Annotated in this window: 94 protein-coding genes and 15 tRNA genes (1 of these 109 running past the window's edge); 45 read left to right on the top strand and 64 right to left on the bottom strand. The window is 61.1% G+C overall.

From position 1 onward, the window contains the following. Positions 1-201 precede the first annotated feature (201 nt). The 12 genes from ACQ4V8_RS14965 to cysS (ACQ4V8_RS15020) all read right to left on the bottom strand — a co-directional run bounded on the left by ACQ4V8_RS14965 (position 202) and on the right by cysS (ACQ4V8_RS15020) (position 12,378). Positions 202-1,230 carry an RNA methyltransferase gene (locus ACQ4V8_RS14965; RefSeq protein WP_010397008.1) on the bottom strand — a complete coding sequence of 343 codons (1,029 nt, stop codon included), beginning with the start codon at positions 1,228-1,230 and terminating at the stop codon, positions 202-204. Positions 1,231-1,294: 64 nt separating this feature from the next. Then, the gene (locus ACQ4V8_RS14970; protein WP_010397006.1) at positions 1,295-1,636 is read right to left on the bottom strand and encodes a zinc ribbon domain-containing protein YjdM; all 342 of its coding nucleotides are present in this window, start codon (positions 1,634-1,636) and stop codon (positions 1,295-1,297) included. Between the two features lie 91 nt (positions 1,637-1,727). Continuing rightward, positions 1,728-2,705, bottom strand: a complete 978-nt coding sequence (gene dmeF / locus ACQ4V8_RS14975) for a CDF family Co(II)/Ni(II) efflux transporter DmeF (RefSeq protein ID WP_010397005.1) — start codon at positions 2,703-2,705, stop codon at positions 1,728-1,730. Positions 2,706-2,723: 18 nt separating this feature from the next. Further along, on the bottom strand, positions 2,724-2,999 hold the full coding sequence (locus tag ACQ4V8_RS14980; RefSeq protein ID WP_010397003.1) for a metal/formaldehyde-sensitive transcriptional repressor: 276 nt from the start codon (positions 2,997-2,999) through the stop codon (positions 2,724-2,726). Between the two features lie 193 nt (positions 3,000-3,192). Then, positions 3,193-3,945 (bottom strand): DUF2325 domain-containing protein, encoded by a 753-nt coding sequence (locus ACQ4V8_RS14985; protein ID WP_436571746.1) that lies wholly within the window; start codon positions 3,943-3,945, stop codon positions 3,193-3,195. 154 nt (positions 3,946-4,099) lie between these two features. Then, entirely contained in the window at positions 4,100-5,692 is a 1,593-nt protein-coding gene (locus ACQ4V8_RS14990; protein WP_010396999.1) for a methyl-accepting chemotaxis protein, read from the bottom strand. Positions 5,693-6,022: 330 nt separating this feature from the next. Continuing rightward, positions 6,023-6,115: transfer RNA gene (locus ACQ4V8_RS14995), tRNA-Ser, on the bottom strand. A gap of 110 nt (positions 6,116-6,225) precedes the next feature. After that, the gene (locus ACQ4V8_RS15000) at positions 6,226-7,473 is read right to left on the bottom strand and encodes an aspartate kinase (RefSeq protein WP_010396891.1); all 1,248 of its coding nucleotides are present in this window, start codon (positions 7,471-7,473) and stop codon (positions 6,226-6,228) included. A 197-nt stretch (positions 7,474-7,670) separates the two neighbouring features. Then, on the bottom strand, positions 7,671-9,089 hold the full coding sequence (tilS, locus tag ACQ4V8_RS15005; RefSeq protein ID WP_436571747.1) for a tRNA lysidine(34) synthetase TilS: 1,419 nt from the start codon (positions 9,087-9,089) through the stop codon (positions 7,671-7,673). Positions 9,090-9,241: 152 nt separating this feature from the next. Next, positions 9,242-10,216: an acetyl-CoA carboxylase carboxyltransferase subunit alpha gene (locus ACQ4V8_RS15010; protein WP_010396889.1), complete on the bottom strand. Its 975-nt coding sequence runs from the start codon at positions 10,214-10,216 to the stop codon at positions 9,242-9,244. Between the two features lie 54 nt (positions 10,217-10,270). After that, positions 10,271-10,981 carry a DNA-3-methyladenine glycosylase family protein gene (locus tag ACQ4V8_RS15015; RefSeq protein ID WP_050855903.1) on the bottom strand — a complete coding sequence of 237 codons (711 nt, stop codon included), beginning with the start codon at positions 10,979-10,981 and terminating at the stop codon, positions 10,271-10,273. Then, the gene (cysS, locus tag ACQ4V8_RS15020) at positions 10,981-12,378 is read right to left on the bottom strand and encodes a cysteine--tRNA ligase (protein WP_010396887.1); all 1,398 of its coding nucleotides are present in this window, start codon (positions 12,376-12,378) and stop codon (positions 10,981-10,983) included. The genes ACQ4V8_RS15015 and cysS (ACQ4V8_RS15020) overlap by 1 nt, the downstream gene beginning before the upstream one ends. 277 nt (positions 12,379-12,655) lie before the next feature. On the opposite strand from cysS (ACQ4V8_RS15020), the gene ACQ4V8_RS15025 reads away from it, so the two are divergent. The 6 genes from ACQ4V8_RS15025 to ACQ4V8_RS15050 all read left to right on the top strand — a co-directional run bounded on the left by ACQ4V8_RS15025 (position 12,656) and on the right by ACQ4V8_RS15050 (position 17,383). Further along, complete coding sequence (locus ACQ4V8_RS15025; protein WP_010396885.1) at positions 12,656-13,294, top strand: peptidylprolyl isomerase; 639 nt, start codon at positions 12,656-12,658, stop codon at positions 13,292-13,294. Positions 13,295-13,365: 71 nt separating this feature from the next. Beyond that, on the top strand, positions 13,366-13,857 hold the full coding sequence (locus tag ACQ4V8_RS15030; protein WP_070346992.1) for a peptidylprolyl isomerase: 492 nt from the start codon (positions 13,366-13,368) through the stop codon (positions 13,855-13,857). 216 nt (positions 13,858-14,073) lie between these two features. Further along, a complete protein-coding gene (locus ACQ4V8_RS15035) occupies positions 14,074-14,829 on the top strand; it encodes a UDP-2,3-diacylglucosamine diphosphatase (RefSeq protein ID WP_010396881.1) in 756 nt (251 codons plus the stop codon). A 306-nt stretch (positions 14,830-15,135) separates the two neighbouring features. Next, positions 15,136-15,516 carry a GntR family transcriptional regulator gene (locus tag ACQ4V8_RS15040; RefSeq protein ID WP_010396878.1) on the top strand — a complete coding sequence of 127 codons (381 nt, stop codon included), beginning with the start codon at positions 15,136-15,138 and terminating at the stop codon, positions 15,514-15,516. Next, positions 15,513-16,385: an ABC transporter ATP-binding protein gene (locus ACQ4V8_RS15045; RefSeq protein WP_010396876.1), complete on the top strand. Its 873-nt coding sequence runs from the start codon at positions 15,513-15,515 to the stop codon at positions 16,383-16,385. The genes ACQ4V8_RS15040 and ACQ4V8_RS15045 overlap by 4 nt, the downstream gene beginning before the upstream one ends. Continuing rightward, a complete protein-coding gene (locus ACQ4V8_RS15050) occupies positions 16,382-17,383 on the top strand; it encodes a hypothetical protein (protein WP_010396874.1) in 1,002 nt (333 codons plus the stop codon). Before ACQ4V8_RS15045 ends, ACQ4V8_RS15050 begins: the two co-directional genes overlap by 4 nt. Positions 17,384-17,738: 355 nt before the next feature. Here ACQ4V8_RS15050 and udk read toward each other — a convergent pair whose 3' ends face one another. The 5 genes from udk to rnr form a co-directional block, all read right to left on the bottom strand. Beyond that, complete coding sequence (gene udk / locus ACQ4V8_RS15055) at positions 17,739-18,383, bottom strand: uridine kinase (protein WP_010396872.1); 645 nt, start codon at positions 18,381-18,383, stop codon at positions 17,739-17,741. A gap of 66 nt (positions 18,384-18,449) precedes the next feature. Next, positions 18,450-19,148: a YceH family protein gene (locus ACQ4V8_RS15060; RefSeq protein WP_010396869.1), complete on the bottom strand. Its 699-nt coding sequence runs from the start codon at positions 19,146-19,148 to the stop codon at positions 18,450-18,452. Positions 19,149-19,158: 10 nt separating this feature from the next. Continuing rightward, a complete protein-coding gene (gene cysE, locus ACQ4V8_RS15065) occupies positions 19,159-19,908 on the bottom strand; it encodes a serine O-acetyltransferase (protein WP_010396867.1) in 750 nt (249 codons plus the stop codon). Between the two features lie 229 nt (positions 19,909-20,137). Then, positions 20,138-20,881, bottom strand: coding sequence for a 23S rRNA (guanosine(2251)-2'-O)-methyltransferase RlmB (rlmB, locus tag ACQ4V8_RS15070; RefSeq protein WP_010396865.1), 744 nt, complete (start codon positions 20,879-20,881; stop codon positions 20,138-20,140). A gap of 15 nt (positions 20,882-20,896) precedes the next feature. After that, complete coding sequence (rnr, locus tag ACQ4V8_RS15075; protein ID WP_436571748.1) at positions 20,897-23,473, bottom strand: ribonuclease R; 2,577 nt, start codon at positions 23,471-23,473, stop codon at positions 20,897-20,899. Positions 23,474-23,898: 425 nt separating this feature from the next. On the opposite strand from rnr, the gene ACQ4V8_RS15080 reads away from it, so the two are divergent. Further along, positions 23,899-23,983 (top strand) — tRNA-Leu (locus ACQ4V8_RS15080). A gap of 30 nt (positions 23,984-24,013) precedes the next feature. Here ACQ4V8_RS15080 and ACQ4V8_RS15085 read toward each other — a convergent pair. Then, the gene (locus tag ACQ4V8_RS15085) at positions 24,014-24,160 is read right to left on the bottom strand and encodes a hypothetical protein (protein ID WP_157998713.1); all 147 of its coding nucleotides are present in this window, start codon (positions 24,158-24,160) and stop codon (positions 24,014-24,016) included. A gap of 141 nt (positions 24,161-24,301) precedes the next feature. Here ACQ4V8_RS15085 and ACQ4V8_RS15090 point away from each other — a divergent pair. The 3 genes from ACQ4V8_RS15090 (at position 24,302) to ACQ4V8_RS15100 (ending at position 24,712) form a co-directional block, all read left to right on the top strand. Continuing rightward, positions 24,302-24,386 (top strand) — tRNA-Leu (locus ACQ4V8_RS15090). 73 nt (positions 24,387-24,459) lie between these two features. Beyond that, positions 24,460-24,544, top strand: a tRNA-Leu gene (locus tag ACQ4V8_RS15095). An 83-nt stretch (positions 24,545-24,627) separates the two neighbouring features. After that, a tRNA-Leu gene (locus ACQ4V8_RS15100) sits at positions 24,628-24,712 on the top strand. 106 nt (positions 24,713-24,818) lie between these two features. On the opposite strand, the gene ACQ4V8_RS15105 is transcribed toward ACQ4V8_RS15100, so the two are convergent. Then, positions 24,819-25,670, bottom strand: coding sequence for an SDR family oxidoreductase (locus tag ACQ4V8_RS15105; RefSeq protein ID WP_010396862.1), 852 nt, complete (start codon positions 25,668-25,670; stop codon positions 24,819-24,821). A gap of 128 nt (positions 25,671-25,798) precedes the next feature. On the opposite strand from ACQ4V8_RS15105, the gene ACQ4V8_RS15110 reads away from it, so the two are divergent. The 4 genes from ACQ4V8_RS15110 (at position 25,799) to phaP (ending at position 29,538) form a co-directional block, all read left to right on the top strand. After that, the gene (locus ACQ4V8_RS15110) at positions 25,799-26,212 is read left to right on the top strand and encodes a winged helix-turn-helix transcriptional regulator (RefSeq protein ID WP_010396855.1); all 414 of its coding nucleotides are present in this window, start codon (positions 25,799-25,801) and stop codon (positions 26,210-26,212) included. A 115-nt stretch (positions 26,213-26,327) separates the two neighbouring features. Continuing rightward, positions 26,328-28,589: an ATP-binding protein gene (locus ACQ4V8_RS15115; protein ID WP_070346996.1), complete on the top strand. Its 2,262-nt coding sequence runs from the start codon at positions 26,328-26,330 to the stop codon at positions 28,587-28,589. 47 nt (positions 28,590-28,636) lie between these two features. Then, positions 28,637-28,831, top strand: coding sequence for a hypothetical protein (locus ACQ4V8_RS15120; RefSeq protein WP_196857031.1), 195 nt, complete (start codon positions 28,637-28,639; stop codon positions 28,829-28,831). 107 nt (positions 28,832-28,938) lie between these two features. After that, a complete protein-coding gene (gene phaP, locus ACQ4V8_RS15125) occupies positions 28,939-29,538 on the top strand; it encodes a TIGR01841 family phasin (RefSeq protein ID WP_010396847.1) in 600 nt (199 codons plus the stop codon). Positions 29,539-29,593: 55 nt separating this feature from the next. Here the strand turns inward: phaP and ACQ4V8_RS15130 are convergent, their stop codons facing one another. Both ACQ4V8_RS15130 and ACQ4V8_RS15135 read right to left on the bottom strand, forming a co-directional pair. Further along, entirely contained in the window at positions 29,594-30,223 is a 630-nt protein-coding gene (locus ACQ4V8_RS15130) for a helix-turn-helix transcriptional regulator (protein ID WP_436571749.1), read from the bottom strand. Then, a complete protein-coding gene (locus ACQ4V8_RS15135) occupies positions 30,220-31,437 on the bottom strand; it encodes an MFS transporter (RefSeq protein WP_436571750.1) in 1,218 nt (405 codons plus the stop codon). Before ACQ4V8_RS15135 ends, ACQ4V8_RS15130 begins: the two co-directional genes overlap by 4 nt. A 300-nt stretch (positions 31,438-31,737) precedes the next feature. Here ACQ4V8_RS15135 and ACQ4V8_RS15140 point away from each other — a divergent pair, with 300 nt between their 5' ends. Both ACQ4V8_RS15140 and ACQ4V8_RS15145 read left to right on the top strand, forming a co-directional pair. Next, the gene (locus tag ACQ4V8_RS15140) at positions 31,738-33,390 is read left to right on the top strand and encodes a VRR-NUC domain-containing protein (RefSeq protein ID WP_436571751.1); all 1,653 of its coding nucleotides are present in this window, start codon (positions 31,738-31,740) and stop codon (positions 33,388-33,390) included. Continuing rightward, on the top strand, positions 33,387-35,651 hold the full coding sequence (locus ACQ4V8_RS15145; RefSeq protein WP_070347000.1) for an ATP-dependent DNA helicase: 2,265 nt from the start codon (positions 33,387-33,389) through the stop codon (positions 35,649-35,651). Before ACQ4V8_RS15140 ends, ACQ4V8_RS15145 begins: the two co-directional genes overlap by 4 nt. Here ACQ4V8_RS15145 and ACQ4V8_RS15150 read toward each other — a convergent pair. The 13 genes from ACQ4V8_RS15150 to pstS form a co-directional block, all read right to left on the bottom strand. Beyond that, on the bottom strand, positions 35,640-36,368 hold the full coding sequence (locus ACQ4V8_RS15150; protein ID WP_436571782.1) for a LytR/AlgR family response regulator transcription factor: 729 nt from the start codon (positions 36,366-36,368) through the stop codon (positions 35,640-35,642). The genes ACQ4V8_RS15145 and ACQ4V8_RS15150 overlap by 12 nt on opposite strands. A gap of 11 nt (positions 36,369-36,379) precedes the next feature. Further along, positions 36,380-37,456, bottom strand: a complete 1,077-nt coding sequence (locus tag ACQ4V8_RS15155) for a sensor histidine kinase (RefSeq protein WP_010396841.1) — start codon at positions 37,454-37,456, stop codon at positions 36,380-36,382. Positions 37,457-37,462: 6 nt separating this feature from the next. Continuing rightward, positions 37,463-38,278 carry a LiaI-LiaF-like domain-containing protein gene (locus ACQ4V8_RS15160; protein WP_070347001.1) on the bottom strand — a complete coding sequence of 272 codons (816 nt, stop codon included), beginning with the start codon at positions 38,276-38,278 and terminating at the stop codon, positions 37,463-37,465. Further along, positions 38,268-38,651, bottom strand: coding sequence for a LiaF transmembrane domain-containing protein (locus ACQ4V8_RS15165; protein ID WP_029496305.1), 384 nt, complete (start codon positions 38,649-38,651; stop codon positions 38,268-38,270). The genes ACQ4V8_RS15160 and ACQ4V8_RS15165 overlap by 11 nt, the downstream gene beginning before the upstream one ends. A 439-nt stretch (positions 38,652-39,090) precedes the next feature. Continuing rightward, complete coding sequence (locus ACQ4V8_RS15170) at positions 39,091-41,037, bottom strand: UvrD-helicase domain-containing protein (protein ID WP_196857027.1); 1,947 nt, start codon at positions 41,035-41,037, stop codon at positions 39,091-39,093. A gap of 45 nt (positions 41,038-41,082) precedes the next feature. Then, complete coding sequence (gene senA, locus ACQ4V8_RS15175; RefSeq protein ID WP_261981078.1) at positions 41,083-42,279, bottom strand: selenoneine synthase SenA; 1,197 nt, start codon at positions 42,277-42,279, stop codon at positions 41,083-41,085. 66 nt (positions 42,280-42,345) lie between these two features. After that, positions 42,346-43,662 (bottom strand): phosphate regulon sensor histidine kinase PhoR, encoded by a 1,317-nt coding sequence (gene phoR, locus ACQ4V8_RS15180; protein ID WP_010396823.1) that lies wholly within the window; start codon positions 43,660-43,662, stop codon positions 42,346-42,348. A 12-nt stretch (positions 43,663-43,674) separates the two neighbouring features. After that, the gene (locus tag ACQ4V8_RS15185) at positions 43,675-44,364 is read right to left on the bottom strand and encodes a response regulator (RefSeq protein WP_010396821.1); all 690 of its coding nucleotides are present in this window, start codon (positions 44,362-44,364) and stop codon (positions 43,675-43,677) included. A gap of 5 nt (positions 44,365-44,369) precedes the next feature. After that, on the bottom strand, positions 44,370-45,080 hold the full coding sequence (gene phoU, locus ACQ4V8_RS15190; RefSeq protein ID WP_010396819.1) for a phosphate signaling complex protein PhoU: 711 nt from the start codon (positions 45,078-45,080) through the stop codon (positions 44,370-44,372). A 48-nt stretch (positions 45,081-45,128) separates the two neighbouring features. Further along, positions 45,129-45,911, bottom strand: coding sequence for a phosphate ABC transporter ATP-binding protein PstB (pstB, locus tag ACQ4V8_RS15195; RefSeq protein WP_010396817.1), 783 nt, complete (start codon positions 45,909-45,911; stop codon positions 45,129-45,131). A 38-nt stretch (positions 45,912-45,949) separates the two neighbouring features. Further along, on the bottom strand, positions 45,950-46,846 hold the full coding sequence (pstA, locus tag ACQ4V8_RS15200; protein WP_010396815.1) for a phosphate ABC transporter permease PstA: 897 nt from the start codon (positions 46,844-46,846) through the stop codon (positions 45,950-45,952). Beyond that, a complete protein-coding gene (pstC, locus tag ACQ4V8_RS15205; RefSeq protein ID WP_029496303.1) occupies positions 46,843-47,829 on the bottom strand; it encodes a phosphate ABC transporter permease subunit PstC in 987 nt (328 codons plus the stop codon). The genes pstA and pstC overlap by 4 nt, the downstream gene beginning before the upstream one ends. Positions 47,830-48,175: 346 nt before the next feature. Then, positions 48,176-49,225, bottom strand: a complete 1,050-nt coding sequence (gene pstS, locus ACQ4V8_RS15210) for a phosphate ABC transporter substrate-binding protein PstS (protein WP_029496301.1) — start codon at positions 49,223-49,225, stop codon at positions 48,176-48,178. Between the two features lie 271 nt (positions 49,226-49,496). Here pstS and ppk1 point away from each other — a divergent pair, with 271 nt between their 5' ends. The 14 genes from ppk1 to ACQ4V8_RS15280 all read left to right on the top strand — a co-directional run bounded on the left by ppk1 (position 49,497) and on the right by ACQ4V8_RS15280 (position 64,955). Beyond that, entirely contained in the window at positions 49,497-51,590 is a 2,094-nt protein-coding gene (gene ppk1, locus ACQ4V8_RS15215; protein WP_070347004.1) for a polyphosphate kinase 1, read from the top strand. Between the two features lie 26 nt (positions 51,591-51,616). Next, on the top strand, positions 51,617-52,075 hold the full coding sequence (gene sixA / locus ACQ4V8_RS15220; protein WP_010396806.1) for a phosphohistidine phosphatase SixA: 459 nt from the start codon (positions 51,617-51,619) through the stop codon (positions 52,073-52,075). Positions 52,076-53,766: 1,691 nt separating this feature from the next. Next, the gene (locus tag ACQ4V8_RS15225; RefSeq protein ID WP_261981081.1) at positions 53,767-53,892 is read left to right on the top strand and encodes a hypothetical protein; all 126 of its coding nucleotides are present in this window, start codon (positions 53,767-53,769) and stop codon (positions 53,890-53,892) included. 194 nt (positions 53,893-54,086) lie between these two features. Continuing rightward, on the top strand, positions 54,087-54,221 hold the full coding sequence (locus ACQ4V8_RS15230; protein ID WP_280720827.1) for a hypothetical protein: 135 nt from the start codon (positions 54,087-54,089) through the stop codon (positions 54,219-54,221). A gap of 511 nt (positions 54,222-54,732) precedes the next feature. Beyond that, positions 54,733-55,149: a response regulator gene (locus ACQ4V8_RS15235; protein WP_010396804.1), complete on the top strand. Its 417-nt coding sequence runs from the start codon at positions 54,733-54,735 to the stop codon at positions 55,147-55,149. 192 nt (positions 55,150-55,341) lie between these two features. Beyond that, a complete protein-coding gene (locus tag ACQ4V8_RS15240) occupies positions 55,342-56,388 on the top strand; it encodes a methyl-accepting chemotaxis protein (protein WP_436571752.1) in 1,047 nt (348 codons plus the stop codon). A gap of 38 nt (positions 56,389-56,426) precedes the next feature. After that, on the top strand, positions 56,427-56,804 hold the full coding sequence (locus ACQ4V8_RS15245; RefSeq protein WP_010396800.1) for a response regulator: 378 nt from the start codon (positions 56,427-56,429) through the stop codon (positions 56,802-56,804). A 10-nt stretch (positions 56,805-56,814) separates the two neighbouring features. Then, positions 56,815-57,099: an STAS domain-containing protein gene (locus ACQ4V8_RS15250; protein ID WP_010396797.1), complete on the top strand. Its 285-nt coding sequence runs from the start codon at positions 56,815-56,817 to the stop codon at positions 57,097-57,099. Further along, positions 57,096-59,264: a chemotaxis protein CheA gene (locus ACQ4V8_RS15255; RefSeq protein ID WP_010396794.1), complete on the top strand. Its 2,169-nt coding sequence runs from the start codon at positions 57,096-57,098 to the stop codon at positions 59,262-59,264. The genes ACQ4V8_RS15250 and ACQ4V8_RS15255 overlap by 4 nt, the downstream gene beginning before the upstream one ends. Positions 59,265-59,357: 93 nt before the next feature. After that, on the top strand, positions 59,358-62,003 hold the full coding sequence (locus ACQ4V8_RS15260; protein WP_080570609.1) for a methyl-accepting chemotaxis protein: 2,646 nt from the start codon (positions 59,358-59,360) through the stop codon (positions 62,001-62,003). A 15-nt stretch (positions 62,004-62,018) separates the two neighbouring features. Further along, complete coding sequence (locus ACQ4V8_RS15265; protein WP_010396790.1) at positions 62,019-62,540, top strand: chemotaxis protein CheW; 522 nt, start codon at positions 62,019-62,021, stop codon at positions 62,538-62,540. Next, positions 62,537-63,409 carry a CheR family methyltransferase gene (locus ACQ4V8_RS15270; RefSeq protein WP_436571753.1) on the top strand — a complete coding sequence of 291 codons (873 nt, stop codon included), beginning with the start codon at positions 62,537-62,539 and terminating at the stop codon, positions 63,407-63,409. Before ACQ4V8_RS15265 ends, ACQ4V8_RS15270 begins: the two co-directional genes overlap by 4 nt. Then, positions 63,406-63,915, top strand: a complete 510-nt coding sequence (locus tag ACQ4V8_RS15275; protein WP_436571754.1) for a chemotaxis protein CheD — start codon at positions 63,406-63,408, stop codon at positions 63,913-63,915. The genes ACQ4V8_RS15270 and ACQ4V8_RS15275 overlap by 4 nt, the downstream gene beginning before the upstream one ends. Beyond that, the gene (locus tag ACQ4V8_RS15280; protein WP_010396784.1) at positions 63,912-64,955 is read left to right on the top strand and encodes a protein-glutamate methylesterase/protein-glutamine glutaminase; all 1,044 of its coding nucleotides are present in this window, start codon (positions 63,912-63,914) and stop codon (positions 64,953-64,955) included. Before ACQ4V8_RS15275 ends, ACQ4V8_RS15280 begins: the two co-directional genes overlap by 4 nt. An 18-nt stretch (positions 64,956-64,973) precedes the next feature. Here the strand turns inward: ACQ4V8_RS15280 and ACQ4V8_RS15285 are convergent, their stop codons facing one another. Next, the gene (locus ACQ4V8_RS15285; RefSeq protein WP_436571755.1) at positions 64,974-65,408 is read right to left on the bottom strand and encodes a response regulator; all 435 of its coding nucleotides are present in this window, start codon (positions 65,406-65,408) and stop codon (positions 64,974-64,976) included. 155 nt (positions 65,409-65,563) lie between these two features. Here ACQ4V8_RS15285 and ACQ4V8_RS15290 point away from each other — a divergent pair, with 155 nt between their 5' ends. Continuing rightward, complete coding sequence (locus tag ACQ4V8_RS15290; protein ID WP_436571756.1) at positions 65,564-68,428, top strand: hybrid sensor histidine kinase/response regulator; 2,865 nt, start codon at positions 65,564-65,566, stop codon at positions 68,426-68,428. A 47-nt stretch (positions 68,429-68,475) separates the two neighbouring features. Here ACQ4V8_RS15290 and ACQ4V8_RS15295 read toward each other — a convergent pair whose 3' ends face one another. The 9 genes from ACQ4V8_RS15295 to ACQ4V8_RS15335 form a co-directional block, all read right to left on the bottom strand. Continuing rightward, a complete protein-coding gene (locus ACQ4V8_RS15295; RefSeq protein WP_010396777.1) occupies positions 68,476-69,597 on the bottom strand; it encodes a polyamine ABC transporter substrate-binding protein in 1,122 nt (373 codons plus the stop codon). A 166-nt stretch (positions 69,598-69,763) separates the two neighbouring features. Continuing rightward, the gene (gene clpB, locus ACQ4V8_RS15300; RefSeq protein ID WP_010396775.1) at positions 69,764-72,370 is read right to left on the bottom strand and encodes an ATP-dependent chaperone ClpB; all 2,607 of its coding nucleotides are present in this window, start codon (positions 72,368-72,370) and stop codon (positions 69,764-69,766) included. 121 nt (positions 72,371-72,491) lie between these two features. Further along, a complete protein-coding gene (gene moaE, locus ACQ4V8_RS15305) occupies positions 72,492-72,959 on the bottom strand; it encodes a molybdopterin synthase catalytic subunit MoaE (RefSeq protein ID WP_029496299.1) in 468 nt (155 codons plus the stop codon). A 2-nt stretch (positions 72,960-72,961) separates the two neighbouring features. Continuing rightward, the gene (locus ACQ4V8_RS15310; protein WP_436571757.1) at positions 72,962-75,541 is read right to left on the bottom strand and encodes a DUF349 domain-containing protein; all 2,580 of its coding nucleotides are present in this window, start codon (positions 75,539-75,541) and stop codon (positions 72,962-72,964) included. Between the two features lie 178 nt (positions 75,542-75,719). After that, positions 75,720-76,337 (bottom strand): hemerythrin domain-containing protein, encoded by a 618-nt coding sequence (locus ACQ4V8_RS15315; protein ID WP_070347009.1) that lies wholly within the window; start codon positions 76,335-76,337, stop codon positions 75,720-75,722. Between the two features lie 171 nt (positions 76,338-76,508). Continuing rightward, positions 76,509-79,205: a bifunctional acetate--CoA ligase family protein/GNAT family N-acetyltransferase gene (locus tag ACQ4V8_RS15320; protein ID WP_436571758.1), complete on the bottom strand. Its 2,697-nt coding sequence runs from the start codon at positions 79,203-79,205 to the stop codon at positions 76,509-76,511. A gap of 99 nt (positions 79,206-79,304) precedes the next feature. Next, positions 79,305-80,297, bottom strand: coding sequence for a DUF2804 domain-containing protein (locus ACQ4V8_RS15325; RefSeq protein ID WP_436571759.1), 993 nt, complete (start codon positions 80,295-80,297; stop codon positions 79,305-79,307). Continuing rightward, on the bottom strand, positions 80,294-80,602 hold the full coding sequence (locus ACQ4V8_RS15330; RefSeq protein WP_196856817.1) for a hypothetical protein: 309 nt from the start codon (positions 80,600-80,602) through the stop codon (positions 80,294-80,296). Before ACQ4V8_RS15330 ends, ACQ4V8_RS15325 begins: the two co-directional genes overlap by 4 nt. A 180-nt stretch (positions 80,603-80,782) precedes the next feature. Beyond that, positions 80,783-81,154 (bottom strand): YajD family HNH nuclease, encoded by a 372-nt coding sequence (locus ACQ4V8_RS15335; RefSeq protein ID WP_010396763.1) that lies wholly within the window; start codon positions 81,152-81,154, stop codon positions 80,783-80,785. 295 nt (positions 81,155-81,449) lie between these two features. On the opposite strand from ACQ4V8_RS15335, the gene ACQ4V8_RS15340 reads away from it, so the two are divergent. The 3 genes from ACQ4V8_RS15340 (at position 81,450) to ACQ4V8_RS15350 (ending at position 89,568) form a co-directional block, all read left to right on the top strand. After that, a complete protein-coding gene (locus ACQ4V8_RS15340) occupies positions 81,450-84,470 on the top strand; it encodes a sensor domain-containing diguanylate cyclase (protein ID WP_436571760.1) in 3,021 nt (1,006 codons plus the stop codon). An 82-nt stretch (positions 84,471-84,552) separates the two neighbouring features. Beyond that, complete coding sequence (locus ACQ4V8_RS15345) at positions 84,553-85,779, top strand: exonuclease SbcCD subunit D C-terminal domain-containing protein (RefSeq protein ID WP_436571761.1); 1,227 nt, start codon at positions 84,553-84,555, stop codon at positions 85,777-85,779. A gap of 21 nt (positions 85,780-85,800) precedes the next feature. Then, positions 85,801-89,568, top strand: coding sequence for an AAA family ATPase (locus tag ACQ4V8_RS15350; protein ID WP_436571762.1), 3,768 nt, complete (start codon positions 85,801-85,803; stop codon positions 89,566-89,568). Between the two features lie 24 nt (positions 89,569-89,592). Here ACQ4V8_RS15350 and ACQ4V8_RS15355 read toward each other — a convergent pair whose 3' ends face one another. Continuing rightward, positions 89,593-89,760: a hypothetical protein gene (locus ACQ4V8_RS15355; RefSeq protein ID WP_193365523.1), complete on the bottom strand. Its 168-nt coding sequence runs from the start codon at positions 89,758-89,760 to the stop codon at positions 89,593-89,595. Positions 89,761-89,939: 179 nt separating this feature from the next. Between ACQ4V8_RS15355 and ACQ4V8_RS15360 the strand changes: the two genes are divergently transcribed. From ACQ4V8_RS15360 to ACQ4V8_RS15380, 5 genes are all read left to right on the top strand, one after another. Then, entirely contained in the window at positions 89,940-90,149 is a 210-nt protein-coding gene (locus tag ACQ4V8_RS15360) for a hypothetical protein (RefSeq protein WP_070347014.1), read from the top strand. Between the two features lie 75 nt (positions 90,150-90,224). Further along, positions 90,225-91,103 carry a hypothetical protein gene (locus ACQ4V8_RS15365; protein ID WP_010396750.1) on the top strand — a complete coding sequence of 293 codons (879 nt, stop codon included), beginning with the start codon at positions 90,225-90,227 and terminating at the stop codon, positions 91,101-91,103. A gap of 58 nt (positions 91,104-91,161) precedes the next feature. Further along, positions 91,162-92,340, top strand: a complete 1,179-nt coding sequence (locus ACQ4V8_RS15370; RefSeq protein ID WP_043461460.1) for a methyltransferase — start codon at positions 91,162-91,164, stop codon at positions 92,338-92,340. 56 nt (positions 92,341-92,396) lie between these two features. Beyond that, positions 92,397-92,473: transfer RNA gene (locus ACQ4V8_RS15375), tRNA-Met, on the top strand. 143 nt (positions 92,474-92,616) lie between these two features. Next, positions 92,617-92,693 (top strand) — tRNA-Met (locus tag ACQ4V8_RS15380). A 66-nt stretch (positions 92,694-92,759) separates the two neighbouring features. Here ACQ4V8_RS15380 and ACQ4V8_RS15385 read toward each other — a convergent pair. Further along, a complete protein-coding gene (locus tag ACQ4V8_RS15385) occupies positions 92,760-93,374 on the bottom strand; it encodes a hypothetical protein (protein ID WP_142303330.1) in 615 nt (204 codons plus the stop codon). 102 nt (positions 93,375-93,476) lie between these two features. On the opposite strand from ACQ4V8_RS15385, the gene ACQ4V8_RS15390 reads away from it, so the two are divergent. The 4 genes from ACQ4V8_RS15390 to dbpA all read left to right on the top strand — a co-directional run bounded on the left by ACQ4V8_RS15390 (position 93,477) and on the right by dbpA (position 97,493). Next, entirely contained in the window at positions 93,477-93,608 is a 132-nt protein-coding gene (locus ACQ4V8_RS15390) for a hypothetical protein (protein ID WP_261981083.1), read from the top strand. A gap of 211 nt (positions 93,609-93,819) precedes the next feature. Next, positions 93,820-95,463, top strand: coding sequence for an acid phosphatase (locus ACQ4V8_RS15395; RefSeq protein ID WP_436571783.1), 1,644 nt, complete (start codon positions 93,820-93,822; stop codon positions 95,461-95,463). Positions 95,464-95,720: 257 nt separating this feature from the next. Next, positions 95,721-95,957: a hypothetical protein gene (locus ACQ4V8_RS15400; RefSeq protein WP_010396727.1), complete on the top strand. Its 237-nt coding sequence runs from the start codon at positions 95,721-95,723 to the stop codon at positions 95,955-95,957. 108 nt (positions 95,958-96,065) lie between these two features. After that, complete coding sequence (gene dbpA, locus ACQ4V8_RS15405) at positions 96,066-97,493, top strand: ATP-dependent RNA helicase DbpA (protein WP_196856812.1); 1,428 nt, start codon at positions 96,066-96,068, stop codon at positions 97,491-97,493. A gap of 62 nt (positions 97,494-97,555) precedes the next feature. Here dbpA and cysS (ACQ4V8_RS15410) read toward each other — a convergent pair whose 3' ends face one another. Together cysS (ACQ4V8_RS15410) and ACQ4V8_RS15415 are read right to left on the bottom strand one after the other, a co-directional pair. After that, on the bottom strand, positions 97,556-98,944 hold the full coding sequence (gene cysS, locus ACQ4V8_RS15410; protein WP_010396721.1) for a cysteine--tRNA ligase: 1,389 nt from the start codon (positions 98,942-98,944) through the stop codon (positions 97,556-97,558). Positions 98,945-99,180: 236 nt separating this feature from the next. Then, the gene (locus ACQ4V8_RS15415) at positions 99,181-100,422 is read right to left on the bottom strand and encodes an MFS transporter (RefSeq protein WP_029496293.1); all 1,242 of its coding nucleotides are present in this window, start codon (positions 100,420-100,422) and stop codon (positions 99,181-99,183) included. Positions 100,423-100,571: 149 nt separating this feature from the next. On the opposite strand from ACQ4V8_RS15415, the gene ACQ4V8_RS15420 reads away from it, so the two are divergent. After that, the gene (locus tag ACQ4V8_RS15420) at positions 100,572-101,402 is read left to right on the top strand and encodes an AraC family transcriptional regulator (protein ID WP_196856809.1); all 831 of its coding nucleotides are present in this window, start codon (positions 100,572-100,574) and stop codon (positions 101,400-101,402) included. Positions 101,403-101,562: 160 nt separating this feature from the next. Here the strand turns inward: ACQ4V8_RS15420 and ACQ4V8_RS15425 are convergent, their stop codons facing one another. The 14 genes from ACQ4V8_RS15425 to ACQ4V8_RS15490 all read right to left on the bottom strand — a co-directional run bounded on the left by ACQ4V8_RS15425 (position 101,563) and on the right by ACQ4V8_RS15490 (position 109,758). Then, positions 101,563-101,928 (bottom strand): Ivy family c-type lysozyme inhibitor, encoded by a 366-nt coding sequence (locus tag ACQ4V8_RS15425; protein WP_436571763.1) that lies wholly within the window; start codon positions 101,926-101,928, stop codon positions 101,563-101,565. A gap of 65 nt (positions 101,929-101,993) precedes the next feature. Next, a complete protein-coding gene (locus ACQ4V8_RS15430) occupies positions 101,994-103,169 on the bottom strand; it encodes an amidase family protein (RefSeq protein ID WP_436571764.1) in 1,176 nt (391 codons plus the stop codon). 206 nt (positions 103,170-103,375) lie between these two features. Continuing rightward, the gene (locus tag ACQ4V8_RS15435) at positions 103,376-103,951 is read right to left on the bottom strand and encodes an elongation factor P (protein ID WP_010396714.1); all 576 of its coding nucleotides are present in this window, start codon (positions 103,949-103,951) and stop codon (positions 103,376-103,378) included. 136 nt (positions 103,952-104,087) lie between these two features. Next, on the bottom strand, positions 104,088-105,257 hold the full coding sequence (earP, locus tag ACQ4V8_RS15440; protein WP_029496292.1) for an elongation factor P maturation arginine rhamnosyltransferase EarP: 1,170 nt from the start codon (positions 105,255-105,257) through the stop codon (positions 104,088-104,090). A 100-nt stretch (positions 105,258-105,357) separates the two neighbouring features. Beyond that, positions 105,358-105,433: transfer RNA gene (locus tag ACQ4V8_RS15445), tRNA-Glu, on the bottom strand. A gap of 56 nt (positions 105,434-105,489) precedes the next feature. Beyond that, positions 105,490-105,565, bottom strand: a tRNA-Glu gene (locus tag ACQ4V8_RS15450). A 117-nt stretch (positions 105,566-105,682) separates the two neighbouring features. After that, positions 105,683-105,758: transfer RNA gene (locus ACQ4V8_RS15455), tRNA-Glu, on the bottom strand. Positions 105,759-106,574: 816 nt separating this feature from the next. Next, positions 106,575-106,650, bottom strand: a tRNA-Ala gene (locus ACQ4V8_RS15460). A gap of 50 nt (positions 106,651-106,700) precedes the next feature. Next, positions 106,701-106,776, bottom strand: a tRNA-Glu gene (locus ACQ4V8_RS15465). 30 nt (positions 106,777-106,806) lie between these two features. Further along, positions 106,807-106,882, bottom strand: a tRNA-Ala gene (locus ACQ4V8_RS15470). 133 nt (positions 106,883-107,015) lie between these two features. Further along, positions 107,016-107,091, bottom strand: a tRNA-Glu gene (locus ACQ4V8_RS15475). A gap of 67 nt (positions 107,092-107,158) precedes the next feature. Then, positions 107,159-107,234: transfer RNA gene (locus ACQ4V8_RS15480), tRNA-Ala, on the bottom strand. 135 nt (positions 107,235-107,369) lie between these two features. Beyond that, entirely contained in the window at positions 107,370-108,776 is a 1,407-nt protein-coding gene (gltX, locus tag ACQ4V8_RS15485) for a glutamate--tRNA ligase (protein ID WP_010396708.1), read from the bottom strand. A gap of 70 nt (positions 108,777-108,846) precedes the next feature. Continuing rightward, a complete protein-coding gene (locus ACQ4V8_RS15490; RefSeq protein WP_070347052.1) occupies positions 108,847-109,758 on the bottom strand; it encodes a LysR family transcriptional regulator in 912 nt (303 codons plus the stop codon). Positions 109,759-109,859: 101 nt separating this feature from the next. On the opposite strand from ACQ4V8_RS15490, the gene lysA reads away from it, so the two are divergent. Next, positions 109,860-111,116 (top strand): diaminopimelate decarboxylase, encoded by a 1,257-nt coding sequence (gene lysA, locus ACQ4V8_RS15495; RefSeq protein WP_436571765.1) that lies wholly within the window; start codon positions 109,860-109,862, stop codon positions 111,114-111,116. 407 nt (positions 111,117-111,523) lie between these two features. Here the strand turns inward: lysA and ACQ4V8_RS15500 are convergent, their stop codons facing one another. Continuing rightward, entirely contained in the window at positions 111,524-113,158 is a 1,635-nt protein-coding gene (locus ACQ4V8_RS15500) for an alkaline phosphatase family protein (RefSeq protein ID WP_261981085.1), read from the bottom strand. A gap of 162 nt (positions 113,159-113,320) precedes the next feature. Further along, on the bottom strand, positions 113,321-115,343 hold the 3' portion of the coding sequence (locus tag ACQ4V8_RS15505) for a TonB-dependent siderophore receptor (RefSeq protein WP_010396693.1). Its footprint extends 143 nt past the window's final position; only the last 2,023 of its 2,166 coding nucleotides appear in the window; its start codon lies beyond the right edge, outside the window; it ends in the stop codon at positions 113,321-113,323.

Raw genomic sequence — 115,343 nt, forward strand, 5'->3', positions numbered from 1 at the left:
GCGGATACAGCATCCAGTTACCCGGTCTTGATATGCCTACCAAGATTTTGACAGCGGTCGATACCGTTCGCAATATCACGAACGGCATGAAGGGAATAATACAAGGTCGGATTAGCGGAGCGTCATCCGACACCATTGTTGGCCTCGCAATGCCGGATTACGCGGTTCCCGCTAATCCGACCTACGCCGCTGACCCCGGTTTTACGCTGCGTGTATCTCGATCACTTTCTTCCCCTTCGCGGCGCGGGCGCGCAACTGTCCGCAGCCGCCCTCGACGTCCTGGCCGGCCGAATCGCGCAATTTGGTCAGCACGCCGCGCGCGTGCAGGGCAGCGGCAATGGCGTGCGCCTTTTCCCAGCTCGGACGCTTGAACGGCAAGTCGTCGATGGTGTTATACGGGATCATATTGAGCACGGCATACTTGCCCTGCAACAGCGCCACGATGCCGTCCATCTCGTCCTCGCCATCGTTCACGCCTTCCATCAAGGTCCATTGATACTGCACCGGGTAGCCCGTCAGACGCGCATACGCGTCACCAAACGCCACCAATTCGCGCGGAGATAATTTGGGCGCGCGCGGCAGCAGCTGCTCGCGCAGTTCCGGCTTGGTGGTGTGCAGCGACAGCGCCAGCGCCGGCTTGACGCGCCCTTGCGGCAGGCGCTCGAACGCGCGCGGGTCGCCCACCGTGGAAAACACCAGATTCTTGTGGCCGATATTGCCTTCGGTGCCCAGCAATTCAATCGCTTCCATCACATTGTTCAAATTATGCGCCGGTTCGCCCATGCCCATGAAGACGACTTTTTTCACGCGGCGCAGGGTACGCGCCAATACCACCTGCGCGACGATCTCGCCGCTGGTGACTTGCCGGATCAAGCCGTCGCGACCCGTCATGCAGAACTGGCAGCCGACGGCGCAGCCCACCTGGCTCGACACGCACAGGCCGTCGCGTGGCAGCAGCACGCTTTCCACCGTCTGGCCATCGTGCAGCCCCACCAGCAGGCGCGCCGAACCGTCCGCGCCCGGATGAGTGCTGAGCAGTTTCAGCATGCCCTGCAATTCGAGGTCCAGCGCAGGCAAGGCCTCGCGCACGGGCAGCGGCAGGAAATCCTCGGCGCGGCGCCGGCCCTGGTCGTGCGGCTGCGCCTGTATCCAGTCGCGCAGCACGCGCTGTTCGTGCAAGGGCTTGGCGCCCAAGGCGCGCAGGCGCTGACGGAGATGGTCGATTTGCATGGATTCTCAATGAAAAAACGGCGCGCAGCAATGAAGCCAGCGCGCCGTGTTAAGGGTAAAAGCGTTACACCTTCTTGACGAACTCCGTCTTCAGGCTCATGGAACCGAAGCCATCGATCTTGCAGTCGATATCGTGGTCGCTATCGACCAGGCGGATATTCTTGACCTTGGTGCCCATCTTGACGACACCGCCGCCGCCCTTCAATTTCAAGTCCTTGATGACGCTGACCGTGTCGCCATCTTGCAAGATGTTGCCGGCCGAATCGCGGTACACCTTGGCGCCCTCCTCCACGGCATCGCCTGCCGTGGCCGACCATTCATGCGCGCATTCAGGGCAGATCAACTGGCTGCCGTCTTCGTACGTGAATTCGGATTTGCATTGCGGGCATGGTGGTAATGTGCTCATTTTTTTCTCTGTCTGGTGAACAGCGCGTGCTGTAAAAGCCGACAGTATACTGCCTACACCCTGCATCAGCGCGCTTTTTTCGCCATCATTATCAAGGACGGCGAATAATCTCGATGGTGCTGTGGACAATTTCCTCGTGGATGCCGATGCGCGCGCGCAGCGCGGCAGCTGTCAGCGCAGGGTCGCCGCTGAGCACGGACAAGGCGCACGAGTACAACTGCTTGCCCACCCGCCACACGTGCAAGTCGACGATGCGCGGCGTATCGCCGGCGCTTTCCACTTCCACCGCTGCACGGATTTCATCCACCACGGGATGGTCCATCTCGCGGTCCAGCAAGACCTTGCCCGTCTCGTGCATCAGCTTTTTCGCCCACAGCGCCACCAGCACGGCACCGACAATGCCCATCACGGGATCGAGCCAGCGCCAGCCGTAAGCCCACGCACCGCCCAGCGCGACGAGGGCCAGCACGGACGTGGCGGCATCGGCCAGCACGTGGATGTAAGCGGCTTTCATGTTCAGGTCTTCGCCGTGACCATGCCGATCATGATGATCGTGACCGTGGTGATCGTGGTGATCGTGACCGTGTTGATGCTCATGCTCGTGATGGCCGCCGAGGATCAGCGCACACACCAGGTTGACCACCAGGCCGAAGGCCGCCACCGCCATCGCTTGCGGATAATGGATGGGCTGCGGCGACAACAGGCGCTCGACGGAGGCCGCCACCATCAGCACGGCGACGCCCAGCAGCACGATGGCGCTGGTGTAGCCGGCCAGCACCTCGATCTTCCACGTGCCGAAGGCGAAGCGGGGATCGCGCGCATAGCGGCGCGCCGCCGCATACGCAAACGCGGCCAGGCCGATGGCCAGCGCGTGCGAACTCATATGCCAGCCATCGGCCAGCAGGGCCATGGAGTTGTACCACCAGCCGGCGACGATTTCCAGCACCATGGTGGCCAAGGTGATCCACATGACGATGCGCGCGCGGCGTTCTGCCTTGTCGCTGGTCCCGCCAAAAACGTGTTCGTGCTGCCAGGCTGACAGGTCTTCCTCGATATGTTGCAGTTTCATGCTGGTCTCTTTGATCGATTATTTGAGGTAGGTGCGCAGGATGGCGGCGATGTCGTCGGCGCCCCTGGTGCGCTCGTCGCCGGCAAGGTCGGGACTGGCCACGTGCTCGCGCAAGTGCTCTTCGATGACTTCGGCCATCAGGCCATTGACGGCGCCGCGCACGGCGGCGATCAACTGCAGTACTTCGCCGCAGTCGCGGCCCTCTTCCAGGCCCCGCTCCAAGCCTTCCACCTGGCCGCGGATGCGCTTCACGCGATTGAGCAGCTTGGTCTTGTTGTGCGCCGTATGGCCCATGATTTCACCCGAATAAATACTATAGGGGGGTATACTATCAGAGAGCACGGAACAAGGACAAGGCGTAAAAAAAGCCGCACATCGGGAGCGATGTGCGACTTGTCATGCAACAGCCCCATTCCTGCAATCAAAGCACCCCAAGCCGACACAACATCGAGTTCAACGACCAAGCCAGTGGCAGCTTCGTCAAGCCTCACGCCAGCAGTGACTGCTTGCGCACAAAATGTATGGCATGCACGGTGTGCGGCTGGTCCAGCAGCACGCACTGCTTGCCCGTGCGCTTGCAATGGTCATGCACGCGCCAATAGGCATCATGGCTGACGCAGCCGGTCTGGCAAATCACCAGGTCGGCCGCCACCAGGCCAGCTTCCAGGGCCGCGGCATCGTCGGCACCAGCGTCGCCGCCCGCATGATGGAGAAAGCGCCCGCCGGCCTGCTCGACGGCATGCTGCGCCATATGGGCAGCGCCCGTAGCCTGGCCCATATCCTGGCGCATAGCCTGGCCCATAGCCTGACCCGTATCCTGGCTAAAATAGCTGCCCACGTACAGCACGGCTTTTTCGCGCAGATCGGCTTGCAAGCCTGGCACGGGCAGCCACTGCAGGCGCAGCAACTCGCGCATCAAGTCTTGCACCCTGTCGCCGAGCCACTCGACCCGGCGGGCCAGCCTGGCGCGCGTCGGCAAGCCCGGCATGCTGGCCGCCAGCTCGGCCAGTTCATCACGTGCCAGCGCCAGCTGCGTATCGCGGATCACCACCTGTACCCGCGCACGCATCAATGCCGACTCCAGCTGCGCGATGCGGGCCGCCTGCGCGGCCAGCTGTGCACTGCAACGGGCCTGGGCCCGCCCATACTCGCCCATCAACACGCGATGTTCATGCGCGATCAGATCCTCATTGCCATACACACTGCCCATCATGCCCTCCTTCACCAGCAGTGGCGCCATGGCGCCAGCGCGTCGCTATCCATAAGACATGAATTATAAATGAGAATCATTACCATTTGTCTGCACATGTGCAAACATGATGCGCGCGCTGGCCGCTTGCAACAAGCAAGCCGCTTCAGCGGTCCGCGCGCCAAAGCGCCGCCAGCCCGAGCATCTACGCAGGCGTGGCAGGCACGCCTGCAGTGACGCCCGCGAGGAGCTTGAACACCCCCACTTCGCGCACCAGGCTGGCAGCTTGCTCTTCCAGGCTGCCGGCAGCGGCCGCCGCCTCCTCGACCAAGGCGGCGTTCTGCTGCGTGACCTCATCCATCTGCGTGATGGCCTGGTTGACCTGTTCGATACCCAGGCTCTGCTCCTGGCTGGCGGCGGCGATTTCACTCATCAGGTCGACCACCCGCTTGACGGATGTCACTATCTTGTCCATCGTCGCACCCGCCTCGTCTACCAGCTTGCTGCCCGCATCAACGCGGTCGACCGAATCGCTGATCATGGCCTTGATTTCGCGCGCGGCGCTAGCCGAACGTTGTGCCAGGTTGCGCACTTCGCTGGCGACGACGGCGAAACCGCGTCCTTGTTCGCCCGCCCTGGCCGCCTCCACAGCCGCATTCAAGGCCAGGATATTCGTCTGGAAAGCGATGCTGTCGATCACATCGACAATATCGACGATCTTGCGCGAGCTGGCATTGATGGCACCCATCGTATCGACCACGCGCTCGACCACCTGCCCGCCCTGCACGGCAAATTGCGACGCCGACAGCACCAGCTCATTGGCCTGCCTGGCATTGTCGGCATTCTGTTTGACCGTGCTGGTCAACTCCTTCATCGCAGAAGCCGTTTCTTCCAGCGAGCTCGCTTGCGCCTCCGTGCGCGAGGACAGATCGAAATTACCGGCCGCAATTTCGCGCGAAGCAACAGTGATGCTTTGCGTGCTGCTGCGCACCTGCCCCACGGTGCGCGACAGGCTGCCATTCATCGCTTCGAGCGCCTGCAGCAATTGACCAGGCTCATCACCATAGAGCTTGTCGACGCGATTGGTCAGGTCGCCGGCCGCCACCATCTGGGCAGCCCGCAGCGCCTGCTGCAAAGGACCGGTAATGCTACGGCTGATCAAGACGGCGCCGGCGATACTGACGCCCAGCAATGCCAGCAGCAAGCCCGCCAGCAGCACCGTCGCCGAGCGCGCCCTATCGGCCGACTGGGTCTCAAACGCGCCCGAACGCTTGCTGGTAAGGTCGACGACCCGGTTGATGGCCACCAGATGGGCGTCGTAGTTGGCGCTCATGGCGCTCATGGCACTGGCCACAGCGGCCTTGTCCGCAGCCCGCAGCGCCGGGATGAAGCGCGTGAATGCCGTTTCATAGAATGCCACTGCAGGGGCATGCGACTGCGCCAGCAAGGCATCGGCGATGTCGGTATCGAGATCTTGGCCACGCCAGAACTGATGGCGCGTGTCGTATTCGCCCTTCAAGACCTGCAGGCGCTCGACCAATTTGTCTTGCGCCGCCCGGTCTTCGGACGCCATCAGCTGAAAGGCCACCAAATAGGATTCGAGGATGTATTCGGGCGGCGGCAGCACATCGGCCACCAGGTCCTTGCCCTGCACAATACGCTGGTACACGGGCCCATTGACTTTCAATTCGCCGAGTACGCGCAGCGACAAGCCGCCATACACGATCAGGCCCAGCGAAAAAATGGCGACCAACAAGGCCAGCCTGTGCGACAGTTTTAATTGGCGAAGTAGCTGCATTTGCGTATTCCCTTCGTAATCCGGACCATGCCCACAATGCCGTTGGCATATGCCGCACTGGTCAGAATGAAGTTTCTGCGCAGCATTTGTTGATTATGCAATTTTTAAAGAAGCTTGGGGAGAGTCAGGCAAAAAAAGAATGACTGCAGGGGACAGGTGCTGCCGAGCCCGGTGTATTTGCTACGCCGCTACCAAGCAGTCGATATTACTGCCAAGCACCGGGAAAAATTTTCGCGCATGCGCGCGCGCCGTCGGCAAAAAACTAATGGGGGTAGAGATGTGGGTAGAGGAAAAAGAAAAAGCCCCTCTAGAGGGGCTTTTTCAAAATACTGGCGGAGACGGTGGGATTCGAACCCACGATACAGGTATAAGCCGTATGCATCCTTAGCAGGGATGTGCCTTCGGCCACTCGGCCACGTCTCCTAGTTGATTACTCAACTATGTCTCTGTAGCTAACTGCGCTGCAGCGACGAACGTCATAATATCGACTGCCCCCCCTTTGGTCAAGGGCGTGGAGCAATATTTTTGGAAATTTAAGCTTTTTCCAGCTCGAACGCTTTATGCAGCGCGCGCACGGCCAGCTCCATGTACTTTTCATCGATCAGTACGGAGATCTTGATTTCGGAAGTGGAGATCATCATGATGTTGATGCCCTCTTCCGACAGGGTACGGAACATTTGCGAGGCAACGCCAACATGGCTGCGCATGCCCACGCCGACTACGGACAATTTCGACACTTTCGCGTCGCCCGTGATGCTCGTCGCGCCCAGCGATACGCTGTTCGCTTCCAGCACGGCCAGCGCGCGCGGGTACTCGCCGCGCGAGACGGTGAAGGTGAAGTCCGTTTTACCGTCGACCGACTGATTCTGTATGATCATGTCGACTTCGATATTTGCGTCCGCCACCGGCCCCAGGATGTGATACGCCACGCCTGGGCGGTCGGGCACGCCAAGCACGGTGATTTTGGCTTCATCGCGGTTGAAGGCGATGCCGGAGATGACTGCTTGTTCCATGTTTGTATCTTCCTCAAACGAAATCAGGGTGCCTGAATTGGCTTCTATTTCCAGCGGCAACATCGGGTCGGTCAGCGACGACAGCACGCGCGTGGGAACGCGGTAATTGCCGGCAAATTCCACCGAACGCGTTTGCAGCACTTTGGAACCGAGCGAAGCCAGTTCCAGCATTTCTTCAAAGGTGATGGTCTTCAAGCGGCGCGCCTCGGAGACCACGCGCGGATCGGTCGTATAGACGCCGTCGACGTCCGTGAAGATCAGGCATTCGGCCGCCTTCATGGCAGCGGCGATGGCCACTGCCGACGTGTCCGAACCGCCGCGGCCCAGGGTCGCGATGTTGTCGTGTTCGTCGACGCCCTGGAAACCGGTAATAATGACAATCTTGCCCGCATCGAGGTCGCGCTTGACTTTTTCGTCATCGATCGACTGGATGCGTGCTTTGGTAAAGGCGGAATCGGTCTTGATCGCGACTTGCCAGCCAGCATAGGATACGGCTTGTTTGCCGATCGCCAGCAGTGCCATCGACAATAGGCCGACAGACACTTGTTCGCCTGTCGAGGCGATCATGTCAAGTTCACGCGGATCGGGTTGATCCATGATTTCCTTGGCCAGTCCAATCAGGCGGTTGGTTTCGCCCGACATGGCAGATGGCACCACCACGATTTGATGCCCCGCGTCGTGCCACTTGGCAACGCGCTTGGCGACATTCTTGATACGGTCAGTCGAGCCCATCGACGTACCGCCATATTTGTGGACGATTAAAGCCATAAGAGTGAAGTTTCCGCTCAAGAAGAATAAAAAAGGAGGGCTTTACTCTACATGCCGCAATGCAAAATAACAAGCTAAAAAGCGCATGAGCTCATACCGTTTACGCATAAGGAAATAAGCAATCCATGCAGTCGGGAGCGCATGGACAGCCACTTGCCTGCCCCCCCCGAGAGTGGCCGTAGCGGCTGCCCTTACGCTCAGCAGGGGAGCCAGCGCAGGGCTACGCGCGGCCGCTCCAGCAAGCTCAAACAATGGCAATCGAGACCGATACCGGCCGCATACAACAATTGTTGCGCCGCACATACAAGGGGCAGACGTTCACGCTCCCAGGCGGGCACGCCAAACGCCTGATAGTGGTATTTCAAGCTCTTGGTGGGGCGGTTCAGGGCCAGTTTCAGGCGCTCGCCACCTTGGCGGAAGTCGATCGTCAAGGTTTGAGCTTGCAACCAGGCAATATCAATGCCCTGCTCACCGGCTGCCAGCACATCGAAATGCAGCACGCCGCCATACGCGGGAAAGGCCAGGCTGGCCTCGCCGCGCCAGGTAAATTGCTGACTGGCTTTTTCCAGGCCGGGGATGTTCGCGTCGCTCTTGTCACGCATGCCAGCGAGATCATCGAGCTTGGGCGTCAGGTACAAACGATCGCGGTGACGCCGCACATGGCATTGAGGATGCGTCACCAGCAATTGCGCATCGGGCCGCGCTTCGAGCAATTGCGCCAGCATTTGCGCCAGCCAGGCCGTCGATGGCATGCGCAAGCCACGCGTGCCGAACCAGTGACGCAGCAAGTTGTAGCATCGGTCTGCGCTCAATTCACGCAATGTCGCCAGTGTGATGCAATCGTCGTCCAGGCAAGCGGCCAGATCCTGCGTCGCCAGTTCCGCCAGCAGGCGCTGCGCCGATTGCGCGTGCTGGGCGCTGCGGGCGAAACGCTCCTGGAAACCGGGAAAGGCTTGCGCCAGCACGGGCATCACCTGGTGCCGCAAAGCATTGCGGGCAAAGCGGGGGTCATCGTTCGATTCGTCGTAAATGTGGGCGACGCCATGTTGCCCCACATACGCTTCGAGCTCCTTGCGCGCCACGGAAAGTAAAGGGCGCGCCATCACCAGATCCGGATTACCCAGCAGCTCGGGCGCGCTGTTGGCGCCATCCATGCCCGACAGACCCGCCGTACCGGAGCCGCGCAGCAATTGCAGCAGCACCGTTTCAGCCTGGTCATCCTGATGATGGGCCGTCAGCAGCAGACGCACGCCGTGCACGGCGCACAGTTCGCCCAAGGCTGCGTAACGGCGCTTGCGGGCGGCCTCTTCCGTGCCTGTCTTGGCATTTTTTTCCAGGGTCACACGGCGCGCCTCAAAGGGTACGCCGAGGTCGGCGCATGTTTGCTCGCAGTGGGCCAGCCACGCATCCGCATTCGGGCTCAGGCCGTGGTGTACGTGAAACGCGTGCAGGGTCACGGACCGTCCCTGCGCCCAGGCATGTGCCAAGTGCAACAGGGCTGCGGAATCGAGGCCGCCGCTAAGGGCGATGCCGACAGCACTGCCAACTGGCGGTGCGCAGGCGTCCAGCGCGCAGGCAAAGATATCGGCGACGGTGGCGGTTTGTTGCTTTTTCAATCAGGACTCCAGGAATGCAAAGAGGGACAGGCTGCTAAACGGATGGTGTCGTTTAGCGGACTGTCCCTGGTGTTGTCTCAACCCAAGACCTTGAAAAGCCGGGGTCAGACCTTAAGGTCTGACCCCAGACTCTGCCGTTGGGCTTACATAATTTACTCGCTCGGCGTGGTTTCCTTGAACTTGCCGTAGCTCAGCAGTTTTTCATGACGCGCGGCCAGCAAGTCCTTGGTTTTCATGCCATGGAACTGGCGCAGGGTGTCGGCCAGTGCGCGTTTCAGCAAGGTCGCCATTTGCTTCGGATCGCGGTGGGCGCCGCCCAGCGGTTCATTGATGATCTTGTCGATCAGGCCCATGGCTTTCAGGCGGTGCGCCGTCAAGCCCAGCGCTTCGGCCGCGTCGGAGGCGCGCTCGGCGCTCTTCCACAGGATGGAGGCGCAGCCTTCCGGCGAAATCACGGCATAGGTCGAGTATTGCAGCATCAGCACGGCATCGCCCACGGCGATGGCCAGCGCGCCGCCGGAACCGCCTTCACCGATGATGGTGGCGATCAGCGGCACTTTCAGCTCGGCCATCACGTACAGGTTATGGCCGATGGCTTCCGACTGGCCGCGCTCTTCCGCGTCGATGCCGGGGAAGGCGCCTGGCGTGTCGACGAAGGTGAAGATGGGCAGATTGAATTTTTCAGCCACTTTCATCAGGCGCATGGCCTTGCGGTAGCCTTCCGGCTTGGGCATGCCGAAATTGCGCAGAGCGCGCTCTTTCGTGTCGCGCCCCTTCTGGTGGCCGATGACCATGCACGGCTGACCGTTGAAGCGTGCCAGGCCGCCTACCACCGACAAATCGTCGGCGTAGCTGCGGTCGCCATGCAATTCGTGGAAATCGGTGAAGATTTCATTCACGTAATCCATGGTGTAGGGGCGCTGCGGGTGGCGCGCGATCTGCGCCACTTGCCAGGGCGTCAGCTTGGCGTAGATATCTTTGGTTAGCTGCTGGCTCTTCTTGGCCAGACGGTCGATCTCTTCCGAGATATCGACGGCCGAATCGTCTTGCACGAAGCGCAACTCTTCGATCTTGGAATCGAGTTCCGCGATCGGCTGTTCAAAATTGAGGAAAGTCGTTTTAGTCATTGTACCTCCAGGTTTTACCGGCCACGGCGCCAGCGCGCGCGGCCTCATCTATGATTATTTTACCGTACCGGCTGCTGCGCCGGGGGCTGCATCGGGTGCGGCAGCAGGGTCGAGACTGCGCCACAAATACCACGTCGCCACGGTGCGCCACGGTTCCCAATTGGCGGAAACTTCGCGCGCATCGCTGCGGGAAACAGGTTCGCCGGAGAAATAATTGACGCTGATACCCTGGATCAAACCGGGATCGTCGAGCGGCAAGACATTCGGCCGGAGCAGATTAAATATCAAAAACATCTCGGCTGTCCAGCGGCCGATGCCGCGGATCTGCACCAGTTCGGCGATGACGGCTTCGTCATCCATCTGGTCCCACTGGCTGGCGTGCACGCGCTTGGCCTTGAAATGGTCGGCCAGGTCGAGGATGTATTCGGTCTTGCGTTTGGACAAGCCGCAGGCGGACAGTTGCTCGGCGCCCGCCTTCAACACTTGTGAGGGCGTGCATTTGGGGCAAGCGGCCAGCAGCTTTTTCCAGGCGGCATCGGCCGCCTTGGGCGTGATCTGCTGGCCCACCAGCGAACGGGCCAGGGTGGTAAACGGGTCGCTATGGCCGACCAGGTGCAGGTCGCCAAATTGCGGGATGAGCTTTTTCATGATGCGGTCGCGCTTCATCAGCTCGATCTTCGCCTCTTCCCAATAGTGCGGCACCTGGATCACCTGCGCCGAATTCGTCACCTTGGGTGCTTCCCCGTTTTCCCTGGACGTTGGCATCATGCGCGGCGCCAGTTGGTCGAGCCGTCAGGCTTGTCTTCGAGAATGATGCCAGCGGCCAACAGTTCGGCACGGATCTTGTCGGACTGGGCGAAGTCGCGCGCTTTTTTCGCCGCACTGCGCGCCGCGATGGCCGCTTCGATGCCGGCTGACGCATCTTCGCCGCCAGCGGCAGCGCCGACAGTCGCTTGCAGGAATTGCTGCGGCGTGCGCTCGAGCAAGCCAAACACGCTCGCCAGACCCTTCAATTGACGCGCCAGGGCCGGCGATTTGCTCTTATTGACTTCCGTTGCCAGATCAAACAGGGCAGCGACGGCCAGTGGCGTATTGAAATCGTCATTCATCGCCTCGGCGACGCGGGCTGCATGCGCTTCGTTCCAGTCGATGGCGCCCTCTTCCACCACCACATCGGACAGCGCCGTGTACAAACGCGTCAGCGACAGGCGCGCGTCGTCCAGATGCACGTCCGAGTAATTGAGGGGGCTGCGGTAGTGCGCGCGCAGGATGAAGAAGCGGATCACTTCGGCATCGAACTTTTGCAGCACTTCGCGGATGGTAAAGAAATTGCCGAGCGACTTGGACATTTTTTCATTGTCCAGGCGCACGAAACCGTTGTGTATCCAGTAATTCACGCTGGCATGGCCGAACGCGCCTTCGGATTGGGCGATTTCATTTTCATGGTGCGGGAATTGCAAGTCCGCGCCACCGCCGTGGATGTCGAACTGCTCACCGAGCAGGGCGCAGGACATGGCCGAACACTCGATATGCCAGCCCGGGCGGCCGCGGCCCCACTTCGTGTCCCATTTGACTTCTTCCGGCTCCGACTCCTTAGCCGACTTCCACAGCACGAAGTCGAGCGGATCGCGCTTGCCCGTATTGACGTCGACGCGCTCGCCGGCGCGCAAGTCATCGGGCGACTTGCCCGACAGCTTGCCGTAGCCGGGAAAGTTGCGCACGGCGTAATTGACGTCGCCATCGCCCCCCTGGTAAGCCAGGCCCTTCGCTTCGAGCTGCTCGATCAGGCGCACCATCTGCGGCACGTACTCGGTAGCGCGCGGCGTATGATCGGGCGTCAGAATGCCCAGCGCGGCCGTGTCTTCATCCATGTAGCGGGTGAAACGCGTCGTCAGCTGGGAAATCGTCTCGCCGTTTTCCACGGCGCGACGGATGATCTTGTCGTCGATGTCCGTAATGTTGCGCACATAGGTGACGTCGAAACCGGAAGCTTTCAGCCAGCGATAGATGACGTCGAACGCCATCATCATGCGCGCATGGCCGATATGGCAATAATCGTAGATGGTCATGCCGCAGACGTACATGCGTACCTTGCCGACTTCCATCGGGACGAATACCTGCTTCTCGCGAGCCAGGGTGTTGTAAATCTTTAGATTGCTCATCGTACTTTGCAAGTGGAACGACCGCCAGCCTGGGGAAACGACAGACAGGCGCGGACACCGGGGGTGCCGCGCCACTGAACTGCCGTGTGCGCCAAGGCTGGTCGAGCCGCTGTAGTGTTGTTCTTGTTTGTTAGAATTAGGGCGTTAGCGTTCAAGTATAACATTGATAAAAACCATACTGGCCCGATATGAATCAGGTTTTTACGATGTTGAACCGAAACTCATTTCTTTAGCACGACAGCAAGTTTAGAGAAAAATAACGATCAAGGACACCTTCATGCAAGAAATTAAATCGAAACGCCTGTCTTTCCTGGCCCGCTTTTGCACCGTGTTTGCCGGCCTCACCCTGGGCAGCGCCGTCGTGGCAGCCGCGCCTGCAAGCCCTGCGGCTGCCCCCGCCTCGGCGCCGCACGTCAGCCTGAAAACCAGCCTGGGCGAGATCGTGCTGGAACTGAACCAGGAAAAAGCGCCACACAGCGTGGCAAATTTCTTACAGTACGTGAAAAGCGGATATTACAAGGGCACCGTGTTTCACCGCGTCATCGACGGCTTCATGATACAGGGTGGCGGCTTCGAGAAGAACATGAAGCAGAAAGCGGCGAAAGCGCCGATCAAAAATGAAGCGCAAAACGGCTTGCAAAACGTCACCTACAGCATCGCCATGGCGCGCACGGGCGACCCGCATTCGGCCACCTCGCAATTCTTCATCAACGTCAATGACAACGGCGCGCTCGACTATCCGGGCCGCGACGGTTTCGGCTATACGGTATTCGGCAAAGTCGTCAGTGGCATGGACGTAGTCGACAAGATCAAGGCCGTGCCCGTTGCCGACAAGGGACCGCATCAGAACGTGCCTGTCACCCCCGTGGTGATCGAATCGGCGACTTTACTCAAATCTGCGCCCGCAAAACTGTAAAATAGCGTTTTTACGGCCCTGAACCATGGGGGCCGTCGAATCATTCTTCATCCAATTCATTAAGGATCATCATGACATCCGTTATCATCACCACCAATCTGGGCAAGATCACCGCTGAACTGGACGCCGAGAAAGCACCGAAAACGGTTGCCAACTTCCTCGCTTACATGCAAGCCGGTCACTACGACAACACGATTTTCCACCGTGTCATCGACGGCTTCATGATCCAGGGCGGCGGTTTCGAGCCAGGCATGAAACAAAAGCCAGCCGACACCACCGTGGAAAACGAAGCCAAGAACGGTCTGAAAAACGATACCTACACGCTGGCCATGGCCCGCACGTCGGACCCGCACTCGGCATCGGCACAGTTCTTCATCAACATCAAGAACAACAGCTTCCTCGACTATCCAGGCCAGGACGGCTGGGGCTACGCCGTGTTCGGCAAAGTCACCGACGGCAAGGAAGTCGTCGACGCCATCCGCGCCGTAAAAACCTCGCGCACCGGCATGTTCGCCGACGTGCCAGTAACGGACGTCATCATCGAGAAAGTCGAAGCAGCATAAGGTAGGCCTGCAAACCTATTGCTCAGCCCACTGCCGGGTTTCCGTTGCCCGCTGTACTCAAGTACAGCTCCGCTACTCGACCCGGCATTGGGCCTGCTCGCTACGGTTTTCAGAGCCACCTTCGGCAATTCATTCAATACACCAACCAAACCGGGCAGTAATCATGCGTCTCGCAACCAAGCAATCCCTTCATTACGGGAGCGTTGAACGATGACAATGCCTGCCGCACTCTTTATTTCCGACCTGCATCTGCAGAGCTCGCACCCGCGCACCAGCGCGGCCTTTCTTTCTTTCCTGGAACGCCATGCGCAATATGCGCAAGCGCTGTATCTATTGGGCGACCTGTTCGAATACTGGGCCGGCGACGATGACCTGGAAGACCCGTTCAATGCGCGCATGACGGCAGCCATCCGCGCCGTCAGCGATGCTGGCGTGCGCGTCTACTGGATCGCTGGCAACCGCGACTTTCTCGTCGGCTCCGGCTTTGCCGCCGCCGCTGGCGCCACCCTGCTCGAGGAACCGCACGTGGCCACGATTGCCGGCCAGCGCATCGTCTTGCTGCATGGCGACGCCGAATGCACGCAAGACCTGCAATACATGGAGTTTCGCGCCATGGTGCGCCAGAGCGCCTGGCAAAAACAGTTCCTGTCCATGCCGCTGGCACAGCGCAAGGCCATCATCGCCGGTTTGCGCAAAAGCAGCCGCGAGCACAATGGCGAAAAATCCATGCTCATCATGGATGTCACGCCCGACGCCATCGCACAAGTATTTGCCGAACACGACAGCAGCGTGATGATACACGGCCATACGCACCGCCCGGCCCTGCATCAAGTTGGCAATACCGTGCGCTATGTCTTGCCCGACTGGGAGTGCGACGTCGCGGCGCAGGAACAGCCGCGCGGCGGCTGGATTGCCATCGATACCCGCGGCAACATCATGCGCCATGGCTTGAACGGCGATATCATCGGCTAGACCAGCGCTGACTGGCGCACGGGCATTTGTTCGGTAGCCGCGTTTGCCTGGGCTAACCGTCATGGCGACGTCCATACTGATCACCTCGGCACGGCCGGCTGGCACATCTCCACGCCGCCAGTCACTTGCTCCCCGATGGCAGCCATCTGCAGCGTATGGCCAGGCAACTGGCGCAAAAATATGTGTTGATTTTTTAATTCTTAGTGTTATAGTTAACTACAACACCAACTCAATACATCACGGAGCTTGCATGCCGACAGTACTTTTTACTCCCCGCCCCGCGCCACCCATATCGGAGCGCATTCCATGAGCGCGCAATGGAACGACAATAGCCCCATCTACCGCCAACTCAAGGCCAGGGTGGTGGGCATGATGCTCGATGGCATGCTGCAATCGGGCGACGCCCTGCCTTCGGTGCGCCAGGTGGCGGCCGATTATCAATTGAATCCCATCACGGTCTCGCGCGCCTACCAGGAGCTGGTCGACGATGGCCTGGTGGAAAAACGCAGAGGACTCGGTATGTATGTCTTGGAAGGCGCCCGCGACAAATTGCTGGCCAGTGAACGCGAGCGCTTCCTGCGCGAAGAATGGCCGGCGATGCTCGAACGCATCACGCAACTGGGGCTGGACCTCGATCGACTGCTGCAAGCGAGCCGCGACAGCGGCGCACCTGGAGAGAACGCATGAATGCATTGAACAACGATAGTGTCATCAGCGCGCGCGGCCTGCGCAAGCAGTACGGCAAACAGGTAGCCCTCGATAGCATCAGCTTCGATATCGCGCCAGGGCGGATCGTCGGCTTGATCGGGCCTAACGGTTCCGGCAAGACCACCACGCTCAAGGCCATCCTCGGCTTGACGGGCTTCGATGGCGACTTGTCGGTGCTGGGGCGCGATCCGCGCGTGCAGCGCGACGCGCTGATGGACGACGTGTGCTTCATCGCCGACGTGGCCATCCTGCCGGGCTGGCTGCGGGTGGCCGACGCCATCGATTTCGTTGCCGGCGTGCATCCACGTTTCGACCGCAGCAAGGCCGAACGCTACCTGGCCCACACCAAGCTGACGCCAAAGATGAAGGTCAAGGCCATGTCCAAGGGCATGGTGGTGCAGCTGCACCTGGCGCTGGTCATGGCCATCGACGCCAAACTGCTGGTGCTCGACGAGCCCACGCTGGGCCTGGACATTTTGTACCGCAAGCAGTTTTACCAGAACCTGCTGGAAGACTATTTCGATGAGAACAAGACCATCGTCATCACCACGCACCAGATCGAGGAAGTGGAACACATCCTCAGCGACCTGATGTTCATTCGCGACGGCAAGATCGTGCTCGCTTCGACCATGGAAGAGGTCGGCGAGCGCTACATCGAGGTGATGGTGGGCCCGCAGCACGTCAATCCGGCGCGCGCGCTGCAGCCGATCAGCGAACGCAGCGTGTTCGGCAAATCGGTGATGCTGTTCGACGGCGTTGACCGCACCCAACTGGCGGCCCTGGGCGAAGTACGCACGCCTAGCTTGGCTGATCTGTTTGTCGCGACCATGAAAGGATCGTACCAATGAATATTTCCCCTGCAAACAAGCTGCAATGGCTGCTCCGGCGTGAATTATGGGAACACAAGGGCATGCTGGTGTGGACCCCGGCCCTGATCGGCGTCGTCATGACGGTGCTCGGTGCCGTGATGGCGGCTGCGACGGTCGCAAAGACCAAAATGCGCACGGCGCTGGTGGTCAATGGCGAGGAAATTTCCTGGAGCACCATCTTCAATACCCGCAGCTTCGCTCCGCGCCGTACGGAAATCATCGACGCCGTCGCCAACAACTATACCTACGCGGCCGCGCCGCTGTTCCTGGCGCTGGGTTTGCTGGTGTTCTTCTATTGCCTGAGCGCCTTGCATGACGACCGCCGCGACCGCAGCGTGCTGTTCTGGAAATCGCTGCCCATCTCGGATGCGCAGACGGTGCTGTCAAAAGTGGCCATCGCCCTGCTGGTCGCACCACTGATCGTGGCTGCCGCCGCCAGCCTGACCTCGCTGGCCCTGATTTTGCTGCTGAGCGGCGTGCTGGCGGCCAACGGCATCGACGTGTTTGCCGAACTGCTAGGTTCTCCCGGTCTGTACCTGGGACCGCTGCGCGTGTTCGGCTTGCTGCCCGTGTATTGCCTGTGGGCCTTGCCGACGGTCGGCTGGCTGCTGATGATATCGAGCTGGGCCAAATCAAAAGTCTTCCTGTGGGCCGTCGGCGTGCCGCTGCTATTGCTCATTTTGACAGCCTGGGTAGGCAAGCTGACGCAGACGGAAAACGAACTTAGCTGGGTACAGCTGCCTGTCTTCGGACGCGCCCTGCTGGGCACCCTGCCCGGCAGCTGGTATATGTTCGAGCCGCAACTGCTACCGCAGATGTACGCCATGGCAGCAGGGGGATCGCACATGACACGCATCGATGTCTTTAGCAATTCCTGGTCCAGCCTGGCCTTGCCAGCCGTCTGGCTGGGTGCGGTGGCCGGCGCGGCGATGATATACGCGGCCATCGGCCTGCGCCGCTGGCGCGAGGAAGGCTGACAGCGCACGATACCCGCACGCTCAAAAACGCCCCGTCCGTCGATAATACCGTTCAGTTAAGGGTTTTGGCGTGATTTATGAGCGCCAGTAAATTCGCCAACCCCAGAGGCCAAGAGCTGGGGTCGGACCCTCAGGGTCCGACCCCTGTCCTAGTTCTTGGGCTAAAAATAGCATCACTACACACTAACTGAACGGCATTACCGTCCGTCGGGGCGTTTTTGCATATTGGACCGGTTCAGTCGCCTGAAAAAGTAGTTATTTACCAACACCGGCGGGCGCAAGCTGATCGGCAGAAGCGATCACCGCAACCTTGTCGGAGTCGATGAGGGAGCGGTTAAGCAAGGAGAGCGCTGCTTCAAGTGGCCCGCTGCAACTGGCCGATAACACTGGCCACCTTGGCGGTAATCATATCGACCGCAGGACCATTGGCGCCATGCGGCAAAATGACATCGGCATTGCGCTTGGTGGGCTCGATGAATTGCTTGTGCATCGGGCGTACGGTTTCCAGATACTGCTCGGTGACGCTCTCTACCGAACGGCCGCGCTCGGTAATATCGCGTTGCATGCGGCGGATGAAGCGCACGTCAGAAGCGGTATCGACGAAAATCTTCAGCGACATCATGTCGCGCAAGTTGGCGTCGTACAAGGCAAACAAGCCCTCGACCACGATCACCGGGGCCGGCTTGACTAGAATAGTCCTGCTGGAGCGGTTATGCAGTGTGAAGTCGTACTCGGGCATCTCGATGGCGACGCCGTTACGCAAAGACTGGATGTGCTGCACCAGCAATGACCACTCGAACGCCTGCGGATGGTCGTAATTCTGCTGGCGGCGAACTTCTGGGGTGAGGTGTGTCTGGTCGCGGTAGTAATCGTCCTGCATCACGACCGAGACCATGTCGGCACCAAAGGACGCCAGTACTTGCTGGGATACGGTGGACTTGCCACTGCCGCTACCGCCAGCGACACCAATAACAAACGGTTGGAAAGAAATCTTATTCATGCCCAATGATACCGGAAACGCGCTCGAACTGACAGGGAGCGGCTAAAAGCCAGGCGTGAAGGACTGCTATTCGAATTGCTTGCGAAAGGCCTCGAACTGCGCTGCCAGGCCATCGAAGTCGCTGCGCAATTGCAGCACTTCCTGTTCCAGCTGGGCGACCCGGCTGCCCTGCTGCGGCGCGCTGACTGCGCCGGCAAAACCGGCCGCCGTCTCGATCTGCGCCAGCGCCTCTTCGCCGCCCAGCAAGTGGCCATAGCGCGGCTCCTTGGCGCCGGGAGCGACCGCCAGCCTGGCCACCAGCGGCGGATATTTGTCGATCAAAAATTGCAGGCCGGACTCCACTTCCGCCACCGACTTGAACTCATGCACGCGGCCACTGCGGCTGCGAATCTCGCCCGCCGTTTGCAAACCACGCAGCATCAATATCGTCAGGATGGCCAGCTTGTCCTGTTCCAGCGACCACTTGATGCGCATGCGGTGTTCATACTTGGCGACCCGTGCACCTGCCTGCGTGATGCCGTTGACGAATTTACGCTGCATCAAGCGCTGCAGCACGTCGTACACGGTTTCCTCGGACAAGACCATGACGGGGTCGCGGCTGGACAGCTGGTTGCAGCCGTTCGTCAGGGCATTCAGGGACAGCGGGTAGCTGTCCGGCGTCAGCGCTTCCTTTTCAGCCAGCACGGCCAGCACGCGGATCTCGAAGGGGTCGAGCAAATTCGGATTGTCACTACTCTTTTCTGCTGCATTTGCGTCTGTAGTCATGCCTGTTTCCTTAATCAACCAGCTTGTTCATTTGCTCGGAATCGAATTTATCACAATCGGGCACGCCCTGGCAGCAGATGCCCGCCGCCTTCAGCGTGGCGACGATGGTTTCGATGCGCTGCTCCTGTGCCACGGCATGCGTGATCAATCCTTGCAGCGCCTTCGACAGGGGATCGTCGCCGTTGGGCGTCACGCCATACGCGGCAAACAGGTGCGCCGTGCTGCCCTCGCGCAAGGCACTGACATCCTTTTGCACGATGTGTGCCGGGTTGCCAACAGCCGTGGCGCCGGACGGCACGGCTTTCAGCAGCACGGCGTTCGAGCCCACCTTGGCATACTCGCCTACGGTGAAGCTGCCCAGCACCTGGGCGCCGGCGCCCACGATGACGCCACGCTGCAGGGTCGGATGGCGCTTGGCGCCGCTGTGCAGCGAGGTGCCGCCCAGGGTCACGCCCTGGTAAATGGTGCAGTCGTCGCCGACGACGGCTGTCTCGCCGATCACCACGCCGAAGCCATGGTCGATGAAGACGCGCCGGCCGATGACAGCGCCCGGGTGGATTTCAATACCCGTGATGATGCGCGCGATGTAGGAAATGAAGCGCCCCACCCACTTCATGTGGCGCGTCCAGCACCAGTTTGCCCAGCCATGCATGACGATGGCGTGCAAGCCCGGATAACAGGTCATCACCTCCCAGCCATTGCGGGCGGCGGGGTCACGTTCTATGATGCTGTTGATATCTTCGCGCAGGTGGTGGAACATAAGACGGATTTCTGAATAGATAAGAGACAAGACGCAAATGGTAGCGTATTCGGCGGTGCGCTGCCGGGGAGGCAGATAAACAAGCGCCGCCTCAAGGGCGGCGGCTGATCAAATGCACTCAACCCAACGGCGAAAGTGCCGGGGTCGTACCCTGAGGGTACGACCCCAGGATTTGCTTTTGGGGTAAAAATAGCTCAAGCAAATGGCACGCTGAAGACTTGGCCGCTTGTTATGGCTCCAGCGCAATACGCTGGCGGCGCGCTTCATACAAGCACACACCGGAGGCCACCGACACGTTCAGGCTCTCGACGGAGCCGAACATCGGGATGCTGACGAGGATGTCGCAGGTGTCGCGCGTCAAACGGCGCATGCCTTCGCCTTCGGAACCCATGACCAGCGCGGTCGGGCCCGTGAAATCGGCTTCGTACAGGCCTTTTTCGCCATCGTCCGAGGTACCGATCAGCCAGATGCCGCGGTCCTTGAGTTCACGCATGGTACGCGCCAGGTTCGTCACGGTGATGTACGGGACGGTTTCGGCGGCGCCACTGGCGACCTTGGCGGCCGTGGTATTCAAGCCCACGGCGCGGTCCTTCGGCACGATGACGGCATGTGCGCCGACGCCGTCGGCCACGCGCAGGCAGGCGCCCAGGTTGTGCGGGTCGGTAATGCCGTCGAGTATCAACAGCAGTGGCGGGCCGTCGATGGCGTCGAGCAGCTCATCGAGATTGCGCGCCAGCGACAGCTGCGACGCAAAGGCGATTACGCCCTGGTGACGGCGCGTGCCGACGATCTTGTCCAGACGCGAGGAGTCAACCGGCATGACGCGCACGTTGGCAGCCTTGGCGGCAGCAATCATGTCTTTCATGCGGCCGTCGACGCGGCTGGCATCGACAAAAATTTCTTCCACGGACGACGCTTCGTGACGCAGGCGCGAGGTGACGGCATGGAAGCCGAAAATCATTTTATTCTTCATGTGTTATCGCTTCTTTTATCGCTTGCTTTTGCTTGTTTTTGATACAGTTTTTGCTGCACGTGGTGCCGCTGCGGCGGGGGCCGCAACAGGTTTTTTGCTACGCTTGGGCGCCGCTGCCTTGGGGGCTGCCACCTTAGGGGCTTCCTTCGGCGCCGCCTTGGCTTGCGCCTTGGCAGCAGGCTGGACTGGCGCCTGGGCGCCATTGGCACGGCCGCCGGAGCCATTGCCAGCCTTGCCGCCGTTGTTGACGACGGCCTTGACCTCGTGGCGCTGTTCGGTCACTGGACCTGGCTTGTGCATCGATTTCTTCTCGCCCTTGCGCTTGCCGCCACCGCTCGCTTTGGCTGGCGCTTCTTCGCCCGCCAGTTCCGCATCGGTCACCAGACGCAGGTCGATCTTGCGTGTCTCCAGATCGACACGCGCCACTTGTACCGTCAAGCGGTCCGTCAGCTGGAAGCGCTTGCCCGTGCGTTCGCCGCGCAATTCATGGCGCGCATCGTCGTACTGGAAGTAGTCGGTGCCCAGCTCGGTGACGTGCACCAAGCCTTCGACAAACAGGGTGTCGAGCTGCACGAACACGCCGAAGGTGGTCACGCCCGTGATGGTGCCCGTGAATTCCTCGCCCAGCTTGTCTTGCATGAAGTAGCATTTCAGCCACGCTTCCACGTCGCGCGACGCTTCATCGGCACGGCGCTCGTTGGCGGAGCAATGCACACCGAGCGCGTCCCAGATGGTCAGATCGGTCTTCTTCGGCTTGCCGTCGGCCTTGTCCTTGGCCTGCTGCTTGCGCGTGGCGTTCGAGACGTTGGTGTTCAACACGACCTTATCGGACAGCTTGGGCTCGTATTTCTTGCCTTGCAAAATAGCCTTGATGGCGCGGTGCGTGAGCAAGTCGGGATAGCGACGGATCGGGCTGGTGAAGTGGGCGTACGCCTCATAGGCCAGGCCAAAGTGGCCGATATTGTCCGGGCTATAGACGGCTTGCTGCATCGAACGCAGCAGCATCGTTTGCAACAGGGCCGCGTCGGGACGCAGCTTGATCTGCTGCATCAGCGTCTGGTAATCCGATGCCGATGGCGTGTCGCCACCCGTCAAGTTCAAGCCTACCTGTTTCAGGAAGGTGCGCACTTGCGTGAGCTTTTCCTTGGTCGGGCTGGCGTGGATGCGGTAAGTGCCAGGATGCTTGTTGCGCAGCAACAAATCAGCGGCACAGACGTTCGCTGCCAGCATGCACTCTTCGATAATCTTGTGCGCTTCATTGCGCGTGCGGGGGATGATCTTTTCGATCTTGCCGGCACTATTGCAGACGATGTACGTTTCCGTCGTCTCGAAATCGATGGCGCCGCGCTGCGTGCGTGCTTTCAGCAAGGCGCGATACACAGTTTCCAGGTTTTGCAGGTGCGGCAGGATGTCGGCGCGGCGTGCCGCTTCGGGTCCCTTGGTATTGCCCAGCACGGCAGCGACTTCATCATACGTGAGGCGCGCGGCAGAATGGATCACGGCCGGGTAGAACTGGTAGGCCTTCAATTCGCCCTTGTCGCTGACGACGGCGTCGCAGACGAGGGTCAGACGGTCGACGGCCGGGTTCAGCGAGCACAAGCCATTCGACAGCTTTTCCGGCAGCATCGGGATCACGCGGCGCGGGAAGTAGACGGACGTGCTGCGTTCGAGCGCGTCGACGTCGAGCGCGTCGTTCGGCTTCACGTAATGGCTGACATCGGCAATGGCCACGATCAGGCGGAAGCAGTTGGCGCGGCCGATCTTGACGGGTTCGCAATACACGGCATCGTCGAAATCGCGCGCATCTTCGCCATCGATGGTCACCAATGGCACGTCGCGCAGGTCGACACGCTCTTTCAAGTCGGCGGCACGCACTTCGAACGGCAGTTTTTCCGCCTGTTTCAAGGCAGTGGCGGAAAAGATGTGTGGCACGTTGAATTTGCGCACGGCAATTTCAATTTCCATGCCGGGATCGTCGAGTGCACCGAGCACTTCAACGATCTTGCCGACCGGCTGCTTGAAGCGCATCGGCTGTTCGGTCAACTCGACGCTGACAATCTGGCCGGCCTTCGCCTTGCCCACCGAACCGGTCACCAGGATGTCCTGGCCGATGCGCTGGTCTTCCGGCGCCACGACCCAGGTGCCGTTTTCCTGGATCAAACGACCGATCACGTGGGTATTGGCGCGGTAAGTGACTTCCACGATCGTGCCTTCCGGGCGACCGCGACGGTCCGTGCCGACGATGCGGGCCATGACCTTATCGCCGTGCAAGACTTTCTGCATTTCTTTTTCAGGCAAGAACAGGTCGGCGCTGGCGTCGTCGGGAATGACGAAACCGAAGCCATCGCGGTGGCTGGTGACGCGACCGGCGACAAGCGCACTCTGGTCGGCCAGGCAGAATACGCCGCTGGCATCAGACTTCAGCTGGCCGTCACGCTCCATCGCCTTCAGGCGACGGACCAGGACATCCATGGAATCGGCATGCACTTGCAGCGTTTTCCCCAGAGACTGCGGGTCGAGAGGCGCGTTGACGCTGCGGAATATGCCGAGAATGTCCTCCCGGCTGGGGATGGTGTGGGTATTTTGGCTCAAAAGTATTTCTATAGTTGTTATTGACAGTGATCAAACGGAATGCAAAGACCGATGACATCACCGTCAATATTGACACGGTGATGTCCGGTAGTGTACCGGACGACGCCTTAGTTTGCCTAACGGACAGCGTAGCGGAAACCGAACAAGTGCCCCGCCAATGAAAAAAGGGGGAAAAACTGCGCAATGCATTTGACTTCGGCAAATATTGCTCTATAATCTAGCCCTCTTGCAGCAAAACGCCTTTATCGGCGTGGCGTCACAAGAGAAGCGGTACAGGGTTGATGTGCAGTATGGAGCGAAAGCTCATCTGGCGCAAAACTCTTCAAGTCGCTATGATAGCAGAATTGTTGCTAATTTATTTGGCAACAATGACGCAAGCAGTAAAGTAGTAAAGTAGTAAAGTAGTGAGTTACAGCAGCATCAGTGCCCACGTGGCGGAATTGGTAGACGCGCATGGTTCAGGTCCATGTGCCTTCGGGTGTAGGGGTTCGAGTCCCTTCGTGGGCACCATTACCTAATTCGCAAAAAAGCCGCAAACTTTCACGAGTTTGCGGCTTTTTTCATTCCTGCGCCGCAAATCACCGCCTGCCGCTCGTACTGCGGCAGGTCGGCAGCCGCTCCCGCTCCCCACGGAAGGAACCTGACGAAAAAGCGCTGAAAAAAGAGGCACATCTTGCCTTTTTTCATAGGGAACAGCCATTTTCAGGCGAAAAGATATGTTTCTTGAAGAAAAGTGCAAAATGTTGATTGACCGAATGCGCGCCAGCCCTTATGATTTTGTCCTCGCTGCAGAACACGCAGCGATAAAGAGTAGCAAGCAGTAACATTGCCCACGTGGCGGAATTGGTAGACGCGCATGGTTCAGGTCCATGTGCCTTCGGGTGTAGGGGTTCGAGTCCCTTCGTGGGCACCACCAGCAACGCGTTGTTGAGCGTTGTGATCCGCAGTAAAAAGTGATAAAGTAGTAAAGCAGTCAGCAGCATAATGCCCACGTGGCGGAATTGGTAGACGCGCATGGTTCAGGTCCATGTGCCTTCGGGTGTAGGGGTTCGAGTCCCTTCGTGGGCACCACCAGCAACGAGATGTTGTCGTTGTAGTCCGCAGTACAGTAGTGAGACAGCAGTAGATAGTAATAAGCAATAAGCAGCATCAGTGCCCACGTGGCGGAATTGGTAGACGCGCATGGTTCAGGTCCATGTGCCTTCGGGTGTAGGGGTTCGAGTCCCTTCGTGGGCACCATTACCTAATTCGCAAAAAAGCCGCAAACTTTCACGAGTTTGCGGCTTTTTTCATTCCAGAATGCCACGCGGCCACCCTCTCCTGCGGCCGCGCCCCTGCATTTCCCTTACTTCGCCAGCGCCGCCTTGACGGCGTCAAGCAGGCTAGTCGTCGGACGACCAATCAGCGCGCTCAATTGCTGCCCATTGTCTTCCAGAGCCCCCTTGGCTGCGCCCGCGTCGGAATCGGCCAGCAACTGCGCAAAACCTTCCGGCACGCCCACGCCAAGCAAGGCTAGCTTGAAGTCGGCCTGCGCCATATCCTTGTAGACAATCGCCTTGCCCGACTGACGCGCCACTTCAGCGGCGTACTCGGCCAGGGTAAAGCCCTGGTCGCCGGCCAGTTCATAAATGGCTTGCGGCTCTGGCGCCGTCAACACGGCAGCGGCGGCGGCGGCGTAGTCGGCGCGCGCGGCCGACGAGAAACGCCCGCCTTGCGCTGCACCCAATACCACGCCATGTTCAAGCACGGGCGCCAGGTGCTCCGTGTGATTTTCCAGATACCAGCCGTTGCGCAGGAAAGCGTAAGGCAGGCCGGAGGCGCGGATAGCCGCTTCCGTGATGACGTGTTCGGCGGCCAGGCCCAGCGGTGACGTGTCGGCGCGCAAGACGCTGGTGTAGGCGAGCAGAGACACGCCTGCCCGCTTGGCCGCGTCGACGACATTCTGGTGCTGCGGCGCGCGCTGGCCCACTTCGCTCGACGAAATGAGCAGGATTTTTGTCGCGCCCTTGAAAGCCGCGTCGAGGCTGGCAGCATCGTTGTAATCGGCCTGGCGCACTTGCACGCCCAGTGCGGCCAGGTTGGCGGCCTTGGCCGGGTTGCGCACGGCGGCGATGATGTGCCCTGCAGGTACGCGCGTGAGCAGGCTGGCGATGACGTGCTGGCCCAGATTACCTGTGGCACCGGTGATGACGATCATGATTTTTCCTTGGAGAGTGGATGACAAGACCCTATAATAGGACTATTACTTACTTATTGTAAGTACGTACCTTTTGGTAAGTATTAATTTACACGCCCACCACACTCCCATCTTGAAGGCCAACTAGCATGTCCACAGACACTCCAGGGGCCAGCCTGCGCGCCGCCCTCACCGAGCAAAACCAGGGCGCGCAACTGCTCGCAGCGGCCTGTCCGTCGCGCGTCGTGCTCAGCCACCTGACCAGCCGCTGGGCCGTGCTAGTGCTGGTATTGCTACTAAGCGGCACGCGGCGCTTCAGCGAACTGCGCCGCGAAGTGGGCGGGGTCAGCGAAAAAATGCTGGCGCAAACTCTGGAAGCGCTGGCAGGCGACGGCTTCGTGCTGCGCCAGGCGTATCTGGTGATACCGCCCAAGGTAGAATACAGCCTCACGCCGCTGGGACGCGAGGCGGCCGAACGGCTGGCCGTGCTGGTCGACTGGATCGAGGATAATTACGCGCGTATCGAACAGGCGCGCACTGAACTGGCATCACAGAAGGCGTAACATCGTCTGACATTGCCTTGCCTTGCCTTGGCTTACCAGGAATTGTCGTTTACTCCGACTTGCCTTGATGTAATACTAACCTCACACCTCACGATACGCGTAAGGGCGCGCCACCATGACTCAGTTGATTTCTTCCATCGCCGATCGGGCCAAGGTGCTACTGGTCAGCAATTCACCTGACGATGTGCGCGAACTGCTGTATGTGCTGGACCGGCATAACCTGGGCACGGGACTGGCGGGTGATGTCGACGAAGGCGTGCAACTGGCGGCCGGCGGTACCGACTTGATCTTGCTCGACGCGGCGCTGGCCGGCACGAATATCGGCGCCACCTGCCTGCGCCTGCGCAATGCGGGCGGAAGCCACGGCGTGCCCCTGCTGCTGATGTCGGCCACGCCCAGCGCCGAGGAACAGGGCCGCAGCGTGGGCGCCGGCGCCAGCGATTACATCAAAATGCCCTTCAATGCGCGCGACGTGGCGGAAAAAATCCTCATGGAACTGGCATTGCACAAGGCCGAGGTGCAGGCCGCGCGCCTTTCCGTTACCACTGCAACGGCTGCAACAACGGCGCGGCCGCGGCATCCGCAAACGCTGGAAGTCAATTACCATGCCATCCTGGCTGGCTCACCCGACGCCGTGCTGCTGTTCGATATCGACAACCGCCTGCTGATCGACGCCAACCACCTGGCCGAAGAATTGTTCGGCATGCCGCTGGCCGAACTGCTGCAAGGCGGCATCGAGCCGCTGTTCCCCAGGCATCAGGACGACGGCCGCGCCTCGCCGCAATTGCTGGAAGAGAAGATCGGCGATACCTTGCAAGGCAAGATCGTCGTTTTCCGCGCCATCTGCTGCCACCGCGACAGCCACCCGATCGCCTGCGAAATCCGTTTGATGCGCTTGTCCGTGCCAGGGCGCCAGCTGGTCCATGCGCGCGTCATCGACTTAACCGAACGCAACTTCGCCGAAGCGATGCGCGCGGGCCAGAGCGCCTTGCTGGAAATGGTCGCCAAGGGCGCACCCCTGAACCCCACCCTGAACCAGCTGCTGCTGCTGATCGAAAGCCAGTCGCGTGGCGTGCTCTGTTCCATCATGCTGCTCGACGATGATGGCATCCACATGCACAGCGCGACCGGCCCCAGCCTGCCGCCCGAGTACCTGACCCAGCTCGAAGGCGTGGCCATCGGACCCGGCGTGGGCTCCTGCGGCACGGCCATGTTCCGGCACGAACCGGTGGTCGTGAGCGATATCATGCACGATCCGCTGTGGGCACCTTACCGCGAGCTGGCGGCACCGTTCGGCTTGCGCGCCTGCTGGTCGCGCCCCATCTTCGGCCAGGATGGCGCCGTGCTCGGCTCTTTCGCCATGTACTACCGCGAAGTGCGCAAGCCCGATGCGCACGAGCTGCAGCTGATCGATACGGCCACCGACCTGGCAGGCATCGCCATCGGGCGCATGCGCCACGAACGCGAACTGCAGCGCCACCGCGCCCACCTCGAAGAGCTGGTAGACGAACGCACGGCAGCCTTGACGCAGGCCAAGGAGCACTCCGAGCAGACGAACCGGGAATTGGCCGCAGCGCTGGAAAACCTGTCCATCACGCAAGAAGAACTGGTGCGCCGCGACAAGCTGGCCGCACTGGGCGCGCTGGTCGCTGGCATTGCGCACGAACTCAATACGCCGATCGGCAACGGCCTGGTGGTGGCCACCACCATGGCCGAGCGCACGCGCGATATCCAGGCCAGCTTCCAGGACGGACTGCGCCGCTCCGAACTCGGTGCCTACCTGAGCCAAGCGAGCGAAGCGGACGCCATCATGCTGCGCAACTTGCAGCGCGCCGCCGACTTGGTCTCGAGCTTCAAGCTGATCGCCGTTGACCACGCCAGCTCGCCACGGCGGCGCTTTCCGCTACGCCAGTTCATCGCCGAACTGATGCTGCCCATGTCCACGCTGCTCAAGGCCGCCGGCCTGAGCCTGACGCAAAACGTACCAGACGGCCTAGTCATGGACAGCTATCCCGATCCGCTGGGCCAGGTACTGAGCAACCTGCTGGAAAACTGCCTGCGCCATGGCTTCGAGGGGCGCAGCGGCGGCAATATCAGCATCACCGCGTGCGCCAGCGATGACGGGCAGATGATCACCGTGTCCATCGCCGACACGGGCGTGGGCATCGCCGCCGACGATCTGGCGCGCATCTACGACCCCTTTTTCACGACCAAGCTCGGGTCCGGCGGCTCGGGCCTGGGCCTGCATGTGGCGCACAATATCGTCACGGGCGTGCTGGGTGGCAATATCGGCGCCAGCAGCAGCACCGGTGCCGACAGCGGCACCACCTTCACCCTGCAGTTACCGGCCGCAGCGCCGCAATCGCCGGCTGCCTGAATCGCCGGCGCGCTACAATGTCGGCAGACTTTTCTTTCGGAGCACTGATGAAATACCTGATCGCCGCAGTCCTGCTGGCCGCCTGCGCGTACGCCTCGGCCGCGCCGGCACCCTGGTACCAATGGCGCAGCAAGATCGACGGCACCCTGTCATGCGCCCAGTCCACCCTGGGATTTGGCTGGGAACTGGCCTCGGGACCGTACAAAGATAGCCGTTGCGAAAAACCGGCGCTTGTTAAATAATGGGGCCATGACCACACGGGGCACCGGCTTGAGAGCAAGCAATGGCAATGCGGCATCGAAAGAGTATGGAACGATAAGAACGTATCTATTCAAACCGAGGAGACCACATGTTTACAAATCCCGAACAATTCGCATCGGCCACCAAGGCCCTGTTTGAATTCCAGCTGATGACCTTCAACAGCCTCACCTCCAAGGCCGTGCAAGGCGTGGAGCAGGTACTGGCGCTGAACATGGCTACCGCCAAGTCCGGCATCGAAGATGGCCTTGCCGCCAGCAAGGAAATCAGTCAGGCCAAGGATCCAAAGGCTGCCATGGCGGCCGCCGCTGCCCAGCTGCAACCGGGTGTTGCCGGTGCAAAAGCGTATAAACAGCAACTCGACGACATCATCAAGGAAATCCACACGGAATTCACCACGGCCGCAGAAGCCCACGTGGCCGAAGCAAAAAGCAATTTGAGCGCCCTGATTTATGACGTCACGAAAAACGTGCCGCCGGGCTCGGAAAACGCCGTGGCCATCGTCAAGGCTGCCATCGACAACGCCTTCCTCGGTTACGAACAAGTAACCAAGGCCACGAAACAGGCCGTGAAGACGGTGGAAGATCAAATTGCCAAGGCTAGCGCGCAAGTGGCGCAGGCCACGGCCGGCGCACAAGCTGCGCCTGAAAAGGCGGCGCCCGCTGCCAAGCCGAAGGCTGCCAAGAAGTAAGTTGACTCCATGTGGGGTCAGACCCGCCGGGCCTGACCCCAGCCTTTGCTTGGCTTCACCTCACCGGCACGATCCGGTACACGCAGCGCCGCCCGCCCTGCAGCAGATATTGACTGCGTTCCACCATGCAATCGTCCCCCAACACCCGCTGAAAGATGGCCAGCTCCGAGCGGCACAAATTCTGGCATGCGGTGGCCGCTGCGCAAATCGGGCAATGGTTTTCCACCAACAAGACACTGCCATCGTCCTGCGCCTCGGCATGGGCCATGTAACCCTCGTCATCGCGCGTCCGCGCCAGGATCTCCACTCTTTGCGCCAGCGCAAGGCGCAAGTCGATCAGCGTGCTGTAGGCGGCGACACTGCTGCGTTCGCGCGCGTCGATCAATTTATCCAGGCCCTCGTCACCGAACAGGTTTTTCACTTGCCCGATCAATTCCAGGGTCAGGTCGGCATGCCGGTCCGGATAGCGCGCGTGGCCCTCGCGCGTCAACGCCCAGCGCCGCGCCGGGCGCCCCACCTTGTCAGCCACGTCCTCGAAGGCCACCAGGCCCTTCTGCTGCGCCGCTTCGAGCTGGCGCCGCGCGCCCATGGAGGTGATGCCGAGCAAGAGCGCCAGTTGCTGCGCCGTCTGCGGCCCGCGCAGCTTCAACAGCGACAAGCTCTGCCCGGACGTACTGGCGCTCATGCGACCGCCTTGGCGTCGGCGGCGCCATCGAGCTGGCGGCGCCAGGCCGCCATGCGCCAGGCAGCCCAGGCGGCGGACATGGCGCCTGCGGCGAGGATCAGCCGCGTGTCGATCAGCGTCAGCACCGAGCCGCTCAGGGCCACGACGATATTGGCAATGCAAAAGGTGGTGGACAGCAAGCCCATCACGGCGCCCTGCCCATGCACGCTGAAGCGTTCGGCGCACCAGCCCTGGATGACCGTGTTGTACAGCGCATTCGGAATGCCGAATAGCACGATGGCGGCGAGGCCCACCCATATATCACCCAGCGCCAGCACGCCGATGGCCAGCGCCACGCCACTCGCATACCAGCTGGCGCGCAGCAGCGGCGCATGGCGGCTGGGACCGCCCGCCAGCAGCGAGGTGATCGTCATCGTGCCGCACAGGCCTACATTCACCCAGGCAATCTCCTGCGCATGGTAACTGGCCATCTCGACTAGCCACAGCGGATAAAACTCGTAAAAACTGGCCACGCCGCAGGTCAGCGCCAGTTGCACGATGAACAAGGTGCGCAACTCGGCATGGCGCAGCAAATTGAGCACATGACGGTCGCGCGCCACCTGCCACCACGAGGTCGTCAATAGCGAAGGCGTTTCGCGCGGCAAACCGGCGGCCACCAGCACGGCGACGAGCATCAGGGCGGTGGCGGCGATCCAGAATGGCACCGTGACGCCCCAATGCAGGGTCGCACCCGCCAGGATCGGGCCCACCAGCCAACCAAGGTAAAACGCGCCATTGAGCCAGGACATGGCGCGCAAGCGCAGCGGCCCCGTCAACTGGTCGGCCAGCATGGCGCGCGCCACGGCGCCGTTTCCTTCCAGCAAACCCGTGATGAAACGGGCCACCAGGAACAGCGGATAGGACTGGATCACCAGTGCCCATGCCGTGATGGCGTGGCCAATGGCGGCGCCCACGGCCGTGCGCATCAGCAAGGGACGGCGACCATAGCGGTCCGACAGCGGCCCCAGCACGGCCGAGCCGATCAGCAGGCCCAGCGGATTGATGGTCAGCGCCAAGCCGAACAGCAGTTTCGACGGCAAACCCAGGAAATGATTGAAGGCATTCGGCGCCTCGGCGGCGAACAAGGGCGGCAAGATCGGGTATGGCAGGGAGGCGCCGATGGTCGATAGCAGCGCCAGCATACAGGCGGCGCAAATGAGAATGATGTTTTTCATGCGGCCTCGGCGGATTGTCTCTGGCAAGCCTACGTGGCCACGCCATATAAGTAAACTGAAATGTTTATTAATTATACCCGTCATTGCTTTGCTGCCGTGCATGCCATCGCCTCGGCTATCATTGCCCGAGCAATCACAAGCACAAGCGCTGTTTTGCCTGCCGTACAGGTGGCTGGACATGAAATCGCTGGGCAAGCGGCGGCGGAAGGTTTAAACTGTATATAAACACAGTAAAAATCATCCGCTTGCAACTTGCCCTGTTGCACCACTGCCCTATTGCCCTGTTGCCCTATCGCCCCCATGCTGAGAGTCCTGGAAAATCCCTTGTACTATCTGGATAATTTCCAGGAAGTCTTACACTGGATCGGCGCGCGTTACGCCGATCTGCTGAGCGCTGAAGAAATACAGTTCATCGCCGCATTCGGCGCACTGCCGCAGCCCTCGCGCGCCCTGTTCGTGCGCCTGGTCATGCGCAAAGGCTGTCTATTTCGCGCCAGCAAACTCAATTACCCGGAAATCGGCGACACGCGCGCGGCCGCCCTGCCCTTGCTCGCCTTGGCATGGGTGGAGGCCGACCCCGTCATTGCGCTCGATGCGGTATTCGACTTGCTGCTGAAAGCAGAAGTCGCCGAAGCCTTCAGCCTTGCAGCCCCCCTGAAGACGGCGCGCAAGGCCGAGCAACTCGACGCCTTGCGCGAACAACATGCTGAAGCTAAGCCGTTTTCCGCCTGGTATCCGGCCTCGGGCGACGTACTGTACCGCATCGGTCTGCAACCGCTGTGCGACCGCCTGCGCCTGATCTATTTTGGCAACTATCGCCAGGACTGGTCGCAATTCGTGCTGTCCGACCTCGGGGTGTACCAATATGAAAAAGTGGAATTCTCGCCGCAGTCGCGCGGTTTTCGCACGCGCCAGGATATCGAGCACTATGAAGTGCTGTACCAGTGCCGCGAACGCTACAACGACGACGTGCCGGCAGACGAAGTGCTGCAGCAACTGGCGGCGCTGCCATTATCGCCGGACAATACCTGGCTAGCCAGCCGGCGCGACAAGCTGCGCTTCCAGATCGCCCAGCATCTGGAAAAATGCCAGGACTGGCCAGCCGCCTACCGCGCCTACGCCGATTGCCGCTATCCGGGCGCGCGCGGGCGCGCCATCCGCGTGCTGGAAAAAGATGAGCAGGCGCAAGCGGCCTACGAACGCCTGACGCTGGCCCTGGCCGCGCCGGAAAGCGAAGGAGAACAGCAATTGCTGCTACGCATGGCGCCACGCTTGCGGCGCAAGCTGGGCCACGCAAAACAGGCAGCCAACGTCGCCGCCGCCGTGGACCGCATCGATCTGCGGCTGCCGCATCCAGGCGCAGCGAGCTACGTCGAAGGCGTGGTGCAGCAGCACCTGATGCAGGACGACGCGCCCGTGTACTACGTGGAAAACACCCTGATCAACTCGCTGTTCGGCCTGCTGTGCTGGCCGGCCATCTTCAAGGCCATACCGGGCGCCTTTTTCCACCCGTTTCACCGTGGCCCGGCCGACTTGCACAGCGCCGATTTCCATGCGCGCCGCAGCCGGGACTTTGCCGCCTGCCTGGCGCAACTGGACGACGGCCGTTACCACGCCGCCATCCGCGCCACCTTGGCCAGCAAGCACGGCATCGTTTCGCCCTTCGTCAGCTGGCAAGCGCTGGACAAGGACTTGCTGGACCTGGCGCTGGCCTGCATCCCGGCGGCCCACCTGAAGAAGGCGTTTGAGCGCATCTTGCTCGATATTAAAAACAACCGCAGCGGCTTGCCCGATTTAATCCAGTTCTGGCCGGCCGAGCAGCGCTACCGCATGATCGAAGTCAAGGGTCCGGGTGACCGCCTGCAAGACAACCAGCTGCGCTGGATAGCGTACTGCGCCGAACACGCCATGCCCGTCAGCGTGTGCTACCTGCAATGGGAGGGCGCGCCATGAGCTACACGATCGCCGTGCGCGCCCTGTGTGAATTCACCGCCAAGGTGGGCGACCTGGACTTGCGTTTCACGCCCGCCCCCACGGCGCAGGAAGGCATGGCCGGCCACGCCACCGTGACTAGCCGACGCGACGACGATTACCAGCGGGAAATCAGCCTTTGCGGCGACTTCGGCCCCCTGCATGTGCGCGGGCGCGCCGATGGCTACGACCCGGCGCGGCGCCAGCTGGAAGAGATCAAGACCTACCGGGGCGAGCTCGACGCCATGCCCGCCAACCACCGCCAGCTGCACTGGGCGCAGGCGCGCATCTACGGCCATTTGCTGTGCCAGCAACTGAAACTGCCCATGCTGCGCGTGGCGCTCGTGTATTTCGACATCGTCAGCCAAAAGGAAAGCGTCATGCACGAGGAATGCACGGCCGAGGCGCTGCGCATTTTCTTCGAGCAGCATTGCACCCTCTTCCTGGACTGGGCCGAGCAGGAAATGGCGCACCGGGCCAGCCGCGATGCGCAGCTCGCCAGCATGGTCTTTCCGCACGCCGACTTCCGTCCGGGCCAGCGCCAGCTGGCAGAGGCCATGTACAAGGCCAGCAGCCGTGGTTGCGGCTTGCTGGCGCAAGCGCCGACGGGTATCGGCAAGACGGTGGGCAGCCTGTTCCCCATGTTGAAAGCCACGGCCGCGCACGGCCTCGACAAGCTGTTTTTCCTGGCCGCCAAGGTGCCGGGGCGGCAAATGGCGCTCGACGCCTGCGCCATCCTCAAGGAGAGCGCGCCGCTACTGCCCCTGCGGGTGCTGGAACTGAGCGCCAAGAACAGCGCCTGCGAGCATCCTGACAAGGCTTGCCACGGCGAATCGTGTCCGCTGGCGCAGGGGTTTTACGACCGCTTGCCGCTGGCGCGCGAAGTCGCGCTGGCCAGCGGCTTGATCCTCGACAAGCAAGCGGTGCGCGCCATCGCCTTGCAACAGGGTGTTTGCCCCTACTACCTGGGCATGGAGCTGGCACGCTGGAGCGATGTCGTCATCGGCGACTACAATTACTATTTCGATCTCAGCGCCATGCTGTACGGCATGACCCTGGCGCACGACTGGAAGGTCAATGTGCTGGTTGACGAAGCGCACAATATGGTGTCGCGCGCGCGCAGCATGTATACGGCCGAGCTGGAGCAGGTCAAGCTGAAGCTGTTGCGCAAGGTCGCGCCTGTCGCCTTGAAGAAACCGCTGGACCGCCTCTCGCGCCAGTGGACGACCTTGCTCAAGGAACAAGATGGCGACTACCACGTGCATGCGGACTTGCCGGACAAATTCTTTGGCGCCCTGCAAGGTGTGGCGACGGCCATCGGCGACTACCAGGCCGAACACGCGGCAGCGCTCGATGAGGACGTGCAGCGCTTTTATTTTGACGTGTTGCTGATCAACCGCCTGGCGGAGAGCTTTGGCGCACATTCGCTGTTCGATGTCAGCAAGACAAATACGGGATCGACTGCTGGCTCCACCGTCTGCATTCGCAACATCGTCCCGGCGCCCTTCCTCAAGGAACGTTTCGCGGCCAGCCACAGCACGGCCCTGTTTTCCGCCACCCTGAGCCCGTGGAATTACTATAGCGACACCCTGGGCATGCCCGCCGACACGGCCTGGGTCGACGTGGAATCGCCTTTCCAGGCGGAACAGCTATCCGTGCGCGTGGCGGACACTATTTCCACGCGTTACCAGCACCGCGCCGCTTCGCTACTGCCCATCGTGCAACTGATGGCGCGCCAGTACGCCGAAACGCCGGGCAACTACCTGGCCTTCTTCAGCAGTTTTGATTACATGGAAAAGACCGCCAGCCTGTTTGCACAGCAGCATGCCGACGTGCCCATCTGGCAGCAGCCGCGCCGCATGGACGATAATGCCCGCGCGCAATTCCTGGGCCGCTTTGGCCTGGACACGCGCGGCATCGGCTTTGCCGTGCTGGGCGGAGCCTTCGGCGAAGGCATCGACTTGCCGGGCGCGCGCCTGATCGGCGCCTTCATCGCCACCCTCGGTTTGCCACAGATCAATCCCGTCAACGAGCAGATCCGCCAGCGCATGGGCGACATCTTCGGCGCCGGCTACGACTACACGTATTTGTATCCGGGCATGCAAAAAGTAGTGCAAGCGGCTGGCAGAGTCATCCGCACGCAGTCGGACAAGGGCGTCGTCTATCTGATCGACGACCGTTTTTCCCGACCCGAAATCCGTCAATTGCTGCCGACCTGGTGGGACGTGCAGCTAGCCGACTAATGCCTTGAGTTTTTGATACCCGGCCTTGCTCACGGGAATGCGCGTGTCATCGCGCAAGATGGCTACGTGACTATCCTTGCTGCTCGCCTCGATGCGGCCTATGCCATCGATATTGAGCAGATACGACCTGTGCACGCGCACGAACCTGGCGGGATCGAGCTGGATTTCCAGCTGCGCCAGCGTCTGACTTTTCAGGTAAGACTTGCCCTCGGAACGGATGCTGATGTAATCGTCCTGCGCCTCGATATAGTCGATGCGGGCGCTGGCGATCACATGGACCTTGGCACCGTCGCGTATCAGCACGCGGGCCAAAGGGGCGGCGCGCGTGGCCGCCTCACGCGCCAGCGTCAACACGGTCTCGGGCATGCTGCAGTTGCTGCGCGCATGGGCCAGCGCCTGCTCGAAGCGCTGTTCGCTGAACGGTTTGAGCAGATAGTCCAAGACGTGGTATTCGAACGCCCTTAATGCATACTGGTCGTACGCCGTAACAAAGATCAGCTTGGTCTTCGCGCCGATCAGCTGCGCCACTTCAAAGCCATCGAGGCGCGGCATCTGGATGTCGAGAAACACCAGTTCCGGTGCCAGCTCCGCGATGGCCTTGACGGCTTCGAAGCCGTTGGCGCATTCGGCCACGATGTCGATATCGTCATGGCGCGCCAGGTATTCGCGCAACACGCTGCGCGCCAGCGCTTCGTCATCGACGATGGCCACCCGCATTCTTGCCTGCATCATGCTTCCTCCGTGTCGCCGGTCTGCGCCGGCATCGATAGCGTCACTTCAAACGTCGCGTTGCGCCGTATCCAGTGCACGCCCGCTTCATGCCCATAGGTGCTGGCCAGGCGCTGGCGCACATTGTCCAGCCCCACGCCCTTGCCGTGGGCCGGTCCTTGATCCACATCCACCGGATTGCGCACGGCAATGTGCAGCAAGCTGCCCGCGCGCTGCACCGCGATCTCGATCAGGCCGCCCTGCGTCAAGCCGCAGATACCATGCTTGACAGCATTTTCCACCAGCGGCTGTATCAGCATGGGCGGCAGCAGGCAGGCCAGCGCGCCGTCATCAATGACGAGCGCCACTTGCAGGCGCGCGCCGAAACGCACTTGCTCGATGGCCAGGAAATGGCGGATCAGCACCAGTTCCTGCTCCACCGCAATGTGCTTGTGCGCCTCCAGGCTCAGGCTCTGGCGAAAGAAACTGGCCAGTTGCAGCGTCATCTGGCGCGCCCCCGCTGCATCGATCGATGTCAAGGCGCTGATGGAGTTCAGGCTGTTGAAAAGGAAATGCGGATCGATCTGCGTACGCAGCATGCGCAGTTGCGCTTCCTGCGCCATCAGCTGCGCTTCCAGGCCCCGCTGCTCTGCCATCCTGGCACGCACAAATTGCAGCAACAAATAATGCACGGCGACAGCGAGGCAATACAGCAGCACGCCCAGGCCGAAAAACAAAGCCAGCAGCGATTGCGTCAGGTTCACGCCCAGCCAGCGCAGCTGCAGCAACAGGCTGGCGCTATTCATAAATTGCAGCAGGGTAGCCCACAGCAAGCCCGCGAACAGGGCCGCCACGCCCATCACGCCGGCAATGGCGAGCGGATGGCGCGCATGCAAGGGATAGGCGCGGCACAGGTAAAATGCGGAAAAACCCGAGCCGATCGCATACACCAGCGTAGCCGGCACCACCAGCACGATTGCATTGAGCCGGGGCGCCTGGGCTACCCTGGCCAGCACGCACGCCAGTGCCAGCCCCAGCGCCAGGCAGAGCACCACCACGGCCGCGCCGCCGTGCCACTTCGACAAGGGCCCGGACATGCGCGCCTAGTTGCGGATTTCCAGGCCACCCATGATGGCGTAGCCGGTCACGTACAAGCGCTTGGCCTGATTCGGCGGCACGATGGTCTTTTCTTCAAAGCCGCCGAGGATGGGCGTGCCCTGCAGCACTACGCTCCAGTCGGGCGGAATCTTGATGGTGACGCCGCCACACAGGGCAAATACGTTGAGCACGGCTTCGCCTTCGATCGATGCCTGGCGCAAATCGATTTCGCAGCCGGCCATGATGACATTGATATCGCCGCCCCTGAAGCGCTGCGACGACACGCGCCTGACATAACCGCCGAGGATAGCCGTCACTTCGATGATGCAGTCATCATCGGCCTGCGCGCCGGTGCCGGGCACTGCCGTGGTGTCGGCAGCGGCCTTGTCCAGCGACACGGCACCGCTACGGGGCAGGCCGAAGGAATCGGGCGCGGCCGTGCTGTCTTGCTGTGCGGTAAAACGCCGGCGCCGCTGGCGTTGCTGCGCGCCGGGCAAAGACTTCGACACTACGGCCACGCCCAGGCCGATGATCAGCAAGGGCCACAGCAAGTCCCAGTTCAGGTAGAAAATACCCATGTGTTTGAGGGTGGCGACCACGCCCAGCAGCACCAGCGTGCCGCCCAACAAATAGCCTTTAGCACTGCGGCTTTGCGACAGTTTCAGCAAGCCAAACACGATCAGCACCGTGGGCCAGAAGCGAAAGGTGTAGCGCACATTGATGAGGCCGAGGTTATCGAGCAGGAACAACAGCCCCAAGCCGATGACGATGACACCGAGCACGATCTGCGATGGCGAGTGCAGCGGCGGTTTATTTTTCATGCTCGGACTCCCGGTAGGCAATAAAATGTTTGTTCAGCAGCGGTTCCAGGACGAGGCCAACGCCCCAGGCGATCAACAAAGCTGGCCAGCTACGGTAGAAATTCAAGTGCCACAGTTCTTCGTACGATACATACCACCAGGCAGCGAAAAAGATCAGCCACAAGCCGCTCAGCACCTGCTTGGCGGACACAGGCGTCAGCAATTTGTTGAGGCCGAAGACGAGCAGTATCAGCGGCCAATAATGCCATAGTGCAAAGTAATCGTGGAGATAGATCACATCGAGCCGGTCCAGCAAGATGACGGCGCCGATGGCGATCAGCAGCACGCCCCACAGCAGCTGGGTACGGCGGGAATAAGCAGGTTCAGGTTTCACGTTGTCCCCTTGAAGTTGGTTAATCGTAAAGATACGCCGATTTCGGGCGCGCGAAAACACCGCTTCGGCCAATGGCGGACAGGCAGCGGTGAATGGCGCAGCGGCTGGCATGAGAGGCAAGACCGGCTGGGCCGGCATGGATGGAGTAAGCGGTAAGCGCTAAGCACCACAAGCTGGAGTAGCAGTGCGCGGCCGCCTGGCGCAAGTGCGCCAGCAGCGGAAATCTGGTGCCGATCCTTGAGGCGACCGGCTGACCTGCTGGAAGATCGAACATGGCGCCAACTTCACGGCAGTGCGTCTCAACCAAGCGCAACCATCATACTCCCGATCGCCACTTGGCACCGTTCGCTAACGTACACAGATGCCGCTTTGTTGAGCTGCATCAAACGGCGCTGGTGCGCTGCGGCCATCACATAAAAGTGCTCGCGCGACACAATAGCTATGCCTTGGACGCAACTGTCTTCTGTTTGAGCTGCAAGGCGGCGATGTAGCGGCTTCGGTAGGCGGGGTCTTGCGGCGTCAGCAGGGTCAGCCTGTCGCGCGCGCGCGTGGCGGCCACATAAAAACGGTTTTCCTCTTCCAGCGGGTCGGTCTTGCTGCGCGGAAATTCGTCAACGGCCAGGTAAGGCAGGATCACATGGTTGTATTCGAGGCCCTTGATCTGGTCGATGCAGGCGATGACCAGCTTGGCCTTGCCGCTGGTCACTGCAACAGCCTCCTCCATCTCACCCAGCCAGCCGGCAAAGCCGCCCAGCGCCACGCCCGCTTCCTTGCACACGGCAATGAAGCCATGCAGGGAGCGCGCCACGACCCGCGCCTGGGCCGGGTCGACATAGATGCGGCGCGCCGTCTGTTCCAGTTGCATCAAGCCAAAGATGTGCTGCAGTGCTTCGCCCGCCAACGCATCGGCTGGCAAGGCGCGCAGATAGTCGACGGCAGCCAGGGTCAGCGCCGCCTTGTCCTGGTTATGCGACTTGGCCAGCTGGTTCGTCAAGAAGCCTTCCAGCAAGTCCGGATAATTGGCGACGTCGGCCTTGGCTTGCTGCAATTGCGTGCGCGTAAACGGGATTTCCGCAAACGCCACCAGGGCTTCGAGGATCTCGCCGCGACGCGGACCGCTCTTGATGGCGTGCAAATCCTTGCGGGCGATGGCGACCATGCCGCGCAGCATCAGCACTTCCAGGCTCAGCAGATAACTATTCATATCCACCAGTCCGTACGCGATGCCGCTCTGGAACAGCGCCGTTTCCACACGGATCGCCTGGTCACGGTCGCGCAGCAAAATGGCGGTCGTGCCCGCATGCGCGTGTTCCAGGGCGGCGATCAGCTGCGCGCTGCAGGCCTGCGGCTGTGCATGGTCATATTCCAGCAGCTCGATGTGGGTGGCGCGCGCCAGGGCCGAGACGCTGGCCTTGTTCTTCAGCACGCCCATGGCCTGCGCCAGTTGCGGGCCGTAGCGGTAAGATGCCGTCAGCGGCAAGCGCTGCAAGGCAGGAAACTCTTGCTCGAAGCGCTGGCGCAGGAAGCGGTGATCGGCGCCCGACCAGGTGTAGATCACTTGATCCTTGTCGCCAGCGCCGCAGAAAAACGCGTTGCCGCGACGTATCAGCATGGTCAGCAAGCGGAACGAGGCTTCGTTCAAATCGTGCAATTCATCGGCAACGATGATCTGGAAGGCCGGCAATTGCTGGCGCAACGGCTCGTCGCCATCGAGCATGCGCACCAGGTCGTAGGTGGCATCAAACGCTGCGCGGAACTCGATGTCGCCCGTGTCGGCACCGCGCAAGCCTTCATACTCGCGCAGCCACAGATAGTGCGTGCGCGACATGCCCAGCATGTCCAGATTGTCATCGAGGGAGTTGCTCTCGAAGTCGGGATGTTGAAAATCCAGGCGTGCCTTGGTACGCAACTGTAACTTCAGGAATTCGGCAATCGCCCCGTTCGTCGTAGTGATTTCCAGCGCATAGCGCTCGGCGTACTTCTCGCAGACCACTTCCAGTGCTTCCCAGGCCACGGGACGCAGCTCTTCATCGCTGCGCATGAACGCCACCTGCATGTTTTCCAGTTGCAGCAGTAACTTGGCGGCAAAGGCGTCGAAGGTATCGATGATGAGGCGCTTGACGACGCCCAGCGGCACACCCACTTCCAGCAGGCGCTGGCGCAGGGCCACGCGCGCCGCCTCGGTGAAGACCAGGGCCAGCATGCGCTCGGGCGCGCGGCCCCGGTGCAGCGCCTCGGCCAGGCGCAGGGCCAGCGTCGTCGTCTTGGCGGCGCCGGCATTGGCGTCGATCAAGACCACTTTCTTTTGCGCCGTCTGGATAGCCACCTGCTCTGGCGTGGGCGTGATGCGTTTGGGAATGAACTGCGGGGCGTTATCGGTACTCAAAAATATTCCTGAAAAGGGTGGCAACGGCATCAGCCTGTGTCGGGCTTACCAGGCGCAGGTACGCAGGCCGGCAAAAATGTCGCCGCGTTCGGGCGCGTGGAAGGCGCGCATACGCAAGCAATGCAGGCGCGGCGGCGTAGCGAAGGCGGCGCCACGCAACACCTGGTGCTGCATGAAATACGGCGCCGAGTACTCGCGCCAGGCGTCCAGCGCAAAGCCCGGATACGGCTCGAACGGTGTCGCCGTCCATTCCCACACCTGGCCCCAGTGAAAGCGCGGATGACCTGACAGCGCAGCATACTCCCATTCCGCCTCGGTCGCCAGGCGGCGCCCCGCCCAGGCGCAGTACGCTTGCGCTTCATACAGGTTGATGTGGCGCACGGCTTCATTCGGCGGCAAGGTCGTGCGCTGGCCGAAACGCATGGTGCGCCACTGTGTCGCTTCGCGCAGCCAGTACAGGGGCGACGAGCGCTCCTGCTGCATCAGCCAGGCGCTGCCGGCCGCGCTCCAGAACTGGCGGTTCTGGTAGCCGCCATCGGCGACAAAATCGGCAAACTGGGCATTTGATACGGCGCAAGCATCGATGGAAAACGGTGCCACGTAGCAGCGGTAAGGCGGAGACTCATTGTCGAAGGCAAACCCGGGCCTGCGCGGCGAGCCCAGTTCGATGGTTTTGCCAGGAAAAGTGATTTCCCCTGCTCCCGGCGGCAAGACGGCACTGGAAGACAGGCACTGCGGGGCTTCCAGGCCCAGCCATTGCAAACCGGTCAGCATTTCCTCGCAGCACAAATCCTCATGCGCCAGCGCCAGCCGATACGGCGCCAGGGCGGTGTCGACATTGGGTACGCGCGAAAGTTTATCCAGGACCCTGTCGAGCACTTCGCGGCAATACGTTTTCACGGCGCCCGGACTCGGCAGTTCCAGCTTCCAGCGCGCACGGTGCTCGACCATATTGGCGTCGAACAGGTCGTCGCCGCGCGTCAGCAGGCAATTGCTGACGGCGTCGCCAGGATGGCTGGACGCGGCTTCACGCAGGATATACCACTCGGCGAACCAGGCGATGTGCGCGAGTTGCCATAAGGGCGGATTGAGGCGCGGATGGTGGGGCAGGCCCGCCACCACGTCCAGGCCGGCACTGATATAACAGTCGAACAGGGACAGGGTATTCTGGCGCGCGGCCTGCAGCGACTGGGCCAGTTGCTGCGCGCCGGCGTGGCGAAAAGAAGCGTTGATTAAAGTCATGCTCTGATTGTAACGACTTATGCCAACATTACACCAGTCGCCGGGGGAAACTATCGCCCCTGCGAACTATTTGACCAGCAGCTCACCCTGCAGCGGCATCACGACGGACTTGGGCATGCTGACAATAAAACTGCTGCCCTTGTCGGCCACGGACTGGATGGCCAACGTCCCCCCGTGGCGCAGCAATACGTGCTTGACGATAGCCAGGCCCAGGCCGGTGCCCTGAGTTTCGCGCGAACGGCTCTTGTCGACGCGGTAGAAACGCTCGGTCAGGCGCGAAATATGCTCCTGACTGATGCCGATGCCCGTGTCCTGCGCGATGAATTGCGGTCCGGCCGGGCCATCTTGCCAGCGCAGCGTGATGCTGCCACCGGCTGGGGTATAGCGCACGGCGTTCGACGCCAGGTTGCCAAAGGCGCTGTACAGCTCGTCATAACTGCCCAAGACATCGGGCCCCTTGCATTCCATGCTCACTTCATGCTTGCCTGCAGACAAACCCTTGGCGTCGCGCAAGACTTGCTGCATGAGCTTCTTGACATCCACCGGCTCGGGACGCAGCGGATAGTCGACCGATTCGAGTCGCGACAGGGTCAGCATGTCCTCGATCAAATGCTGCATGCGATGCGCCTGCTCCGTCATCAGCTTGATGTGTGCGGCGCGCGTGGCGGCATCCAGGTCCAGCTCGGTAGAGGCGATTTCCAGGAAGCCGACGATGACCGTCAGGGGCGTGCGCAGTTCGTGCGAAGCGTTGGCGATGAAGTCGCGGCGCATCATTTCGATGCGTTCCGTCTCCGTCACATCGTGTGTGACGAGGATCTGGCGGCGGTTTTCAAAGGGAATAATCTGCACGATCAGCTTGCGATTGCGGAAAGTAATCGTCAGCGGCTGGTCATAGCGGCCGAGGATGATGTAATCCATGAACTCGGGGCTGCGGATCAGGTTAGTCACGCGCATGCCCTTGTCTCGCTCATGCGTCAGGCCCAGGTGTTTCTCGGCAGCCGGATTGCACCATTCGAGGAACAGCACGTCATCCATGATGACGACGCCATCGGGTAGCAGATGCATGGCCTGGCGGAAACGCGCCAGCCATTCCGTCAGCTCGGACTGGTTTTTCTCGTCGTCGCGACGCATGCGGTACAGGCGCGCGAAGATACTGGTCCAGGCGCCCCAGCCGTCGGGCAGCTTGGCGCTTTGCGGATTGTCCAGCCAGTCACTGAGCTGGAACAGATATGACAGCTGCACGAACACCATCATGGCCATCAGTACGAAGGCAATGCCCAGCGCATACGTGGCGCCAAACAGATACCAGACGATGGACACGCCCAGCAACGCCAGCACCATGCGCAAGGCGGCCGGTACCCAGAACAGCAATTTCGGATTCATAAGAGACAGGCTTTACTTTTCAGACAACATATAGCCAACACTGCGCACGGTCTTGATCAGGCTTTCAGCCTCTTTCAATGCTTTGCGCAAGCGCAATACGTGCACATCGACCGTGCGTTCCTCGATCACCACATGGTCACCCCAGACCTTGTCGAGCAGCTGGCTGCGCGAAAATACGCGCTCTGGATGGGCCAGCAAGAATTTCAACAACTTGTATTCGGCATGGCCGATATCGATCTTCTGCTCATCCATCATCACGGTACAGCTGACGGGATCCAGGGCCACCTTGCCAGCGCGCATGGGTGCCTGCGCGTGTTCCGGACTCTTGCGTCGCAGCAGAGCCTTGGCGCGGGCCAGCAGCTCGCGCGGCGAGAACGGCTTGGTGACGTAATCGTCCGCGCCGCTATTGAGGCCGGCCAACTTGTCTTCTTCCATGCTCTTGGCGGTGAGCATGATCACGGGAATGGCGGCGAAATTGCGGTCGGCGCGAATGCGCGACAGCAAGCGCAAACCCGTCTGGTCAGGCAGCATCCAGTCCAACAGGATCAGGTGCGGCGTGCGGTGCTGGATGAATTCCCAGGCATCGGCAACGTTTTGTACAGAACAGCAATTCCAGCCTGATTCGCGCAGCGAATAGGTCACCAGTTCAACGATGGCCGGTTCATCTTCAACAATCAATACCGTGGTTTTATCAGATGCCATAAAGCTTACTCAGGGAGCTCCTCGGAAATGGCGGGAGCAGCCAACTTGGTGTGGCGGATATCCCTGCCTTCGACCACGTAAATCACGTATTCGGCGATGTTTTTCGCATGGTCGCCGATCCGTTCGATGGCCTTGGCCACCCACAGGGTATCGAGCGCCGCCGAAATCGTGCGCGGGTCTTCCATCATAAAGGTGATCAAGTTGCGCATGATAGAACGAAACTCATGGTCGATAATGGCATCTTGTGCAATTAATTGCAGCGCCTGCTTGCCATCGTTGCGCGCGAATGCGTCTAGCGCGTCGTGCAACATGTCGGTGGCCGTATTGGCAATGCCGCGCACCATCTCGTAATGGTTGACGACGCCGTTGCCGCGCATGTGCAGATTCTTCGCTACGCGGGCGATTTTTGTCGCTTCGTCGCCTACGCGCTCGAGGTCGGTAATCACCTTGATGGTGGCCATGATGGTGCGCAAGTCGTTGGCGGCCGGCTGGCGGCGCACGATCAAATGGCTGCAGGCATCGTCCAGCGACACTTCGAGCTGGTTGACGACGTCGTCTTCGCGCATCACGCGGTCAGCGCGTTCCGAGTTGCCGATGCGAAAGCACGTCATCGCGTCAAGGAACTGGGTTTCAACGATGCCGCCCATCAGGAGCACTTTCGAGCGGATCGCTTCGAGTTCGTTGTCGTACTGCTTTGATGAATGTTCGCCTATCATGCTGTCTCTCCGTATTCAGTTGTCTTGTGTGTAGCGATACGCGGCGGATCAGCCGAAGCGGCCGGTGATGTAATCCTGCGTTTCCTTGCGCGCCGGATTCATGAAAATCTGGTCCGTTTCGCCGAATTCCACCAACTCGCCCAGATACATATACGCCGTGTAGTCGGAGCAGCGCGCCGCCTGTTGCATATTGTGCGTCACGATGGCGATCGTGTAATCCTGTTTCAGTTCGCTGATCAGCTCTTCTACCTTCGAAGTCGAAATCGGGTCCAGCGCCGAGGTCGGTTCATCGAGCAGCAAGACGTCCGGTTTCACCGCCACGCCGCGCGCGATGCACAAACGCTGCTGCTGGCCGCCCGACAGCGACAGGCCGCTCTTCGACAGCTTATCCTTGACTTCGCCCCACAATGCAGCTTTTTTCAGCGCCCATTCGACGCGCTCGTCCATCTCGCCCTTCGACAGGTCTTCATACAGGCGCACGCCGAAGGCGATGTTGTCGTACACGGACATGGGGAACGGCGTCGGCTTCTGGAACACCATACCGACCTTGGCGCGCAACATATTGACGTCCTGGTCGGCGTCAAGCACGTTGCGGCCGCGGTACAGGATGGAACCTTCCGCGCGCTGGCCCGGGTACAAATCATACATGCGGTTCAGGGTGCGCAGCAGGGTCGACTTGCCGCAACCGGACGGGCCGATGAAGGCCGTGACCTTCTTTTCGTGGATGTCCAGGTTGACGTTATGCAAGCTTTGCGTTTTGCCGTAAAAAAAGTTCAGGCCCGAAATCTCGATGGTTTTTTTCTTTGGTGCCAGGTCTTGTGCTGGATTCATTTGCGTATTCATAGGGGTTCGCTTCGCTCGGTATCTGTTTAATTAGGGACTTTTTGGCTGAACACGGTGCGCGACAGGATATTTAAGGCCAGCACGCTGAAGGTGATCAGCATTGCGCCACCCCAGGCCAGCGAGCGCCAGTTGTCGTACGGGCTCATCGCAAACGATGCGATGACCGACGGCAAATTGGCCATAGGCGCATTCATGTTGAAGCTTTGGAACTGGTTATTCAGCGCCGTGAACAGCAGCGGCGCCGTTTCACCGGCGATACGGGCCAAAGCCAGCAGTACACCGGTGATGACACCTGCCTTGACGGCGCGCAAGCGCACCAGGGTGGCGACCTTCCAGCGTGGCGCACCGAGAGCAAAGGCGGCTTCCAGCAAGCTGTTCGGCACCAGACGCAGCATATTGTCCGTGGTACGCACCACCACCGGCACGGCGATCAGCGACAGCGCGATGGCGCCCGCATAACCGGAGAAATGCTTGACGTGCGCCACGTACAGCGCATACACGAACAGGCCAATAACGATCGATGGTGCCGACAGCATGATGTCGGTGACGAAGCGCGTCACTTGCGCCAGCTTGTTTTCTTCGCCATATTCGGCCAGGTAAATACCGGCCAGGATACCAATCGGGGTGCTGACCAGCGTTGCCAGTGCCACCATCAGGGCGCTGCCGACGATGGCATTGATCAAGCCACCGCCTTCGCTGCCGGGCGCCGGCGTCGTTTGCGTGAACAGGTCGATGGACAGCGCGCCGAAACCCTTGATCACCAGCGTGAACAGGATCCACACCAGCACGGCCAGGCCCAGCGCCATGGCAGCGACCGACAGGCCGATGCCGATGCGGTGCATCAGCAGGCGCTTGCGGTAGACAGGATTCATGGCCGGCTTGGCCGTAACGTCGAGAGTGCTTACTGGGCTGAGCTGGCTCATTTCGTGCCTTCCTTGCGGGACATGCCAGCCAGCATCAGCTTGGCGGCGGATAAGACGATTAAGGTGATGACAAACAGGATCAGTGCCAGCGAGAACAGCGAAGCCACGTGCAGCTCCGATTGCGCCTCGCCGAATTCATTGGCCAGCAGGGAAGTAATACTATTACCTGCGGCAAACAATGACCACGACAGTTTGTTAGCGTTGCCGATGACGAAGGTAACGGCCATGGTTTCACCGAGCGCGCGGCCCAGGCCCAGCATGACGCCACCGACGACGCCGGTCTTGGTATAAGGCAAGACGATCTTGCGCACCACTTCCCAGCGCGTGCAACCGAGGCCGTATGCCGATTCCTTCAGCACGGCAGGGACGATTTCAAACACGTCGCGCATCACGGAAGCGATGAAAGGGATGATCATGATCGCCAGTACCAGGCCGGCCGTCAACAAGCCGATGCCCATCATGGGGCCACTGAACAGCTGGCCGATGACGGGCACGGTGCCCAGGGTGGCTTTCAAGACAGGCTGGACATGGTCGGCAAACAGGGGCGCGAAGACAAACAGGCCCCAGATGCCGTAGATAATCGATGGCACGCCGGCCAGCAGCTCGACGGCCGTGCCCAGCGGGCGGCGCAGCCAGGCTGGGCAGATTTCCGTGAGGAACAGGGCGATGCCGAAGCTGACGGGAAAGGCGATCAGCAGGGCGATCACCGACGTCACCAGGGTACCGATGATGGGAATCAGGGCACCGTACTGGTCATTGACGGGGTCCCACTCGGCCGACACGATGAAATGCAGGCCGAACGTCTTGAAGGCCGGTATCGATTCCATGATCAGTGAAATGATGATGCCCACCAGGACGATCAGCACCGACAGGGCGAACAGCATCGTCACCTTGTGGAACAGGAAATCCTGGATGCGCTGCTTGCGCATGGTGGAAAGCATTTGCGTGTAGCTGATGGAATCGCTCATGGTGCCGCCTGGCATGGGGATCGTGGAGGTGGTAGATTGTGCGCTCATAATGTGCCGTGTGGGTGGTACTGCAGGTATTACCTATTTTGAACTCTTGCTTTTGCATGCCAGTCAAAACCTACTGCGCGTCGCGATTTACGGCCTGCGATGCTCCCTGTACCTTCGTACAGTTGCGCTTCCCGGCCGCAACTCCCTTGCGCTCACTACAGTTTTGTCAGGCATTATTACTTTTATTCTTTTAGCCAGGACCGCCTGCAAGGGCTTGCGCGCGGTCTTGGCTAACTCCCTGCCCCGCCGTACTGCTGGCGGAGGGGCAAGGATGGATACTTTAGATAGCTATTGAAGCCATCGAGCTGGCAGATTAGTAAATCGCTTTGCCCGATGCGTCTTTCAGGTTAGCTTTCCACGACTCTTGCACCAGTTTCACGACCGATGCCGGCATAGGCACGTAGTCCAGTTCAACCGCAGCGGCGCCGCCGTTTTTGTAGGCCCAGTCGAAGAACTTCAGAACTTCTTTTGCCTTGGCTGCGTCAGCCTGGACTTTGTGCATCAGGATGAACGACACGCCCGTGATAGGCCAGCTGTTCTTGCCAGCCTGGTCGGTCAGGACCACGCCGAAGCCTGGGGTTTGCGTCCAAGGTGCAGAAGCGGCTGCTGCCTTGAAGTTTTCGTCGTCAGGCTGCAGGAAGTTGCCGTCCTTGTTTTGCAGCTGGGTGTGCGACATATTGTTTTTCTTGGCGTAAGCCCACTCGACGTAGCCGATCGCACCCTTGATACGCTGCACGTTGGCGGCGACGCCTTCGTTACCCTTGCCGCCCACGCCCACGGCCCATTTCACAGCCGAGCCGGCGCCGATTTTCGATTTGAATTCCGGGTTGGTTTTCGACAGGTAGTCGGTGAACAGGAAAGACGTGCCCGAACCGTCGGCACGGTGCACCACGGTGATTTCCGCGTCCGGCAGCTTGACGCCGCTGTTCAGGGCAGCGATTTCCGGCGCGCTCCACTTGGTGATCTTGCCCAGGTAGATGTCTGCGATGACTTTGCCCGTCATCTTCAACTGGCCTGGCTTGACGCCATCGAGATTGACGATGGTGACCACGCCACCCATGATGGCAGGAAACTGCATCAGGCCGGCTTCTTCCAGCTCTTCTGCCTTCAAAGGCATGTCCGAGGCGCCGAATTCAACAGTCTTGGCCTTGATTTGCTTGATACCGGCGCCGGAACCGACGGACTGGTAGTTCAAACCATTGCCCGTGTTGGCCTTGTAGGTTTCAGCCCATTTCGCGTAGATCGGGTACGGAAAGGTAGCACCAGCACCTGTCATATCTGCCGCCATGACGGAAGCAGAAGAAAATGCCATCGCTGCCGAAGCACCCACGACGATAAATTTGAACATTTGCTTCATTTGCATATCAAGTCCTCAGGGTTGTTAGGGCGCAAAGTCCCGGTTGAATGCTGCGCAGTCTAGCAAGCGAATATGACAGCTTTATGACATGCGTCAAATTTCATAAAATATATGCCTACGCCCGGGAGAATGCTATTTCCGGCAGGAAAAATGACAGCATGGAGCACGATTTATGACAGACTATGTCACGCTTACGTCATATTTCATGATTACACTCACAGCGCGTCATATATGATGAAATACGGCTAGAATTAACTATCTGCAAAGACAAAAGAATATGAAACCAGAACTGCACACGGAAGTGAACAAATCGGGCATCCTGCTTGACCGCGAACTGTCGCAACTGACTTTCAACCGGCGCGTCATGGCCCAGGCGGAAGACCAGAGCATTCCGCTGCTCGAGCGCCTGCGCTACCTGTGCATCGTCAGCAGCAACATGGATGAGTTCTTCGAGGTGCGCGTGGCCAGCCTGATGGCGGCCAGCAGCATCAGTGGCACGCTGGCCGGCCACCCCGCCCTGGCGGCCAACCTGCAGCGCATCGGCAAGGAGTGCCATGCGATGGTGGAACGCCAGTACGAGATATTAAATAGCGATGTCTTGCCGGCGCTGCGCGCAGCGGGCGTGCACTTGCTGCGCGACAGCGACCGCAACGAGGCACAGCGCGCCTGGGTCAAGCAGTATTTCGACCGCGAAGTGCGCCCCCTGCTCACCCCCATCGGCCTGGACCCGGCGCACCCCTTCCCGCAAGTGGTGAATAAAAGTCTCAATTTCATCGTTTCGCTGAGCGGCAAGGATGCATTCGGACGCGGCACGGCGATTGCTATCGTCAAGGCACCGCGTGTTTTGCCACGCGTCATCAAGCTGCCGGACGACATATCGGGCGATGGCGTATCGTTCTGTTTATTGTCTTCCGTCATCCATGCACACATCTCGGACTTGTTCGCCGGGCGTGAAGTGATCGCCTATTCGCAATTCCGGGTCACGCGCGACAGCGACCTGTGGGTGGACGAGGACGAAGTCAAGAACCTGCGCCAGGCCCTGAAAGGCGAACTGGTAGGGCGCCAGTTCGGCACCTCCGTGCGCCTGGAGGTGGCCCACAACTGCCCGCCAGAACTGTCGCAGTTCCTGCTCGACCAGTTCAACCTCGATCAAAGCCGTTTGTACCGCGTCAATGGCCCCGTCAATCTGGTGCGCTTGTCGGAAATGATCGACCACGTCAAGCAGCCCGAGCTGCGCTTCCCGCCCTTTTTCCCGGGACTGGCGCATAAAGCCATCGGCAACGACATCTTTGCCGCGCTGACCAAGCACGATATCTTGCTGCACCACCCTTACCAATCGTTCCAGACGGTAATCGACTTCATCCGCAGCGCCGCCTACGATCCATCCGTGGTCGCCATCAAGCAGACGATCTACCGCACGGGCATGAATTCGGACTTGATGGAGTCACTCATCACGGCGGCGAAGCTGGGCAAGGAAGTGACGGTCATCGTGGAATTGATGGCGCGCTTCGACGAAGAAGCCAATATTAACTGGGCCGACAAGCTGGAACAGGCGGGCGCGCAGGTCGTCTATGGCGTGGTGGGACTGAAAACCCATGCCAAGGTAGCGCTCGTCATCCGCCGAGAAGAAGGCGCGCTGCGCTTCTATGCCCACTTGGGCACCGGCAATTATCACCCTACCACCACCAAGCTGTACACCGACTTCGGCTTGCTGACGGCTAACCAGAACCTGGCCGTGGAAGTAAACGAAGTCTTCATCCACCTGACCAGCCTGACCAAGCCGCACAACCTGAATCATCTATGGCTGGCGCCATTCGGCCTGCAAAGCGAGATCATCAAGGCCATCCGCAACGAGGCGAAGATCGCCCGCTCCGGCCAGCGCGGGCGCATCATCGTAAAAGTCAACGCACTGGTCGATGAGTCCGTGATCCGTGCCCTTTATGCAGCCTCGACCGATGGCGTGAAGATCGACCTGATCGTGCGCGGTGCCTGCACCCTGAAGCCGGGCGTGCCGGGATTATCGGAAAACATCAAGGTGCGCTCCGTGATCGGCCGTTTCCTCGAACATAGCCGCATTTATTACTTCCGCAACGATCTGGCACACGATGTCTACCTGGCCAGTGCCGACTGGATGAGCCGCAACCTGTTCCGTCGCGTGGAAGTGGCATTCCCGGTACTGGACCGGGCGCTCAAGCGGCGCGTAATCGCCGAGGGCCTGAATCCCTATTTGAAGGATAATACGAACGCTTGGGAACTGGAGCCGACGGGCCATTACGCGCGCCGCAGGCCGCGCGGCAAACAAACGCCGTTCAGCGCCCAGCAGTATTTGATGCACACACTGGGCACGCCTAGCGTGGAGGTAGGCGAGTAGGCACTTTTTACATAGAGGAGCACAGCATGGATCTGATCTTGTGGCGACACGCAGAAGCCGAGCCGGGCTTGCCCGACCTGGAACGCACCCTGACCCTCAAAGGCCAGAAACAGGCGCGCCGCATGGGGGAGTGGCTGGCATCGCAACTACCAGAAAATTGCCGCATCCTCGTCAGCCCCGCCTTGCGGACCTTGCAAACGGCGCAAGCACTTGGGCGCAAGTTCAAGCTGATGCCGGAACTGGCGCCCGGCGCCGAGGCGCAAGACATCCTGAAGGCGGCCAACTGGCCCGGCGGCAAGGAAACCGTACTCATCGTCGGCCACCAGCCCACCCTGGGCCAGGCGGCCGCCCTGCTGCTGACGGGCGAGGAGCAGGAATGGGAAATGCGCAAGGCCAGCGCGTGGTGGTTTTCCCAGCACGAACCAGGCGACCCCATCAGCGTCTATTTAAAAGCCGTGATGGCGCATGACCTGGTCGTGAAATAAGTGGAATCAAACGGGGAAATGCGCAAGGCCAGCGCAAGGGTGGACAGGTTTTCCCAGCACGAACCAGGCGACCCCATCAGCGTCTATTTAAAAGCCGTGATGGCGCATGACCTGGTCGTGAAATAAGTGGAATCAAACGGGGAAATGCGCAAGGCCAGCGCAAGGGTGGACAGGTTTTCCCAGCGCGAACCAGGCGACCCCGTCAGCGTCTATTTAAAAGCCGTGATGGCGCATGACCTGGTCGTGAAATAAGCGGAATCAAACGGGGAAATGCGCAAGGCCAGCGCAAGGGTGGACAGGTTTTCCCAGCGCGAACCAAACGACCCGATCAGCGTCTATTTAAAAGCTGTGATGGCGCATGACCTGGTCGTGAAATAAGCGGAATCAATCACGGAAATGCGCAAGGCCAGCGCAAGGGTGGACAGGTTTTCTCAGCGCGAACCTAACGACCCGGTCAGTATCTATTTGAAAGCCGTGATGGCGCATGACCTGGTCGTGAAATAAGTGGAATCAATCACGGAAATGCGCAAGGCCAGCGCAAGGGTGGACAGGTTTTCCCAGCACGAACCAGGCGACCCCATCAGCGTCTATTTAAAAGCCGTGATGGCGCATGACCTGGTCGTGAAATAAGCGGAATCAAACGGGGAAATGCGCAAGGCCAGCGCAAGGGTGGACAGGTTTTCCCAGCACGAGCCAGGCGATCCGGTCGGTATCTATGTGAAAGCCGTGATGGCGCATGACCTGGTCGTGAAATAAGCGGAATCAAACGGGGAAATGCGCAAGGCCAGCGCAAGGGTGGACAGGTTTTCCCAGCACGAACCAGGCGCCCCCATCAGCGTCTATTTAAAAGCCGTGATGGCGCATGACCTGGTCGTGAAATAAGCGGAATCAATCACGGAAATGCGCAAGGCCAGCGCAAGGGTGGACAGGTTTTCCCAGCACGAACCAGGCGCCCCCATCAGCGTCTATTTAAAAGCCATGATGGCGCATGACCTGGTCATAAAATAAGCGATCCATCACGGAAATGCGCAAGGCCAGCGCAAGGGTGGACAGGTTTTCCCAGCACGAACCAAACGACCCGGTCAGTATCTATGTGAAAGCCGTGATGGCGCATGACCTGGTCGTGAAATAAGTGGAATCAATCACGGAAATGCGCAAGGCCAGCGCAAGGGTGGACAAGTTCTCCCAGCACGAACCAAACGACCCGGTCAGTATCTATGTGAAAGCCGTGATGGCGCATGACTTGGTCATAAAATAAGCGATCAATCACGGAAATGCGCAAGGCCAGCGCAAGGGTGGAGAGGTTTTCCCAGCACGAACCAAACGACCCGGTCGGTATCTATGTGAAAGTCGTGATGGCGCATGACTTGGTCATAAAATAAGCGATCAATCACGGAAATGCGCAAGGCCAGCGCAAGGATGGAAAGGTTCTCCCGGCGCGAACCTAACGACCCGGTCAGTATCTATTTGAAAGCCGTGATGGCGCATGACTTGCTTGTGAAATAAGGGTGCTGAAATAGAGCAATGCGCAAAAAATGCGGCGGGACAAATACTGGCGGAGATCCCAACTCCGCGGCCTTGCAAAGCGCTGCCGATCTGCTAGAGTTTAATTGCATCAACTACGTGTCGGAGCCCTGCCCCGGCACATTGAGCAACCCAGCGGACAGCCGTCCAACGGCGGCTGAAAGACCATGATTACCTTGCTCGTTTTTCTCTTTATCGCCATCTTCGCCGCCATTATCGGCTTCGTTGCATTTGAACTGGTCGAAGAAATGCGCGGCAGTCACCACAAGCTGATGGACCGCTACCACGAGTAGTGTTCACCTCGGCACTATTGCATGGCGCCAGTGACGACCTACAGGTCCGTCCCTCGCGCCATCGTTGTATCTGCCGACAAAACTCACTGCGCGATTGGATCTTCAGTCGCACCGAGCTGCGCGCCAGGCAAATCGGCATCGTCCAAAGCCTGCTCGCGACATCGCGCCGGCACAATGCCCATCCTTACGATTACTTGGTCGCTGTCTTGCAGCGCGTGGGCCAGCATTGCGCACCCGAGATCGAACAACTGGCCTCGCGCCTGTGGAAGTCGCTGTGCGCCAACAAGCCGCTGCGCTCCGACCTAGACCAGCGCGACGAACGCCAGTGACGTCAATGACACCGTCTGTTTAGCGCTTACTTGCCAAGGTATTCGGCTTGGCAATCTGAGCCTTCATGCAATCGCCCAGCGGATGGTAAGCGTTGCCCTTGACATGCGCCACAACGACCGCCTGGCAGCGCAAAAAGTGGCCGCAAAGGTCGATAGGCGAGCAGGTAGGACGAGCGAGTGAAAGCAACGTACGGCCCGACGAAAAAATAATTGACTTGACGAGCGACTGCAATACAAACCATGTCACCAGCTCTCGACGCTCGCATCTGCAACGGGAACCGATTTAATCTCAATCGCTGAGCCCGACCGCGTAGCGCTACATCGAGAAAACAACGCCAGCGCAAGCAGCATAATAATCGCTTGTGTTGGCATCGCTTGTACCTTAATCTAAATCAAGCGGGGGGCAATACTAAGCTCCCGCAAACAGAGCACGCTGTTATCGCGGCACTGATAAAAATTGCCGGGACAAGCGCTCCATCCGATGAAATGTCGTTTAATGTTGAGGAAAAAAATGCCTAAAGCAAGACCGCTGCGCATCCTGATTGTCGACGACAATGATTTATCCCGCGCTTTACTGCGTGTGATACTGCGCGGCGATGAACATGACATTGTGGGCGAGGCGATATCGGTGCAGCAAGCGATACAAATGTGTCAGACCATGCAACCGGATGTGGTGCTACTCGATATCCTGATGCCCGGCGTACCGGGGCTCGATGCTATCGGCCCCTTGAAGAAAATCAGGCCACAAGCTCGGATACTGATGGTGTCTGCAAATGATGATGACGACAACGTCAAACGGGCCATGGAGGAAGGGGCCGATGGCTTCATCGCCAAACCATTCAATTCAGCGTCGATCCTCCAAACTATGCAGCATATGGCAGACACATTCACGTTTGCCGCGCCGGCCACCTTAGCCGGCCTCTCCTGAAGGTCGCGACCAGAGTCGCTGGCCATGTTGCTCGCATCTATGCCACCGTTGACGTCAGATAAAGACTAGACCATGCCACTATACAGATCCATTGCCACCCTCGGTCTCGTTCAAGCTCGCGGCGCGGTGCTGGCATGCACCGCTGTCGCCATCGCCTGTGCTGCGCTGCCGACGTGGCACCATGCCGGCCCATTGCAACTGCTTACATTGATCGGCGTGACGCTTGCTAGCCTGGGTAGCGTCTGGTGCGTCTGGTGCGTCGGCCGCGTAGCGCCGATCGCCGCATCGACCGAGGCGCGTTGCGTTGACAGTGACGGTGGCGCGCAACAACTGAGCCGATTGCTGGCCGGTATCCTTCCTGTATGGCAGACGCAAACGGGTATGGCCAGATCGCAGAACGACACGGCCGGCCTGCAAGTGGTCGACAATTTCACCTCCATGATCAGGGAATTTGACAACGCTGGCTTTGGTGGCGTCGGTGGGCAGGAAAGTGCGGCCAACGAGGACACCACCATCAATCTGCTTACCTTGTGCGAACGCGAATTAACGCCGGTTGTCGCCATGCTCGAGCAATTAGTTCGCAGCAAGGACGAATTGCTTCAGCGGGTGAACGATCTGGCGAAGGAAACTGCAGAGTTGAAAGCGATGGCCAGCGAGGTCAGTCTGATCGCCGCCCACACCAATATGCTTGCCATCAATGCCGCGATCGAGGCGGCGCATGCCGGCGCCTCCGGACGCGGCTTCGCCGTGGTCGCGGCCGAAGTGCGCAAGCTGTCGAATATGTCGGCAGAAACGGGCAAGAATATCGCCAGGCGGGTGCAGCATATCGGACAGAGCATGACTACCACACTGGACAGCGCCAATATCGCTGCCGCCAGTGACCGCAAAACCATGAGCGTGACAGCCGAAGTCATCGGTGACGTGCTGCAGCATGTCCGTTCGCTGGGCAGTTCAATGATGCAGATGCGCACACACGGCAACATCATCCGCAACGATGTCGAACAGATGATGGTTGCACTGCAATCCCAGGACCGTGTGTCGCAGATACTGGAAGTGTTGGGCAGTGATATGACACGCCTGCGGGAACTACTGAGCGATCCGTCGAGCGAACTGCCTAGCAATGATGACTGGATGAGCGGCGCGGACAGTTCCTTCAAGCGCCGACACGGCATCCTGAGCAAGCCTCCGGCTATCACCCCGGGTCAGCCCGCGGCAAGCGGCGAAGTGGATTTTTTCTGAGACATTGATACGTATTATTGAATGGTGGGAGCCCAAGCATGGCAAAGACTATTTTGGTGGTAGATGATTCGGTTTCGCTGCGGCGCGTTGTCGCGCTGGCCCTAAGCAACGCCGGCTATGAGGTGATCGAAGCCGGCGATGGCGTCGATGGCCTCGCGGCCTTGGAAAAGCAGGGTAGCAAGAAAGTGCACCTGATCATCAGCGACGTCAATATGCCGCGCATGGATGGGATTGAATTCGTCACCCAACTGAAGCAGAAAAACGCCTTCAAGTTTACGCCGGTGATCATGCTCACCACGGAAGGCGACGATGAAGTCAAGCATGCCGGGCGGGCCGCCGGCGCAAAGGCCTGGATCATCAAACCGTTCAATCCGGCGCAAATGTTGAACGCTGTCACCAAACTGATCCTGCCCTGAAGGAGTCGCCATGAGCGTGATTGCGATCGCCGAGAACTTGACCATCGAGCACGTTGCGGCCTTGCGCGCCACGATGCAAACGGCGCTGATGGCCGGCGACAATAACGACTTCGTCCTGGACCTGGCCCAGGTCGTCGAGTTCGACGGCGCCGGGATGCAGCTGCTGCTGGCCTTCGTCCGTTGTGCCGCCGACAGCGGCAGGGCAGTGGCCCTTCGCCGGGTGCCAGAGCCGGTGGCGCGCTTGCTAGCCGAGTACGGTCTGTCGGAACGCTTTTCATTGGAGCAAGCGGCATGAATGACGAACTGTACGGAGACGCGCTGCTGATCTTCTTCGAGGAAGCGCGCGAAATGCTGCAGCAGATTGAGGATTGTCTACTGTGCCTGCAGCAGGACCCAGACAATACGGAAGCGGTGCACACGCTGTTTCGCGCCGCCCACACGATCAAGGGAAGCAGCGGAGTGTTCAGCCTGGAACGTGTGGTGTGCTTCACGCACTTGCTTGAAAGCGTGCTCGATCAGGTACGCAAACGCGCGCTCCACATCGATCCAGCCCTCGGCGAACTGCTGCTGGCCAGCCGTGACATGATCGGCGCTTTGCTGCAGCAAAGCGAGCAGCACTGCGCCGACGTGGCGACCCTGGCTGAGACCGACGCTCGCGCTGCCGTGCTGGCCGCCCGCCTTACGCGCTACCTGAACGGCGACGTAGCAGTGACACAACCGGCCAGCAACATCGCAGCAGCGACGCCGCAAGCGGCGTCCTGGCACCTGTCTCTGCGCTTCCGGTGCGACACCTACCGCAACGGTTTCGATCCGTTGACCGTCATCGCCTACTTAAAGACGCTCGGCCAGTTCGATACCATCGTCACAGTCGAAGACGGCTTGCCGGCTTGGGAAGCACTCGATCCTGAATCCTGCCACCTGGGTTTCGAGATCTGCCTGCTGACCAGCGCCAGCAAGAGCGATATCGAAGCGGCCTTCGAATTCGTGGCGGAAGACTGCGACATACGCCTTATCCCGCCGACTCGGCGTGTGGCTGATTTTATTGCCCTGATCAATGATTTGCCACAAGAGCTACGCCTCGGTGACATACTGGTCAGCTGCGGCGCCCTGACACGTGATGCACTCGACGCGGCGCTGGCGCGCCAGAAAAAAGAAACGCTCAATGACACCCCACTGGGCGAAATACTGGTGGCCCGGCACCAGATCCCCGTCGAAGTGGTTGATGCCGCGCTGGAGCGGCAAGAGCGCGGCCCAACGCAGCGCCAGGATGGCGGCCTGTTCGTGCGGGTGCCGGCCGACAAGCTCGACGATCTCATCAATCTGGTGGGCGAACTGGTGATCTGCGGCGCCAGCGCCAGCCTGCAAGCGGTGCAGGCCGGGCATACCAGTCTGGTCGGCACGACGCATCAGCTGAGCCGACTGATCGAAGAAATTCGGGACGGTACGCTCGGCTTGCGCATGGTACGCATCGGCGAGACCTTCGTGCGCTACCGGCGCGTGGTGCACGACGTGGCGCGCGAGTTGGACAAGGAAGTGCGCTTGGAAATCGATGGCGCCGAGACCGAGCTCGACAAATCCGTAGTCGAGAAGATCGGCGACCCGCTGATGCACCTGGTGCGCAATGCACTTGATCATGGCATCGAGCCGCCCCAGAGCCGGCTGACCGCCGGCAAGCCGGCACAGGGCCGGATCGGCCTGACGGCACGCCACGACGCGGGCAATATCGTGATCGAAGTCAGCGATGACGGCCGCGGCTTGGATGGCGAAAAACTGTTGGCCAAGGCACGCGATCGCGGTCTGGTCGGTGCCACACAGCAGTTGAGCGAGCGCGAAAAGCTTGAACTGATCTTCGCGCCCGGCTTTTCCACCGCCGAGCAGGTCACCAATTTGTCAGGGCGCGGGGTCGGCATGGACGTGGTGCGCAAGAACATCGAAGCGCTGCGCGGCACGGTGACCCTGCACAGCGTGCCCGGCAAGGGCACAACCGTCGAGATCCAGTTGCCGCTGACGCTGGCCATCATCGATGGCTTCTTGGTACGCATCGGCGACGGCTCCTTCGTGATCCCGCTGCACGCCGTCGTCGAATGCATCGACGCCGTCGACGACGGCGCCGCAGTGGGCCGGCAGGCGGCCGGTTTCATCAATTTACGCAACGGTGTGCTGCCGCTGCTGGACTTGCGCACGATCTTTTCCGTGCCAGGACCGGCGCCGGCCAAGCGGCGCATCGTCGTGGTTCAGGGCGGCGGCAGCGCCGGCCTGATAGTCGACCACCTCGATGGCGAATACCAGACCGTGATCAAGCCGCTAGGCAAACTGTTCCGCAATCTGCGCGGCATCAGCGGCTCGACCGTGCTTGGCTCGGGCGACGTCGCTCTGATTCTCGATGTGGCCACCCTGGTCAAGATGGCGGCCCAGGGCACGCCACGCGACAGCGGAGCCGCCTTGGCCATCCCGGGTTAGCCCACAGCAGTTGTAACTGAGCACATAAACAAGAGGCGCCGCTGCCCGATACGCCTCGCAAGCCACCTATTTCAAGCGTCCAAGGAGGACAACATGTTAAAGGAACTATCGATTCGAGCCAGGCTGGTGATAGTGATGGCCTTGTTGGGCGTGCTACTGGCGGCCGTCGGCATCTTGGGCCTGTACGGTATGCAAAGTGGCAATGAAAGCATGCGCCGCCTGGTGGACGAGGAAGTCAGGGACCTGACGGCGATCAACGATATCCAGGTCCGGCTATTGCGCAATCGCGGCCTGCTGGCGGAAGCCATCGTGGAGCCCACGCTGATTCGGGAACATGGCGCCAAGGTCGATGCCAACATCGCGGAAAACACCAGCCAATGGGCGGCCTACCAGCGCATACAGAGGAGCCCCAAGCAACAGCGCCTGGCCGAACGATTCCAAGACGCACACGGTAAATATGTGGCGGAAGTGTTGCGCCCGATGCTGGCGGCTTTGCGCATCAACGACCTGAAACAGGCGGGGACATTGGCGGCCATATCGGGCACGCGCTATGTGCCGGTACACGACAGCATCATGGCAATCGAAAAAATGGAAAATGATATCCTGGCGCAGCAATATCAGCATGCGCTGGGAACATTCTCCACCATACGCGCCATCACGCTAGGCGCCATCGCACTGGGCCTGGCGCTAGCGCTCTGGATGGGACGATCGTTGCTGGCCGCTATCATCAAGCCTTTACTGCGCAGTATCGCCGTTTGCGAAAGCATGGCGGGCGGCAAATTCGACAATCTGGTCGAGTCCCATCGCAATGACGAGCTGGGACGCATGATGACGGCGCTGGGCAATATGCAAACCCTGGTCGGCCAGCAGCAGAAGCAGACCCTGCGCATCAAGATGGCACTTGACTGCACGTCCACCAGCGCCATGATTGCCGACGCCGACGGCACCATCATCTACATGAACCAGTCGCAGACGGCGTTGATGGCCGAGGCCGAAGGCGACATCCGCAAGGAGCTGCCGCAGTTCCGCGCGGCCGAGATCATCGGCGGCAGCTTTGACCGCTTCCATAAAAACGCGTCGCATCAACGCAATCTGCTGGCCAGCCTGCAGAGCGTGCACAAGGTCGACATTAATGTTGGAGGGCGCGTCTTCAACCTGACCGCCACGCCCATCGTCGACCCACAGGGCCAGCGCAGCGGCACCGTGGTGGAATGGAAGGACCGCGCCGGCGAACTGGCGGCCGAACACGATGCGCGTGCCAACGCGCGCATCCGCCAGGCGCTGGACAAGTGCTCGACCGGGGTGATGATCGCCGATATCGAGGGCGCCGTCATTTACCTCAATGACGCGGTAGCCGCGATGATGAAGGAGGCCGAGGCGGATCTGCGCAAGGATCTGCCGCAATTCCGGGCCGATCTCATTTTGGGCAGCAATCTTGACAGCTTCCACAAAAATCCCGCCCACCAGCGGGCGCTGTTGGCCGACCTGCGCGGCACGGACCGCTCCGAGCTCGTGCTCGGCGGACGCACCATGCAGCTCACCGCCAGCCCCGTCCTGAACGCGCGATCAGAACGCCTGGGCACGGTCGTCGAATGGCGCGACCGCACCGGCGAGGTGCTGGTCGAACGCGAGATCGCTGGCGTCGTCGATGGCGCGGCGGCGGGCAACTTCAGCCACCGCATCGATCCGAACGGCAAGGAAGACTTCTTCGCCATCATGGCGGCCGGCATGAACCGCCTGATGGACACCAGCGAAACAGGCCTGAACGAGGTGCTGCGCATGCTCAAGGCGCTGTCCAGCGGTGATCTGACCCAGCGCATCAGCGCCGATTACGACGGCACCTTTGGCCAATTGAAGGAGTACGCTAACAGCACCAGCGACCAGTTGACCAATATCATCACCGATGTGCGTAATGCCGCCGACGCCCTGACCTCTGCCTCCGAACAGGTCAGTTCGACGGCTCAGAGCTTGTCGCAAGCAGCATCGGAGCAAGCGTCCGGCGTGGAGCGTACCAGCAGCTCGGTGGAACAGCTGTCCAGTTCCGTGGCACAAAACACGGAAAACGCCAAGGTCACGGACAGCATGGCTCAAAAATCGTCGCGCGAAGCGGTGGAAGGCGGCGACGCCGTCACGCGCACCGCTGAGGCGATGAGGCAGATCGCCGCCAAGGTCGGCATCATCGACGACATCGCCGACCAGACCAACTTGCTGGCCCTGAACGCGGCCATCGAGGCGGCGCGCGCCGGCGCCTCAGGCAAGGGCTTTGCCGTGGTGGCCGCCGAAGTGCGCAAACTGGCCGAGCGCAGCCAGGTCGCCTCGAAGGAAATCGGTGAGCTGGCAGGCACCAGCGTGACCATGTCGGAACGCGCCGGGCGCCTGCTCGACGAGATGATACCGTCGATCCGCAAGACGTCCGACCTGGTGCAGGAAATCGCAGCGGCATCGGAAGAGCAAACCGGCGGACTGTCGCATATCAGCAAGGCCATGGGACAGTTAAACCAAGTGACCCAGCAAAATGCCGCCGCGTCTGAACAGTTGGCCGCGACCTCCGAAGAGATGTCGGGCCAGGCCGGCGCGCTGCAGCAGTTGATGAGCTTCTTCACCATCAGCCAGCAGGCGCGCGAGCGTCCCGAGCTGGAACCGGTACGCAAGGTGGGCAATGTACGGCAGGTGGTCGGGAGCGGACGCAAGATCACCGCCGGACAGCTGATCGACGAGTCTCAATTCAAGCGTTTCTGAAGCGAAGGAACTTTCATGCACACTGCAGCATTGAACGCCAGCGCACAGCCGGACGACGACGACGGCCACACCGAGCTCAGACAGTATTTGACCTTTTCTCTGGGTGAAGTAGTGTTCGCGCTTGGGATCGAGTCAATTAAGGAAATCCTGCGCAATGTCCACCCGGCCACTGTGCCCCTGATGCCAGCCCATGTACGAGGCGTCATCAATCTGCGCGGCGCCGTGGTGCCGGTGATCGACCTAGCGCTGCTGTTCAAGCGGCCCGCGCTGGTGGTGGGGAAAAACACGTCGATCATCGTGCTCGAACTGAGCGAAGAAGGTGACACGCTGGAAATCGGCATCATGGTCGACGCCGTGGCGGCCGTGATCGACATCGCCGCCGAGCGGATAGAACCGGCGCCCGCCTTCGGTACACCGGTGCGCTCTGAGTTCATCGAAGGCATCGGCAAACTCAGCGAAGGCTTCGTGATCATCTTGCATGCCGCGCGCACGTTCGCACTGAGCCAGATGGTGCCGGCGGAGGCCGGCGACGTATGACGGCCGACACCTTGATGGATCGCGCGCACGGCCTCGCCGGCAGGCCGGCGGAATCGACAGGCATCAGCGATACCGATTTTGCCACCATCCGCGATCTGCTATTTCAGCAGGCCGGCATCGCGCTGACGCCGGCCAAAAAAGCGCTGGTTTGCAGTCGGCTGTTCAAACGGCTGCAGGCGACCGGACTCGATACCTATGGTGCCTACTTTGCGCTGCTGATGTCGGGTAACGATGGCGCGGAGCTGCAGATCGCGATTGACCTGCTCACCACCAATGAAACGTATTTTTTCCGAGAGGCAGAGCATTTCAGCATGCTCGCCGCCCTGGCGGAAAAGGCCGACCGCCAGCGCACGTTCCGGGTCTGGAGCGCGGCCTGCTCCAGCGGCGAAGAAGTCTACACCATCGCAATGACCCTGGCCGAGCTGAGCCGCACTGCGCGTGCACCCACTTGGGAAGTGCGCGGCTCGGATTTGAGCACACGGGTCCTGGAGACGGCGCGCCAGGGCCACTATACGCTGGCCCGCACCGGTGACATGCCACCGGCACTGCTGAAACGCTATTGCCTGTACGGCACAGGGCAATATGAAGGCACGCTGCTGGTGGACAGTGCCTTGCGCGACCGCGTGGAATTTGCCCAGATCAACCTGATCGAACCGTTGCCGCGGCTGGTGCCTTTCGACGTCATTTTCCTGCGCAATGTGCTGATTTATTTTGACCCGCCCGTCAAGCGCAAGGTCGTCACACAGCTACTAGACACATTACGCCCGGACGGCGTGCTGTTCATCGGCATGGCCGAGACCCTGAGCGGTGTCATAGACGGCCTGGTGTCCTGCGGCCCGGGCGCCTACCGGATGGAGCGACGCTCGTGAGCGAACGCAATTTCAGCGCACTGGCGGCACGCGAGGTGTTTCTCAATCCCGGTGAACTTGCTTGCGGATTCCAGCGCGAGGTGTTTGGTACCCTGCTCGGTTCCTGTGTGGCAATAACGCTATGGAACCCGCGCTATCGCTTCGGCAGCATCTGCCATTTTGTCCTGCCGACGGCGGCGCAGGCGTCCACCGCCGATGGACGCTACGGCAGCAGCGCATTCACACTGATGCGCGCCGATCTGGCGCGCTATGGCATACCGCTGCACGAATGCACGGCCAAAATCTTCGGCGGCGGGCGCATGTTCAACAGCGCCTCTGACGTGCAGGATATCGGCGCGCGCAACGTGGCGATGGCGCGCCAGCTGCTGGCCAGCGCCGGCCTGGCTGTCAACGCCGAGAATGTCGGCGACGAGGGCTACCGGCGCCTGTACTTCGATGTCGGCAGCGGCGATGTTTGGCTCAAGTTTGACTGGATCGACGGCGATCAGGACGACACCATATTATGAAGCCAGCTATCAAGGTCTTGATCGTCGACGATTCGGCTGTCGTGCGCCAGGTACTGAATGCCATTCTGTCAGAAAGTGCGCAGCTGCAGGTGATCGGCTGCGCAGCCAACCCCATACTTGCCCAGCAGCAGATGGCGCTGGAATGGCCTGACGTGATTGTGCTGGACCTGGAGATGCCGCGCATGGATGGCTTGACTTTCCTGCGCCAGATCATGCAACAGCAACCGACCCCCGTGTTGATCTGCTCCACCCTCAGTGAACACGGCGCCGAGGTGACGCTGCAGGCCATGGCAGCCGGTGCCGTCGGCTATGTGACCAAGCCCAAGCTGGGCTTGCGAGATTTTTTGTCCGATTCGGCGGCGGAGCTGATTCGTCACGTATTGCAGGCAGCGCAAACCAGACCACGCAGGCTGTCTGGTGCGCCGACCATGCCGCCAGTGCCGATGTGCGCGCCGGCGCTGGCGCGCACATCAGATAAAGTTGTCGCCATCGGCGCCTCTACCGGCGGCACCCAAGCCCTGGAATTGCTGTTGACCGGCTTGCCAGCGGTCTGCCCCGGCATCGTGATCGTGCAGCATATGCCGCCCACCTTTACAACGATGTTTGCGGCGCGGCTAAACAGTCTATGCGCAGTCGATGTGCGCGAGGCCAGCGATGGCGACCGTGTATTGGTTGGCCGGGTGCTGATTGCTCCGGGGGGCAAGCACATGCGACTGGCTCGCAGCGGCGCCTATTATCTGGTGGAAGTGCTTGATGGCCCGCCTATCAATCTGCATAAACCGTCGGTGGACGTACTGTTCAAGTCAGTCGCAGGGGCTGCCGGCGGCAACGCGCTGGGCATTATCCTGACCGGCATGGGTGACGACGGCGCGCGCGGCTTGCGCGACATGCGCGCGGCGGGCGCGCGCACGCTGTCCCAGGATGAGGAAAGCTGTGTCGTATTTGGCATGCCGCGCGAGGCGCAGCGACTGGGCGCCGTGCAGCATATCGTTCGGCTAGATCAGATGGCGAAGGAAGTTCAGAAATTCGCCCTGGCGTGAATCCGCCATGATTTCCGCTCACACCAGCGTCGGCCCATCGCCCAGCAATTGTTGCAAGACGGATTTGAGCGCCTCCATCGTCACAGGCTTTTCCAATACACCCAACAGCTTGAAGCGTTGCAATTGTGCCACCAGTGACGCCGAATGCTGCACTTGCTTGTTCTGGCCAGATATCAGCAGAAGAGCCCCCTGGAAAGCGCGCTCGGCGACGCTGCCGATGAATTGAAAACCATCCATGCCGGGCATGTGCAGGTCGCTGATGAGAAGATCGGTCCGGGCACAGGCTCCATCGAGCAGCGACAAGGCTTGCACACCACTGCGCGCCAAGGTGATTTCCTCAACGCCCAATTGGTGCAGCATGTCACTGAGTATTTCAAGCTGGAATTCATCGTCATCGACGATCAGAATGCGCAATTGCTGAAACGAAGAAAATGAATTGATAACACTATTCATGGAGCCTCCATATTAAGCCAAGCATACGCCATATTGTCTCCGCAGTAACGCACGCAAAGCAACAAAATTGCTTCTGTCGTATTGTTTTTCGATATCTCACTTAACTCTAGCGGGGAAGTATTGTGCTAAGACCTGACGATCATCCTGATGAAGCGATGCGTATATTGGAACTGCATGGCTTGGGCATACTGGACACGGCGCCTGAGGAGCGGTTCGATCGCATCACTCGCCTCGCAATGCGCTTGTTTGATGTCAAATTCGCGCTGGTTTCTTTGGTTGACGCCAAGCGTCAATGGTTCAAGTCGAATCAGGGACTTTCCGTGTGCGAGACGGCGCGCGATATTTCGTTCTGTGGTCATGCGATTCTTGAGGATCAGGCTCTGGTGGTCGAGGATGCGCACCTCGATGTACGCTTCGCCGACAATCCGCTGGTCGTTGGGCCGCCCGGATTACGATTCTATGCCGGGATTCCATTGCTGGGCCCTGCCGGCTACCCCTTGGGCACCTTGTGCGTTATCGATACGAAACCTCGGCGCTTCAGCCCCAGCGACGTGGCCTCATTACGGGATTTGGGTGATCTGATCGAGGGCGAGCTTGGCGCCACTTCGCTCGCTGCATCGAGGCGAGCGGCACTACTGAGCCAGGCCAGAATGACGGCGGTGATCGACAACATCATGGATGGCATCATCACCACGGATTGCGAGGGCAATATAGAAACGATAAATCGGGCGGCATCGCGTATTTTCGACTACGACGCTGCGGCGGTGATCGGGCAAAATATTCAAGCCCTGATGCCAGAAACGTATCATCGCGAGGGGAGCGACCTGCGTGCGTTCATCGCCGATGACATCGACAAATTTATCGGTACCGTGCGAGAGGTAAACGGGCGTCAACGCGACGGCACACAGTTTCCAATGGAACTGTCCGTCAGTGAGATCAGTTGCCCGGGCTATCGGGGCTTTGCAGGCATCTTTCGCGATATCACCGAGCGCAGACGCCACGACCAGGAATTGCTGGTCGCAAAACACAACGCGGAGTCAGCGAACCGCGCCAAAAGCGACTTTCTGGCCAATATGAGTCATGAGATTCGCACTCCACTGCACGCGATGCTCGGGCTGACCTACCTGTTAAGCACAACGACTCTGTCGGATGACCAGCATAGCTATCTCAAGATGATAGAGTCATCGGGACAGTCCTTGCTTGCGATCGTCAACGATATCCTCGATTTTTCGAAAATCGAGGCAGGCCAGATGATGCTGACGCCGACGATCACGTTGCTCAGCGATCTACTACAGCCACTGGCGGCGATGATGAGCGTCAGCGCCGGCGACAAGGATCTAGAATTGCTGATCGGCGTGGACCCCGCAGTTCCCACGGCCTATCTTTGCGATCCGCTGCGCATGCACCAGGTGCTGCTCAATCTGCTAAGTAACGCCATCAAGTTCACGCAAGTGGGCGAGGTATCGCTGTTGATCGATTGCATCGAGCGCCGTGCCCAGAGCGCCGTCTTGCGTTTCAGGGTACGCGATAGCGGAATCGGTATCAGCGAAGAACAGCAGTGCCGCTTGTTCCAGGCATTTACTCAGGCAGACTCATCAACGACGCGACGCTTTGGGGGAACGGGTTTGGGGCTATCGATTTCACATCGGCTTGCAACAATGATGGGGGGAGAAATAACGATCAATAGTCAATTCGGACATGGCAGCGAGTTCTGCTTCTCGCTGGAGTTGCCGGTCGCTCCTCTCGGGCAAGCAAGCTCCACAGCCTCGGCATCAGTCAGTGCGCACGGCTCTGGTCTTCGTGTTTTACTGGTCAGCGACTATGCGGCGAGTATCCGATATGTAGGTGAAATGATCGAGGCAAGCGGATGGAAGATGATGCAGTCAGTGAGCGCCGAGCAGGCTCTCGATTTCATCCATGCAGCAGCACAGAAAGACAGCCATTACGAAGTGGTGCTAGTCGATGGCAACAGCGACACCACAGGCACGGTGACCTTGCTACGGGAAATTCAGGCCTTGCGATGCGATGCACAGATTCCGCTGATCGTGTGTATGACAAATGTCTTCGGACGCCGCTTGCTGGAGCAAGCGGGCGCCGTTGGTATCGATGCCTTCCTCACCAAACCAGTCATATCGGCCACGCTGCGCAAAGCAGTGGACGAAGCGCGTACTTGCCACGACATTGGCGCAAAGGCCGCGTTACCATCGACACAGCAGAAGATGCAGCATCGCATTGATGCTCGTATATTGCTGGTGGAGGATAATGTGCTGAACCAAATCGTCGCAAGTAGTATTCTTCGACGGGCGGGAATCGACATCGATATCGCCAATAATGGTCAGCAAGCGGTCGAGATGTTGAGGGAAAAACCTCTGCACTACCAGATCGTTCTGATGGATGTGCAAATGCCGGTGATGGATGGGATACAGGCCACTGTGGCGATACGCCAGTGCCTTGGACTAGATGTTCCAATATTGGCCATGACCGCAGGCGTGCTCGATACCGAGCGTTCACAGTGCCTCGATGCAGGCATGACCGATATCATCCCCAAGCCATTCGATGTTAACCTTGTGTTTGCGATGCTCAAGCATTATTTGCCCACCACTGCTGCTAGCGTGGCAACAGCGGTGGTGTCGCAAGCAATCGGTTCAGCACTTGACGGCGTATTCGATGTCGATTACTTGTTCGTCGTTGATGATCCAGCTACTCATGTTACGACAATTGACTTAATTGAAACAATCCTGATAGCGGTCGCTAACGACTTCGAGACAGCTGATTGCGCGCGCATTGCCGGAGACTATAGCGCTGCGTGTCGTTTGCTGCACGAGATGCGGGGCACTCTCGGCTCATTGGGTGCGAGTCGTTTTGCACAGGCGACCCGCGCCGCCGAGTCCGCCCTAAAGGCAGAGGAAACTGACAAATTTGATTCGCTGTTTGAAATTGTCAGCCAAGAATTGGTGACGTGTCGGCACGCCGGTGTCGCGTGGTTGGCATCTCGACGTGCTCAACTGTTAAGTAGTTAGGCATCGGTATTGAGGATCTGTCAACGTGGCAAACCGGCGATGGCCGCTCAAACTCCCGTTTTGAACTTCGTATAGATGCGCGTCATGAGGCGACGGATATCGGCCGTGGTCGCTTCTGGTGCCGCCATGCGCTGCTTGTCGGCATCGGACAGGAAGATAGCCTTGTTTTCGCCGATGTCCTTGCGCACATACTTGATGCTGGCCGGATTCGGATTCGCGTAAAACACCTTGTTGCTCAGGCTGGCATGCACTTGCGGGCGCAGGATGTAATTGATGAACAGGTGCGCATTGTTCGGATGGGGCGCATCGGCGGGAATGGCCATGGTGTCGAACATCAGGGCCGCCGTCTTCGGCACCAGCACCTGGATCACATTGCCGTTTTTCGCGTCGATGGCACGCTGGCGCGCGATATTGATGTCGCCCGACCAGCCCAGCGCTACGCACACTGAGCCGTTGGCCATGTCATTGATGTAGCCGGACGAACTGAACAGCGTTACATAGGGACGAATGGCTTGCAGCACCTTGCCCGCTTCCTGGTAGTCAGCGCTGGACTTCGAGTAGGCAGGCTTGCCCAGGTATTGCAGGGCAGCGGGCAGCACTTCCGACGGCGAGTCGAGAAAGGACACGCCGCACGATTTCAGCTTCGACGCGTATTTCGGGTCGAAGACCAGGTCCCAGGCATTGTCGGGCATGGCCATGCCGCCCAGGGCAGCCTTGACCTTGTTGACGTTGATGCCCACCGTCGTGTAACCCCACAGCCAGTCGACCAGGTAATCGTTGTTCGGATCGATCTTCGCCAGCTTGGCCTGCAGGCTGGGATCGAGGTTACTCAAGTTCGTCAGCTTGCTCTTGTCGAGTTTTCGCAGCAGGCCCGCATCGATCTGCAGGCGCGCCCACTGTGCCGTCGGCACCACGATGTCGTAGCCTGACTTGCCCGCCACCAGTTTCGCGTTGAGGATTTCGTTATTGTCGAAAACGTCGTAGCGTACCTTGATGCCGGTTTCCTTCTCAAAATTCTTGATCGTGTCGTCGCCGATATAGTCCGACCAGTTATAGATGTTGAGTACTTTTTCTTCCTGAGCCTGAGCTTGGGCAGGCAATGCCAGCATGGCTGCCGCCAAGGTCAATCCCACGCCGATGCGCCGTCCTGCTTGCCATGTGTTTGCCATCGTACCGCCTCCAGAAGAATCAGAAAATAGTCACGATGATAGCAAGAAGGGCGCGATCAGGTCTAGCCTGATCGCGCCCTTCTTATTGCTGCTAAATCCCCCCACCGCAAACACCGGGGTCGGACCCTGAGGGTCCGACCCCAGCCTTTCGCCGTTGAGGCCAACGTTACACCTTATCCAACCCCACTGGCGCACCCGAAAACACCAGGTTGCCGTGCTGCGCATCGATGCGAATCTCGTCTTTCGGGCCAAACTTGCCTTCCAGGATCAACTTCGACAGCGGATTTTCGATCTGCTGCTGGATCGCCCGCTTCAGTGGACGGGCGCCATACACCGGATCGTAGCCAGCTTCGGCGATTTGCTGCAAGGCCGCGTCCGTCAAGCTCAGCTGCATGTCCATGCGCGCCAGGCGTTCTTCGAGAATTTTGAGCTGGATCTTCGCGATCGCGCCGATGTTTTTCTCGTCGAGGCCATGGAACACCACGATTTCGTCGATGCGATTGACGAACTCGGGACGGAAGTGCGAGCGTACCTCGGCCATCACGGCCAGCTTCACAACACCGGGATCATCGCTCTCCATGGCCTGGATTTTATGCGAACCCAGGTTCGAGGTCATGATGATGACGGTATTTTTGAAGTCCACCGTGCGCCCCTGGCCATCCGTCATGCGGCCATCGTCGAGCACTTGCAGCAGCACATTGAAGACATCGGCATGCGCCTTTTCCACTTCGTCGAGCAAGATCACGCTGTACGGTTTGCGGCGCACGGCTTCCGTCAGGTAGCCGCCCTCGTCGTAGCCGACATAGCCGGGCGGCGCGCCGATCAGGCGGGCCACCGAATGCTTCTCCATGAACTCGCTCATGTCGATGCGTATCATCGATTCTTCCGTATCGAACAGGAAGGTCGCCAGCGCCTTGCTCAGCTCGGTCTTGCCCACACCCGTCGGTCCCAGGAACATGAAGGATCCATAGGGACGGTTCGGGTCGGCGAGGCCGGCGCGCGAGCGGCGGATGGCGTCAGCCACGGCCGTGATTGCTTCATCCTGGCCCACGACGCGCTCATGCAGCTTCTCTTCGATGTGCAGCAGCTTGTCGCGCTCGCCTTGCATCATGCGCGACACGGGTATGCCCGTCGCGCGCGACACCACTTCGGCGATTTCCTCGGCGCCCACTTCCGTGCGCAGCAATTTGGGCTGGTCGGGATCGCGTTTCGGGATGCCGCTGTCAGCCTGCTTGAGCTGGGCTTCGAGTTGCGGCAACTTACCGTATTGCAATTCAGATACTTTCTGCCAATTACTTTCGCGCGTCGCCTGCTCCATTTGCAGCTTGACGTTTTCGATCTCTTCCTTGATGTGCGTGCTGCCTTGCACCACGGCTTTTTCCGCCTTCAGGATTTCCTCGAAATCATTATATTCGCGCTGCAGCTTGACGATTTCTTCCTCGATCAAGCCCAGGCGGCGCAAGGAAGCTTCGTCTTTTTCCTTTTTCACGGCCTCGCGTTCGATCTTGAGCTGGATCAGGCGGCGTTCCAGCTTATCCATCACTTCCGGCTTGGAATCGATCTCGATCTTGATCTTCGCTGCCGCTTCATCGATCAGGTCAATCGCCTTGTCGGGTAGGAAACGGTCCGTGATATAGCGGTGCGACAGCTCGGCGGCGGCGATGATGGCCGCATCCGTGATTTCCACCTTGTGGTGCAGCGCGTACTTATCCTGCAAGCCGCGCAGGATGGCGATCGTCGCCTCCACGCTCGGCTCGTCGACCAGCACTTTCTGGAAGCGACGTTCCAGCGCGGCATCCTTCTCGATGTACTTGCGGTACTCGTCAAGGGTGGTGGCGCCCACGCAATGGAGCTCGCCGCGCGCCAGCGCCGGTTTGAGCATATTGCCGGCATCCATCGCGCCTTCGGCCTTGCCCGCACCGACCATGGTGTGCATCTCGTCGATGAAGACGATGGTTTGCCCTTCATCCATGGCCAATTCCTTCAGCACGGATTTCAGCCGCTCCTCGAATTCACCGCGAAATTTCGCACCAGCCAGCAAGGCGGCCATGTCGAGCGACAGTACGCGCTTGCCTTTCAAGGACTCGGGCACTTCGCCGTTGACGATGCGCTGCGCCAGGCCTTCGACGATGGCCGTCTTGCCCACGCCCGGCTCACCGATCAAGACGGGATTGTTCTTGCTGCGGCGCTGCAAAATCTGGATGGTGCGGCGGATTTCATCGTCGCGGCCGATCACAGGATCGAGCTTGCCCTTGCGCGCCCGCTCCGTCAGGTCCAGCGTGTATTTTTTCAGCGCTTCGCGCTGCCCTTCGGCCTCTTGCGAATCGACCTTGTTGCCGCCGCGCACGGCGTCGATGGCCGATGCCAAGGCCTTGCGGGTCAGGCCGTTTTCGCGCGCCAGCTTGCCGCAGTCGGACTTGTCGTCCGTCATGGCCAGCAAGACCATTTCACTGGAAACGAACTGATCACCGGCCTTTTGCGATTCTTTGTCGGACAAGTTCAAGAGGGCTACGAATTCGCGGCTGACCTGCACGTCGCCGCCCGTGCCGGACACCTTGGGCAAGCGTTCGAGCGAGGCGCCCAGGGCCTTGGACAGGCCACCCACGTTGACGCCGGCCCGCTGCAAGAGCGAGCGGGCACCGCCGTCGTCCTGGTTCAACAGGGCCGTCAGCAGGTGCACTGGTTCGATATAGGGGTTGTCATTGCCCACGGCCAGGCTTTGCGCATCGGCCAGGGCTTCCTGTAACTTGGTGGTGAGTTTATCTTGTCGCATGAAAAGTACTCCCGGTTAATTAGTTGTTAAGCAAATTGGGGTGAGGCCGTACTTTTCAAGCAGTCACAAACTAGAAAACTGATGCATTCTTGCAAATGCTGGCGTGCGCCATGCATACGCCTTACATGGCGTTCTCTGGTGCCGTCCATTTATCCAGCGCCGTCGCGTCGCTGTCGCGCGCATCGACCCAGCGCGCGCCTTCGGGCGTATCTTCCTTCTTCCAGAACGGCGCTTCCGTCTTCAGGTAATCGATGATGAACTCGCAGGCGGCGAAGGCCTCGCCGCGGTGGGCCGACGAGACGGCCACGAGCACGATCTGTTCCTGCGGCAGCAAGGGGCCGACCCGGTGTATCACCAGCGCAGCCGACACGGGCCAGCGGGCTCGCGCCTGTTCCACGATGGCCAGAATGGCCTTTTCCGTCATGCCCGGATAATGTTCGAGCTCCATGGCGGCCACCTCCAGCCCGTCGTTCATGTCGCGCACCGTGCCGACAAAGCCGACGACAGCGCCGACCTTGGGGTTGCCTGCACGCAATTGTGCGATTTCTTGACCAAGGTCAAAATCGGCTTGCTGGACGCGCACTGAAATGCTCATTTGACCTGGCCTCCTATGCGCCGCAGCAAGGTTTCGATGCGGCTGGCGGTGCGCGCATCGGTGGTGGCGGCAATCGCACACAGCTGCATGAGCTGCGCCGCTTGCGTGAACGGCTTCTGGCCTGATTTGAGCGACGATTGCAATACTTCCACCTGCATTTTCAGGCGGTCGCGGGCAAATTCGGCGCCGCTATCGACGCCGGCGACAATTTCCAGACGCAGCACTTCCGCGCGCAAGCGCTCCTGGTTGGCCTGCAATTGCTGCACGTAGGCAGCACTGCCCTCGCCCAGTGCCGCCTGGGCGGCGGCAAAGCGCTGCTGCAGGCTACGTTCATACTGCGCGTCGAGAGCGGGCAAGGCGCTCCAGCGCTGCGCCCAAAGCGCCGCATCGGCGCCGGCATCGCCTTCGAGCAAGGCCGTTTCCAATGCCTGCGCCAGGCGCAGCTTGTCTCGCAGGGCGTTGGCCTGGGCAGCACCGGCGCGCTCGGCAATGGCGTCCGCTTGCGCTTGCACACCGGCGACAGCGGCTTGGTAGCGCTGCTCGATCTTCGCTTCGCTGGCGCGTGGCACAGGGCCGGTGGCATTCCAGGCGGCACGCGTCTCGCGCAGCAATTGATCGATGAAAGCGCGACGGGCCTTGTCGTCGGTGTCGGGCACGACGGCCGTTTCCAGACTGACGCACAGGGCTGCGCGCGCCTGCAAGTGTTCGCGGCGTTCGTGGTCGGCCGCGTGCGCCGTTTCCTTGCGCTTGGCAAAGATATCGTCGCAGGCGGCGCGGAAACGCTGCCACAGCGCCTGTTCCGCGCGCCGCTCCAGCGGCAAGGCTTTCGCCAGTTCCTGCCATTTATCCTGCAACGCTTTCAGCATGTCGACCGTATTACGCTCCGATGGTTTGAGCAAGCCCACTTCGACGATCAATTGTTCGCGCCGCGCCGTCTCGATCTGGCGTTGCGTGTCCAGCGGCTTCGACAAGGCGTCCAGCGCGGCACCAAACTCGGCATCGAGGCGTTTCTTTTCCTTGCGGTCGATGGTGCCCAGGTGCGTCCATGCCTGGCGCAGGCGCTGCGAGCTTGACGCGACGTGTTTCCAGTCGGTACTTTCTTCGGCTGCCAGGGCCGCCGTTTCCGCGATCAATTCCTGGGCCCTGGCTGCATTGCCATGACGCTCTTCGGCCAGTTGCTTGAAATGCTGGGCCGCCGGCGCATAGGCGAGGCTGCAGGCGACATCGAAACGCTCCCACAGGGATTTAGGCGCGGGGCCGGACAAGGTATCGAGCGACTTCCAGCGCTCGCGCAAGCTGCCCACTTTCTTGGCAAGTTCGGCCATCGGCAATTGCTGCGCAGGCAATTCCTCGCCCGCCTTGACCAGCTCTTCGCGCGACACGTTACCACCCCAGCGCGCCCAGTCCGCCAATTGCTTGAATTGTGCGCGCACATGCGCCAGGCGGTCCGCTTGCGCAGGCGTCAGGCGGCCGTGTTTGCTATCGCGCAAAGTCTTGTCATGCTCGGAAGCCACGTGCAACAAACCGTCTTGCAGCGCCGCTTCCATGGCGTCTAACGTCTTGAAAAACGCTTCCGTCACTTCCTTCGCCACGGACGTCTGCTCCTGGCGCGGCTTGCGCGGCGCAGGTTCGGCAAGTGCTGGCGCGGCCACTGCCGGCGCAGTAATGACAGGCGCTGGCGCGCTGGCCAGCACGGCCGCAAACTGCTGCTGCAAGCTGTCCGACAGCGGCGACTCGGGCAGGCGCGGCAGAGCTTGCCAAGCGCGCTTCAAGGTATCGGCGTCCAGCGTGGCGCCATCCTGTGCCTGCCATTGCGCCAGCACGGCCTGGCGCGCGTCGAACAAGGCCTGATGCTGCTGCAAGGCTTGCAAGACGGACTGCGCCTGCTCGCGCGCTTGCGCAAAGTCGTTTTCGAGGTGTTTTGGCAGCGAAGCGCGCTCGGGCGATAGTACATGCTGCGCATGTTGCGCATCCAGGTTGGCCAGCGTCTGCGCCAGCTCTGCGGCGCCCTGGCCATTGCTGGCAAGAGCGCGCGCGGCGGCGACGGCGTCGATCACGGCGCGCTGCAATAGCACTTGCGCTTCCAGGCGCGCCGCCAGCGCGGCACGCGCAGCGGCAAAGGCAGTCGCCAGCTCGGGCGTGGCCTTGATGACTTGCCATTGACGGTCCAGCTCGGCTACTTGGTTGGGACTCAGCTTATCATCCTGCAACAGGCGCTGGGCCGTGGTTATGCTGGCTTGGGCACGCTGAGTTTCTGCCGCCTGGTGGCGCAGCAAGTCGATGCGACCCTGCATCAGCTTGGCGACGCGGCGGTCCGTGTTACGCATGGCCTGATGGACTTTTTCCAGCAGCGGCAAGGCATGGATGTGTTCTGCAGCGATCATGCGGGCATCGGCAAATTCGCTGGAAACAATAAATTCAAAGGCCGCTGCTTCATCGCCCGCCACGGCGCGGGCACGCGCAACCTGTTCGGCGCGGCGCGATGCGCTCTGTGCCGAGGCGGCGGCCTGTTCTGCCACGATAGGGTCTGGTGCGGAAGGCTTGCTGGCAGAACGCTTGAAAAGAAATTCGAACATGACGGGTTTCGCGTGGATCAAAAGCACCATCATAGCAAAGCCCGGCACATTGCATCGAACAGGTCTGCACAAGTTATTAAATGGGTAACTTGACATTTCTCCCATGCTGGCATCGGCGAAAAATCAGGGGCGCAGAGCCGGCACTAAGGGGCCGACGACGTGTGCGCTCGCTCCCCGCTCAAGCCCGCGCGCGCAGGGGCTGCGGCACGCCAGGCACGCTATCAGCGGCGGTGCTGCCGGCGCTGCCCATGCTTGCTGCTGCAGCGTCGGGCACACCCGTTGCCGGCACAGGCAAGGGCAAAACAAAAGGCAGCACTTGTGCCTTGCTGCGGCGTGCTTCCTGCAAGCGCGCATCATGGGCAAGGAACTGGTGGGCGATGGCAAACCACGCTTCGCCGACGATGACCTTGCGCGCCAGCGTAAATAGTTCGCGCTCTTCTTTTTCCAGGCGCTGCAGCAAGGCCGCGCAAAAGGTGTCGATCGCCGCGCACAGCTGCTCGGCCTGCTGCTCCGAGCTGTCGAGAGCGCTGCCTATACTGTGCTGCACGACATTGATGCTTTCCAGCGCCGCATGGTTCAAGCCGTTGAGCTCATTGAGCAAACCATTGAGCAATCCATCGGCATGCGGCGTAGCTTGGCGAATGGCGGGGATCAGATACATCTCCACCTTGCGCCAATAGCCCCCCTGGTACAGCCGGTTCAGGCAGTCGCCCGTGGTCTGCAGTTGCGCCGGGCTCAGCTGGCTATGCTGGCGCAGCTGCACCTGCATGTATTTTTGCAATGCCAACAAACTCATGCGGATGCTTGCCTGTTCTACCGACAGGGAAACCAATATATATGTTGCCGTAAGCATGCACTCACTCCCAAAAATGCGCTCGATGTCTGATCCTGGAAGTGAAAGTGTAAAGACTACCGACGGCGGCCGATTTGATCCTGCACAAACCCGCAGCGCCCCCCCTGCGCTTTTTCAAGGCGCGCGCAATCGGATATGCAGGTTGACCACGCCTGGCTCTTCCGATGGCGTGACTTCGCCGCCAAAACTTTTTACCAGCCGCTGCATGCCCTTATTGCGTGCCATGGCCTCGCCCACCAACGCTTCCGTGCCACGGCTACGGAAGTAGTCGACCAGTTTTTCAAACAGGATGTGGCCCAGGCCCTTGCCTTTCAGGGCCGAGCGCACGGCGATGGCGAAATCGGCATGGATATTGTCCGGATCGGCCACGGCGCGCACTACGCCCAGGGTTTCCGGCTTGCCGTCGGGGCCCGTGTGGGTGGCGATGAAGGCCATGGCACGGTCGTAATCGATCTGCGTCAGGCGCGCCAGCTGCGACACGGGCAGCTCGCGCATCGAGGTGAAAAAGCGCAGGCGCACATCATCCGGGTCCAGCGCGTGGAACAGGTCCATGTGCTGCGGTGCGTCCTCGGGGCGGATGGGGCGCAGCAGGATCGATAGCCCCATCCAAGTCACCTGCTCTTCGAGCTCCTGCGGATACGGGCGGATGGCCAGGCGGTCACTCTTTTGGCCAGGCTGCAGGCGGATGCGCGCATCGAGGGCGATCACGCCGTCAGCGTCGGCCACCAGCGGGTTGATATCAAGTTCGGCCAGCTCGCCGATGTCGGCCACCAGTTCGGCCACCTGGATCAGGGTGTAGCAGACGGCGTCGATATCGGCCGGCGGCTGATTACGGTAGCCGGCCAGCAGTTTCGACACGCGCGTGCGCGCCAGCATGTCGCGCGCCAGCACCATGTTCAGCGGCGGCAGGCCGATGGCATGGTCGGCCGTCACTTCCACGGCAATGCCGCCCTGCCCCACCAGGATGACGGGGCCAAAGGCGGCGTCCGTGGTGACGCCGACGATCAGTTCATGCGATTGCGGCCGGCGCGCCATCTGCTGCACCGTAAAGCCGTCGATCAGCGCATCGGGTCGCATGCGGCGCACGCGCTTGAGCATGGCGGCGGCGGCCGTGCGCAAGATGTCGGGCGTGTCAAGGTCAAGCGCCACGCCGCCGACGTCGGATTTGTGGCCGATATCGGGTGAGTGGATCTTCAGCGCCACCGGATAGCCGATGTCCGCCGCTACCGCCAGCGCCGCTTCCACGTCGGCCGCCATGCGGGTAGTGGCCACGGGGATGCCGTAGGCGGCCAGGATTTCCTTCGAGCGGCACTCGCCCAGCACCGTCTGGCCGGCCGCCAGCGCGGCGGCGACGATTTCGCGCACGCGGGCGCGGCGCGGCGTGGCCGACATGGGCAGCTGCGCCGGCACTTGCATCAGGGTTTCCTGGTTGCGCCGGTACTGCACGATCTGCATGAAACCATGCACGGCTTTTTCCGGCGTGTCATAGGTGGGAATGCCGGCCCGGTTGAAGACCTGGCGCGCGGGCGCCACGGTGGTGCCGCCCAACAGGCACGACAGCACCGTGCGCGAAGTGGCCTTGATCAGCGGCGTGACAGCTTCGGCGATGTCGATCGACGAGACCATGGCCGTGGGCGCGTGCAGCAGCAGCAAGGCGTCCGCCTGCGGCTCGTCGAGCAGGGGCTTGATGGCGTCTACATAACGCTGCACCGGCGCGTCGCCGGGCAAGCCCACGGGATTGTCGTGCGACCAGCCCCGTGGCAGGGCCTTTTCCAGCGCGATCACCGTATCGGGCGACAAATCGGCCAGCTTGCCGCCGCTGCCCACCAGCGCATCGGTAGCCATCACGCCCAGGCCACCGCCGTTGCACAAGATCGCCAGGCGCTCGCCACGCTGTGAGCGGATATGCGTGAGCGTTTCCACGGCGTCGAACAGTTCCTCGGCCGAATACACGCGCAGCATGCCGGCGCGGCGGATGGCCGCGTCATACACGGCGTCGGAACCGGCCAGCGCGCCCGTGTGCCAGGCCGCCACGGCAGCGCCTTCGGCCTCGCGTCCCGCTTTCAAGACGATGACGGGTTTGCTGCGCGCGGCCGCCCGCGCGGCCGACATGAATTTGCGCGCCGCCTGGATGTCTTCCATATAGAGCAAGATGGCAGCCGTGTCGATGTCGCCAGCCAGATAGTCGAGCAGGTCGCCGAAATCGATGTCGTAGCTGCCGCCGAGCGAAATAAACTTGGAAAAGCCCACGCCGTGCGCATTGGCCCAATCGAGCACGCCCGACACCAGCGCGCCCGACTGCGACACGAAGGCGATCTTGCCGCTGGAAGCGCCCAGATGGGCAAAGCTGGCGTTCAGGCCCAGCTTGAGCACGAGCAGCCCCATGCTGTTGGGCCCCAGGATGCGTAGCAGATGCGGCTTGGCTGCTTTCAGCATGGCCAGGCGCAGCGACTGCTCGCGCACCGGGTCGAGGCCGGACGTCATGACGATGGCGGCACGCGTGCCCAGCGCGCCCAGTTCGCGGATCAGCGCCGTGATGGTGGCGGGCGGCGTGCAGATGATGGCCAGGTCCGGCGCTTTCGGCAGCTGCGCCAGATTGCGGTAGCATTTCAGGCCCATCAACGCGTCATACTTGGGATTGACGGGCCAGATATTTCCGCTGAATTTTGTACCGTTCAATTGCGTCCCCGGCCCCGCCGCGCCCAGCAGGTTGGCCAGCGCGATGGCGCCCAGCTTACGTTCGCGCGCCGTGGCACCGATCAGGGCCACCGAGGTCGGCTTGAACAGCTTGTCGAGATTACGCATACTCATGTTCTGGCCTCATGGATTGCCGGAGCGGCGACACCAGTGTATAGGATACGCTGCCAAAAAAACTTGACCGCGTGGTGCGTTTCGCAAAAAACCATGCGCCTACCAGCGCGAACGATGGCTTTCCGTCACGCCCGCCAGTTGTGCCACGATGCGCTTGGGACAATCCGCGCTGGCACGCACCCAGCCGCTGAAGGTGCCGATAGGCTGGATGTAGCGGCTGGCGGCGAGCCACAGATTCTTATCCTCGCGCCGCGCCCCTTCCGGCTTGAAGTGCAAGTCCAATAAATCGTCGTCCGTCCACACGTGCCAGGGCGCCAGCGGGTTGTCGGGGTTGAAGTCGAAATGCGCGCGGCCCAGCGCATACAGCTGGCCATCGAGCCACAGCGCGTTTTCATGCGCGCCAAAATAGCCGGCCTGCAGATTGAAACCCAGCTCCAGACTATGCGCCGAAGCCCAGCGCCATTCCGTCTCGCGTGCCAGCAAGCCGTTCGAATAGTCGAAACTGGCCACGCCATCATCGAGGCTGTAGCCCAGGGCACCGCAACGCACGCTGCCCGACAGGGGCAGGCCGCCCGATTTTTGCGTCGCATGCACGCTGCCACCCTCGGCCACCGGCCCGATCGCCAACAGGATAGGCGCCACAGGCGGGCCGAATTGCGCGTCGATGCCGAAATGGCCACAATCGAGCTGCAGGCGGAAACGCTGCTGCGGTTGCGCCTCGATGACGATGCTGTGTGCCAGGAAGCGGAAACGGCTGCTGGCAGCAGCGTGCGGCGCCACGGCGGCGCAGAGGCCCGGCACGCCGTCCTGCGAAAAGGCAGCCACGATCTTGCCCTTGTGGCGGTCGAAGGCATACGCGAACGCCGTGCTGGTCCAACCGAGGTCGACGATGGCCACGCCACAGAACAGGGTCGGCGTCGACAGGGCCACGTAATGCCAGCGCTTGTGGTGAAACAAGCGCCAGAATGCGCCGCGCGCGTACGGCGGCGCCAGCGCGGCCCAGTCGAATGCATCCAATTGGCCCGTGTAGCGGCCTAAGCATGGAACGCCATTAGCGTCGAGCAGGTGGGAAGGAGCCGGTGGCAGCATCATGCGGCCCGCCTTGCGCTAGCGCCACTGTCGTACAGGGCCTCGGCCAGCTGCGCGCCGAATAGCCCCGGCCGTGCTTGCGCAATATCAATATTCGGGCAGGCATGCCAGTGCGCCAGGCGCTGCACGGCGCCGGCCACGTCCTGCACCAGGCGGTAATTAAGGCGCACGCCCTCCTCCAGCGCCAGCGACTTGATCTCGACGCGCCCGTGCGAACGGTGCGCCTCGGCGCCCCGGTGCCAGGCGCGCGCGGCAGCTAGCGATAAAAGAGAAAGGTCGAGAGAAATATGATGGTCTGGGCTGTGCATAGCTGAAAGATACCGCATTGCACGTGGTACTTGCACGTTTTATCGCTCTCGGCTTGCCCGCCAACTGCACGCGGTCCAGGCGCACGATGCCGCAAACGCAACCGACGACAGGCAAGCGCAGCGCATTCGCGCCCAGCTTAGGCCACCACATGCGCATGGGAGGGGCAGCCAGCGACCGGTTCAGTCCTTCTTCTTGATCAGGCCAGCCAGTGCGGCGAACGGATTGTGCGTGGCGGGCGCCACCTCGGCTGACAGCAAGCCGGCGCCACGGTCCGCTTCAAGATAGCGCGAGTGCTCATTGTCGTGGCAATATAGGCACAGCAATTCCCAATTACTGCCGTCGGGCGGATTATTGTCGTGATTATGGTCGCGGTGGTGCACCGTCAGTTGCTGTACGTTGGCACGCGTGAATTCGCGCGTGCAGCGGCCGCACACCCACGGATACATCTTTAGCGAGCGCTCGCGGTAGCCGCTCTCGCGCTGGTCGGCGGCACGGCGCGCTTCAGCCACGATCTTGTCCAGTCTTGCCGCGTCGGGCTTTTTACTTTGCATGACAACTTTCGATATGGAAGGAATGAATCAGCATTTTAATGACGATGCAGGGCCAATTGTACTTTTTCTGCCACTCTCAATGCCCGTGCCACCAGCGCGGCGCCTGTTTTTCGCCTGTGCAGCGACGCGCATATTTGATTTATCGCAGAATTAACGCAAAATAGAATCAGCGACAGACTATAAACGGACGATGGAGACAGTAACAGGGCGCCGCGAAAAAAGCCGATCGGACCTCATCTGCGCCATGCAACTGCTCCACGTTCCCCTTTTCAATGAATCAAGCCTGCTAGCGCCCGTGATAGCGATAACCAGACCCCTGCAACGACTTGCGCGCCGCCTGTACCTTATCAGCCTGGTGCCCCTGTTCGCGCTCGTCTTGCTGCTGGTGCTGTGGACGGCCGTCTTCTACCATGTGAGCGAGGATCGCGCCAGCGCCGTACGCGACGCCGTGGCCGCCAGTCAGTCACTGACGCGCACTCTCGCCGACCATACCAGTTTCACGCTGCGCCAGGCCGATCATGCCACGCAATTGTTCAAGCTGAAGTACGAGGAATCGAATGGCGGCCTGCGCCTGAATGAATTCATGCGCCGGCGGGGCCTGCTCGACAGCGTGTTGCCATTGAAGCTGGCACTGCCGATTGCCCTGATCGACGCACAAGGCCGTGTGATCGACAGCGCCAACGCGTATTTTTCGGAAAACCTGGCCAAGCAGGCATTTTTCCGGGCGCTGGCCGTCAATTCGTCCGATACGGCCCTGGTCGACACGCCCATGCTCGATGCCGGCAGCAAGCACTGGACCATCCGTTTGGTACGCCGCCTGAACGATGCGCAGGGCCGCTTTGCCGGCGCCATCATTATCCATGTCGACCCCACCTATTTTGTCGACGATTATGACCGGCTGAACCTCGACGAACAGGGCGCACTGATGTTGGTGGCGCGCGATAGCGGCCTGACGGTAGGACGCATCGGCGAGCAATGGTTCCGCAGCGAGCACATCGTCTTGCGCAAGCCCGATACACTCCAGCAGGCGAGCGAAGAATTGCTGCTCGATCCACCCGTCGACACAACAGCGCGCATCTACAGCTACCGCGAACTACCACGTTTCCCGCTGCTGGCCGTGGTAGGCGTCAGCCGTGCTGGCGCCCTGGCGCGCTTCGAACATCGCCGCCTGACGTATATTTATGCGCTGCTCGCCGCCAGCGTGCTCATTGTGGGCTTTACGGCCCTGCTGATGCGCCAGGGCGCCCGCCTGCGCCACAGCATCCGCCAGGCCACGGAAGCGCAAGCTTTGCTGCGCGCGGCGCACCAGGCTAGCCTCGACTCCGTACTGCTGCTGAAGGCCTGGCGCGCCGCGCCGGGCAAGCCGGTGGCAGACTTCATCTTCGCCGACGTCAACGAGCGGGCCGCCGACATGCTGGGCAAGCCACGCTGCGAACTGCTGGGCCAGCGTGTACTGCAACAGGTGCCGCTGCTGCGTGACGAGCGTTTCTTCAAGTGTTTCGTGCAGGTGATGGAAACGGGTCAGCCGATGGAGGATGAATTCGAACTGACGCTGGCCTCGGGCGGCACGCGCTGGCTGCGCCACCAAGTGGTGCCGATCACCGACGGCGTGGCCGTCACCTCGCGCGACATCAGCGCGCGCAAGCACGACGAACTGGCGCTGCAGGACAACCGCAGCTTCCTGCAGTCGCTGATTGACCATTTGCCGGTGCTGGTCTACGTGAAAAGCGCACGCCCCGAAAATTTCGGCCAGATGGAGGTGTGGAACAAAGCGGCCGAAGATATTACCGGCCACCTGGCCACCGACGTCATCGGCAAGACCGATTGCCAGGCCTTCCCGCCCGACTTCGGCCTGCACGATGCCGAGGACGATCGCGCCATCCTGGCCGAGCGCGGCGTCATCGACCACACGGAAAAACCGTTGCGCCTGGCCGATGGCAGCCTGCACTACCTGCGTTGCGTCTCCGTGCCCGTGTTCGACGAACAACAGCAGATCGAACATATCCTGTGCATCGCCGAGGATATCTCGCAGCGCCGCCAGCAGGAACTGCAACTGCGCCAGAAACAGGCCGAACTGACCGCCGTCAACGACGCCTCGCCGCTCGGTCTGGTGCGCATGGATCGCCAACGCCGCTGCACCTACGTCAACCGCACCTTCGAATCGATCACGGGTCTGCCGCGCGCCGCCGCCCTGGGCGCCGGCTGGAGCAGCGCCGTGCACCCGGACGACTATCCGCTGCTGCACGTGGCGCTGGAACAACTCACGCGCACCCAGGCGCCGTTCCAGGCGACCTTGCGCTGCCTGCAACGCCATGGCAAGCTGGTCTGGGTCTCCGTGAAGATCGCCCCCATCCTCATCGATGACCAGATCGAAGGCTACGTGGGCAGCCTGGACGACATCACCACCTTGCGCGAATCGGAAGTGGCGCTGCTGGAAAGCGAAGCGCGCCTGCGCACCATCGCCGACACCTTGCCGGCCATGATCGCATACATCGACGCGGACCAGGTCTACCGCTTCCTGAACATCGCCTATGAGCGTGAATTCGGCCTGACGGGACGGCAGGCGCTGGGCCGCAGCGTGCGCGAGACCGTCGGCGAGGCGCGCTACCGCACAATTGCGCCGTATATCGCGCGCGTGCTGGCCGGTGAAACGTTGAGCTTCGAGGAAGAAGATCAAAAGGAAGGCATCGAGAGTTGCATGGAAGTGATCTACATTCCGCAGATCGGCGAAGACAAGCTGCAAGTGGTCGGTTTTCATGTCATGCGCCAGGATATTACCGTGCAAAAGCGCGAGAAACAGCGCTTGCTGAAGCTGGCCCAGGTCGATGCCCTGACCGGCTTGTCGAACCGTGCCGGCTTCCAGCAAAAACTCAGCGACGCCATGCACGCCAGCGGCCAGCAACAGCACCTGATGGCCGTCATGTACATGGATATCGACCACTTCAAGCACGTCAACGATACACATGGCCACGGCACCGGCGACGCCCTGCTGCGTGCCTTCGCCCAGCGCCTGACGCAGACCATGCGCGTCACCGACATCGTCGCCCGCCTGGGCGGCGACGAATTCACCATCGTCATGGAACAGATCGCCCGGCCGTACGACGCCGTCGTGCTGGCGGAAAAGATCGTCGCAGCCATGCAGCAGCCGTTCGAACTCGATGGCATCACCGTGCGCATTTCCGCCAGCATCGGCCTGGCCTTTTATCGCGACGAAGATATTTCTCCCGCCGTGCTGCTGCAACGCGCCGACGTCCTGCTGTACCAGGCCAAGCAGGATGGGCGCAATACCTACAGAGCCGGCGTGCTGACTACTTGATATGGCCGCTGGCGCAGCGCGCGAGTCTGCCCCCTATCATTCCTGCTATATTGGCGCCTGTCTTCCCTACCCTTGCCACACCATGCGCCTGCTGCACACCTCCGACTGGCATCTGGGCCAGACCCTGCACAATCATGAACGGGGCTACGAACACCAGCGCTTCCTCGACTGGCTGCTCGACACGCTCGTCACCGAACGCATCGACGTGCTGCTGGTAGCGGGCGACGTGTTCGATAACGCCAACCCGTCGGCAGCCTCGCAAAAGCAGCTGTATGTGTTCCTGCAGCAGGCGCGCGCACGCCTGCCCGCGCTGCAACTGGTCATCGTCGCCGGCAACCACGATTCGGCCGGGCGGCTCGAAGCGCCCGCGCCCCTGCTGGCAGCGCATGGCACGCACGTGATCGGCCACCTGCTGCGCGATGAAGCTGGCAATATCGACCTGGAACGCCTGCTGTTGCCCTTGCCCGGCGCCGACGGGCAAGTACAGGCCTGGTGCCTGGCAGTGCCCTTCCTGCGCCCCGGCGACGTGCCCAAGCTGCCGGCCGGCGATACCCAGGATGCCTACCTGGGCGGCATCGCCCTGCTGTACCGTCAGTTGACGGACCTGGCGCTGGCGCGCCGCCAGCCCGGGCAAGCCATCCTTGCCATGGGCCATTGCCACATGGTGGGCGGCGAAATGTCGAACGATTCCGAACGCCGCATCGTCATCGGCGGCACCGAAATGCTGCCGTCAGGGATCTTCGACGCCTGCATCGCCTACGCGGCGCTGGGCCACCTGCACAAGGCGCAGGCCGTCGGCGGGCAGGAACACATCCGCTACTGCGGCAGCCCGATACCCCTATCGTTCGCGGAAGTCAATTACCGCCACCAGGTGCTGTGCCTCGATATCGACGGCGACATGCTGCAGTGCGTACGCGCCATCGAGGTGCCGCGCGCCGTGCCGCTCTTGCGCGTGCCGGCCACGCCAGCAAGCATAGCCGAAGTGCTGGCGCAACTGGGCGCGCTCGACGTGCCCGCTGCGCCGGCACAAGAGCAGCCATTTCTCGAAGTGCGCGTGCGCCTGGACGCGCCCGAACCGGGCCTGCGCGCGCGCATCGAGACCGCGCTCGACGGCAAGAGCGTGCGTCTGGCGAAGATCGAAACCTCGAGCGCCGCACGCAGCAGCGCGACGCAAAGCATGACGCTCGACCAATTGGGCCAGTTGCAGCCCGACGACATTTTCCGCCGCCTGTACTTGCAAAAATACGGCAAGGAAGCGCCGCCCGAACTCCTTTCGGCCCTGGCCGAACTGCTATTGCCCGGCGCCTGACCTTTTCGCTCCTGAAGAACCATGAAAATCCTGAAAATCAGCGGTAAGAACCTGGCCTCGCTGGCCGGCGAATTTGAAGTCGACTTCCAGCAAGAACCACTGGCGTCTAGCGGTCTGTTCGCCATCAGCGGCCCCACGGGCGCGGGCAAAAGCACCCTGCTCGACGCGCTGTGCCTGGCCCTGTATGACGCCACGCCGCGCCTGCTGAAGGTGCTGGGCCGGGGCAGCGCGCTGCCCGACGTGGGCAAGGAAACCGTGAACGCCCAGGATACGCGCACCCTGCTGCGTCGCGGCACGCCGGACGCTTATGCGCAAGTGGACTTCGTCGGCAACGATGGTGCTCACTACCGCGCGCGCTGGAGCGTGCGTCGCTCGCGCACCAGAGCCGAGGGAGCGCTGCAGGCGACCGCCATGAGCTTGCACCAGTTACCCGCGCTGCAAGCGATCGGCGGCACCAAGACGGAAGTCAAGGAAGAGATCGAAAAACGCATCGGCCTGTCGTTCGAGCAGTTCACGCGCGCCGTACTGCTGGCGCAAAACGAATTTTCCACCTTCCTCAAGACGGAAGATAATGACCGCGGAGAATTGCTGGAAACCCTGACGGGCAGCAGCATCTATAGCGACATTTCCATGCGCGCCTTCGAGCGGGCAAAGAAGGAAAAACAGATCCTCGAACGCCTGGGCGAAAAGCTGGCCGACCAGCGCCCCCTGTCGCCGCAAGAGCGAACCGACAGCGAGGCGCTATGCAGTGCTGCCGAGAGCAGCCTGCAACACATCGACCAGCGCAAGGCGGTACTGGAACTGCAGCAGCGCTGGCACCAGGAGACGCACAAGCTGCAAACCCAGGTGACAGCGGCGCAGGAGGCGCTGGGCAATGCGGCTGCCGAACACGCCGCCGCAGAAGCACGCCGCACGGCGCTGGCGCAGTGGGAATTACTGCAGCCGGCGCGCGCCCTGATCGACGACGTGGCGCGCCTGGCCAGCGAGATCGCCGGCACCGGCGCCGCGCTGGAAGCGTCGCACGGGCAGGCGACGCTAGCCGTCGCTGCCGAGGCGCAACTGGCGCAGGCCTTGCAGTTGGCGGCGGCGGCCTTGCAGGCCAAGGAAGCGGCGCAACGCGATGCGGCGCCACAACTCGATAATGCCAAGGCGCTCGATGCCGGCATTGGCGCCCGCTTGCCCGCGCACCGCCAGGCCAGCGACGCGGCGCAGGCAGCAGACCAGGCCAACGAGTCGGCACGCGGCGCGCTACTGGCAGTGCAGCAGCGCCAGCACGCCGTGCAGGCGGAGCAGGACACGGGCCGTCTGTGGCTGACGGCGCACCAGCACTGGCAGGCACTGGCCACGTCATGGCAATTATCAGACCAGCTATTCGCCCAGGCAGGTCAGGTCGCCGCGCAAGCCGATGCGGCCGACGCCAGCGTGGCCGAATCGACGCAGCGGCTACGCCACGCCACCGATGCGGCGCAGCAAGAGCAGGCCGCGCTGGCCGCTGCCGCAGCGGCGCTGGCTACGCGCGATGCCGAGCGGCGCGCAGCCGCTGGCGCCGTACAAGCGATCGATGGACAACTGCTGCAGCAACAGCGTGGCCAGCTCGAAGAGCATGCGCGCCAGTTGAATACGGCGGAAAAGACGTGGACGGAGCTGGCGCGCAAGCGGCAGGAACTGGCGCACGGACAAGCCAGGGCGGCGCAACTGGCGCAGGCGGCGCTGGCGGAAGACACGGCGCTAGCGGCACAAGCTGCGCGGACGGCGCAGCTGGAAGCGGGCCTGGCGCAGGCGGAAAAATCCTTGAAGGGTGCCGAAGCGGCATGCGCGGCCAGCGTCGAACAACTGCGCGCGACCCTGCAGGAAGAACAGCCCTGCCCCGTGTGCGGCGCACTCGAACACCCGTACACGCAGGCTGAGCATGGCAATCACCCTTTGCAAGCAATGCTGGCCAGCTTGCAAGATGAAGTACGGGCCTGCCGCACGCAGGCGCGCAGCAATCTGGAGCAGCTGGCCACGCACAGGGCGGCGCTGGCCGGCTATGCGCGTGAGCAGGCGCAAACAGCAGCCGAACTGGCAGCCCTGCCGCCCGCCATCGCCGCCCTGGAAGCACAATGGCGGCCGCATGACGAGACACTGCAACTACCGCCAGAAGCCGGGCGCGCGCACTGGTTCACGCAGCAGTTGGCGGCCAATGCGGCACGCTTGCAGGCGCTGGCGCTGCAGGAGGCAGCGTTGCGCGAGGCCAGCGCGCGGCGCGAGCAAGCACAGGCGGCGCACGAACTGGCCGGTGCGGAGCATGCGCGCCTGACGGCCGCCGTCACTGAGACGCAAACACGGCTGGCGCAGTTGCGAACGCAGCAGGCGGCAAACAAGGACAGGGCGCAGACCTCGCGCAGCGCCCTCGATGGCTTGCTGGCACAGCTCGATGCCGCCTTTGCCGACACGGATGGCGCCGAAGACTGGAAAGATGGCTGGCGCGCCGGCCCTGCCGCCTTCCGCGCGGCGCGCGAAACGGAAAGCCGGCAATGGCTGAAACAGCAGGCGGACCAGGACAACCGCAGCCATGCTCTGACCACGCTGGCAGTGCAGCTGGACGCGGCCAATGCCGCCGCACGCACGACGCAGCAACTGGCACTGGACGCGCATGGCGCATACGCGGCCCTCGATGTGCAGCTAAAAGCGCTGCAAGCGCAGCGCGCGGCATTGTGGGGTGGCCAGCCCGTGGCCGAAGTGGAAAGCACGCTGGCAAGCGCCGTCGCGCGCGCAAGAACTGAGCTGGCGCAGCAGCAAGCGGCGGCGCAGGCAGCGAGCCAGGCGCGCGCGCGGCTCGATGAGGCGTGCGCGCAAACGGCCCTGCGCCTCGATACCTTGCGCCGGCAAGACAGCGCGGCAGCAGCGGCGCTGGAAGATTGGCTGCGCCAGTTCCAGCTTGCCCATCGGGCCCATGCGCCCGCCGACATGGCCGCCTTGCATGCACATCTGGCCATCACGCCGGAAGCCATGCGCGCCGAACGCGAAGCCCTGCAATGGATCGCCGACCGCCACACGGCGGCGCTGTCGGTGCTGGCCGAACGCCAGCAGCAGCATGCGGCCCACCTGGAGCGGCCACCGGAAGCACTAGAAACGGACGAGGCCACGCTGCTGGGCGCGCTCGACGCACTTGGCACGCAACGCCAGGCGGCCAACCAGGAAGCGACGCGTCTGCGCCTGGCCATCGCGCAAGATGACGCCCGACGCCACAGCGCACAGGCGATGCTGGCACAAATCGAGGCGCAAGCCCTCATCGAACGGCGCTGGGCCAGCCTGAATGAATTAATCGGCTCGGCCGACGGCAAGAAATTTCGTAACTACGCGCAGCAATTCACGCTCGAAGTGCTGCTTGGCTATGCCAACGCGCATTTGAACCACTTGGCGCGCCGCTATCAACTGGAGCGCATCGACAATCCAAACAATCCGTCTCTCGGCCTGATGGTGCGCGACCAGGACATGGGCGGCGAGCTACGCTCCGTACACTCGCTGTCAGGTGGCGAATCGTTCCTCGTCTCGCTGGCCTTGGCACTGGGCCTGGCCTCGCTATCGTCGAACCGGGTGCGCGTGGAGTCGCTGTTCATCGACGAGGGTTTCGGCAGCCTGGACACGGAAACCCTGCGCGTCGCCATGGATGCGCTCGACGGCTTGCAAGCGATGGGCCGCAAGGTGGGCGTCATCTCGCACGTTCAGGAAATGACGGAGCGCATCGCCACCCGCATCCTCGTGCAGCCGGGGTCCGGCGGCAAGAGCGTGGTGACGGTGCGCTAGCGCAGCTGCCCGCACATCGGCCCATCAGCGAGGCAGAGACTCGCGGCCCAGCTTGAGCAAATCCCAGCCCAGTTCGCGGCGAATCTGCTCCGGGTCGGGCGGGGGCCGGCGCTGTTCCAGCTCCGCTTTCAACCATTTCCTGACCAGCTCCTTGGCCGGTGGTACAGGCTTTTGCTTGTCATGCTTTTCCATGCTGCTACCTCTTCAATGGCGGTCCAACGACCTCCTGTAGACGTTCAACGTCATGGCGCGAATTGAGTTGACCTGCGCGTGGCGCAGATGCAACAAGGTGTAACGATGGCCGGAGTACGTTAAAATCGCCGCCTTCGCGCAGGCACCGCCTGCGTCCCGCAACAGTTCAAGGAAAACCCATGAAAGCCGCCCGCAGCCTCACCTTCAAGTGCGTCAAATGTCAAAAATCCGTGCAGGTCTACCTGCAAAAAGTCTCCGCCTGTTCGCATATCCAGCCCTACCAGGGTATTTGCGCATGCGGCGAACTCAAGCGCCACGCCACGGGCCAGGCCGATGCCGTCAAGTCCTACCTGGAGTCGGCCGATGGTAGTTGGTCGCACCATCACTAATGGTTAAAGTACGGGCGATTATTGTCGTTAATGAAGTGTCGTTAATGACGATATACAGCCCGTATAGAACCGACCATGTCCCAGCTTCCCGCCTACGCTTCCCCCCTCGCTTCCGGCCCGCGCCAGCTTGCCGCCACGCCCGTGCCTGGGCAAGCGCTGCAAAAACCGCGCGCCGGCACGGCCGGCCTGGCCGCTATGCCCTTGATGCAGCGCCCGGGGCAAGACATGGTGGCCCTGTCGAGCAATGCGCTGGACCTGTCGACCAAGGGCTTGCAACGGCGCACGGACGCGCTGGGCAACGCTACCGTCGATACAGCGCAAGATTTCCTCTCCAGCATGACGCGCCAGCTGTTCGGCGACGGCGCCAGCATCGCTTTCGATTCGGTCGACCTGCAAGCCGCTTCCAGCTTCAGCAGTGGCAGCGCCAGCGTTTCGGGCGCCGGCAACAGCAGTCGCGCCGCCGCCTTCAGCCTCGATGAAAACGCCCATTTCATCGGCAAGGGCAAGATCACTACGGCCGATGGCCAAACCTTCGACTTCGAACTGGAAGTGCAATATCAATCGAACATCAGCGCGGGCGTGCTTGAGCAAACGCAAGGCGCAAGCGAGGAAGCAAGCCCGGAAGCAAGCCCCGCCGATGACGCCGGGCTGCCCGCCAAAGCGTTGCCCGCCACGACCTTCGCCGGCAATCTGCACGAGCTGTTCAAGCTGCTGGGCCAGCAATTGCAAAGCAGCATTTTCAATCAGCAATCCGATGGCGCCAGCGCCAGCGGCAAGGAGGGCGACCTGGCGGGCAGCCTGAGCTTGCGTTTGCTCAAACTGGTGCAGCCTGACAATAGCGCCGAAACAGCCAAAAAACCCGTGCAAAGCATGCCCGACGACCAGGCGCGCGCGCGTGCGCTGGCCATCGCCTATGGCGCAAACAGCGCTGAGAGCACGGCCAGCGACGTATAATGGAAGACGGCCTGCGCAGGCGACCATGCCGCGCGCCACCTTCTATCGATTGAATCCCATGTCCGACACTTCTTCCCCTACCGTTCATCCGCAGATCCACTGGAGCGAAAACGGCGCCGAGCACTCGGCCCGCTGGCGCTCGGAAAGCGGCATGCCGCCGCCCAAACGCGTCGTCATCGCGGATGACCGCACGACGGCCGACCAGGCTTACCGCCTGGCTTGCGAAGGCACGGCCATGATATGGCGCGGCGACTTCCAGAACGCGCGCCAGTTGCTGCAAGCGCTGGCGCGGCGTGCCGACCACAAGAACGACAAGCCCAGCAAGAAGGCCAAGGCCGCCAAGCTGGTGCAAGCCGAACCCTCGGCCACGCAAGCGTTCCATTTGCACCGCCAGGCGCAGTCGCAACGCGCCCGCACCCTGGCCATGCTGCTGCTGCCCTTCGAGGCCGACTACACGATCGCGCTGCGCCGCGCACCGGATGTGAAACTGGCTTGCAATGAAGCGTATGGCCGCGGCGAGGAAGCATTTATCGCCTCGCTGCGCGAGCTGCTGGGTCTGATCGGCGCGCATGAATGGCGCCGCACTGGCGTGGAACTGCCGGCCCTGGGCCAGCGCATCCATCCGCATTACGGCGTGTTCGCCCCGATCCGTGGCGAATACGTGGGCCTGGTGGCCGACGCTCCCCTGCCGCCGCGCGCCAGCCTGGCGTTCGATATCGGCACCGGCACGGGTGTGTTGGCCGCCGTGCTGGCACAGCGCGGCGTCGCACGCATCGTCGCCACCGACCAGGATGCGCGCGCCCTATCGTGCGCGCGCGAAAACCTGGCCCGCCTCGATTTGCTCGATAAAGTCGACGTGGTGCAGGCCGACCTGTTCCCTGCGGGACGCGCACCGCTGATCGTGTGCAATCCGCCCTGGCTGCCCGCACGTCCCAGCTCGCCCATCGAATATGCCGTCTACGATCCGGACAGCCGCATGCTGCGCGGTTTCCTAGCCGGCCTGGCCGAGCACCTGGAAGCGGCCGGCGAAGGCTGGCTGATCTTGTCGGACCTGGCCGAGCACCTGGGCCTGCGCCCGCGTGCGCAATTGCTTGAATGGATAGCGCAAGCGGGCTTGAAGGTCGTCGACCGCCTGGACGTGAAACCCACGCACCCGCGCGCGCAAGATGCCACGGACAGCCTGCATGCGGCCCGCTCGAAGGAAATCACCTCGCTGTGGCGCCTCGCGGCAGCCTGATAACAGAACTGCTGCAAGGCCATTGCGCATTGCAGCAAACGGCGCTATAATTCGGTTGCGGGGTGGAGCAGTCTGGCAGCTCGTCGGGCTCATAACCCGAAGGTCACAGGTTCAAATCCTGTCCCCGCAACCAATACATAAAAACTGCTGATTCCCGCAAGGAACTCAGCGGTTTTTTCATTTTCGGCACAGCATGCTCAGCGCCTTCATGCAAGCCCAAGACCCCCGCTTTTCATGCGCCCTTTCGCAATGCAACAAAGTCGGTTATAATTCGCCTGCGGGGTGGAGCAGTCTGGCAGCTCGTCGGGCTCATAACCCGAAGGTCACAGGTTCAAATCCTGTCCCCGCAACCAATACATAGAAACCGCTGACTTCTGCAAGGGACTCAGCGGTTTTTTCATGTCTGGCCTTGCCCGCAGCTATGCGGCGACGCTGGCCCGGATCTGCCTGGCCGCCGCATGCAGGCTGGCCGCTACGCGTTCGAGCTTGTCGGCGCCCGCCGTTTCAGCCAGGGCGGCAAAGGCGCTGATATGCAACGTGGCCACCATCGCCGGCGACACTTCGAGCTCCAGCGCGGCCTTGCTCAATTCCGTCGACGCCTCGAGGTAAGAAGCGCTGCCCGCCTCGAAAGCCTGCTTGGTTTCCAGCAATTCCTGGCCACCCTCGGCCTTGGCCAGGCAAGCGTCGACCTTTTGCTGGAAGGCCGGCAAGGTGTCGCGCACGGGCCCGGGCTCAGGCGCCGGTTCCGGCTCCGCAGGAGCAGGAGCAGGAGCGGCATGCACCGGCTTGTCCGCCACCGGCATGTCGCGCAAAGTCAGCCAGCGTTCGATGGCAAGAAAATCGGCAAACGGCTCGGCTACCTTGGGATTCATCAACCAGACCTCGCCCGTGCGCCAGTCGATGCGGGCACCGCGCTCATTTCTCGCCAACAATATATCCTTGCCGCCTTGAGGATTCGACACCCGGCCGATATCGCGCCAGTTCATCAGTTCGGCCTGGCGCGACATCGCCTTGACCCGATGAAAAAAAGCCAACCATAAAAATCTGGCGACCAAGACAAGCAGGACTGCGCCAACTATCCACATCATTTTTCGCTCCGCAGCACATCGACAGCCCGCATTTTCTCATATGGAAGCTTGCATCAAGGAAACTTTTACATCTGCCACGCGGCAGCGTCCAGCATTGAGTTGGGCCTGTCCGTGCAGGAAACGCCGCAATCGGTCAACATGCATCTGGCCAAGCTGTTTGACCAGCAGTACACGGCTTAGGTGTTGGACTGGTGCTACTCAGGCATGCATGAGCGCGAGCGCAAGGCGGCACTGAGGGTGCGGTATCCGTTCTAGGACTGGCTCAATAGTTCACACCGGCACAGGGCCAGTGATACAATTTTCCGCTTCACGGACATCGGCAGCTCTAACCGCCAATGCCTGCGCCCATAGAAACACCCAAGGAGAATGTGTGAAGGACCTCGCCCCCGCCATGCCAGCCGATCCGGCCAACCAACCTGCCAACCCCTCGCGCCGGCGCATTTTCCAGGCCGCTTCCGCAGTCGGCCTGGCAGCCAGCCTGCCAGTGCTGGCCGACGCAGCGCCAGCCAAAAAGTCTATCGTCAAGGGCTCGCTCGATGCGAAACTCAAGGCGCACGTCAAGAACGTGGTGGTGATCTACCTGGAAAACCGCAGCTTCAACAATCTGTTTGCCAACTTCCCCGGCACCAGCGCGCCCCTGTCCGCCGTCACGGCCGAACAGGCGCAGCAGCTGGACCGCGACGGCAAGCCGCTGGCCACCTTGCCAAAGATCTGGGGCGGCCTGGTGCCGAACCAGCAAAATATTGGCGGCATCGATTATCTGATCAAGGAAGAGCAGATTTCCGGCCTGCCCAACGCGCCCTACAAATTGAGCGACGCTGCCGGCAAGCCCCTGCCCGAAAGCATCATCACGCGCGACCTGGTGCACCGCTTCTATAACAACCAGATGCAGATCAATGGCGGCAAAAACGACGGCTTTGCCGCGTGGGCAGACAGCGGCGGCCTGGTGATGGGTCACTACGGCGAAACGTCGAAAAACCTGAACCTGTGGCAGATCGCCGAGCAGTACACGCTGTGCGACAACTTCTTCATGGCGGCCTTCGGCGGCTCCTATATGAACCACCAGTTCCTGGTGACGGGCCGCGCCAACGAATATTTCAATGCGGCCGAGACAGCGGCGAAGAAAAAGATCGCCGTGCTGTCCGATGGCCCGCAAGGCGTGCGCCTGGCGATCTCGCCCGATTGCCCCGCCTCTGCGCTCGATGGCAAGCCAAAGTACGTGAACGACGGCGCGCTCACGCCGGACGGCTACGCCGTCAATACCATGGCGCCGCCGTACCAGCCCAGCTATATCCGCCCCGCCTTTGACGGCGACCCGCTGCATGCCGATCCGGCTGACGCGAACACGCTGCCACCACAAACCTATGACACCATCGGCGACCTGCTGTCGCGCAAGGGCGTCAGCTGGGCGTGGTATGGCGGCGGCTGGCAAGCGGCGCTCGAGCGCAAGGGCGGCGGCAGCAAACCGAACTTCCAGTTCCACCACCAACCGCTGAACTATTTCAAACAGTTCGCGCCTGGCACCGCTGCGCGCGCCGAGCATCTGCGCGACGGCGGCACCGGCGACAGCCCGATCTCGAACAAATTTCTGGCCGCCGCCGTGGCGGGCAAGCTGCCGGCCGTGACCTTCTACAAGCCGCAAGGCAACCTGAACCTGCATGCCGGCTACTCGGATATCGAGTCGGGCGACCAGCACGTGGCCAACGTCATCGAGCATCTGAAGCAATCGCCGCAGTGGAAAGACATGATCGTGGTGATCACGTTTGACGAAAACGGCGGCTGGTGGGATCACGTGGCGCCGCCCAAAGGCGACCGCTGGGGGCCTGGCACGCGCATTCCCGCGATCGTCGTCTCGCCCTACGCAAAAAAAGGTGCCGTCGACCACAGCTTCTACGACACGACCTCGATCCTGCGCCTGATCACGCGCCTGCACGATCTGCCGCTGCTCGAAGGCCTGAAAGTACGCAATGATGCCTTTGCGGCGCGCGGCGCCCTGCCGCCAGGTGACTTGACTGGCGCGCTGAGCTTCCGCTGATCGCGCAGCGGCACATCGCGGCGGCGCCCACAATGCGGCACGCCTGTGATACACTGCGTGCCGCACTTTGAACCTGTCGCCGCAGGTTCTTAAATCCGCAGGACCGGTTTTCCTGACGGTTGTTCCAACAATGAGCCCGACTCCAGTAGCCGGGCTTTTGTTTTCTGGACGAGATGCATAGAGTATTCACATGGCGGACAGTTTTTTGCCCGCTCCCCGGCGCCGTTTTGTCGCTGCCAGGGGCCAGAGGTTCAGAAATGAGAGATAAAAAAGATAACGCCACCATCGACTTGCCAGGTTTCGGTCCGCCGCCAGCGCTTGAAGTGTCAGAGCCTGCGCCGGAACCGCAGCGCCGCCCGCGCGTGCGCAAGGTGGCTTTGAAGCAGGTGCAGCTCGAATTGCTGGAGCCGACCGATGCCACGGGCTTACCCGTGTGGACGCGCGACGCCGGCCTCGATCTGACCGGCTTGCCCATCTGGGCGCCAGATCATTGACCCATGCCGGCGGCCGTTTGCCGCCAGCTCCCACACCACCATCCGCACAAGGGCGTAGAACGCCTGTAGACTGTGCCCATCCACCCGCTTTTTACCGGCTACGCCCCTATGAACACCACCACTGACACCACCCATTCTTTTTCCAGCCTGCCGCTGACGCCCGCCTTCCTGGCCAATCTGGACTCGCTCGGCTACCACGAGATGACTACCATCCAGGCACAAAGCCTGCCGGCGGTGCTCGATGGCCGCGACCTGATCGCCCAGGCGAAAACGGGCAGCGGCAAGACCGCCGCCTTCGGCATCGGCATCTTGCACAAGCTTAATCCGGCCTGGTTTGCCGTGCAGGGCCTAGTCATGTGCCCCACGCGCGAACTGGCAGACCAGGTGGCCAATGAATTGCGCCGTCTGGCGCGCGCGGCTGGCAACATCAAGATTCTGACACTGACGGGTGGCGCGCCGATGCGCCCGCAAATCGCCTCGCTGGAACACGGCGCCCACATCGTTGTCGGCACGCCGGGCCGCCTGCGCGACCATCTGGGCCGCGGCACCATCAATCTGAACCACGTGCAAACACTGGTGCTCGATGAAGCAGACCGCATGACGGACATGGGCTTTTACGAGGAAATCGCCGGCATCGTCAGCGCCTGCCCTGCACGCCGCCAGACCCTGCTGTTCTCGGCCACGTATCCGGAAGACATCCGCCGCGCCACGGCATCGTTCCTCGTCAATCCGCTGGAAGTGACGGTCGAGGCGCAGCACGACAACAACAAGATCGAGCAACGCTTCTACGAAATCGGCTTCGACGAGCGCAACAGCGCCGTCGGCAAGCTGTTAAAACACTTCAAGCCGGAATCGACGCTGGCTTTCTGCAATACCAAGGTGCATTGCCGCGAACTGGCCGAAGAACTGCGCCAGCAAGGCTTTTCCGCGCTGGCCCTGTACGGCGAACTGGAACAGCGCGAGCGCGATGAAATCCTGGTGCTGTTCGCCAACCGCAGCTGCTCCGTGCTGGTCGCCACCGACGTCGCCGCACGCGGTCTCGATATTTCCGACCTGGGTGCAGTGATTAACGTCGACGTCTCGAAAGACACGGAAGTGCATATCCACCGTATCGGCCGCACGGGCCGCGGCAGCAAGAAGGGCCTGGCCCTGTCGCTGTGCGCGCCGAACGAGAAAAAATGGGTCAAGTTGATCGAGCAGTACCAGAACAGCGCCGCCGAATGGCACGACCTGAAGGAACTGGCTGAAGATGATGGCATGGAAGCGCTGCCGGCGCCCATGGTTACCCTGTGCATCATGGGCGGCAAGAAGGACAAGCTGCGCCCGGGCGACTTGCTGGGCGCGCTGACGGGCGACGCGGGCCTGACCAAGGAGCAAGTGGGCAAGATCAACGTCTTCGAGTTCATGACCTACGTGGCACTCGATCGCAAGGTCGCCGAAGCGGCCTTCAAGCGCCTGAACGCCGGCAATACCTTGGGCCGCGACTTCGGCAACATCAAGGGCCGCAGCTTCAAGATGCGCTTTATCGAAGCGTAAGCAGCGCCAGTACGTGCAGCGGCGTCTCGTGCGACGTAACCAGGACGGGCAAGCCTGGGCACTCACAAGGCGCGCGCCTGCTGGCCCTGGGGCGTATCTTCGATGACATAACCGGCCGCGCGCGCCAGCGCGCGCAAGCGGTCAGCCTCGGCCCACAGGCATTGCGCGCGGGCCGAGGCCCGCTGCGCCATCCACGCCTGCACCTGCGCCGGCACGTCTACCTGCGCTGGCTGCCAGCGCAGCAAGTCCAGTCCCAGCGCCGCATCGAAGCGGGCCAAGGTCGTTTTTTTCACGCCGTCCGGCACATCACTTTTCAGCAGCTCCCAGGCCACGGCCAGCGCACGCGGATAGTTCAAGTCATCGTTGATGCACGCCGTAAAACGCGCCAGCCAAACGGGATCGGCCTCGCCATCCGTCGCGCCCCGCTCTTGGCTTAGTGCATGCACGGCCACGCGTAGGCGCGCCAGGCCGGTGGCGGCAGCGAGCAAGGCCTCGTGCGTGAAATTGAGGCTGCTGCGGTAGTGGGCACCGAGGCACAGATAGCGATAGGCCAGCGGCTCGACACCCTGCTCCAGCAGGCTTTGCAGGCGCAAAAAATCACCTGCGGATTTCGACATCTTCGCATCCTGCGTCTTGAGGAAAGCGCCGTGCAGCCAAAAGTTCGCCAGGCGCGTGCCATGGCGTGCCTGCGTTTGCGCGATCTCGTTGCTGTGGTGGACCGCGACGTGGTCTTCGCCACCGCAATGGATGTCGAAATACGTGCCCAGGTGCTTTTCGGCCATGGCCGAGCATTCGATGTGCCAACCCGGGAAACCCAGGCCCCACGGACTATCCCACTCCATCTGCCGCTGTCCCGCTACACCACTGAACTTCCACAGCGCAAAATCGCAGATATCGCGCTTCTCTCCCAGTTCCACCCGCTTGCCTGCCTGCAGACCATCGCGCTGCAGGCGCGCCAGCTGGCCATAATCGTCCTGGCGCGTGGTGTCGAAATAAATGCCGTCGTCGGTGCGGTAGGTGTAGCCCTTCGCTTCCAGATCGCCGATGAAGGCGATCTGTTCCGCGATATGTTGCGTCGCGCGGCACCAGACGGTGGGCGGCAAGATATTCAACTGGCGCAAATCGTCTTCAAACGCGCGCGTGAATGTGGCGGCGATGTCCCACGCTGACTCGCCGCTGCGCCGGCTACGCGCTTCGACCTTGTCGTCGCCGCTGTCCGCATCCGATGTCAAATGGCCGACGTCCGTGATATTCATCACGTGGCGCACTTGCAAGCCATTGAACGCGAGCGCGCGGCGCAAGCCGTCGACGAACAGATAAGTGCGCAGGTTGCCGATGTGCGCGTAATCGTAGACGGTGGGACCGCAAGCGTACAGGCCCGCATGGCCTGCAGCAATGGGTTCAAACGGGCGCAGGCTGCGGCTATATGTGTCGTACAAATGGAGTGTCATGCGAAACTTTCATGAGCGCTGCGGAAAAAGAAAATGGCCACAGGTTTTTCAACACTGTGGCCATCGAATGAGGAGTAAAACCTTACCGTCGCGTTGCCGCATCCTCACGGAGCCAGGCGCAAGGACACAGCGCAAGAGCGGCGCCCGAGGCAGAAACTGGAACGATAGTAAACGTGGTCATGGCACAAATATCGCATGCAGACGGGCGGGCCGTCAAGCCCGCCCGCGCCACGCGCTTATTTTTTTGCCTGCTCGATCTGCGGCAGCAGCGCCGTCAATATGCCCAGCAGCGGCAGGTAGGAACATATCCGGTACACATAGGCGATACCTGACACGTCCGCCAGGTGGCCCATGGCAGCGGCAGCGATGCCGGAGACGCCAAACATCAGGCCAAAGAAAATGCCCGCGATCATGCCCACCTTGCCTGGCACCAGTTCTTGTGCAAAAACAACGATGGCGGAAAATGCGGAGGAAATCACGAAGCCAATAATCACCGTCAATATGGCCGTCCAGAACAGGTCGACATACGGCAACAGCACGGTGAAAGGGGCGGCGCCAAGGATGGAAATCCAGATCACGCGCTTGCGGCCGATGCGGTCGCCGATGGGGCCACCCATGAAGGTGCCGGCCGCTACGGCGGCGAGGAAGAGGAATAGGTAGAGCTGCGCTGCGCCTATGGACAGGTGGAACTTGTCGATCAGGTAAAAGGTGTAATAGCTCGACAGGCTGGCCATGTAAATGTATTTGGAAAACACCAGCAAGGCCAGCACGCCCAGCGCTTGCAGCACCTTGTTGCGCGACAAGTTCAGCCCATGACCACCGGCCTTCGGCTTGAAGCTGGCCAGGTGGCCGCGGTACCAGTGGCTGACCTTGTACAATACGCCGATGGCCAGCACGGCCAGCAGACTGAACCAGGCGATATTGCCCTGGCCACGGCCCACGATGACGGCCGCCGCCAGCAGCGGTCCGAGCGCGGAGCCGACATTGCCGCCCACCTGGAACAGTGACTGCGCAAAGCCATAACGCCCGCCCGATGCCATGCGCGCCACGCGCGACGCTTCCGGGTGGAAGGTCGATGAACCGACGCCGATCAGGCCCGCAGCGATCAGCAGGGTCGGGAAGGTCGAGACGATCGACAGCATCAGCACGCCGGCCAGGGTAAAGCACATGCCAACGGGCAACAGGAAAGGCAAGGGGCGGCGGTCCGTGTACAAGCCGATCCACGGCTGCAGCAACGATGCCGTGCACTGGAACGTCAGGGTTATCAGGCCGACCTGGGTAAAACTGAGTGAAAACTCGGCTTTCAGCATCGGGTAAATCGATGGCAATAATGCCTGGATCAGGTCATTGAGCAAATGCACGAAGGCGACGGCGCCCAGCATGTGCATGGCCAGACCGGATTCTTGTGGGGAGCGATGAAGCGAGGGGACCGCCGGCACGGACTGGGCCAATGCTGGGGCAGGTGTACTTGTATGCATGTATCTTCCGCAATAATCGGGCACAGCGGGCGGCCGGCCAAGAACCCAGTATAGTTTGGTCATCGAACTGATAACTTCCAATAATCGTCGCATAAGTGACAACTGAGTGATAACTGAGTGACAACTGAGAGCGCCACCCAAGGCCCCACATGCATACCCACCACCCCGCCCAGACCCATGCCGATGGCGTGCCGTTCAGCCTCGCTACCAGCTCGCACGATTACCAGCACGTGCCACGGCCCGTGACAGCTATGTCCCGGCAATATGCGGCGGGCGACTATACGGCGCTGCACAGTCATGTGCGCGCGCAACTGCTGTATGCGACACAAGGCGTGATGCGCGTCTCGACCGAGCATGGCGTGTGGATATTGCCACCCCGGCGCGCCCTGCTGATTCCTGTGGGCGTCGTGCATGAAGTCCACATCTTGAGCGAACTGAGCATGCGCACCGTGTACATCGATGCGCAGGTGGCGGCCCCGTATGGCGCCGATTGCAAGGTGCTGGAAGTAAGTCGGCTGCTGCGCGAGCTGATCTTGGCCTTGCTGGCCGAACCGATCGAATATGCGCTGGCGGGGCGCGGCGACTGGCTCGCGCACCTGATTTTGTCGGAACTGACGGCGGCCGCTAGCGTGCCCATCGCCATACCCTGGCCCCGCGACCGCCGCCTGGTGGCCATCTGCTCAGCCATCATGCGCGCCCCCGGCAGCCGGCGCAGCATGGAGGACTGGGCGCAGGATGCAGGCGCCAGTGCGCGCACCCTGATCCGCTTGTTTCCCAAGGAAACGGGCTTGCACTATCGACAATGGCTGCAGCAAGTCCACCTGGCAGAGGCATTCTGCCGCCTCGACCGGGGTGAAGGCGTGGCCGCCATCGCCTATGCGCTGGGCTATGCCAGCCCCAGCGCTTTCAGCGCCATGTTTCGCCGCATCCTGGGGCGCACGCCGCAGCACTATCTGAGCGAGTGGCGCGCTGCTGACTGAGAATGACGCAAGCGTGCATCGCCAATCACGGCGGCGAGGAAGAGGAATAGCTACCACTGCGCTGCGTCTATGAACAGGTGGAACTTGTCGATCATGTAACGGTGAATCAGGATAACATCCAGCTCGCCGCTTGCGCTGGAAATACGCAGCGACGCGTCCATCAGTTCTTCAACAGCAAGTCGGCTTCGGCGATGCTGGGCGCGCCGAAGTGCACGCTGTGCACGCCACCATTGGCATCGCTGCCCATGTACACACCGGCCATGCAGCGCTGCAGCCGGTCGTACAGGATGGTGTAGTGGTGAACGCAATTGTGCGGTTCGCAGACGCGGCTCAGCAGGCGCGCCTTGCCATCGATCTCGATGGACTTGAGCGGGCTGGCCATGCCATCGGCTACCCAGCGCTGCCGCTTCAGGCCGGCCTTTTTCAAAGCCACGTTGGAGGCCGTGCGAAACGCATCATCGGCCTTGTAGAGCTCGACAGAATATGGGCAGGTGTGGCCACCGTCACAGCGTTGCGCTTGCTCCATGAACGGCGGCTTGGGCGTTCGCGCTTGCGCCGGCATGGCGGCCAGCACCACGGCGACGCCCAGGATCAGCGCAGCGCCTGCATGATGCTCGACGGCAGTGCCGGTGTGCGCCGGTGCAACGTCGCCTGCTCATAAGCATACGCCATCGCAATGAGCGGTATGTCGCTGTGGGCAGGGCCAATGAAGGACAAACCCACACGCAAGCTCCCCACCAGGCCAGCGGGCACCGTGATATGCGGCAAGGCGCACGGCGCCTGCGATACGCCATCACATGTGGGCCCCACCAGCGCATCGAGCGCGTGCGAACGCAGCAACGCGGCAATATCGCCTGGCGCGGACGCAGGCGGCGGCTCGATCAGTTCCGCGCCCTGCTCGCGCAGCACCCGCAGTGCCTGCTCGATCACGGCATCGGTCCCGGCACACTGGCCAAACAGACTGCGTGCGACACCAATGCGGCGCCCATGCAAGCCGGCCACATCGAGCATCGTGCCATCGACCAGGCGCTCGCCCGTCAGGGCGGCGAGCAGCCAGGCCGCTTCACGCACGCTCGGTGCCATCGGCCCGGCAGTGGCTGGCTCGCCGCCCTGCCCGCCTGCCGCCCTGCCCGTGGGCTTGATGGCGACCAGGCCACACGTCGATGCGGGCGCGACGGTGGAGCCGTCCGCCGCGCTGTCCACGGCCAGGATGGTCAGGCCGGCCCAGCTGGCACTGGCATACGGCACGCTGACCGCAGCCCATTGGTGCAAATTGCTTTTGCCGATGATGACGGCGCCAGCCGCGCGCAAGCGCGCCGCGACAAAGGAATCGCAGCTGGCACGCGTGGACAGGGGCGCCTGGGTCCGCGTCTTCATGCGGTCGCCGGTGGCAATGTTGTCACGCAGGACGATAGGGATGCCATGCAAAGGACCACGCACCTTTTGCCCCTGCCGCTCGCGATCCATTTCCAGGGCAATTTTCAGCGCATCAGGATTGATTTCAATGCCAGGATGGGCACGCGCACCGGTACTCGACAGCGAGCGGATGCGGGCCAGGTACTGCGACGTCAGCGCATGGGAACTGAGCTTGCCTGCCGTCATCATCTGCTGTTGCGGCAAGACGCCTGCATCGAGCAGATGGGCCATCGGGCTGGCGGGCGCTGTGGCACGGGTCAGTACCGGGCGCGACAGGCGCACCGGCACGGCCGCTGCGATAGCCGGCGCTCCCCGATGTGCGCCGATGCGCACCATATGACTACGCTGCATGGTATCTCCAGGAAACCTCAATGTTTCTAACGCAATAATGTTCTGGGCATAGCATAGCAGTCCTTGCAACATAATTGTTGCCGACAGAAATTATTTTTTAAGCAAAAAAAACGCCGCCCGAAGGCAGCGTTTCTTGGCAGTCAAGCACTGGGACAGGCAGGACCGGTGTTCGTCGGACCCTGCGAGCAGCGCAGCATGACGCTCTATCAGTTGCGTACGACACGCTTGTATTCGTTGGTACGGGTGTCGATTTCGATGACGTCGTCTTGTGCCACGAACAGCGGCACTTGCACGCTATGACGGTGTGCATCGATGGCGTTTTCGATCTTGGCTTCTTTCAGGACGTTGCCCGATGTGTTGCCCTTGACTGCAGGCTCCGAGTACACCACCAGACGGGCGATGGTCGTTGGCAGTTCAACGGAGATGGCTTTGCCGTCATAGAAAATGGCTTCGCATTCCATGCCGTCCTTCAGGTAATGCAGTGCATCGCCCAGGTTTTCTTCTTCGATTTCGTACTGGTTGTACTCGGTGTCCATGAAGACGAACAGCGGGTCGGCGAAGTACGAATACGTCACTGGCTTTTTATCCAGAACAACAACGTCAAACTTGTCGTCGCCGCGGAACACGTTTTCCATCGGGGTGTTCGTCAGAAGATTTTTCATCTTCCATTTGTAGGTGAAGCCCGTGCGGCTCGAACCGTTGACATCAGAACGCAACACGATCATTGGCTTGCTGTCGACCATGATGATATTGCCAACACGAATTTCTTTTGCGGGTTTCATAGGAATGTACGTAAAAAGTGGGGTTGCATGAAGACCATCTGCCGCCTGGGCGCCATCAGCGCCGCAAGCTTGCGTTTGATCGGTTAAAAATACGTTAGAAATAACCGGGCATTTTACCTTAATTTTAAGCAAGCGCCTATCTCGTCGCGCCGGCAAACGCCAGCAAGTTACTTGCCAGATCGCCATTGGACTGCATCTGCCGCTGCCAAGCTTGGGCGCGCGCACTGATGCGCGGCAAGTCGGCTTGCAAGGCCGGCCACAGCTGCGCCCACGACAAGGCGTGCACGCTAGCGCCATTCCAGGCCAGCGCCGCTTGCACCAGGCTGTCGATGGCAGCGTCCGCATCGGCCGCATAGCGCTGCAGGAAGGCACGCAATTTCACATGGTGCAAGTTTTCATCCTGCAGGTAAATATGCCAGAGAAAAGGTCGGCCAGCCCATTGCGCGCGCACGAAAGAATCCTCGCCGCGCACGAAATTGACGTCGCAGGCCCACAGCAAGCGGTCGTAATCGTCTTGCGCCACGAAAGGCAGCACGCGCACGGTGAGCGCGCCACGCGTGCGCGCAGCACCGACTGCCGCAGTACCGTCGCCGATAAACGCTTGAACGGCATCGAACGCGACGCCTTCTGGCACCAGGCACGTCACCGGTTCGCTACCCGCCTGCCACACAGCAAACAGCTCGGCGACCGGGGCGGACGGATAGCAGAATAGCGATACTTTTAGAGCAGACATTTCCGCTGCCGTCACGCCGAACTGCCCCAGGAATGCTGCCATGGCAAGGGCATCGGCCTGGAACGCCAGCCGCTTTTCGTCCAGCCCCGCTTCGCGCAGCAAGCCGCCCGTCTTCCGCGTGAAACCGGGAAAAAAGAAATATTTGATCATGCCATGGCGTGGCGAGGTCAGCGCATGGCAGCCCTCGACCCACTCTTCTGCCGTCAAGCCTTCCAGGTTCAGCCACACGGGATGCGGCGCGCACTGCGCCATGGCGGCGATGTAGCCGGGCGCAATGTCACAGGCAAAGAATTCGATGACGATATCGGCGATATCGTCAGTGGCAAACACGCCATCCTGAGCGCGCCAATGGCGCACCGTCACGCCGCCGGCCTGCTGCACCTCTACCGCCACGTCGATGGCGGGGCAGATGCGCTGGAAGCTCACAAGATCATCAACCCACAAGGTGACAGCCACGCCGTGTTCGCCGCTCAACTGGCGCGCCAGGCGCCAGCAAATACCGATATCACCGTAATTATCGACAACTTTACAGAAGATAGCCAAAGATGGTGCGCGATCGCTAGGTAATGACATGAGCAGGTAAAGGTGATGGAAACAACGTTGAGATGCCGGCAAACAACAAAAAAGCCGCACTGTTACCAGGCGGCTTTTTTGTTGGCTGATTCAGCCGGTCTGGCGTCCCCAAGGGGATTCGAACCCCTGTACTCACCGTGAAAGGGTGATGTCCTAGGCCTCTAGACGATGGGGACAGAAAATCTGTCCTGAATGCGCTACCCTGCATCCCGACCTGTTTACTACGCGAATCTGGCGTCCCCAAGGGGATTCGAACCCCTGTACTCACCGTGAAAGGGTGATGTCCTAGGCCTCTAGACGATGGGGACAGAAATCTGTCCTGAATGCATTACTTCGCATCCTGACCCTGTACAGCAGCAACTGCAGAAAAAAAAGCCTGACTTGTCAGGCCCGTTCAGCACTGCACTCACTTTACAACGACATACTGGCGTCCCCAAGGGGATTCGAACCCCTGTACTCACCGTGAAAGGGTGATGTCCTAGGCCTCTAGACGATGGGGACCTGTGCTGGCTTTACTCTCAGCGGACTCTTCGTTGAAGGCTTTGCTTAAGCCCTCAAAAAAGCGTGCGCGAAGTTTAACACGAAGCGATTCCCAAAATCAACCACTGGGCTTCTTATTTTCCACCTTATTTGCATTCCTCTCTCCCACGGGAGCAGAATGATGGCAAGAAGACATGCAAGGCGGCGGCACGCCAAGCATCTGACTCAGGCCTACCCCAGATCCCCTTCGCGCGATGCGCCGGCAATGAGCAGCATACACATACCCAGCTCGCGCTGCCAGCACGGTAGTGAGGCAGCGCGGCAGCAAGCTGATAACCCCCCCCCCTTACGTGCCATGCAGCGCTCTCACAGCCGGGCAGCTAAGTCCTATTTCCCCCGGGCGAAGAAATCACTGACGCAAATAAAAAAAGCCGCTCAAGGCTAATGCCGTTCAGTTAAGGGTTTTGGCGTGATTGATGAGCGCCAGTAAATTCGCTAACCCCAGAGGCAAAGAGCTGGGGTCGGTCACTCCGTGATCGGAATGTGCTCCATTGAAGCACATTCCCCCGCCGGGTCCGACCCCAATCCTTGTTCTTGGGCTAAAAATAGCATCACTAACACCAACTGAACAGCATTACCGCTCAAGGCGACTTTGGTTATCACGTGTTTTCTGCGCTGTTGGTGGAGGTTGGCGGGAGCCAACCGCTGACCTCTTGCATGCCATGCAAGCGCTCTAACAGCTTAGTCTTATTCCCCTAGGGGTATGGCGGAAAGTGTCGCGGAAATAAAAAAAAGCCGCTCAAGGCGACTTTGATTATCGTGTGTTTTCTGCGCTATTGGTGGAGGTAAGCGGGATCGAACCGCTGACCTCTTGCATGCCATGCAAGCGCTCTCCCAGCTGAGCTATACCCCCCGGGCGCAGAAACACTGCTACTTCGTCACTACCAAAACACCAGACTGAACTGGCGTCCCCAAGGGGATTCGAACCCCTGTACTCACCGTGAAAGGGTGATGTCCTAGGCCTCTAGACGATGGGGACCTCGGTCCTACATTTTCACTTCTGCGCTGTTGGTGGAGGTAAGCGGGATCGAACCGCTGACCTCTTGCATGCCATGCAAGCGCTCTCCCAGCTGAGCTATACCCCCCGGGCGCAGAAATAATAAAAGCCGCACTTGGCGACTTTGTTCCACTACTTGCTTTCCGCCCAGAGCACGTTTTTACGAGCCTGAACTTACAACAATCAGTACAAACAACTGCCACTACTATACCACAACTACCTGGCGTCCCCAAGGGGATTCGAACCCCTGTACTCACCGTGAAAGGGTGATGTCCTAGGCCTCTAGACGATGGGGACCGCGGAACTTCCAAACAACATCTGCACCACTTCAACGACTAACAAAACCTGACTGCGATTTTGCTGCTGGTGGAGGTAAGCGGGATCGAACCGCTGACCTCTTGCATGCCATGCAAGCGCTCTCCCAGCTGAGCTATACCCCCGTTGGTGCAGAAACAAGAGTATAGCAAAGAAGTTTCACTCTGCAAATACCCTTTTTCGTCTATGAACAACTTTTCATCGGGACGGTTTCCGCACACTCTTTTCCGACTATTTGGTCGCGATGTGTACGGCCAGTTTTACAGCCAGTTTGCCAGACGCGCCAGCACAGTCTCGCGGCCGAAGACCACCACTACCTGATCGATGGCCGGCGTCTGCAATTGGCCCGTCAAAATCAAACGCAAAGGCATGGCCAGCAGCGGCATCTTGATGGTGTTGGCAGCCAGCACTTCCTTGACCATGGCGGCCACGGCTTCCTTGCTCCACTCCACCGTAGCGATGCGCTCGGCAAACTGCGCCAGAACGGGCTTGATGGCATCCGTGATGTGCTGCGCCACCAATGCCGCTTCCGGCTGCGGCGCGCGGAAGAACAGCATCGAAGCCGCTGCCAGTTCATTAACCGTGTTGGCGCGTTCTTTCATCATGCCCAGCACTTGCGCCAGGTCCGGCGCGCCGTCGAAGACGGCACCGGCGGCCAGCATTTGCGGGCGCGCGAGGTCGGCCAGGCGGGTGTTGTCGGCTTGCTTGATATAGTGGTTGTTCAACCAGGCGAGTTTTTCATTGTTGAACTGGGCCGCCGATTTCGACAGGTGGTTCAGGTTGAACCACTCGCAGAACTGCTCGGTCGAGAACACTTCATCGTCGCCATGGCTCCAGCCCAGGCGCGCCAGGTAGTTCAGCATCGCTTCGGGCAGGAAGCCCTGCGCCGGGTAATCCATGACGCTGACGGCGCCGTGGCGCTTCGACAGCTTCTCGCCATCCGCTCCCAAAATCATCGGCAGGTGACCATACAGCGGCAGCGGTGCACCGATGGCGCGCAGGATGTTGATTTGGCGCGGGGTGTTGTTGACATGGTCGTCACCGCGAATCACGTGCGTGATCTGCATGTCCCAGTCATCGACGGCCACGCAAAAGTTATACGTCGGCGTGCCGTCCGGGCGGGCGATCACCAGGTCGTCCAGTTCGCGGTTGGAAATCGTGATCGTGCCCTTGACCACATCGTCCCAGGTCACGTCGCCATCGAGCGCATTCTTGAAGCGCACGACGGGCTTGCGGTCCGCTGGCACGGCCGGCAGGGTCTTGCCCGGCTCCGGACGCCAGGTACCGTCATAGCGTGGCTTTTCGCCGGCGGCGCGCATGCGCTCGCGCATCGCCTCGACCTCTTCCGGCGACGAATAGCAATGGTAAGCAGTACCTTCGGCGAGCATCTGCGCCACCACTTCGCGGTAGCGGTCCATGCGCTGCATCTGGTAGAACGGACCTTCGTCATGGTCCAGGCCCAGCCACTTCATGCCTTCGATGATGGCTTGCACGGCTTCCGGCGTGGAACGCTCCAAGTCTGTGTCTTCGATACGCAGCACGAAAGTGCCGCCGAAGTGACGGGCATAAGCCCAGCTGTACAAAGCGGTGCGGGCGCCGCCCAGGTGCAGATAGCCGGTCGGGCTGGGAGCGAAACGGGTGCGGACAGGGGTAGCGATTGTGGTCATCGATGTTATCAGGCTTGAATAAGTAAAACGCCATTTTACTCTGTTGACCGCCGCCACTCCACAAGCGCCGTTACAGTTGCTGCAGCCGCCTTTTCACCTCGCCCGCCTGCGCCTGCAGCGCCTGCTCGAACAGGGCGACCAGTTGCGACAAAGGCCGGTGCAGGGGCTTGACCAGATTCACCGTGAACGGCAGGGACACGGCAAAACGGCGGATCTGCAAGCCCTGCCCCGCATAGTCCAGCGCCGTGAGCGGATTGACGATCGCCAGGCCCACCCCTTCGCGCACCATGGCGCAAACGGAGGCCGCACTATGCGTGTCGAGCGCCATGCGCCGCTCCACGCCGGCCTGCGCGAAGATGGCGTCGATCTGCAGGCGGTAGGGGTCGACGGCGGCCAGGCTGATGAAAGGCAGGCCCGCGAAGTCCGAGGGCGCCAAGGTCGTCTTGCCAGCCAATGGATGGCCGTCGGGCAGCACGCACACTTCATCGACGGACATCAAGGTAGCGAGCGCGGTGCCGGGTGGCGCATTGCCCACTTCCGTCAGGCCGATATCGTGGCGCTGCGCCGACAGCCACTCTTCGAGCAGCGGCGACTCCTGCGGCGTGATGCTGATGCTCACGTTCGGAAAGTCGGCGACGAAGCGCTTGCACGCCTGCGGCAGCAGCGACTGGGAAAACACGGGCAGGCAGGCAATCGACAACTGCCCCTGGTCGAACTGGCGCAGTGCCGCCGCCGTGCTGACGATGCGCTCAAGGCCGAAATACGCGCGCTGCACCTCCTCGAATAACTGCAGCGCCTGGGCGGTCGGGCGCAGCCGCCCCCGCTCGCGCTGGAACAGGATCAAGCCCGTCAAATGTTCAAGGCGCGCCAGCTCGCGGCTGACGGTGGGCTGCGACGTATGCAGCATGGCGGCGGCAGCCGTCACGCTGCCCGTCGTCATGATGGCGCGGAAGACCTCGATATGGCGCAAGGAGATAGTCATGCCCATATCATAAATGAATAAGGCAGGCTCAAATGGATATTTTATATTCGAAGCGTCATCAGCCATCATGCCGTCATATCCTCTTTTACCGAAAGCACACGATGCAGCCCGTCAACGACCAGACCCTCGCCCAACTCGCCCAGCAACACGGCACGCCGCTATGGGTGTATGACGCGGCCACCATCCGCGCGCGCGTCGCCCAGCTGGCACAGTTCGACACCGTGCGCTTCGCGCAAAAAGCCAATTCGAACATCCACCTGCTCACATTGATGCGCGAAGCGGGCGTGCACGTCGACGCCGTGTCGCTGGGCGAAATCGAACGCGCGCTGCAGGCAGGCTTTACGCCCGCACAAACGAATGGCGCCGCCGGCGTGGTGTTCACCTGTGATCTGTTCGACCGCGCTACCCTGGCGCGCGTGGCGGCGGCGAAGATCGAAGTCAATTGCGGCTCGGTCGACATGCTGCGCCAGTTGGGCCCAGTCTCGCCCGGCCACCGCGTCTGGCTGCGCATCAATCCCGGCTATGGCCATGGCCACAGCAACAAGACCAATACGGGTGGCGAAAACAGCAAGCACGGCATCTGGCACGAAGAGCTGCCAGAGGCGCTGGCCGTCATCCGCGCCCATGGATTGCACCTGGTGGGCCTGCACATGCACATCGGCTCGGGCGTCGACTACAGCCACCTGGAAACCGTCTGCGGCACCATGGTCGACCTGGTGAAAAACATGGGCCACGACCTGGAAGCCATTTCCACGGGCGGCGGCCTGTCCGTGCCTTACCGCGAAGGCGAGCAGCCGGTCGACACGGGCCACTACTTCCAGCTGTGGGATGCGGCGCGCAAGCAGATCGAGGCGCACCTGGGCCACGCCGTGCACCTGGAAATCGAACCGGGCCGCTTCCTGGTAGCCGATGCGGGCCTGCTGCTGGCCGAAGTGCGCGCCACCAAGCAAATGGGCGGCAATCACTTCACCTTGTTAGATACGGGCTTCAATGAATTGATGCGCCCCGCCATGTACGGCAGCTACCATGAAATGTCGGTGATTGCGCATGACGGGCGCACCCTGGACGCCAGCGCGGCATGCGCCACCGTCGTCGGCGGCCCCCTGTGTGAATCGGGCGACGTGTTTACCCAGCGCGATGGCGGCGTGGTGGAAACGCGTTTGCTGCCAGCAGCGCAGGTGGGCGACTACGTCGTCTTCGAAGGTGCCGGCGCGTATGGCGCGTCAATGTCGTCAAACTACAACAGCCGCCCGCATGCAGCCGAATACCTGGTCGATGGCGCGGATGGGCAACACCCGTCGCGGCTGATCCGCCGCCGCCAGACGGTGGCCGAGCTGATCGCCCTGGAACAGTTCTAAGCGGTTTGCGATACTCGCCCCGTGCGGGCATGCGCATCTGCCAACATCGGGGCAACGCATCGACAACACCAGCGCGGCCGGGCAATACCTGCAGGCGCTGCGCACCTCCCCCTTCGTCAGGCAGATGATGGAGCGCACCTTGCCGTTTGCACGCGGGCCTTTGCCGACCTGACACAAAAGGGCGTGGCTGTGCGCATCCTGAGCAATGCGCTGGAAGCGAGCGACGTGGCGGCCGTGCATGCGGGCTATGCGAAATGGCGCAAAGCGCTGCTGTAAACTGTTGTGCCAACACTGTTGTCGGATTACGCGGGGCTTTGCCCCGCTAATCCGACCTACGCTCTTCGCAAGGTCATCGTGGGTCGGGTTAGCGCAAAGCGCGTAACCCGACAAGCACGTAGCCCCCTCTTTTACCGCACCACCTCCGTCAACACCCGCCCTTCCGACGCGGACGGCTGGCGTATGCGCAGCAGATGGGCCAGGGTCGGCGCAATATCGACCACTTCCGCGTACTGGCCATAGGCGCCCGGCTTGATCCAGCGCGGGCCCAATACCATCAGCGGCACGTTGGTATCATAGGTGTACGGCGTGCCGTGCGAGGTGCCGCCTGCGCCCTTGCCGAAGTACCAGGCCGGCTTTGTCACCAGCATCAGGTCGCCCGACAACTGGCGGTTCCAGGCACGGCGCATCAGGGTATCCATGCGCGTGGCCACAGCTCCCGTTTCCATCTGCGTGCGCGTGTAGACTTGCGCCAAGCCGTCCTGCTGCAGCAGGAAGCGGGCCGCCGCATCTTCCAGGGCAGCGCGCTCGATACCGCTCTTTTCGGCCAGCGCGTAATCGAGGTAGATATTCGGCAGCGACGACGTCGTCACCAGCTTGTCCACGCCCAAGGTCGTAGCCAAGTGCTGGTTCAATGCCGGCACCAGCTTGTCGCCGTCGATGCGCTTGGCGGAAAAACCACCACGCGCTTCCGTGAATTCAGGCACATTGGCAAATCCATGGTCAGCCGTCAGCACCACCAGCACGTTGTCCATGCCGACTTTTTTATCCAGGTCGGCAAAGAAGCGAGCCAACATGCGGTCCAGGCGCTGCAGGTGGTCGTGCGACATCTTGCTTTCCGGGCCGTAGGCATGGTTCACATAGTCGTGCGCGGACAAGCTTACGCCCAGGATATCGGGCACGCCGGCCGGATTGCGCCCCAGGTTCTCGCCGTCGACAGCCGCGCGCGCGAATTCCAGGGTCAATTCATCGAGGAAGGGACCGGACTTCAAACGGCTGTAGTACTCGCCATCGAGCTTGCCGCTGTCGCTGTAGTAGGCGAACGGGAAGGTGTTGCGGGTGCCGGGCTTGGCCGGCACCAGGTCATCACGCGCGTCGCGCGCATAGGCAGAATCGGCCAGCAGCGGCGTCCAGCTCTTGCCATAGTAACGATCCTGCGGCTTGGCCGCCTGGTAGCGCTGTACCCATTGCGGATGCTGCTGCATGTAATAGCTACTGCTGGCGAAATTGCCCGTCTTTTCCATATACATATAGGCCGTGCCCGTTTTCCCGGCCAGCAGGATAGCGCCACGGTCCTTGCCCGACACGCTGATGACCTTGGCCTTGTCGCCCGTGGCATAGCGCAACTCGTCGCCCAGCGTACTCACGCGCAGCTTGGTCGGCGCGGTGCCATCGTCCGGCTTGGTCTCTTCGCCGATGTAATGGAAATTGCCATCCTCGGTGCAGTACACGGATTTTTTCGTGACGGGATCGATCCAGTTATTGCCGATCACCCCGTGCTGGTAAGGATAGGCACCCGACAGCACGGCCGAGTGGCCGATGGCGGTAACCGTGATGCCATGGGCCTGGTGCGCATCACTGAACCACGCGCCTTGCTCGAGCAGACGACGAAAACCACCTTGGCCGAACTGCTCGTGGTAGCGCGTCAACTGCTCTTGCGGCAGGCCGTCCACCACCAGCACCACCACCAGCTTGGGTTGTGCGCCAACCTTTTGTGGCGCGGGCGCGGCATGTGCGGACAATGCCAGCAGTAACAAGGCAGGCATTATCTTGCGTGTAAGAGAAATCATGAGTGTCATGGAGTCGTGTAGATAGCTGATTGATGTGCGCGGCAATCACACCGCGGCCAGCCCGGCAGCGTACCCACACAACATGACAAGAGCATGACGGCGCACACCGGGACCGCTGCCATCCTCGTTCAAGCTTGCTTAAAAGTCAAACACTGCCTTCACAACGGCCACCCGCGGGTCGCCCAGCGGCAGCACGTTGGCGTTCAGCACGCCCGCGTAGTACTCCTTGTCGAACAGGTTTTTCACATTCAGGCTGACCCGGTAGCCGCGCCCTTGATAAGCCAGACTGACGTCGGCCACGGTATAGCCGGACACCGTGTAATCGACGGCTGGTCCGGTCTTGCTCGCGTCATGGCGCATGCCCAGGCCGGCCGTCCAGCCGCCCAGCACGCCGCCGCGGAAGCGATAGTTGGCCCACACACTGGCGCTTTGGCGCGGCGTATTGAGCAGGCGGCGGCCCGCCATGCCGCCATTGTCTTCGGTCACGCGGGCGTCGAGCACGGTCATCGCGCCCTGCACGTGCCAGCCATTGCGCAGGTCCGCACTGACTTCAGCCTCGAAACCGCGCGTGCGCTGCTCGCCCGTCTGCACCTGGGCGCTCGACAAGATGGCGATATGGGCCGGATCCGGGTCGGCCGTGGTGACGTTGGTGCGCGTCAGGTCATAGATGGCCATGGCGCCGTTGATGCGCCCGCCGGCAAACTGAAACTTGCTGCCCACTTCCGTCTGGCGCCCTTCTTCGGGCTTGAACTGCACGCTGAAAAAGTTGCTGCCGCTGACAGGCAAGAAGGAAGTGGCGTAGCTGACATAAGGGATGATATTCGGCGTCAATACATATGACAGCGCCGCATTGCCGGTGGTCGACGCGGTATCTTGGCGCTGCGTGACATTGGTCAGGCCGTTGAGCTCGCGGTTGCGCGCGCGGTCGTGGCGCACGGCCAGATTCAGGCGCCACTGCTGGTTCAATGTGATCTGGTCACGCAGGTATAAGCCGCTCGACGATACCGTAGTATTGGTCAGGCGGTTGGCCGGCGGGCATGTGACAGCCATGTTGTAGACCGGATTCAGCACATTCAGGGCGCCGATGCGGCACGCCTGGTTGGCATAGCGCACGCGGTCGTGATTGAGGTCGAGGCCAGCCAGTACTTTGTGTTGCATGCCGCCAAACGCAAACGTGCGCGAGGCATTGGTGTCCAAAGCGCGGTTGTTGCCATCGACATCTTGCAATTGGGCCGCGCGGCTTAGCAGCAACTCGTTGACGGACAAGCCGGACAGCGGCACAAAGCGGCCATCCATCGACATGCTCTGCCAGCGGAAGTTCTGCGCCACTGTCCAGCCATTCTCGAACCTGTGCGCCAGGCTGTAGCCGACTTGTTTTTGCGAGGAGTCATAAGGGCCGAAACCGGGCTCGCCATAGAATTGATCGCGCTTGAGCGGGCCATTGCGATTCGGCAGCAAAGTTCCCTTGAGCGGCGCGCCCTGGGTGCGCAGGTATTCGCGGCGCGTATAGGAACTGAGAATGGTGAAGTCGGTGCTGGCGCCCAAGTCCAGCGACAGCGATGGCGCCAGGTACTGACTCTTGAACCAGACCTGGTCGGTCTGGTCGTCGGTGTCGGACCACAGGCCGTTGATGCGCCATGCCGCCTTGCCACTGTCGCTCAAGGGCCGGCCCAAGTCAAAAGTAGCCTGCTTGTAGTTGTAGCTGCCGACGGCGAAGCCGGCCTGGTTGAAGCCTTCGGCGCGCGGACGCTTGCTGACCATATTGACCATACCACCGGGCTGCACCAGGCCGAAATTGATCGAAGCCGGGCCTTTGAGGATGTCGATTGACTCTACGCCGAACACCTCCTGTGCCACATAGTTAGACTGGTTCAGCTTCAGACCGTCCACGTAAATCGACTCCGAAGCGCGCTGGCCGCGGATAGAGAAGTCATCCCAGCCACGCTTGCCCCAGGTGCCCGATGACACGCCGGCCGAACTCTGGATCGCTTCGTTGAGGGTAGTGACCTGGCGCGAATCGAGCAAGTCGCGCGTCAGCACCGAAATCGACTGCGCCGTCTCGAACAGTGACAAGTCAGACTTGGTGGTGCTGGCGCTAGCGCGCAAGGCGCCAAAGCCCGCACTGTCGTCGCGGCTGCTGGCCACGTGCACACTCACGATG

Origin of the sequence: Janthinobacterium paucivorans, assembly GCF_051380805.1 — a bacterium.
In the GTDB taxonomy this organism is placed as follows: domain Bacteria; phylum Pseudomonadota; class Gammaproteobacteria; order Burkholderiales; family Burkholderiaceae_D; genus Janthinobacterium; species Janthinobacterium lividum_D.

Bases quoted from the DNA above. Each gene is read 5' to 3' on its own strand.
- ACQ4V8_RS14965 (WP_010397008.1), bottom strand. From the start codon at position 1,230: ATGCAAATCGACCATCTCCGTCAGCGCCTGCGCGCCTTGGGCGCCAAG.
- ACQ4V8_RS14970 (WP_010397006.1), bottom strand. From the start codon at position 1,636: ATGAGCACATTACCACCATGCCCGCAATGCAAATCCGAATTCACGTAC.
- dmeF (WP_010397005.1), bottom strand. From the start codon at position 2,705: ATGAAACTGCAACATATCGAGGAAGACCTGTCAGCCTGGCAGCACGAA.
- ACQ4V8_RS14980 (WP_010397003.1), bottom strand. From the start codon at position 2,999: ATGGGCCATACGGCGCACAACAAGACCAAGCTGCTCAATCGCGTGAAG.
- ACQ4V8_RS14985 (WP_436571746.1), bottom strand. From the start codon at position 3,945: ATGGCGCCACTGCTGGTGAAGGAGGGCATGATGGGCAGTGTGTATGGC.
- ACQ4V8_RS14990 (WP_010396999.1), bottom strand. From the start codon at position 5,692: ATGCAGCTACTTCGCCAATTAAAACTGTCGCACAGGCTGGCCTTGTTG.
- ACQ4V8_RS15000 (WP_010396891.1), bottom strand. From the start codon at position 7,473: ATGGCTTTAATCGTCCACAAATATGGCGGTACGTCGATGGGCTCGACT.
- ACQ4V8_RS15010 (WP_010396889.1), bottom strand. From the start codon at position 10,216: ATGACTAAAACGACTTTCCTCAATTTTGAACAGCCGATCGCGGAACTC.
- ACQ4V8_RS15015 (WP_050855903.1), bottom strand. From the start codon at position 10,981: ATGCCAACGTCCAGGGAAAACGGGGAAGCACCCAAGGTGACGAATTCG.
- cysS (WP_010396887.1), bottom strand. From the start codon at position 12,378: ATGAGCAATCTAAAGATTTACAACACCCTGGCTCGCGAGAAGCAGGTA.
- ACQ4V8_RS15025 (WP_010396885.1), top strand. From the start codon at position 12,656: ATGCAAGAAATTAAATCGAAACGCCTGTCTTTCCTGGCCCGCTTTTGC.
- ACQ4V8_RS15030 (WP_070346992.1), top strand. From the start codon at position 13,366: ATGACATCCGTTATCATCACCACCAATCTGGGCAAGATCACCGCTGAA.
- ACQ4V8_RS15035 (WP_010396881.1), top strand. From the start codon at position 14,074: ATGCCTGCCGCACTCTTTATTTCCGACCTGCATCTGCAGAGCTCGCAC.
- ACQ4V8_RS15040 (WP_010396878.1), top strand. From the start codon at position 15,136: ATGAGCGCGCAATGGAACGACAATAGCCCCATCTACCGCCAACTCAAG.
- ACQ4V8_RS15045 (WP_010396876.1), top strand. From the start codon at position 15,513: ATGAATGCATTGAACAACGATAGTGTCATCAGCGCGCGCGGCCTGCGC.
- ACQ4V8_RS15050 (WP_010396874.1), top strand. From the start codon at position 16,382: ATGAATATTTCCCCTGCAAACAAGCTGCAATGGCTGCTCCGGCGTGAA.
- udk (WP_010396872.1), bottom strand. From the start codon at position 18,383: ATGAATAAGATTTCTTTCCAACCGTTTGTTATTGGTGTCGCTGGCGGT.
- ACQ4V8_RS15060 (WP_010396869.1), bottom strand. From the start codon at position 19,148: ATGACTACAGACGCAAATGCAGCAGAAAAGAGTAGTGACAATCCGAAT.
- cysE (WP_010396867.1), bottom strand. From the start codon at position 19,908: ATGTTCCACCACCTGCGCGAAGATATCAACAGCATCATAGAACGTGAC.
- rlmB (WP_010396865.1), bottom strand. From the start codon at position 20,881: ATGAAGAATAAAATGATTTTCGGCTTCCATGCCGTCACCTCGCGCCTG.
- ACQ4V8_RS15085 (WP_157998713.1), bottom strand. From the start codon at position 24,160: ATGAAAAAAGGCAAGATGTGCCTCTTTTTTCAGCGCTTTTTCGTCAGG.
- ACQ4V8_RS15105 (WP_010396862.1), bottom strand. From the start codon at position 25,670: ATGATCGTCATCACCGGTGCCACAGGTAATCTGGGCCAGCACGTCATC.
- ACQ4V8_RS15110 (WP_010396855.1), top strand. From the start codon at position 25,799: ATGTCCACAGACACTCCAGGGGCCAGCCTGCGCGCCGCCCTCACCGAG.
- ACQ4V8_RS15115 (WP_070346996.1), top strand. From the start codon at position 26,328: ATGACTCAGTTGATTTCTTCCATCGCCGATCGGGCCAAGGTGCTACTG.
- ACQ4V8_RS15120 (WP_196857031.1), top strand. From the start codon at position 28,637: ATGAAATACCTGATCGCCGCAGTCCTGCTGGCCGCCTGCGCGTACGCC.
- phaP (WP_010396847.1), top strand. From the start codon at position 28,939: ATGTTTACAAATCCCGAACAATTCGCATCGGCCACCAAGGCCCTGTTT.
- ACQ4V8_RS15130 (WP_436571749.1), bottom strand. From the start codon at position 30,223: ATGAGCGCCAGTACGTCCGGGCAGAGCTTGTCGCTGTTGAAGCTGCGC.
- ACQ4V8_RS15135 (WP_436571750.1), bottom strand. From the start codon at position 31,437: ATGAAAAACATCATTCTCATTTGCGCCGCCTGTATGCTGGCGCTGCTA.
- ACQ4V8_RS15140 (WP_436571751.1), top strand. From the start codon at position 31,738: ATGCTGAGAGTCCTGGAAAATCCCTTGTACTATCTGGATAATTTCCAG.
- ACQ4V8_RS15145 (WP_070347000.1), top strand. From the start codon at position 33,387: ATGAGCTACACGATCGCCGTGCGCGCCCTGTGTGAATTCACCGCCAAG.
- ACQ4V8_RS15150 (WP_436571782.1), bottom strand. From the start codon at position 36,368: ATGCGGGTGGCCATCGTCGATGACGAAGCGCTGGCGCGCAGCGTGTTG.
- ACQ4V8_RS15155 (WP_010396841.1), bottom strand. From the start codon at position 37,456: ATGTCCGGGCCCTTGTCGAAGTGGCACGGCGGCGCGGCCGTGGTGGTG.
- ACQ4V8_RS15160 (WP_070347001.1), bottom strand. From the start codon at position 38,278: ATGAAAAATAAACCGCCGCTGCACTCGCCATCGCAGATCGTGCTCGGT.
- senA (WP_261981078.1), bottom strand. From the start codon at position 42,279: ATGACTTTAATCAACGCTTCTTTTCGCCACGCCGGCGCGCAGCAACTG.
- phoR (WP_010396823.1), bottom strand. From the start codon at position 43,662: ATGAATCCGAAATTGCTGTTCTGGGTACCGGCCGCCTTGCGCATGGTG.
- ACQ4V8_RS15185 (WP_010396821.1), bottom strand. From the start codon at position 44,364: ATGGCATCTGATAAAACCACGGTATTGATTGTTGAAGATGAACCGGCC.
- phoU (WP_010396819.1), bottom strand. From the start codon at position 45,080: ATGATAGGCGAACATTCATCAAAGCAGTACGACAACGAACTCGAAGCG.
- pstB (WP_010396817.1), bottom strand. From the start codon at position 45,911: ATGAATCCAGCACAAGACCTGGCACCAAAGAAAAAAACCATCGAGATT.
- pstA (WP_010396815.1), bottom strand. From the start codon at position 46,846: ATGAGCCAGCTCAGCCCAGTAAGCACTCTCGACGTTACGGCCAAGCCG.
- pstC (WP_029496303.1), bottom strand. From the start codon at position 47,829: ATGCCAGGCGGCACCATGAGCGATTCCATCAGCTACACGCAAATGCTT.
- pstS (WP_029496301.1), bottom strand. From the start codon at position 49,225: ATGCAAATGAAGCAAATGTTCAAATTTATCGTCGTGGGTGCTTCGGCA.
- ppk1 (WP_070347004.1), top strand. From the start codon at position 49,497: ATGAAACCAGAACTGCACACGGAAGTGAACAAATCGGGCATCCTGCTT.
- sixA (WP_010396806.1), top strand. From the start codon at position 51,617: ATGGATCTGATCTTGTGGCGACACGCAGAAGCCGAGCCGGGCTTGCCC.
- ACQ4V8_RS15225 (WP_261981081.1), top strand. From the start codon at position 53,767: ATGATTACCTTGCTCGTTTTTCTCTTTATCGCCATCTTCGCCGCCATT.
- ACQ4V8_RS15235 (WP_010396804.1), top strand. From the start codon at position 54,733: ATGCCTAAAGCAAGACCGCTGCGCATCCTGATTGTCGACGACAATGAT.
- ACQ4V8_RS15245 (WP_010396800.1), top strand. From the start codon at position 56,427: ATGGCAAAGACTATTTTGGTGGTAGATGATTCGGTTTCGCTGCGGCGC.
- ACQ4V8_RS15250 (WP_010396797.1), top strand. From the start codon at position 56,815: ATGAGCGTGATTGCGATCGCCGAGAACTTGACCATCGAGCACGTTGCG.
- ACQ4V8_RS15255 (WP_010396794.1), top strand. From the start codon at position 57,096: ATGAATGACGAACTGTACGGAGACGCGCTGCTGATCTTCTTCGAGGAA.
- ACQ4V8_RS15260 (WP_080570609.1), top strand. From the start codon at position 59,358: ATGTTAAAGGAACTATCGATTCGAGCCAGGCTGGTGATAGTGATGGCC.
- ACQ4V8_RS15265 (WP_010396790.1), top strand. From the start codon at position 62,019: ATGCACACTGCAGCATTGAACGCCAGCGCACAGCCGGACGACGACGAC.
- ACQ4V8_RS15270 (WP_436571753.1), top strand. From the start codon at position 62,537: ATGACGGCCGACACCTTGATGGATCGCGCGCACGGCCTCGCCGGCAGG.
- ACQ4V8_RS15280 (WP_010396784.1), top strand. From the start codon at position 63,912: ATGAAGCCAGCTATCAAGGTCTTGATCGTCGACGATTCGGCTGTCGTG.
- ACQ4V8_RS15285 (WP_436571755.1), bottom strand. From the start codon at position 65,408: ATGAATAGTGTTATCAATTCATTTTCTTCGTTTCAGCAATTGCGCATT.
- ACQ4V8_RS15290 (WP_436571756.1), top strand. From the start codon at position 65,564: ATGCGTATATTGGAACTGCATGGCTTGGGCATACTGGACACGGCGCCT.
- ACQ4V8_RS15295 (WP_010396777.1), bottom strand. From the start codon at position 69,597: ATGGCAAACACATGGCAAGCAGGACGGCGCATCGGCGTGGGATTGACC.
- clpB (WP_010396775.1), bottom strand. From the start codon at position 72,370: ATGCGACAAGATAAACTCACCACCAAGTTACAGGAAGCCCTGGCCGAT.
- ACQ4V8_RS15310 (WP_436571757.1), bottom strand. From the start codon at position 75,541: ATGTTCGAATTTCTTTTCAAGCGTTCTGCCAGCAAGCCTTCCGCACCA.
- ACQ4V8_RS15315 (WP_070347009.1), bottom strand. From the start codon at position 76,337: ATGAGTTTGTTGGCATTGCAAAAATACATGCAGGTGCAGCTGCGCCAG.
- ACQ4V8_RS15320 (WP_436571758.1), bottom strand. From the start codon at position 79,205: ATGAGTATGCGTAATCTCGACAAGCTGTTCAAGCCGACCTCGGTGGCC.
- ACQ4V8_RS15325 (WP_436571759.1), bottom strand. From the start codon at position 80,297: ATGATGCTGCCACCGGCTCCTTCCCACCTGCTCGACGCTAATGGCGTT.
- ACQ4V8_RS15330 (WP_196856817.1), bottom strand. From the start codon at position 80,602: ATGCACAGCCCAGACCATCATATTTCTCTCGACCTTTCTCTTTTATCG.
- ACQ4V8_RS15335 (WP_010396763.1), bottom strand. From the start codon at position 81,154: ATGCAAAGTAAAAAGCCCGACGCGGCAAGACTGGACAAGATCGTGGCT.
- ACQ4V8_RS15345 (WP_436571761.1), top strand. From the start codon at position 84,553: ATGCGCCTGCTGCACACCTCCGACTGGCATCTGGGCCAGACCCTGCAC.
- ACQ4V8_RS15350 (WP_436571762.1), top strand. From the start codon at position 85,801: ATGAAAATCCTGAAAATCAGCGGTAAGAACCTGGCCTCGCTGGCCGGC.
- ACQ4V8_RS15355 (WP_193365523.1), bottom strand. From the start codon at position 89,760: ATGGAAAAGCATGACAAGCAAAAGCCTGTACCACCGGCCAAGGAGCTG.
- ACQ4V8_RS15360 (WP_070347014.1), top strand. From the start codon at position 89,940: ATGAAAGCCGCCCGCAGCCTCACCTTCAAGTGCGTCAAATGTCAAAAA.
- ACQ4V8_RS15365 (WP_010396750.1), top strand. From the start codon at position 90,225: ATGTCCCAGCTTCCCGCCTACGCTTCCCCCCTCGCTTCCGGCCCGCGC.
- ACQ4V8_RS15370 (WP_043461460.1), top strand. From the start codon at position 91,162: ATGTCCGACACTTCTTCCCCTACCGTTCATCCGCAGATCCACTGGAGC.
- ACQ4V8_RS15395 (WP_436571783.1), top strand. From the start codon at position 93,820: ATGCCAGCCGATCCGGCCAACCAACCTGCCAACCCCTCGCGCCGGCGC.
- ACQ4V8_RS15400 (WP_010396727.1), top strand. From the start codon at position 95,721: ATGAGAGATAAAAAAGATAACGCCACCATCGACTTGCCAGGTTTCGGT.
- dbpA (WP_196856812.1), top strand. From the start codon at position 96,066: ATGAACACCACCACTGACACCACCCATTCTTTTTCCAGCCTGCCGCTG.
- cysS (WP_010396721.1), bottom strand. From the start codon at position 98,944: ATGACACTCCATTTGTACGACACATATAGCCGCAGCCTGCGCCCGTTT.
- ACQ4V8_RS15415 (WP_029496293.1), bottom strand. From the start codon at position 100,422: ATGCATACAAGTACACCTGCCCCAGCATTGGCCCAGTCCGTGCCGGCG.
- ACQ4V8_RS15420 (WP_196856809.1), top strand. From the start codon at position 100,572: ATGCATACCCACCACCCCGCCCAGACCCATGCCGATGGCGTGCCGTTC.
- ACQ4V8_RS15425 (WP_436571763.1), bottom strand. From the start codon at position 101,928: ATGGAGCAAGCGCAACGCTGTGACGGTGGCCACACCTGCCCATATTCT.
- ACQ4V8_RS15430 (WP_436571764.1), bottom strand. From the start codon at position 103,169: ATGCAGCGTAGTCATATGGTGCGCATCGGCGCACATCGGGGAGCGCCG.
- ACQ4V8_RS15435 (WP_010396714.1), bottom strand. From the start codon at position 103,951: ATGAAACCCGCAAAAGAAATTCGTGTTGGCAATATCATCATGGTCGAC.
- earP (WP_029496292.1), bottom strand. From the start codon at position 105,257: ATGTCATTACCTAGCGATCGCGCACCATCTTTGGCTATCTTCTGTAAA.
- gltX (WP_010396708.1), bottom strand. From the start codon at position 108,776: ATGACCACAATCGCTACCCCTGTCCGCACCCGTTTCGCTCCCAGCCCG.
- ACQ4V8_RS15490 (WP_070347052.1), bottom strand. From the start codon at position 109,758: ATGACTATCTCCTTGCGCCATATCGAGGTCTTCCGCGCCATCATGACG.
- lysA (WP_436571765.1), top strand. From the start codon at position 109,860: ATGCAGCCCGTCAACGACCAGACCCTCGCCCAACTCGCCCAGCAACAC.
- ACQ4V8_RS15500 (WP_261981085.1), bottom strand. From the start codon at position 113,158: ATGCCTGCCTTGTTACTGCTGGCATTGTCCGCACATGCCGCGCCCGCG.